The organism is Burkholderia sp. LS-044 (assembly GCF_004803625.1).
In the GTDB taxonomy this organism is placed as follows: domain Bacteria; phylum Pseudomonadota; class Gammaproteobacteria; order Burkholderiales; family Burkholderiaceae; genus Burkholderia; species Burkholderia cepacia.
Map to the genome: position 1 here is coordinate 1 of NZ_SSWO01000023.1, position 107,709 is coordinate 107,709.

A 107,709-nucleotide genomic window follows, 5' to 3' on the forward strand; every position below is an offset into this window, starting at 1 on the left:
TGTCGGTGCAGCTTCAGTTGCCGCGCGATGCGGCGTTCGGGCTGTTCTCGATCGCGCGCAGTGCCGGGCTGCTCGCCCACTGCATCGAGCAGTTGCGCGTCGGCAAGGTGATCCGGCCGCGCAGCCGTTATACGGGGCCGGCGCTCGACGGTCGGCATCTGCGGCCCGCCGCCGAGGTCAATGGCAAAGTGCCGCAAGCCGGCGTGATCGACAAGAACCGCGTGTTCAAGGTGGTGGAGTAACCCGCGTGACGACCGTAGGCCAAATTGAACGTGTCACCGTTTGCGAGGCAAAGTTGTCATTGGCCGCGGTTTGCGAAGACCGGTGTCAACTCCCTCTCGACGTCGTTGAAGTGCCGTCAGTGGCGGTCACGCGTTATCCTCGAAGTAGCGAATTGGCCTTAACTGACAGTACTCCTGTCGACTGACCTACGCCAAAACCTACGCCGGATCACATCGTCAGTTTTTGGCACCTTGTGTCGCGCTTACACAACAGACGACCGACAGTCGGAAGTTTCCCTGCACAAGGAGATAAGCAGTCACGAAGCAAGTGTGCTCGCGTCGCCCAATACCCACTCGATTGCAAATCGAGTGGCTGGATATCTGTGGGGACGGCGTTTCCGCCGAGTCACGCTGCGTCGATACCGCCAGACGTGCTCGAACGTGTAGTCGCAAGCGACCCATTCGAAGTAGGTCTTGAGCGCCTGAATCAGCGACACGTGCGACGGATGTGGCAGATAGCGCTCCAAGTCGGCTTGGCTATCTAAAGACGACTCCAGCACATAGTCCCGGCAGATCGGCCGATCCAGTTCGGCTTGCCGCCGCACGTCGGCGAACTTTCGAAACGTCACAATGTGCTTCATCATGACGCGGCCTTCCCGTCTCGCGCTGCAATCACCTAGGCCGGGGCGACCGGCCGCAAGAAGCATTCAATCGCCGCATAACCAACCGAGGTCGCCCGCGGACAGGCCGATGTCGGCCACGGACCACCGTGACGCTGAGCGTGCGCGACGACCACTCCGATCGGCACACCGGCGAAAAGGATTCACCCACCGATCCGCTCGGCTGCGCGTACAGCGCGCGATTGTCCGGCGTGTCCGCGACCGCGCCCCACAGCGTGACCGTCAGGTGCCCTACACGACCGCCACCTGCGCGATCGACTGAACCCGCACGACGACGGCTGCTGGGCCGAATACCTCTTCATGCAAAGCCGAATCGCCGATGAACGCGTCGGCGCGAACCTCAAAGAGCCGCGGCGCGGGGCACGCTCCTGTCGACGGCTGCGAGATCAACGATAACGTGTCCGGATGACCCGCAAGACGTACGATGCTAGCGTCGTACGCAGGCGAAAGCCTGCCCGTCAGCATCTGCCTGGCCAATGCTGCGGCCAACTACGAGACGAAGCGATTGCCTGCATCGTCGTCGAATACGCAGATGATCCACGGACTCATACAGAACCGACAGCAACCCAGTGCGATCGACGCCGCCAGCGTCTGCGTCGGTTCCAGTTTTGCGTTCGACAACGCATCCGGCAGGACCATCAGCGTGCTCGGCCATTTGAGCACACTCTGCTTCGACTTCCTTCGCGGAACTCGAAACCGCGAAGAGAGATCGTGCTTTTCCTTGTCCTGTAGCGTATCCAGTGTGCCGCTGCGTTCCCGGAGCAGCCCTACCCATGCCTCTACCCACGAATTCGCGCGGAAACCATATGTGACTAGCTGAAGCGCGAAGAGACGTCGGCGTCAAGAAACATGACGAATCAATAACTTGCGGCCGTTGCAGGCCATCCAAGGAACGCCTCGGAAGCTCCGGGCGGAAGGCAGCAGATTCCAACCATCCCTTGCATAGGCCCGGCAGGTAAGACTCCCGCGATCGCAACTGGCTTCCTACCCACGATCCTACCCATATTCGGCGCGGCGGCAATCCAACTCATACTAAAGTGCGCCAAGGCCAAGCTCTTCCGATTCATACTTGGCGGATCGGATCGCCTCATAGAAGCTCGATTCGATCGCGACTTCCTTCCGGTCGACATGAACAACCCACGCGTTGAACATGAAGCGCCAGCGGATGCGCCGTTCTTCGAGCATCGCCGCAAACCATCTCCATACCGAAGCATCGTCCGCGTTCGCGGTAGCAGCGGCAACCATCCGTGCCTCGCAGATTGCCTCCCAGCCCAGTGAAGGATCGCATATCGAAATCATGATGTCAGATGATTTTTCGCTCGTGCAATGCGTCGATCTCGTCGTGGCTCAGTCCCAGCCATGCGCCCAGGATCTCGTCGGTCTGTTCGCCGAGCCGCGGCGGCGGACGAAGATACTGGACTGGCGAATCGGACATTCGGATCGGATTCGCCACGAGCGGCACGCTGCCGGCCGATGCATGCGGCATCTCGATACGAATGTCGCGCGCCTTGACCTGTTCGTCCGCAAATACCCGGTCGAGCCCATTGATCGGCCCGCAGGGCACGCCCGCCTCCTCCATCGCGATGACCCACTCGTCGGTCGACCGGCACGTGGTCACTGCGCCAATCAGCGCGACCAGTTCGTCGCGATGCTGTACACGTAAAGGATTCGTCGCGAAACGTGCATCGCTCGCCCATTGCGGCTGACCGAGCACCGCACACAGGCTGGTGAACTGGCGGTCGTTGCCGACCGCGATGATCATATGACCATCGGCCGTCGGAAAATCCTGGTAGGGCACGATGTTCGGATGCGCGTTCCCCATCCGGTGCGGCACGATGCCACCGACCAGGTAATTGGCCGCCTGGTTCGCGAGCGCGGCGATCTGCACGTCGAGCAGCGCCAGGTCGATATGTTGTCCACGCCCCGTGCGCTCACGATGGGCAACGGCGGCCAGCACGGCAACCGTCGCATACAGCCCCGTCATCACGTCGGTCAGCGCGACGCCGACCTTCACCGGACCGGCACCTTCCGTGCCGTCTGCGCGCCCCGTCACGCTCATCAGGCCGCCCATCCCTTGTATCAGGAAGTCGTAGCCAGCACGTGACGCATACGGACCCGTCTGCCCGAACCCGGTAATCGAGCAGTAGATCAGGCGCGGGTTCTCGGCGCTGAGTGTCGCGTAATCCAGCCCGTACTGCGCAAGGCCACCGGCCTTGAAATTCTCGAGCACGATATCAACCTGCTGCGCGAGTTGCCGAACTAGCGACTGGCCGTCCGGCCGGCTCAGATCGACCGCGATCGAGCGTTTGTTGCGATTGGCGCTCAAGTAGTATGCCGACTCGCCCGTCGACTGCCCGTCCGCGTCGAGCAGCCACGGCGGGCCCCACGCCCGCGTGTCGTCGCCCGTCCCCGGCCGCTCGACCTTGACGACATCGGCGCCGAGATCGGCGAGAAGCTGGCCGGCCCACGGCCCGGCCAGCACCCGCGACAGATCGAGTACGCGGAGGCCGGCCAATGCGCCTTGCTGTGCGATCGTTTCCATGGCGGCTCAGAATGCGGCAATGCCGGTGATCGCCCGGCCGAGAATCAGCGCATGGATGTCGTGCGTACCCTCATACGTGTTCACGACCTCGAGGTTCACGAGGTGCCGTGCGATGCCGAATTCGTCACTGATCCCGTTTCCGCCCAGCATGTCCCGCGCGACCCGCGCAATGTCGAGCGCCTTGCCGCATGAGTTCCGCTTCATGATCGACGTGATCTCGACGGCCGCCGTGCCTTCGTCCTTCATCCGGCCGAGCCTCAGGCAGCCTTGCAGGCCGAGCGTGATCTCGGTCTGCATGTCGGCAAGCTTCTTCTGGATCAGCTGGTTCGCGGCGAGTGGCCGGCCGAACTGCTTGCGATCGAGCACGTACTGCCGAGCGCGATGCCAGCAATCCTCGGCGGCGCCGAGCGCGCCCCACGCGATACCGTAGCGCGCGCTGTTCAGGCAGGTGAACGGCCCCTTGAGGCCGCGGACTTCCGGAAACGCGTTCTCCTCCGGACAGAACACGTCGTCCATCACGATCTCGCCGGTGATCGACGCACGCAGCCCGACCTTGCCGTGAATCGCCGGTGCCGACAAACCCTTCCACCCCTTCTCCAGCACGAAGCCGCGAATCGCGCCCTCGTCGTCCTTCGCCCAGACGACGAACACGTCCGCGATCGGGCTGTTCGTGATCCACATCTTGCTGCCCGTCAGGCGATAGCCGCCGTCGACCTTCCGCGCGCGCGCCGCCATGCCGCCCGGATCGGAACCGTGATTCGGCTCGGTCAGGCCGAAGCAGCCGACCAGTTCCCCCGATGCCAGCTTGGGCAAGTATTTCTGGCGGGTCGCTTCATGACCGAATGCATGGATCGGCACCATCACGAGGGACGATTGCACGCTCATCATCGAGCGATAGCCGGAATCCACGCGTTCGACCTCGCGCGCGACGAGCCCATAGCTGACGTAGTTGCTACCCGCGCCGCCATAGGTGTCCGGAATCGTGATACCGAGCAGGCCAAGCTCGCCCAATTCGCGAAAGATCGCCCGATCGGTCTCCTCGCGACGAAACGCATCGAGAACGCGCGGTGCCAGCCGCTCCTGACAGTATGCGTGCGCGGAATCGCGCACCATGCGTTCGTCCTCGCCAAGCTGCTGGTCCATCAGCAGCGCGTCGTCCCACTGAAACGAAATCGATTTGTGTTCATTAGTCATTTGTTGATCGCCAGCGTGAAGGTGTTACGCCAACTTTATTCGCCACGTACCGTCAAAACAAACGATTTGTTCTCAGCAACATGTGCAAAAATATCACTCGTCGATCTCGCCACTCACCTGGACACGCATCATGCGCCGCACGATCCCCTCCACAACGGCCTTGTCCGCATTCGAGTCCGCCGCTCGCCACCAGAGCTTCACGAAAGCGGCGGACGAACTCGCCGTCACGCAAAGTGCGATCTGTCGTCAGATCGGTATGCTCGAGGCATTTCTTGGCGTGAAGCTGTTTCGGCGCACCCGCCGCGGCGTGACACTGACCGAAGCCGGTGCGGCGTACAGCCGCCGTGTGGCATCGAGACTCGATCAGATCGAATACGACGCGCTGGAGATGATGGCGACGGGCGGCAAAGGCGGTACCCTGGAGCTCGCGGCCGTGCCGACCTTCGCGACCCGTTGGCTGCTGCCGCGCATGCCGGCGTTCATCGATACGCATCCGGACATCACCGTCAATCTGACCGCCATGCCGCGTCCGTTCATGTTCGATGCGACAGGTTTCGACGCATCGCTCCACGCGGGCCCCGCGCCCTGGCCCGGTACGGCCGGCGATGTGCTGATGCAGGAAAGCGTGATCGCGGTCGCCAGCCCGAAGCTGGTCGCGTCGCGCACCCAGCCGACCCGGGCGGATTGGCGGCGCTATCGGTTACTTCAGCAAAGTACGCGACCGTACGCATGGCGCGAGTGGTTCGCGGCGCAAGGACTCGAAATGGAAGGCGACCTGTCCGGACCGCGGTATGAATTGTTCTCGATGCTGGCCGAAGCGGCATCGAGCGGAATCGGAATCGCACTGATTCCTCGACTGCTCGTCGAAGACGAACTATCGCGCGGGACGCTGGTGCAGGTCGGTCGCTACGAACATCCGACCGGGAAGTCGTACTTCCTGATCTACCCGGAAGCCAAGACGGAAAGCTCGATGCTGGCTGCGTTTCGGGAATGGCTGAGCGGCGAAGCGCGACGATACAACGAGCACATTGCGCACATGGATCAATCACGCGGTGCTCGGCATCACCGGCGCGCACAGTGACTGCATCTGATCGAAACAGCGTTTCGCAAGTGTGCGCCTCAGCTGAAGCGTATGGGCGGCGAACTGGCTTCGTCGCCGCGCCTATAACCTACAGAACCTCGCAAGCGTCGTCGAAATCGAGCCGCGGGCTGCGGGGAAACAGGCCGTCCGGATCGCCATACCCGAGGCAGCAAAGAAAGTTCACGCGCAGTGCCGTACCGTCGAAGAACAACTGATCGACCCTGGCCGCGTCGAACCCCGAGAGCGGCCCGCAGTCGAGACCGAGCGTGCGCGCCGCCATGATGAAATAGCCACCCTGCAGCGAGCTGTTGCGAAAGCATGTATCTCGCGCCAGCTCCGGTTGCTCGATGAACATCTTCCCTGCACCCGGCCGATGCGGGAACAGCTTGTCGAGCTGCGTGTAGAACGCCACATCCTGCGCAATGATCGCAACGACCGGCGCGGTACGCACTTTCTCGACGTTCCCCGTAAAAACAGCCGACAACAACTTTTCGCGCGCCGGCAGCGACCGCACGAACACGACGCGCATCGGCGAGCAGTTCATGCTCGTCGGGCCCCATCGGGTCAGTTCGTACAGGTCACGCAGCACCGCATCGGGCACCGCTCGGTCCAACCACGCGTTCTGGCTGCGTGCGTCGGTAAATAGCTGCTGGCGCGCGCGGGTATCGAGCGGCTCGCTCATTCCGTTTTCCTCCAGATCGACCATCGAAAGGCCATGCGCGCGCATCACGTGCGCGTCGCACCGACCATGAAGAACGCCACGGTCGCCGGGCTGTTCCCGTAGTTGCGCCATGCATGACGCGTACCATTCTGTACGACGACATCCATCGGCCCGAGCCGCGTCGCCTGCCCGTCATCGAGTTCCAGCCAGATCTCGCCCGACAGCACGATCGCATAGTCGACCGTTTCGGTCGCATGCATGCCTGGATGGTCGGGCTCGAACGTCGCTGCGAGATCCGGCATGCGCGCGACACATTCGCTTGCCGCTGCTGCGGGATCGAACTGCGGAGCCGCCATGACCTGATCCGGCGGAAAGGTTACGACCAGGAGACTGGTCGCGCCGACCGGCGGAATCAGGGTGTCTTTTCCGATCGTCGGATCGACCGTCGTCGCCAGCGACGGAGATGCCGCAGTTGTCCACACCTGTGCGAATGCATGCCCGGGAATGGAGTCGAACAGGACAGTTCGGGGTGTCGGACCATCGGAAACCACAACGGACCGGCCGTGCGGATCACGGCCGGTCACCACGCGTCGAATGTGCATGAGTTGCCTCGCTGTAAGGAAACGCTTTCGGCCGACGACACCCCGGCGCCGATGTGACGCAGAAGTGTCGTCGATGTGCTTTACGGACAGATCACGTAGTTGCTGAAGCCGCCATTGCGATTCTCGATCCCGCCCAGCGCGACATTGATGTCCTCCAGCTTGAACGTGCAGTGTTCGAAGACCGACAGGTCGACGACCCCGGATTCGACCATGTCCGCCATTTCCTGTCCTTGCCCGGCCGTGAACCAGGCGGAGCCGCTCAGGCGCTGGTCATTGTCCATCATGTAGTGAAGATTGACCGGCACGTCGCCGGCAACCGCGCCGATATTGACGAGATGGCCGCCACGGCGCAGCGTCTTAAGCGATTCTTGCAGCGTCGTATGCGGTGCGCCCGGTCCGAGCGCATCAATCACCGCATCGACACCTTCCCCGCGCGTGATGCGCGCCGCCCATGCGTCGACCGGCTCGTCATCGAGCGCCAGAATCTCGATGCGATCCGGCGCAATCGCCTTCACGCGCTGAAGCAACTCTTTGTTGCGTGCGGTACCGAGAATCTTCCGCGCGCCAAGTGCGAGCCCGAACAGTGCAACCCCGATACCGAGCGTCCCGCTGATGCCGTTGATCAGGATCGTGCTGCTCGGCCCGACTTCCGCCTTCTTCAGCGCACGATAGGCGGTGCCAAGATAGCCGAAGCGCGCTGCGGTCTCATGGCTCAGGTTGTCGGGTATCTTGACCAGACTGTATTGCGGCGCGGTCATGAACTCGCACAGCCCGCCGTACGGATAGTCGTCGAAGATGGCCTGCGATCGCTGGCTGAACCCGAAATAGCCATTGAATGTGTAGTACGGACAGGCCGTGGTATCACCCGAGCGGCACGCGCGGCAACCGCCGCAATAGCGCGCCGGATTCACATAGACGCGGTCCCCCACGTTGAACGCATGGACCTGACTGCCAACCTCCTCGATCACGCCCGTCGCGTCGAGACCGAAAATCGCCGGCAGCCGGGGCAGCGGCAGGTGGGGAAACCATTTCTGCCAGTTGCTCAGCACGTTGCCGAGGTTGGGCACGATGCCACATGCCTTGACTCTCACCAGCACGTCGGTCGGCCGCGGCGACGGCACCGGAATATCCTCCACCACCATCGGTGCGCCGACATCGTGCATCCGTGCTGCTCGCATCATCTTCGTCATGTCTGTCTCCTGTCTGTCACTCTTCGTGTATTCGCAACACACATTCACTGGCCCGGTCATCTGTCTGCGACTCAAGCCAAGCTAAATGCATGATATCAATTTTTATGCATAAAAACTCAGATTCCGCCTGAACTTCATCGCAGGCCGTCGAAACCCTTGACGTCCGACGCCGCGAGGCCGCCCAGTCGCGCATGCACGCGCCCGCCCGTCGCCATCGCGAGTGCGAACGCGATCTCGTTGCGGCGCGGGCCATCCCAGACGGTCACCTCGCACGTGCCATAGTGACTGCGGACATAAGACGCCTGAATATGGCCCAGCGGCACCATCAGGCGCGCACCAACGCCGCCGATCGTCTTGGCCGACGGCACCATTGCTTTCGGCTGGCCCAGCGATTCCCGCATCGCCCAGCCGCCGGCTTCGTGCCATACGGCACCATGCTCGAGTTCGCCATCCTCGCCGACGATCGCGCCCTTTCCGTACGCCTGGACGTTCTCCGCGCCGCCGAGCAGCGCCACGGCGCGCGACGACAGGTCATGTCCGAGTTCGCGCAGCGCTTGCATGAACGGCAACAGGTCGGGCTCGTAGCGCCCCGCATACGGATTCGCGACGATGGCTGTCGCGACCACAACCCGCAGCGGCTCGCTCACGCGCTCGCCACCTTCGTGCCAGACCTCCTCCAGGTCGAGCTTGATCTTTCTGACATTGACCAGCGGCATCTTTCTGCTCCACGGAAATTGTTCGGATCGCCGGGAGCCAGTTTGTGCTCCCGTGCTTGCATTATATCCATTCCAATGTAATATGCATAAACACATGTTTTGTGCCCAAATGGAGGAGCAATGAAACTCGTGTCGTATCGCCGGGCCGGCAAGGCCGCTTTCGGTGCAATCAAGGAAGAAGGGATCGTCGATCTCGCGTCGCGCATGCCGGCGCTGGCAGATCTCGCATCGCTGCTCGCAGATGACGCGGCGCTGGAGGAAGCACGCCGGCTCGTCGCCACGGCCGTGGCCGCGGATTTCCCGTTGGCCGATGTCGAGCTCGAGCCGGTCATTCCACGCCCGAACAAGATCATCTGCGTCGGCATCAACTATGTCGCACACGCAGCGGAAGCCGGGCGCACGGTTGGCAAGTACCCCGTCATCTTCCATCGGTACGCGGAAACCCTGTTGCCGCACGGTGCGCCGCTGATTCGTCCGACCATTTCAGACAATTTCGATTTCGAGGCCGAACTCGCGGTCGTCATCGGCCGCGGCGGTTCGCATATCGCACCGGAAGACGCGATGAGCCACGTAGCCGGCTATACGTGCTTCAACGACGCCAGCATCCGTGATTGGCAGTTCCATACGCACCAGTACGGGATGGGCAAGAATTTCCGCGGCACCGGCGCGCTCGGCCCGTGGCTCGTCACGGCCGACGAAATTCCGAACTATCGCGAACTCTCGGTGCACGGTCTGTTGAATGGTGAGCAGATGCAGATCGGCAAGCTGTCCGAACTCGCCTTCGACATTCCGGCCCTGATCGCGTACGTATCGCAGGCGCTCGACTGGCAGCCGGGCGACATCCTCGCGACCGGCACCCCGAGCGGGATCGGCTTCAAGCGCCAGCCGCCTGTGTTCCTGAAGCCCGGCGACACTTTCAACGTGGTGATTCCGGGGGTCGGCACGCTGTCGAACCCGGTGGCCGACGAAGCGTGAGCGATACTCGAACAATCAGGAGACGATCATGGCAGCACTGCCGAAAATTCAGTTCACCCACTGCGGAATCTTCTGCAGCGACCTCGACCGGATGGTCGACTATTACCGCAAGGCACTCGGGTTCGTGATCAGCGACAAGGGTGTCGCGTCGACCGGACACAATCTGTACTTCATGACGCAGGATCCGGAAATCCATCACCAGCTCGTGTTGTTCGATGGAAAGCCCACCAACCTCCCCTTCAACCCGGTCAACCAGCTTTCCTTCCTGCTCGATTCGCTGGACGATCTGCGCACGTATTACCAACGCGCGAAACGCGCGGGCGTCGCCGGTATCGAGCAAGTCGATCACGGCAACGCGTGGTCGATCTATTTCAAGGATCCGGAAGGTAATCCGATCGAACTCTACGTCGACAGCCCGTTCTTCACCGCGCAGCCTTGTCGCGAGCCGCTCGATCTCGATCTCCCGAGCGCTGAAGTCCTGACACGGACGGAAGCGATGTGCGTGCGCCGCCCGGGCTTCCTGACGCGCGACGCATGGATCGCGGCAATGCGCGAACGCATCGCCGCCCAGCGCACCGCGTTCGACGAATAGACATACCAATCCGCAGCGTCCGCCGCGTTCGACGGCAGGCGGACGCCACCCTGCGAAAATGGGGGAGATCACTGGTCATGAAGTGCAATCTGATTGGCGGGTCGTGGCGCACCGGCGCCACTTCACGCCGCAACATCAATCCGTCCGATCTCGACGACGCGATCGGCGACTATGCGCACGCGGATGTCGAGCAGGCCCACGAGGCAATCGACGCCGCGTGCGACGCTCAGCGCGGCTGGCGGGACAGCGGCATCCAGGCCAGAGCGAATGCGCTCGACGCGATCGGCAACGAATTGCTCTCGCGGCAGACCGAACTCGGTACGCTGCTATCGCGTGAAGAAGGCAAGACGCTTGCCGAGGGCATTGCCGAAGTCGCACGTGCCGGGCAGATATTCAAGTTCCACGCCGCCGAAGCGGTACGCTCGGGCGGCGAATACCTGCCGTCGGTCAGGCCGCTCGTCGACGTCAGTATCACGCGCGAGCCGGTCGGTGTCGTCGGCATCATCACTCCGTGGAACTTCCCGATGGCCATTCCGGCCTGGAAGATCGCGCCGGCACTGGCGCACGGCAACAGCGTCGTCTTCAAGCCGGCGGACCTCGTCCCGGGATCCGCGTGGGCGCTCGCGGACATCATCCACCGCAGCGGCATTCCGCCCGGCACATTCAATCTCGTGATGGGGCGCGGAAGTGTCGTCGGCAACGCGATGGTCGCCTCGCCGAAAATCCACGCGATCTCGTTCACCGGATCCGTCGATACCGGACGGAACCTGCTGCTGCAGGGCGCGCGCCAGTTCAAGCGGATGCAGCTCGAGATGGGCGGCAAGAATCCGCTCGTCGTCCTCGACGACGCGGACCTCGACGTCTCCGTCGACTGTGCGATACAGGGTGCCTATTACTCGACCGGGCAGCGCTGCACCGCGTCATCCCGTTTCATCGTGCAGAAAGGCATCTATCCGCGCTTCATCGCCCGTGTCGCGGAAGCGCTCGAGCAGCTCCGCGTCGGGCATGCGCTCGACGTCGACACGCAAATCGGGCCCGTTGTCGACAGCGAGCAACTGCGACTGGATGAAGCGTACGTGGAAATCGGCAGGAATGAAGGGGCGACGCTGATCTGCGGCGGTACGACCGTCTCCCGCAGCACACGAGGCCATTTTCTGAAGCCGGCGCTGTTCTCCGATGCGGCGCCGAAGATGCGCATCGCGCGCGAGGAGATCTTCGGCCCGATCGCGTGCGCTATCCCGTCGAAGGATTACGACGAGGCGCTGGAGATCGCGAACGACAGCGAGTTCGGATTGTCAGCCGGCATCTGTACGACGTCTCTGAAACATGCGGCGCATTTCAGGCAACACATGCGCAGCGGGATGGTGATGGTCAACGTGCCCACCGCGGGGGTCGACTATCACGTGCCGTTCGGTGGCACGAAGTCGTCGAGCTACGGCCCGCGCGAGCAAGGCCGATACGCCGCCGAATTCTTCACGACCGTCAAGACCGCCTACACGAAGGCATACTGAGATCAGTCGGGCGACGGTCCGGTGGACCCGCCCGCACCGCCGGGCAAACGTGGTCGGCTCTGGTGGAACGAATATGAACATGGAGGAGATGTGGACTTCGATTTGATCATCGTCGGTCTCGGCCCGGTCGGTGCAGTCGCCGCCAACCAGGCCGGTCAGGCCGGCCTGCGCACGCTGGTCGTCGACAAGTCGTTGACTGTCTACGACAAGCCGCGGGCAATGGGATTCGACCAGGAAATCATGCGGATCCTAGCCAACCTCGGGATCGCAGACAGAATCGCGCAATACGTGATGCCGTACCGCCCGTCCGAATACCGGACGACCGACACGCGGGTGATCCGCCGCATCGACGCGGCAGCCCCGCCGTACCAGCTCGGCTGGGCGCCGAATTACGTGTTCATGCAGCCGCAAATCGAAGGGATCCTGCGCGACAATCTTGCCGGCTACCCGTCGGTCAGGGTCGAGCTCGGTGCGGAAGCGACCGCGGTCGAATCACACGACGATGCCGCATCCGTGACGATCTCGCTGGCGTCGGGCGAGCAACGCACGTTCACCGCAGGCCATGTGCTGGCCTGCGATGGAGGAACGAGCCCGATCCGTACGCGGCTCGGCCTGGACATGGAGGATCTCGACTTCGACGAGCCATGGCTCGTCGTCGACGTGATGCTCAAAGACGGTGCCGGCGAGAGCCTGCCGGCAACCAACGTGCAGTATTGCGAGATCGCGCGCCCGTCGACGTTCGTCGTCGGACCCGGCCACTGCCGCCGCTGGGAGTTCATGATCAATCCGGACGAGACACCCGCCGAGGCCTGCCGGCCCGAGTTCGTGAAAAAGCTGATTTCGCGCTGGCTCGCCGACGACGAATACGAGATCTGGCGTGCATCCGCCTACCGGTTTCACGCGCTCGTGCTGCGCAACTGGCGAGCCGGGCGGATATTCTTCCTCGGTGACGCAGCGCACATGACTCCGCCGTTCCTCGCGCAGGGAATGTGTCAAGGCATCCGGGATGCGTCCAATCTCGTCTGGAAGCTTGCGATGGTTTCCCGCGGCAAGGCCGGTACGGCACTGCTCGACAGTTACCAGGCTGAACGGCTGCCGCACGTCAAGCGCACGACACTCGTGACGAAGGAACTGGGCAAGCTGATCTGTGAACGCGATCCGGTTGCTGCCAGCGCGCGCGACGAGCGCTTGCATGCGGAGATGGCCGCCAATCCGCGGGGAATGGTCCGGCAATCGTTGATCCCGGGGTTGAGCGACGGCTTTCTGTCCACTTCGAGCAACGGGCCACGCGGGCTGCTGTTTCCGCAACCACGCGTGCGGACGTCCACCGGCGACGAGCGCCTGCTCGACGACGTGACCGGCGCGACCTTCCGGCTCGCGGTGGACGCACGTACTGATGTCGCGACCGTCGCGCAACTTCGGCAGGCATGCGATCGCCTGCAGTATCCGGCGATCCGGTTCGTCTCGATCGGGCCCGACGCGCTCGCGCCCGATGCCTCGCCGGATACGTATCAGGACGTCAGTGGCGTGCTGACCTGCTGGATGGCTCAACACGATTGCCGTGTGGTTCTCGCCCGCCCCGATCACTATGTGTACGGTGGTTGCCGCGAGCCGCATGAGGCGCTTGCGCTGCTCGACGAGCTCGTGGGCGCGCTGGCCACCAACGGCTCGCAAGCACTTGAGGCGCCGGCAACGAGCCTTTGATCCGGAACGCGCATCATGTAACAGCCTTCAGCGCTCGGTGCTTTGCCCGAGCGCTTTTTTTGTTCGACGAGCCTTTCGAGTCAATCTTGCATAGAAGCGAGCTTTGCGCATAAAATTACCGCATTGACAATCCGGAATGCCACGCCATGGATTCGACACCTGCCTCCAATGGTGCCCCGCTCATCGATGTTGCTTTCGCACGGATGAAAACCTCGATCATCCGGTGTGAACTGGAGCCAGGCACGCGCCTGAAAGTCGAGAGTCTGTCGAAGACCTACGGTCTTAGCAGTTCACCGATTCGCGAAGCACTGAACCGCCTCGCGCAGGACGGAATCGTGCAGGCGACCGAGAATCGCGGCTTCTGGGTCGCACCGATCAGTATCGACGACTTCAAGGACATCACGCGCCTGCGCATCCTGCTTGAACACGAAGCGCTGATGGATTCCATCGAGCATGGCGACGACGACTGGGAAGTTGCCGTGCTGACGGCGTTCCATCGGCTGAGCCTCGCCGAAAAACGGATGGGTACCGGCCCTGTGGCCCTCGACGACGACTGGTCGGAGCGCCATCGCGCCTATCATATGGCGTTGCTGTCCGCGACGCCGAGCCCGCTGCTGCTGAACATGGTCGGATCGCTGTTCGACCGCGCCGAACGCTATCGGCGCTACTCGGCACTCCATCGGACGGAGGAACGCCACAAGGGCGCGGAACACGAAGCGCTGATGAAAGCGGCGATCGGACGGGAAAAAGACAAGGCAGCGAAATTGCTGCGCAAGCATATAGAAGGAACGTTGACTCGTGTTGCCGCCGCACTGGAACGGCAATTGGCATCGGTGCAGTAAGTCGCGCGCAGTGCCCCGATACTGCGTCTGCGAATGCACCCCATTGCGACGACGACTCCCGCCGCCGTCGCACGGATCAATCAGAACATCGTTTGCATGCCGATCCGGCCGATGAACTGCGAGCGACTGCTCGACGGGCCGAACGTCCCGTTGATCGCCGCATTCGCCCCCCCGTTCGTCAGCTGATACACCGATTGCAGATAGACGGCCGTCCGCTTCGACAGATGGTACTTCGCAACGGCCCCCCATTGATGGGCGTGATTACGGTCAACAACCTCGTTCCCCCACATGTAGGTGTAGGCGAGGCTCGTCGAGAACGCCGGCGTGAACTGATACAGTGCGCCGACCTCCGCTGCGTTGACAACCGCGCCGTTGTGGGTATTGCGCGTGTCAGTGAACAGCGCCGTCAGCAGCAGCTTGTCGCCGCGATATTTCGCGCCGAGCCCGTAGTTCCTGATGCTGTCGCCGAGCAATGACGCATAACGCACGTCGGTATAGGCCGCGCCGAATGCAAACGCGCCGGCACCGTAGCTGGCACCGAAGCTTTCCGCGCTGTTTTGGCGGAAATCCCCGGCCACGCCGCCGAATGCGTACATTCCGCCGAACCGGAATCCTCCCAGCAACGGACTCGTGTACTTGACCGCGTTGCCAAGAGGCGTGTCGCCGTTCATGCGGTCGAAGTCGAACGCCTCGTTCGGCGGAGAATCAGGAACGCCGAGCTTCGCAAACGGACCATCCCGGAAGCCGTAAAATCCGCCGTCATACATCGCCATATCGGCCCCGACATCGGCGAACAGCGTGTCGACCATGAAGTCGTACTGGCGTCCGAGCGTGAGCTTGCCGAAGCGCGCGTTGTCGAGGCCGACCCATGCATTGCGCGCGAAAAGCCCGGTTCCGGTACCGCTCCCGTTGCTCTTCTGAGCGACGAGATTGCCCTGCAGCGTGAACTGCGTCACCAGCTGGAACACCGCGCGGGTGCCGCCACCGAGATCCTCGGTCCCGCGAAATCCCAGCAGGTTGGGCAACGCGATGCCGTCGTCGAGCCGCCATGCAGGGTGGCCCGACGTATTGCTGATGTATGACACACCTGCATCGAGCAAGCCCCAGAGCGTCACGCTGCTTTGCCCATAGGCACACGATACCGGGCCCAGACCCGCTGTCGCGCAGGCAATTGACGTAATGACCCACCTTTTCACCGTCGTCTCCTCCATATCGTTTACGAAGTCGCCAATGTGCACAAGAAATGCCTAAGATAATTTTTTGTGCATATTTATATTCTTTGCGCACACTCTACACGGCTTTGCAAGACGCAAAACTCCGTGTTTACGCGTGAGTGCGCTGCAGCATGAAGACGCAAGCCGACGTCGAAGCTGCAGTTACTCCATGCGCTGCGGCGGACGCTACGTGGCACGTCAATGAAGTTGCAAAGGGTCAGCGACCAGCATCCGGGGGAGAAGGCCGAGAAGCGAGGCTTCGCTTCGAACCGTGATGGTCTTTCAACGCTGCACGTGTTCGTGACTCAATGACTTTCATAACGATCACGACGGCGGCGAGTTCGTATTCCCCGATCGCGGCAAGTACGTCCTGCCCGGTTGCGGTGTGGCCGCCGGGTCGCACGATCCCATCAACTCCAGACTGCGATCTGAAGCGGGAAAAGGTTAGGCGAATCGTTGGATTAGATGGCGGTCATTCAGGGACTGGGGGGACTATCTCGATGTGACGAGCCAGGATGTTGGCCGACAAGGGGTCTACCCGTAGCAGGCAAAATCGCCAGATGCCCGCACGATGGGGCTTTCAGTGTGCATAGGGTCACCAACCCGAGCACGGAGGAAATACACCCGATAGAGAAATCTGCTCGTATGCCCATATGATCGACGATCAGCCCACCCACGGCGGAGCCAATCGCGATGGCGACTTGAACAACGCAAATGAAGAGTGCCGAACCGACTTCGGGGCAGTCAGCAGCATCGTGCTGAGTCCAGATGCTGAAGCACAACGGGATTGCACCGAACGCTACGCCCCAGAGCGACAATGCTGCGGCCTCGCCGATTCGCGCGTGATCCAGTACCACCATCAGCAACAATGCGAAGAACAGCAGAGCCGTCGCGATCGCGGTGGCGACTTTCACGTGGCCATCCATCACCGCCGAAAGCGTCACGTTCGACATGAAGCCGACAATACCAAACACCATCAGCAGGCTTGAAATCTCCGATACCGAAAAGTCCTCTCCGAGACGAGGTTCCAGGTACGTATAGGTGGAAAAATGCGCGCCGAATACGAACGCCACCATCATCAGGCTCAGACGCACGTGCGGCCGGCGCAGCTGCGAAATGAAGTCCTGAACGCCCACGGTGGTTTCAGCTGTCAGCTTCGGCACGAAGGCGACCTGCGCAAAAAGCGCTACCGTTGCGAGGACACCGGTCGCAACGAACGATTCCCGCCAGGACGCGAGCGTAGCGATTAGTGTCCCGAGCGGCACACCAATGACAGTAGCCGATGCAACCCCGCCCAGGATGCATGCGATCGCACGCGCCGTATCCCGGGCTTGCACCATGCGCCCCGCCGCTGCGGTCGCGAGCGTCCAGAACCCTCCCAATGCGATCCCCAACAGTGCCCTGCCGGCAAGCATCGTCGTGAAGTTCGTCGAGTACGCACTGACGAAGCTTGAGCACGTCAGCAATCCGGTTAATATCAAAAGTATGTACCTGCGATCCCATTTTCCAGCAACAACCACCGAGGTCGGCGCGGCCAAGGCAGCCATCACACCGGGCAAAGTCATCATCAAGCCTGCCGTCCCGGACGTGACATGCAGATCCAGAGCGATGTGCGCCAGAAGGCCGACCGGTAGAAATTCGCAAGTGACGAACGCAAATGCGCTGACCGCGACGGCAAATACGGCGAACCATTGATGTCGTGAGGTTGGGACATCGCCGGGAAACTTCCCGGACGAGCGGCTTTTGGAAGGCATGCTATCGGAGCGCGGATGTGGAATGATGGAAGCAACGGACGATACGGTCGACAGCGTGCGCATGACGACACCGGGCGGGTCGCCGATAGCGGAATGAAGGGAGCGCCCCGAGCAGTTGTTGCTCGCGAGACGCTCCTTGAGCGCTAATCCGGAATACCCTCGATCAGCGCGCATCCCCCGTTTCCCGTCCTCGGTCGCTTCAGGAAAAGCGCAACGGCAAAGTCAAATAGTTGCGAATGCGATCGTCGTGCTGAACCGCGGGAGAGCCGGCGAGCTCCACGCGTGAATAGCGTTCCGCTATGGCTGACAAGATCACCTCGATCTCGACACGGCTGATCAATTGCCCCGCGCAGCTGTGTGTTCCGATGCCGAACGACAGCATCTGGCTTTCACGCATCGAACGAGTATGGTCGAATGTGTTCGGATCCTCGAACACATCAGGATCCCGATTGACTGCCGCAGTCATGAAGCGAATGACGCTATTTTCCGGGATCACCGTGCCTCTGATCGTAACCGCGGCTTTGTTGTACCGAGTGAAGGACATCTCTGGCGGATACAGACGCAAGAATTCGTTGATCATCGCCTGGCGGTTTTCGCGATCGGCTTTGTAGAGGTCGAAGAGTTCAGGCTCGCGCGTGAAATGCTCCAACGTCGACGCGAGCACGTAAGCCGGATTAGGTGCACCGGAGAAGAAAAAATTGACCATGGCCTGGACGACTTCAGCCTCGGATAGTTCGCCTCGCGCTTGTGCCTCGATTAGTGCGTCCGCAAGACCGTTTCCAGGATTTCGGCGCTTCTCGGCAACAAACGCGTTGCACCGGTCGAACAGATACTTGAACCCCTCTACCGCATCGTCCAGCTGCGCCTTCGTTGAAGCCGGAGACTGAGCCATGACAATACGCAACCCGTTCTCCATCACACCTTCGATGTCGTCTTCCGGTATGTCGAAGATGCGGCACATCGTGACGTGGGTGGGTACGACACAAATAGTGTGATGAGCCTCGACAATGCCATCTTGCGGGATATTGTCCAGTGCGTCGCTCACAAGCGCCTTTGTATGCTTCGCCCACTCCGCGACCATCTTCGGCGTGAACCACTTGTTGAAGTGCCGCCGCAATAGCGTCTGCCGTGGCGGATCATAGAACAGCACACTTTCCTTGAACACGTGCCACGGATGGGGTTTCACCCAGTTCGGCTCCTCCATGCTCATCGCCGGATGCTTGGCAAACTCCACATAGTCAGAATACTTCGAGACGACGAACTCACGTTCGCTAATCCGATACACCGGTGCCTCGCGTTGCAATCGCTCATACCACGGATACGGGTTGTCGCGAAATTCGAGGTCCGCCCACGGAAGGTAAGGATCGCTCATGAAATCGCCCGGTTGATTTTTCATCGAACCCACCTTATTCGCCCAAAATCGAAAGGATGCCTTGTGACCATGTCACCGCCACCTGGTTTGCAGGCATGCCTTTCGATGCATTGTGCCGTCCCGTTTCGCCAATTTGCGTTGCACCGCACGAAGCGAGCATCTCAGTCAATAGATCGATTGCACGGTTGTAATTCTCGTAGCTGGAATCCCCGAGCCCAAACGCGGCATATCTCATCGAAGCCAGATCGGGACGCTTCGCGACGAGCGCGCGATAGAACGGCTCGGTCGTCTCCGGCATATCGCCCTCACCGTACGTAGAAGTAACAAAGATCGCGAATCTGACCGCCTCTAGTTCGTCCACTGCTTGATCCGCCATCGATTTGACGACGCTCGGCATATCCTTCTCGGCGAAGCACATCGCAATATCGTCGGCGACCATCTCTGCGTTACCGCTCTCCGTGCCAAACAGAATCAAAATTGATGCATTCATTTCTTTTTGCTCATATTTAGACGATTACCCGACGCTCACGACCTGCCTTGCCACTTCCAGCAGGCGCCTGCGATCTGCAATTTTTTTGCGGAGCCTGTTCGGCCCCGCCGCATCCCGTTCATACCGGTCCACCTCCAGCCAGCCGGCGTAATTCACGAAATCGGCTGGAAACTGGTCTCCGAGCGCGGCCAGTCCGGGCCGGCCGATCGGCAGCGCTCCGTCTTGCACCATCGTGATGATCTGCGCGGCCACGGCTTGTGCGTCTCTGCGATTCGCGGCAACCCCGCCCTTTCCGCCGTTCTTCGCCCAACCGACCTCGAATACATTCAACGCACGCCACGGCCCGCATCGAGCGCCGATATCGCCGACCTCGTTCGTAAAACCAATGGCCGTAACGATCGTGTCGACGTGGAAGCTCACGATACCTTCGGCTTTCGAGTGTCCGCGCAAAACGCTCTTCGTCAGCAATGCATCGACCTGCACCGGCGTACATTCGAAGTGGAAAACAATTTCCACCAGCGGTTTGGCATATACGATGCGTCTCGCGGCATTCCGCAGCACTTGTGCCTTTTCGCTCTGATCGTCGTCCGAAAGACCCGATGCAGATACCTTTACATGCCCCAGATCACAGAGTTCACGCAGCATGGCAAGGTCAAATTTCGCGTCGCCTGCGCTGGACCTTCCGACGAGATGAATCCGCTCGAGACGATTCGAGCGAAGCATCGATAGCCGCTCGTCGTCGATATCGGAGTTATCGAATTGCTCGATGCGTTTGGCCAGCAACCGGGCAACGTCTATGGCGACGTTCCCGTGCCCGACGATCGCCAACGATTCACCCAAGGAGCAAAATCGCCCTCTGTTATGGGGCAACCGAGGCTCGGGATAGCCGTTCAGCGCCCGCAGTATTTCGCCTGCCCCAACGACGTTTGCTTTCGGGTGTTGTGGAACCGGAAGAACCGAATCCGTTGCCAAACCTGTCGCGAGCGCCACAATGTCGAAACTCTCTGTCAATCGCTCAAACGACAGGTCTTTTCCGATAGTTACATTTCCGAAAAAATTGACCCTATCGCGTCTAAACAACCGATCGAACTGCATCGCCACGGATTTCGAACCTTGATGATCGGCTGCGATGCCGTAACGCAACAGACCGAATGGCACCGGCTCCGATTCAAACACCGACACTGCCGAATCCGGCCAAACCTTTATCAACGACTGAGCCAGGTAGCACCCGGACGGTCCGCTTCCCACGACGGCAATGGATGGATTAATGATGCGCATGAACGTACCTGGACTGGTCTCTTGAAACGGAGATGAATCGGATGCCGAGTTGCTTCGCGACTGAAACCGAAGCTATTGAGATTCACATCCGAAGCATGGATATGTCATTGGATGACGGCGAGAACGGCCTCGTCGTCCGTGCCGCCATCTCGCGGCTCGACGTCAGGATTGCGCCCCAACCTCCGGAACACTTCCGGCTTGGCCTTCCTGAAATAAACGGCCAATGCCATCCCGAAAATCTGCACTGCGCACAGGCTATAGAGCATCCACGTGCTTTGGCCTGGTTCGCCGCCAACGAGAAGCTCGAAGTGCTTGCCAACGAGGACGACGAGCGCAACGAACAGGACTGCGGAGATGCCGGGCGCAACACACGCTTTGAAAACGCCTGCACCGATGAACCGCCCCTCGCGGAAATACCAGACGAGACATGAAACATTCACGACGGTCATAAGGATCAATCCTCCTGCGGTACCGACGCCAGACAGTCGACCGTAAAGCAATTCCGGTTGGGCCCCGGTCACGATGAACGGCAGAAGAACAAGCAGCGTCAGCGTCGAAACCGTAATGGACGAGCGGTGCGGTGATAAATGCTTCGGATGGATCGCACTCAGGTACTGCGGAAATGCACCGTCGATGCCGAGGTTATGAAGATAACGCGTCAGCACGTTATGAATGGACAAGCTGGATGCAAACGCCGAGGTCAAAACCAGGATCGCGACCGGCGTGCGCATCCTCGCACTGACGAATTTGTCGAAGGCATTCTGAAACATGGTGGCGGGCGATTGCGTTGCGACGGAGATTACATCGTGTCCATACACGCGAATCAGTGCATATGCGCAGAACGTATACAACAGACCGATGAAGATCACCGCACCATAAGTTGCTCGCGGAATGGTTCTATCCGGGTCGCGCACCTCATCACGGAACAATGCCGTCGCCTCGAAACCCATAAAGAAAGAGACGGCAAACAGCATGGCAAACGGGCTGTTCGCGTTGAACAATCCGGATGGGGAAAAAATGGCGTTCGGCGGCAAGTCGCTTGAGGGATTGCTGCCAATAACTCCGGCGCAGAACGCGACGCAAACGATGACTTCCGCGACCATTACCCAAGTCAGGAACTTCGCGGATACTTCGATGTGCAGATACCCGAAAATCGCGATGGCAAGCCAACATGCCAGCGTAAAGTAGTACCAGGGAAATGCCCATCCCGTAAGCGTCCGCTGCAGATCAGCGGACGCAACGCCAAAATACGCCGGAACGCCGGCCAGGATGATGAAGTACGTAATCGTGGCGAGCAATCCGGCTCCAAGCCCGGCACTCTTGCCCAAGCCATGCGTGATGAATGCGTAGAAGTCGCCCGGTCGCTTCGCAGCATGGTTGAGTGTCAGATACCCTAGCGAGAACAGCATCAGCAGAACCATCGTCGCGATGAAGATGGTGGGGCTGGCTGCACCGCCATACATCAACGCGACCGGCACATATCCCGATACGGTCGTGAGAGGGGCCGAGAAAGCCAAAACGCTCAGCGCAAGACCAAAGGCGCCCATGTTCCCGGTAAGTTTATTTCCCTTCTCTGCAATCGCCCTGTAACCGCTTGTCTTCATTCGAGCCACCTCTTTGCTGTGCGCGGTTCTCTCGGTATCGCACTTTGATGCGCGTACCGCAGAACCCGTTGACTTGGTAGCCGAACTATATTCAGCGAATTTCTGGCCAGCATCCTCCGAAAGTATCTATACGTCGCTTCAAGATGGAGCACCGATCGCACGTGGTGCGCCATGCACGAACAACGTGCAACGACGCGCTTCCAGATCGTGCGTCTACCTCTACGGCACCCGGGCACTCTGTCAGATTCATCGCCACCGTCGCCGTATACAGGAGCGTGTGACCTGTCAGTCGTCTTGGTTCGGTTCTTGCTTCCTATCGCTGAACGTCGTGCTAGCAGCCTTTTCGCGTAGGCCGCCAGCGTTCCGCCTCCGTCAGTCAGGTTCGGAAAGGGTCTTTTGTCTATTCCACTCGGATAAACCATGCGATATCACCTGAACGACGATTGCAAGGACTTCGCCAAGCGGACCATTGCATTTTCCCAAACCCTTCTGGAATCGTCTGCCGCAATCTTTACCTGGATTGACGCTACCCAGAATATTCCACCGTGCACGGAACACGGCCTCGGCGACGTGATGATTCGCGACTATTACCGCGACTTCAGAGAGTTCGATCCGATCTCCCCCGACTTTCTTTTATCAAACAGATCTTCGGTCGTTACTCTCAGAAAGATCGCAGACAATAGATTTAGAGATTGCCACATCCCATACGCACAGTTTATGGCGCGGTATGGGTTCGTGGACGAGGCCGCCTTTGTCTTTTGGCAGGACAGCCGAGCCATCGCTTTTCTCAATGTTCTAAAAGGCAGACACGACAAAACGCTCGACAATGAATCCGTACTCCAGGAAATGCACAGCTATATCCAGTTCAACCTGCTCGGATTGGATTCGATAAAAACCCATCGACGCAATCGGAAACTCACCGAGCACCATCTATTGACAGCCCGCGAGCTAGCGATCGCCAATTTGATTGCGAGTGGACTTTCCAACAAGGAGATTTGCCACGAATGCCAGATCGAGCTGGTGACGGTCAAAACGCACGTGGGAAGGGTGCTGGCAAAGCTCGGATTGAATACGCGGTCACAAGTCGCGTCATTTCTGCACTCGATAACCGCAGATTGACCGTTGCAGTTCTGCCTCGTGGCAGCGAAGTCTGATGCGTGAGGTCCATTGCGGTTCAGTTGGAGGCGGGGCGAACCGACGCCGACATCAACCAGGCCGTCGAAACGACTTGCGCCCAGCTCCAGGCACGATACGAAGGCACGCGGCACGCTGAACCTGCAAGCTTTCGCAATACCATCAGCTTGACACGCTATGGTTTCGACAGCTTCGTCAAAGGTACAGACGGGAGACCGGGTCCGACTTGGCACGTTCAGTGGCGTTTCCACCGCGTACTTTGACGGTGGCCGCTTCCATGCCGTGATCTGACGTTGGACCGGTTTTTTATTTTCGGCTACGCTCGGCCGGACTCTGCTCTCCATTCCGCGCGTCGAAACGCAGGTGCGCAACCACTTGTCCGAGGCTGTAGTACGTAACCAGGCTGTTTCGGTCTGACTCAATGTTGCGTATACCAGCATCGGAATCCGCCTGACAAGCAGAGACCTCTGCTGAGTCAATCGAATGACGGCTATGCAGCGATCGCAGGAATATCTTTCGCATGACTCGGCTCCCTGTTGAGTCCACTACTGAGGTCTGCGCGCCAACCCGACATTGAAGCGCAGAGGTGGTTACGATCGATAAAGCGTGAAGATCATGATCTGTTCAAGTCGAACGCCGGATCGCTCGACGCCAATCACAACGGCATCGGAACGACGACGACCCAGGCGACGTGGACGATCTACACATCGTCTCTAGCGATACCCGATGCCCCTTGCTTGGCCAAGGCTTCCGCCAATAGTTTCCTTAGTCGATTATTCTCCCCCTCAAGGTACTTCAACCTTTGCGATTCAACGCCGTCGTTGCCACCAAACTTCGCCCGCCAGGAGTAGAAGGAGGTATCGCTGAAACCGTACGTCCTGCACAGATACTGGACCGCCTCGCCAGCTTCGGCCTCTCTCAAGAAGCCGATGATTTGCTCGTCCGTAAAGCGCTTCCGCATTCTCAAACCCGCCTCGAAAGTAACCTTTGCTGGTGTCAGGTAGCCTAGCGCTCCAGAGAATAGGTCCGTTTCTCACGTGGCCCCTCTAACTCGAGGCAGCATGTGACGACAGTTCCCTTCGTCGATTGCAGTACGATTCGATACCAACAAAGAGGATCACCTGAACAAGCACCGACACCGGTGTCGCCCACTGGTACAACGATGGGAAGAGCGATGCGTTACCGATGCACACTCCACATAGGGTTGCGATCAGGCATGAGCTCAATCCCGTCCATCGCCAGTTCTTGATCACTTGAGGCACGACATCGGGCACATCTTGGGATCGTCCAACCCAGAACTGATCGACGAGAAGCAACGTGACGAAGCAAGCCATGGACATACCAATATAGTTCAGGGCACTCGCGAGCAAGTGCGTACCATCTGAAATCAGCACAGTGGCCGCAACCGCGCAGAAAGCAACGATAACGATTCTTCTGCTGACGGAAACGCCAAATAGATGCTCGAGTGCGTTGACGAAGGCAACGGTGCCTGAGTAGATGTTCCCGAGATTGATTCTGAGCTGCGTCGTACACGCGAAAATGATTCCCCCCGCACCCAGCAACGAAACGAAATAGACGCCAGGATTGCTTTCCCGCATCTGGACAGCGAACCAGATCCCCAAGATCCCGGTGATCCCATAACAGAACGCAGGAAACAACGCGCCGACAAACACGGTCCCTGCCCGGAGTTCTCGTTTGCGCACAAATCTTGCATAGTCGGCCGTCACGAGACCAATGATGAAGGCGAGACCGTTAACGATGCCCAATACTTCAACCAGGCTGGTGAAGGGGTCTGCCGCAAGCCGAATCTCCGGGAGAGGAGCGCCAGCCATGGGAACATCAAGCGCGTTTCTTATCGCCCACACAACAAACACAACGAACAGCACCAGACTCATCGTCTGGAATCTTGCAAGCACCTTCATGCCCGACCACACGAGCGGCAACATGACGAAGACAAGGCAGATGTATATCAACGCATGAGGAGATTCCGGAAAGAGAGCCTGAAGCGAAGCCCCCATGATGCTGGCTTCGGCGACGAAGTAAGTGAGGCAGGCCACTCCGTAAGCCAGGCTGAACAATCCCGCTCCACGATACCCGAGCACGGTTCTGGCCCAGATATTGATGCCAAACCCTGTCTGGATGGATCGACGAACGAGCAGCACACCGACGAATGTCGAAACGCAGTATCCGTAGGCCAGTCCGATCAGCGCTGCTGCTACGCCAAACCTCACGGTAATGATCGACGCAATCTGAGCAAAGAAAAGCGCGGTCGCAATACCCAACGTAGCGAAGAATATGCCCTTCCAACCGGTCCTTGCATCTTCAGGAACCGGACTGGACGCGTAATCCTCATCGGAGTGAGTTGATGCCGGCATACAGAAATCCGAATACCTTCATGTCAGGGAATGGAGCAACGCAGCGCCACGGAACTCACGAAGGAATCACCCTCGTATCGGTCCACGGCGCCTCATACAGATTGCTTCAGAACTTGTGCCGCAGGCCGACGGCTACAACTTCCTGAGTACCTTTGCCCGCCGCAATTCCGTACGACCCGATGGAAGCCTCGGCGGCACCTTGCCCGTTCTGCCCGCTTGCATGCTGATACCCTGCGAGCGCATAGACGTCGGTGCGCTTGCTCAAGCTGTAGTCGGCCCCGATATTCACCTGGTGGTACTTGGCAGACGAATCCCCCAATGCTCGCGTGTAGTTGTAGCCGGCGATGAGCAGGAACGCAGGCGTCACCTGATACTGGGCAAAGACCGAACCGTTGTGATACTTCTCCGACCCCGTGAACGTCGATGCCGAATCGGCCGAATACTGGGCATAGCCATACGCCGCGCCCACCGTGAACGGGCCCGCAACGTAATTGGCACCGATCCGGGCGATATTGATCGACCGGGCCGACGCATAAGCCGCATTTACCGGCGAATTGAACAGCGAGTCGGACGAGGAGGTGCCGCGATTGCCCAACGTTGCGTTGCCGTTGTCGATGTGGAGAACGCCACCGCCGACGCTGAACGACGTGCTTTGATAGCCAACTGCCGCGCTCCACGTCTGCCCCGACCCCGTGGATCCAGCGACGCCACCGAGCGCATACATGACCTCGGCCGAAACACCGCCCCACGACGGGCTCACCCACTTCACGGCGTTGTTGAATCGAGCACTCGAATCGTAATTGTCGACATCACCCGGCGTAGCGAACCAGCCGCTGTAGACATCAGCGGTCAACTGCTGTTCGAGATCGGTCAGCGGATCGTACTGACGACCGAGCGTCAGGGTGCCGTACTGGCTCGAAATGCCCACGAACGCTTGTCGGCTGAACAACTTTCCCGGTGTCGCAAGCGCGCCGTTCGTGCCGTCAAAGCCGCTCTCTACTGTAAAGATGGCCGAGAGCCCGCCACCCAGATCCTCCGTTCCCTTCAATCCCCACAGGGAAGCCGAAAGATTGCTGGGCAACATCCTCACTTGCGAACTCTGCCCGCCGCTGTTGTGTACATAGCCCACACCCGTGTCGACGATCCCATAGAGCGTTACGGAACTTTGAGCCCTTGCTTGCGAGTAAGCTACGATGCTCAGTGCGGCGACTGCAATGATTTTCTTGTTCATTTCCCCCCCAAAATCACCAAAGTTAATTTCACTAGGAATACTGATTAAACGAACCATCAAATTTCTTCGATGCCTGCCGTTCCCATCTCAAGATCAACAATCTCTCATCGGGCGGATGGCAGCGCCCGCGACGCGCTGACATCGCTCGGCAGCATGCGGCGCGCGCTCCATACCCGTTCGAACTGGGCGACGGATTTCTCCAGACGCTGGCTGGATCGTCAGAAGTGGCGCCTGCTTATCCGCTCGTACTAGCCGAAGAAATTCTCGAGTTCCTTTGCAAGCGCCTCGGGCGCCTCTTCCGGGATGTAGTGTCCGGAAGCGACCATCGTGCCGCGAACGTCCGCCGCGACCTGCTGCAGCTGCGGGACCAGGTCGGGCATTGATCCCTGATCTGCACGGACCGCGAGAACCGGCATTTTGAGCTTGCCCTTCGCGCTCAATTCGCGATTCTGCTCGGCAGACACCGAGATAGCACGGTAGTAAGCGAGACCGCCTTTCAGGCCATTCGTCAGGAACACGCGATGGTATTCCTCGAAGTCCGCTTGGGAGAACACCTGCGGATTTGCAGCCTTCCGTTGCAAATACCACTCGAGATAGATGTGCTCGCGGCCGGCCAAGAGCGCTTCGGGAAGATCCGGGATGTTGTGAAATGCGACGTGCCACGTCCGCCACGCAACGTCGGAAGCCCACGGCAGCGTATCCGGAAGACTGATGCCCGGGATACCCGTGTCGAGGATCGCGAGGCCGGTGACCTTGTCGCCATTCATCGCCGCATAGGGATAACCGACCCATCCTCCGATGTCGTGTACGACAAGTGCATGTCGATCGACACCGAGTTTCTCGACCAAGCCACGAAGGAGCTTGGCTGCCTTGGCCGTGTCGAGCGTACCTGCGGGACGATCCGAGTCACCTTGCCCGGGAAGATCCGGGGCAATAACACGGTACCGATGCCCAAGCAGAGGCAAAACCTTGCGCCACGCATACCAGCTTTGAGGGAAACCGCAAATCAGAACCAGCACGTCGCCGTCCGCCTTGCCGCCGCTCACATAATGCATCCGCACGCCATCAACCGTCTGAAAGCCTCGCTTGAAACCTTCGACGCCGGTCTCCGGCCATTCACGATTCGAAAACATTCACAAGCTCCTGTTGTTCCACCGACATGTGCAGGCGCGGGCACATGCGCCGCGCCACGCGTGTAGCCAAACGCCCGCTCAGAAGGGATCCCGGGCAGCAGCAAGCCAGCCGCCGTCCATCACGTACTCGCTGCCATGCACGAAGTCGGCATCGTCGCCGCCCAGATACGCGGCGAGCTTGGCAATTTCTTCCGGCTGACACCAGCGGCGGGCCGGGAATTTCTGAAGGGCCGCCTCCATATCAGGCGAATTCGCCGTCGTGTGCTCCGACATCGCCAGCGGGGTTGCGGTTGCGCCCGGGCAAATCGTATTGACGCGAATGCCGCGCGCGCCGTATTCGAACGTGAGTTGTCGCGTCAGACCGATCACACCGTGTTTAGACGCCGTGTAGGCAGTCCCGCCGCCCGCAGCACTGAAGCCCGAGGTGGACGACGTGTTCACGATCGCCCCTTTGCCTTGCTTCAACATCTGCGGAATGACCGCTCGGGCCATCAGGAACGGTCCCGTGAGGTTTACGGCGATGACGCGGTCCCACTCTTCGACGCTCACCTCGTGAGCCGTCGCGTGTCCATCCAGAATGCCGGCGTTATTGCACAGAAGATCGATGTGCCCCCAACGCTCGATCACCGCCTTGACAGCGGCCTCGACGCTGCGCGGGTCGCTGACGTCCACTTGATGTGCGTACGCCATCGATGGATTCGCCAACGCTTCGATAGTGGCAACGGCATTCTTGAGATTGATGTCGAGTGCGGCTACGTTCGCCCCTCTCGAAACGAACTCGCGAACCATTGCTCGCCCCATGCCGGAACCAGCACCGGTTACGACAACCACGCGCCCGGAATAATCATTCACTGAAACGTCTCCTTGACTTCACTTCGACCAGCACGTGCGCTGCTCACTGAGCCGGCGAATCGTGCGCTTTCTGTTTCCAGGATTCGCGTGCATGCATCGTCTTGCGCCAATTAGACGAGGTCCAATTGTGATTCTCGATGCATGCAGATCACGAATTTCTATCAATTCCGCGAGCTGGACCGAATACGGTCCACAATCAACCGGCATTCGGCAAACATCCGTCACGCATCGGACGTTAATTCGTTATGCGAATTGACAGCCGGACACCGCTCAAACCATGTGTAACGCGCACCATCCTCAAGGTTGAAGATCGTGATCGATGAAGTGAGCTGTCAGGCCACGCAACGGGCGTGAACCCAATGCGAGCGTTACGACCGTCTGGATGATGTCTGGCTCCTTGAAACCATTGTATGTATGGCCAAGACGCCGTTCGTCCATCCAAAGGATGAGAAAAATTTCCATTGATGCAACCGGCGGCGAGGACAAACGCACCGCCCCGGTGCACTCAGGCTATTTCGTTGTCGGGGTACCCAGGTCAGCGGAGAATGCCGCAAGCTGGGTTCGGCTCTCGATGCCCAGCTTGCCCAGAATTCGAATGACGTGCGACTTGACGGTGGCAAGCTCGATGCCCAGCGTCTCGGCGATATCCTTGTTGGACAGGCCAGCGGTCATCAGGGACGCGACTGCGAGCTCCCGCTCCGTCAGGAAATACTCGTTTCGCAGCGCGTGGTCTGCCTGGACCTTCTTGACGGATGCAAGCATCGAGAAGCTGTGCTGCATATAGTCGTACATCTGTCCGAAGGGTTCAGGAGTCGAGAACGGACTATCGCCTTGCTTCTTGATGACGGAGAGGCACGCTAGTGGCGTATCTCCCGCCCAGAACAGGAACCCGACTTCGTCCACGAGCCCGTACTTCCTCTGGTAATCCGACCAACTGGAGTGCTGGTCGTCGCGCTTTGCCCCTTTGAGGGTCACTACAGTCGCACGCTGTTTGATCAGACGATAGACGTTCAGCGGATCGGCCGAGGCGAATACCGTGTAATAGTCCTTGATGGTCTCTTCGGGCCATCCCATCTGCGTGTGCGGCAATAGCTGGTCGTGCGAATCGAGCCATGTGAACACGGCGGCCGAACAATTGAGCATCGACCGTGCAAAGTTAACGGTCTGAAGAGCGAACTCCTGGGATTCCCTCAATTTGCTGACTTCGATTAACATCGCCAATTCTCTTTGCCGGTAGGGATGAGCGCGAGCACCGATCGCCCGAAATCAGCGGCCCGACAGGTGCACCAGCACCGAAACCGAAAGCCTCACGAGCGGAGAGCATGAAATTCGCACCAGACTAACATCTGATACCTAATGTGACAGGCTACCGCAACGCGCCGCCGGATCATATTAGGGAAGTCATATACCCGCCGGCGACCATATTCCGAAAGTCAAACGGTACGCCGCCACTGCCCGAACGACCGCAATCGGGATGATCGGTCACGCGGCCCGGATCAGCGTCTCCGGTTTTCCTCGGCAGTATGTGGCGCACACGTCCCGGGCCGCGTCGGCTGCCGCTACGACAGTTGGTGATGCATTGACCGGCATGCACAACGACACATCGATCGACGGCGGCTGCGGCTCCAGGGCGAGCTCGGCGATTCGCCCGTTCTCCAGTTCGTCATGCACGAACAGGCGCGGGACTGCCCCGACACCGTATCCATCACGCACCAATTGCACGATCGCAGCGACCGACGAGGCACAGGTCATGCGTATCGCCTCATCCGGGATGCCGGCTCCCCCGGCCAGTGTTCGGACGATGCGTTCCACCGCCAGGTGCGACGTCGTGCCCCTTCCGAATGTCAGTATCGGCCGCGCCAAGGCGAGGCGAACCGGATCCAGGTCCGAACCTGAAAGCAGCTCCCGGCTGACGATCCATCGAACCGGATAGCTTGCAATCCTGCTCGACGTGACCTTGTCGCTACCAACGACGTCTGCGCAGACAGCCATATCGAGCTCGCCCTGCACGATTTTCTTGTTCAGTGCCGGGCTCGAATCTACGGTCAGCTCGACCACCAAGCCCGGGACGCGCTCCCTCAACTGCGTCACATACAAGGAAAGCCAGCTGTGAACGATCGTGTCTATCACGCCGAAACGTATCGGTCCGCGTAACGCGAGATCGAGACCGGCTGCCTTCTTGAGCGCACGGGTCGCGTCTACCACGTTCATTGCCAGCGTTAACAAGCTCTGCCCAGACAGGGTGAGACGAAAATCCGCCGCCGTTCGATCGACGAGCTCGGTCCTCAACTCGTCTTCCAAAGCCTTGATACGTGTCGATATCGTCGCGGGCGAAGTATGAAGAAGACGCGCCGTAGCCCGGAAGCTGCCTTGTTGCGTGAGCGTCACGAACGTCTCCAGGAAGCGTGTATTCATTGCCTCACCATCGAGGATGCAGGTTTCCGTCCCGTCATACGCCATAGAACACCTGCCTGCGCCCGTCGATCTTCTCGGGTCAACACGGCGAAGACAGCGCATTGGCGTTGAATATCGATACGTTCGTCTCTGCTTGTCAGGAAAATGTTGACGGCCGTGTGCGGAATTTCTCGTTTGCTCAAGATCATTTCCGATCCTATTATTTATTCGCATTCCTTCTTTACGACGTAGAGTGCGAAAGCCATTCGGCAAACCGCGAATCTCGAAACGATGGATATATCTGGACCCTCGCCCCATGACGCCACGGAAAGTTCTCGGCACCGCCCTTCACAACGCTGCCCCTGTAACCCGCACGAATCATCGAAACGTATCCGCCACGAACCAGCGAAACGTCACTCCGTACACCGCCCTAATGCGTGAACCGATGTCTTCCATCGCGGCGAATGTTCCCGATCGGCCCGATCTCCGATCGGTATCGATCCTCGGCTACAACTAAGTCTCGCGCCACGGATCTGGATCCGCGACAGGAATTCGCGGCTCGCCGAGCGAGCCTCGGGCAGTATGTCGCGCAAGTTCTCCCGACTTGAACGCCTACAGCAGCAGCCGCTTCTCCGTTCTCGGTACGGCGCGCACATCATCGAGCGTCAGGTTCCGGCGACTAAAGCGCGTCGGTTCGACGGATACCACCGTTCCCGTGCGAGCGGACGCCTCGATCGCCAACAAGGCCCTCAGGTCAGCCAGGCCCTCTTCGACACTCGACGCAGGCTTGCTGCGTTTCTGAATGCATTCGGAGAACTGCTGAATCAACCCGCCGAAGTGATCGCAGTGCCGGAAGTGCATCGTCTCCGAAGCATCCTTCGTGTTCAGTACCATGCGCGTCGGCGTCTCGAACCTGAAACCAGGCTCCATGGTCAGGTCCCCTTCGGTTCCCAGCACCCTGTACATATCGATCGACGCCGTGCCAAAACTGCAATAGAACTGCGCGATTCGGTCGCGAGGGAAGCGCAATGTGACAGCAATGGCGTCGTCGATGTCCGAGAAGCGCGGATCTCCGGGGCGACGCGTCGTGATCGCCGACGCATCGACGGGCTCGTCGGAGAAGACGTGCCGCGCCGCGTTGACGCAGTAAATCCCGATGTCTTGAAGCGGACCGCCCCAGTTCTTGCTGTCCAGCCGGTGGTTGCGCGTCGCGGACTGAAATCCGAACACCCCGCTGAAGTATTTCGGATCGCCGATGCGGCCTTCCCGGATCGCTTCCAGTGCCGCGATCGTTCCTGCCTCGTGATGCAGGCGGTAACACGTACTCAACAACACGCCGGCCTCGGCTGCCGCCCCAATCATCGCCTCGGCATCCGCGACGCTGGTCGCCATCGGCTTCTCGACCAATATGTGCTTTCCGGCTCGTGCCGCGCGAATCGCATAGTCGGCGTGGAGCGGGTTGGGTACGGCGATATAGACCGCGTCGACGACATCGCCGCGCAACATCCGGTCGTAGTCGTCGTACCCGACGATCGTGTCGACACCGTGGAATTTCGCGAGCTTCCGCGCGCCGTCAGTATTTCCGGAAACCAACGCGCCGATCGCCGAATTTCCTGTCTGGGCGACAGCCGGCATGAACGCCTCTTGCGATATCCATCCAGCACCTACAACAGCGTATCTGATCATGTTTGCCTCTATGCGTTGCTCAGGAACCGTAGACGACCGGCACGACGCTCCGCTCGCGCAGAGACCGACGCGCCGCATCCAGCACGACGGCTGCGTCATATGCGTCGTCGAGCGTCGACAACGGGGTCGTGCCTTTCGCGACGCACTCGTTCACGAAGAAGCTTTCGACCTGAAGAAAGCTGTCCCAGTAGGTCGCGTCATCCCAGAACGGAAGTCTCGCGTCGCCAAATTTCGTGACGTCCCACGGGATCACGCCGCTTCCGTCGGAGCCGATGATCTTGAAATAGACGGACCAGGGATCCCGGCTGCGATCATCGGCCGAAAAACTTCCCCACAGATTCGCAATCGTTCCGTTCGGATACGCCGCGGTGATCATCAGTTGATCGTCGGCATTCGGATCGTCGAAGTGCACATTGGAACCGGTCGCGAACACCGACGACGGGCGACCGACGAAATACAGCATGCAGTACGCGTGATGCACCATCAGCTCGCGCATCGTCAGATCCGGCGCGCCGATCGAAGCGTCATGTCGCTTGTTGTAGATCGCCCAGAAACTGACGATCCTTCCCAGTTTCCCGGAAGCAACATGCGCACGCAGTCGCCGCATGCTCTCTGCATAGACATAATTGTGGGATGGCATGCAGATCCTCGATTGCGAACGTGCAATCTCCGCAAGCTCGCGAATCTGCGTCGCGTGCTCGCACAGCGGCTTCTCGAGCAATACGTGTTTGCCTGCAAGTAGCGCACGCCTGGCCATGTCGAAGTGCGACGCGGTATTCGTGCACACGACAACCGCATCGACCGCTGTGTCGCCCAGCAACTCGTCAACGGTTTCGTATGCGCGCCCACCAAACCTGTCGACGAATTCCCGCGCATTCCTGTAAGTGCGACTCCAGCCGCCGCAAAACAACTGCGGATCGATTTCGGCGAGAGCCGTCACGTGCAGCTCTGCCACGTTGCCGAGGCCGACGATGCCGATCTTCATGGGAGCACCCGATATGTGTGAAATGGCGACCGGCCGGTTTGCCCATGCCGGTCGCGTCGGTCAACCGGCGATGTCTACCGGCTGCCCGCGCTGCCACGAAAGCGTGGCCGCATCGGCGATCAACTGGGCCTTCAAGCCATCGCCTGCATCCGGTCGCGGCATTTTTCCTGCCGACACGGTGTCGACGAAGTAACGCATTTCGGCGAGATAGGCGGCGCCGAAGCGCTCGAGAAAGAATGGTTGCACGACCGGCATGACGAACCCGACTTCCGTGGCACGCTCCACCTGAGACTCGTGAATGTTCTTGACGCGCAGCATGCCGCACGATCCGTGGACCTCGATTCGCTGATCATAGCCGTAGGTCGAGCGGCGCGAATTCGAGATCTGGCAGATGCGCCCCGACTTCGTCGTCAGGATCACTGCGGCCGTATCCAGGTCGCCGATCTCGGCAATAGACGGCTCGACCAGCACCGATCCGGTGGCGAACACCCGCACCGGGTCGTCGCGCAACAGGAATCGCACGAGGTCGAAATCGTGAATCATCATGTCGCGAAAGAGGCCGCCGGATGTCTTCAGATATGACAGCGGCGGCGGTGCAGGATCGCGAGATGTGATCGTGACCGTCTCGACATCGCCGATCTCGCCCTCGTGTACACGGCGCGCCAACTCGCCGAAGTGCGGATCGAACCGCTGGTTGAACGCCGTCATGAACGGCACACCGACATTCTCGACGGCCTCCATGCATGCCCTTACCCGGGCCGACGACAGGTCGATGGGCTTCTCGCAAAAAATGGCCTTTCGTGCAGCCACTGCCGCGTGAATCAGATCGAAATGGGTCGATGACGGTGTCGCGATCACAACCGCATCGATATCCTTCCCTTCGAGAATTTCCGACGCGTTGCGTGCTTCAACCCCGAACCGGTCGGCGCAAACACCGACAGCACGCTCGTCGACGTCTGCAACCGCGACAAGCGTCGCCGACGGAATCTGCTTGATACCGAGTGCATGAACCTGACCAATGCGCCCACATCCGAGAATGCCGATCCTGATCATTTTTTTCCCGAGTCGCACACACCCCTGCATTTCCGTGGATCGGCATGACTACGCGTACATCGTCGGACGGTAGCGTTCGGCCGAAAACGTCACTGACGTTCCGCGCCCCATCGCAGCGACGATCTGCTCTGCGACGGACGTCGTGACATAGCCGTCCCAAGCATTTGCACCGCCGCTTGACGTGCCTGCGCTGATTGATCGGACCCACTCGTTGAGCTGCTTCACATAGGCAGGCCTGAATCGATCGATCCAGTTACCTGCGTAGGCCGTCATGCCGTAGCCGCCGGCATTCCTGCCAACGATTCCGGTTGACGCGGTCTCGACCGTCCCGGTTCGCCCGACAACCTGTACGTGTACGTGATAGCCATACCGGCAATTCATGAACACCTCCGACGACACAATCACGTCGCCGGCCATCTCCATCACGACGACCAGCGGGTCACCGCTTCCGGCGCTGTAGACCCATGCGGCAACAGGTTCGGACTCGAGCAGCCAGCGGCTTGCATCGATTTCGTGAACGAACGCATTGGTGATGGACATCGGACCGTTGAACCAGTCCGGCGCGACCGGATTGCGGTGGACGTTGTGCACGACAACCGGCGCACCGATCTCGCCGTCTCCGATCGCGCGCTTCATCTCGATGTACGGTCGGTCGAAACGACGCATGTAGCCGACCTGCACCAGCCTGCGGCCCTTCGCGAGTTCCGCGTCGACGACCGCGAGCGCTCCGGCTGCCGTACCGGCCAGCGGCTTCTCGCACAGCACCGGCTTGTCGGCCTCGATACACTGCAGTACCAGGTCACCGTGCAGCGGGTCCGGTGCGGCAACGAGCACGGCGTCGACATGCTCGGCGCGAATCAGCGCTCGCGGGTCCGTATAGACTGTCGCGCCTCCGGCTACGGTACGCGCGCGCCCTTCGTCCGCATCGCAGACCGCGACCAGCTCCGCACCCGACGTCTCCTCACGCAGAATGCGCACGTGCTCCGATCCCATTACTCCGACACCGATCACCCCGATTGCCAAGGTCATCTTCTGCCTCCGATCTATTGACACGCTATCGTTCGAATACGACCGGCCGGGCGGCCGCATCCGGATCCATCGCCGCCTGCCGCCGGCGACGGTGATGACGGTGATGCTTGAACGTTGGCGGCAAACGAGGAGGCACTCGTCGAATCCGCTACCGACGAGCCGCACCACCGATTTGCCACTCAGCAAAGAAGCTCACCGTCTCTGCACGGCTTCAGGCAGCAGCCGTGTTATCCGCGAGCCGGCTGCTGGACGTGTTCCCACACGCCGCTTTGCCCCGACGCGAGGATCGCGTCCGCGATGCGCTCGATCTGGACGCCGTCCTCGAAGTTCGGCGCGGCAGGCTGGTTCCCGGCGATGGCCTGCAGGAAGTTGTACCACTCGATCGACTTGATATCGATGTAGCCCTGCCCCATCCCGGCAACCGGCCACAGCTTGTCGCCGAACGGTTGATGCGGGCCCGAGTAGATCGTGCGGAAGCCGAACGCGTCCGACGGATCGTCCGCGAACGCCACACGCAGTTCGTTCAGGCGCTGATAGTCGAACGCAATCGAGCCACGGGTACCGTGGATTTCGAAGCCGAGCTGGTTGTGGTGGCCCCACGCATTGCGCGTCACTTCGATCGTTCCGCACACGCCGTTGCTGAACTTGATCATCGTCATGGCCATGTCGTCGACGTCGACCTTGCCCTTTTCCGACGATGCCTGACCTGCCGGGCCGAAGAAACGGCCAGCCGGCAGCGGCCGCTCGGCGATGAAGGTCTTGACGATCGAGTTCACCGATTCGAACTCGCCGACGAGCAGGCGCGCCGCATCGATGACGTGCGTGCCGATATCGCCGAGCGTGCCCGAGCCTGCCTTCTCCTTGTTGAAGCGCCACGACAGTGGCGTGCTCGGATCCGCGCCCCAGTCCTGCAGGTAGTAACCGCGGAACGTCAGGATCTCGCCGATACGTCCTTCGTCGATCAACCGCTTGGCCATCTGCAGCGCCGGCGTGTGGCGATAGTTGTACGAAATCATTGTGACCACACCCGTTTCCTTCGCGGCCGCATGCATGGCTTCCGCGTCAGCTACCGTCATGGCCATCGGCTTCTCGCACATCACGTGCTTGCCCGCCTTCGCGGCGGCGATCGCGATCGCCGCGTGTGTGTCGTTCGGCGTGCAGATGTCGACGATGTCGATATCCGGGCGAGACACAACTTCGCGCCAGTCCGTCGCATGCTCGGCGAACCCGTATTGCGCAGCTGCATTGCGTGCCAGTTCGTCTTCTATGTCGACCACGACCTTGCGTTCGATTTCCACCGGCGAGCCGAACAGGATCGGCACCACGGCAGTAGCGATGGAGTGGGCCTTGCCCATGAAGCCAGTGCCCACCAGAGCGACATTCAGTTTTTTCACGGTTTTCCTCCAATATGGCTGTCGTACTCGTGACGCACTCAGCCGATTCCTTGACGCTTCCGGCATCAATTGGGTTTCTCTCCAGTCACTCAGGATTCCGAATGACGTGACATTCATCCTCTACATCTCGAAAATTCACGCTCGATTCAATGTCTCGTTCGCTCCTTACTCGATAACCGCGATCTTTTCGCCCGCCGCTACCGGACGTCCGGCTGCCCCCTGGATCCGGATTCGCCCGCCTTTCGGCGCGACGACACGCATCTCCATCTTCATCGCTTCCATGATGGCAACGGCATCGCCCTCCGCTACGGTCGCCCCTTCTTCCACCAGCCATTTCTGCAGCGTGCCTGGAACCGGTGCTGTCACGATGTCGGCCCCCGTTTCCGCCTTCACCGTGTCATCGAATGCGCGCTGGGCACCGACATTCGCAAACAGCGACGCGGGCAAACCGATCGTGTGACGCTTTCCGTCGATTTCGATGAAGCTCTGCAGCAGGCCTCCGTCAGCCGGCGCGACGCGTCCGGAAGGCTCGACCCCACCGAACTCCGTTTCGATCCAGTTGGTATGAACCTTGAAGCCATCGTCGCCAGTGAAGCGCTTGTCCTCGAGCACCGCCCGATGGAAAGGCAACACCGACGCCACGCCTTCGATATCGAATTCGGCGAGCGCGCGACGGGCGCGCGCGAGTGCTTGTTGGCGCGTATCGCCGGTAATGATCAGCTTGGCCATCAGCGAGTCGTACAGCCCAGGAATCTGCGAACCGGATTCGACTCCGGAGTCGAGCCGCACCCCTGGCCCGGCGGGCGGACGAAAGCGGGTGATCGCGCCCGGTGTCGGCAGGAAGCCTCGGCCCGGATCCTCCGCGTTGATACGGAATTCGATCGCATGACCGCGGGGCTCCGGCGTCGCCGCAATCGACACAGGAAGGCCATCCGCGATGCGCAGTTGTTCGATCACGATGTCGACACCCGTGGTTTCCTCCGTCACCGGATGCTCGACCTGCAACCGCGTGTTCACCTCGAGAAACGAGATGACCCCGTCTTGAGAAAGCAGAAACTCGACCGTGCCCGCCCCCGTATAGCCGGCCTCGGCACATATCCTGCGCGCCGCGTCGTGAATGCGCGCGCGCTGCTCGTCGGTGATGAAAGGTGCGGGAGCCTCTTCCACGAGCTTCTGGTTTCGGCGCTGCAGCGAACAGTCGCGCGTGCCGAGCACGACGGTGTTGCCGTGATGGTCGGCCATGATCTGCGCCTCGATATGGCGCGGACGATCGAGAAACTGCTCGGCGTAGCAGTCGCCCCGGCCGAACGCCTCCGTCGCCTCACGGACGGCCGAATCGAACATCTCCGCGACGTCTTCGATGCGTCGGACGATCTTCATGCCGCGCCCGCCGCCCCCGAAAGCGGCCTTGATCGCCAGCGGCAAGCCCACTTCCCGCGCGAAGGCCACCGCGTCCGACGCACTGTGCAACGGCCCGTCGGATCCCCTGACCAGCGGCGCACCGACCTTCGATGCGATACGCCGGGCCTGCACCTTGTCGCCGAGCGCGGTGATGACCTCCGGCGACGGGCCGACCCAGATCAGTCCGGCATCGATGACCGCCTGGGCGAACTCCGCACGTTCGGACAGGAAGCCGTAGCCCGGGTGGACCGCATCGGCACCGGCGCGACGGGCGATCGCCAGAATCTTCAAGATGTCGAGATAGGTCTCCGCCGGGCGGCCCGCACCCAGCCCGTACGCTTCGTCGGCCAGTTCGGCATGCAGCGAACCGGCGTCCGCGTCCGAGTAGATTGCGACCGATGTCACGTTGTAGTCGCGCGCAGCGCGAATGACGCGAATGGCGATTTCGCCGCGATTGGCGATGAGCAGCTTCTTCATCGAACGAGTTCCTTCACTTGCGGATCGAATGCGGATATCGGGTTGAAGCGGATGCGGGCGCCGATCGGAATCTGCCCGAGCATGCCGAGATGATGGGCCGCGACGACGGCAATCACCGGGTACCCGCCGGTGACGGGGTGATCGGTCAGGAACACCACCGGCTGGCCGCTGTGCGGCACCTGAATCGATCCGAACAACGTGCCTTCCGACGGTAGCTCCGCGTCGTCGCGCCGCGCCAGCACCAGGTCGCCCGACAGTCGCATGCCAACGCGGCTCGACTCGGGTGTGACGCGCCATTCCTGCGACAGGAACCGTGCAATGCCTTCGTCGGTGAACCAGTCGGTGCGCGGCCCCGGGACGACGTCGACATCGACTACGTCGCCTTCGCGCGGAAGCGGCCGCGCGGCCGGCAGCTCTGGCTCGACGAACGTAGCGGCTTCGTCGGCCGGGACCAAGACATTGCCGCGAACGATCGGCGCCGGGCCGATCCTCGAAAGCGTATCGGTCGACGCAGACCCCAGCGTGCACTCGACGACGAACCCGCCGCGCAATGCGACGTAGCTCCGCATGCCGCGGCCGGGCATATCGAGCGTGACTTCCTCGCCCGCATCGACGGCAAAAGGACGCGAGTGAGGGATCACCGTCACGCGGCCATTCGCGTCGCGAATCGAAATCGGGCACGGCGCCCCCGTCACTGCGAGGGTCACCGGGCGATCGGGCACCAGCGAAAGGCCGCCGAACATCACTTCGAGCGCGGCGCGACTGCCCGGATTGCCAACACAGGCATTCGCGAGTCGCAGCGCGGCGCTGTCGACGGCGCCGCACACGGAGACACCCTGGTCAGCCTGTCGGGGCCGCCCGAGGTCCTGATACAGCACAGGGCGGTCCGCACGCGTCACCAGAATGCCGGTGCCCGAAACCTGGCGCACCGGCACTGGCGTCGGCCACCCCGATACCGGAACGGCCGAACCTTTGCCCGCATCGCGGAAACGAACCCGAGCGCCGGGTGCGAGCAAAGCCGCACGCGGACGCGTCACGTCCCACATGGGCACCTGCGTCGTGCCGAGAAGCTGCCATCCTCCGGGGCTATCCGACGGATAGATCCCGCTGAATTTCCCCGCGATCGCGACCGAGCCTGCCGGGATGCGTACGCGAGGCGTCTTGCGTCGGGGAACGTCGAATCCCGGATCGTCGGTGGTCATATACGCGAACCCCGGTGCAAATCCGGTAAACGCGACCGAGTGGACCGCATCCAGATGTCGCTGGACCAGCTCGGCCACGGACCATCCCAGCAGTTCGGCAACTTCGCCCAGATCCTCTCCGTCGTAGGAAACCGGGATATCGAACATACTCCCGTCGCGCTCCCGACGAACGGACACGTCCAGCTGCCCGAGCCGCTCGATCAGCGCCGCGCGATCGATGACAGCCGGGTCGAAGCGAACCAGCACGGTGCGCGCGCCCGGAACGACTTCGTCGACGCCGTCCACTTCGCTCGCGAGCAGCCGGTCGAGAAGCGCCAGCGTCGTTTCGAGACTATCGAGCTCGACCAGCATGCCGGCAGAGCCGGCCGAAAGGATGCGCATCTGCTCAGCCACGGTTCTCTCCTCTGCACACCCCGGCAAACGGACGAAGCGTAACGCCGCGCGCGGCGAGTTGCGTTTGCAGCACGCGAGCAGTTGCAACGGCCGACGGGTTGTCTCCGTGGATGCAGATTGACTGTGCGTCGATCGTGATGTCCGTGCCGTCGATCGCGGGCACGACACCCTCCTGCACGAACCGCAGCATGCGACGCGCAACGACGTCCGGATCGTGAATGACAGCCCCGTCCGCGCGGCGATTCACGAGGCTTCCATCCACGTTGTACGCGCGGTCGGCAAATGCCTCGCCGACGACGGCAAGGCCGGCTTCACGCGCCTGATCCACGACAGGTGCGCCGGCGAGCACCATTAGCACGAGCGTCGGATCGATCGCCAGAATCGCGTCGATGACGGCCGCCGCCTGGTAGGTATCGTGCGCGATCGTGTTGTACAGCGCGCCATGAGGCTTCACGTAGCGAATCGACGTGCCCGCGGCCTTTGCAAGCCCCTGCAGCGCACCAATCTGGTAGATCACGTCGCCCATCAGTTCTGCATGGGATGGCTGCATGTTGCGACGCCCGAAGCCCACCAGATCGCGATAACCGACGTGCGCGCCGACGGCGACACCGCGCCGTGCCGCTTCATGCAGCACGGTATAGATCCCCGCCGGATCGCCGGCATGAAAACCGCAGGCAACATTCGCGCTCGTCACGATGTCGAGCATCGCCGCATCGTCGCCCATCCGCCAGGCGCCGAAGCTCTCACCGAGATCGCAGTTCAAATCAATGCTTACCATGACGCTGCCCACAGGATTTCTTCAGTGCACGAACACGCGATGCCGCTCGGGCGTTCGTGCTCGGTTCACGCGATTTTCCGGAACTTGCTGAGCGAGACGGATTCGATCCATTGCCCCGCCCGTGCGCCGAACGCCTTCGCGAACTCGGTATTCGAGTGGGTCTCGAGGGCGGCTTCGTCTTCCCAGATTTCGTAGAAGACGAACTGCCCCGGCGTGTCGGCCGACTCGTGAAGATCGTATTGAATGAACCCCGGCTCCGTCCTTGCGTACGGCACCAGCTCCTTCAACGCTTCGCGCAGCACGTCTTCGCAACCGGATCGGGCAACGACGGTTGCAACCACGACCAGACCTTCCTTCTTCATCTCACTTTCCTCATTACGTTTGTTGATCGGCTGGCAACCGATCCCGGTCCAAACTCAGCCGAGATCGATTTCCACTTTCGACTTGATCGAATTGGCGATGAAGCACCCTTTGTGAGCACGGTGATGCAGCCGCTCGAGTTGCGCCTGGTTCGGCTGCTTTTCGGACGCGAAGGTCACGCGGGGCCTGAGCACGATCTCGGATACCCAGTGAAACCCGTCCGCGCTTTTCTCGACTTTCCCGACTGCATCGTCGGAGTACGATGCGACCGCATACCCGCTTCCTTCGCAGAGCGCGAGGAAGTACAGCATGTGGCAACTCGCGAGCGCGTTGACGAGCAACTGCTCCGGGTCGGCCAGACGTTCGTTCCCGAGATAGTCGGGAGCCGCGGACACAGGGATCGTCACCGTCGGGCTGATGATCGCCCGGTGGTCCCGGCTATAGGTCTCTTCCCGCTCGTGGTGCTGCTCGATAGTCCATTCCAGTCGGACGCCATGCTCGGACATCGGTGTCTCCCGGCGGGCTTCCCCGCCAATCGGTCAATTTCCATTGCGGGCAGGCTGCGACAGCCTCGCCGTATCATTGCGCCGCAATATATTTGTTCGCGCTGTTTATCGATTCGACGCCGCCGGGTTTCACAATCGAAACCCATTCGCTCCAGCCCGTTTGTGCATCGTCGGTACGAATGCGCAACGCGCGAGAGCCGTCGCCAAATGTCAGCCATTCGATTTCGCGAGGAACCTCGGAACCGGCGCTCTCTCCGGCCAGACGCTCGATCTGGTGAGAAAAATCGAGCTGTCCCTCGCGCAACACGTCAAGGTATTGCCTGTCACATTCGTCCGACGCCTGCGAGGTGCCGCGATTGAGCAGCTTCGCGGCGATTTCTGCATCGAACATTGCAACGACTCCTCGCTCACACGGCCGCCGCGTTTGCCGGCAAATCGGTGACGAGCATGTACCCCGGTTCATGCGTGATCGCAAAATCCGGCTTCGCCGCCTGAAGTGCCATCTGCGGCGTGACCCCGCAGGCCCAGAACCCGAGGATGTCACCGGCCTCGATCACCGGCGGATCGCCGAACTCCGGCCGGGTGACGTCGCGAATCCCGATGGTCGCCGGGTCGCCGATATGAACCGGTGCGCCATGCGCGAGCGGAAACCGTTCCGACAGCACGATCGCCTGAATCGCATCGGCGGGCTTGAACGCACGCATCGACACGACCATCGGGCCGCGAAACGGCCCCGCGGCCGTCGTCTGGATGTTCGTCACGTACATCGGCACGTTCCGGTTCGCACTGATGTGGCGAATGTCGATCCCAGCCTGCAGAATCGCGCTCTCGAACGAGAACGAGCAACCGAGCGCGAACGTCACGAGATCGTCACGCCACAGATCGACCAGATCGTCGACCGTATCGGTGTGAACCCCGTTCCGGTACACACGGTAGCGGGGCACGTCAGTTCGAATATCAATCGCGCCCAGTCCGTCCAGCCCCGGGTTGCCGGGCTGCCCGATTCCCACCAGCGGACAGCTCTTCGGGTTGATTCGGCAAAACTCGCGAAAATCATCTGCGTACGTCTTCGGCAGAATTGCCAGATTTGCCTGCATGAAGCCGTCGGCGTATCCCGTCGTCGGCGCACGCAGCTTGCCGTCGCGAATCAGCAGCCGAACCTGGTCGGCCGACATCGTCCGCGTACCTGCAGTCGATTCCATTGAAAGTACCCTTTCAGGAAGATGTTCAGTTCTCGCCGAGCGCAGCAACCATCGCACGCGCAATCGCCACATCCGCTTCCTCCGGACCACCCGACACGCCGACGCCGCCAATGACCTCGTCGCCGTGATTCACCGGCAGGCCGCCGCCGAACACAACCAGCGGGCGGGACGCGGCGCGCTCGAGCCCGTAGAGCGCGGCTCCGGGCTGGACGAGTTTCATCCAGTAATCGGTAGGGAACCGCAGTGCTGCGGCGGTATACGCCTTGTGGTGCGCAATGTCGATCGTGCCGAACGCCGCGTCGTTCACGCGTGTGAACGCAACAAGGTGGCCGCCAGCATCCACGATCGACAACGACGAGCGCTGCGCCAGTTCGTTCGCCTTCGCGACGCCCGCTTCGATCGCCCGCCGGGCGGCTTCATATGTGATCTGCTTGCTCATTGGTTTCTTCCCGATTCTGTCCGGCGGTCAGTTGTACGCGCCGCCATCGACATTGATTGCCTGCGCGGTGACGTAAGACGACTCGTCTGATGCGAGGTAGACAAACAGCGGCGCGACCTCGTCCGGCGTCGCCTGTCGGCCCAGGGGGATAGCCGTCCGAACCACCGACTCCTGCTTGTCGCGGCCACCCATGAAATCGATCACCGGTTGATTGAACGGCGTATCGATCCAGCCGGGACACACGGCATTGACACGCACGCCGTCCGGCGCGAGCTCGATTGCAAGCGTGGTAGTCAGACCGATGATGGCCGCCTTGGACGCCGAGTAGCATGCGAGGCCGGTGCCGCCGCGCTTGCCCGCGAGCGACGACATCATCACGATCGACGACTGCTTCGCGGCTCTCAGGTGACGGAGCGACTCACGCGCGAAAATGAAGTTAGCCCGCACGTTGATCCCGAAGACCTTGTCCCAGCTCGCGGTGCTGAACTGCTCGATCCGCCCGGAGAGCTGGACGCCGGCATTCAGACACAACGTGTCGATGCCGCGCATCCATTCCGACGACTTCTCGATGACGGCCTTGATCTCGCCTTCGCTCGAGATGTCGGTTCGAAAAAAACGCACCTTGTCGCCGAACCGGGATTCGAGCGCGCGGCCCTTGGCCTCATCGATATCGACGACCGATACGGTCGCACCTTCGGCAACGAACGACTCCAGAATGGCGAGACCGATATTGGCAACGCCGCCGGTCAGAAGTACCCGCTTGCCTGTCAAACGTCCTGACATGACTGTTTCCTCAAGATCACCGCGCCGATAACCGCTCCACACCGCCGAATCGGCGTCCCGCCGCCCGGCACGAGCAGTTATCGGGCGCGACGGATGTTCTCCAGCAGCGCATCGTTCACGACCGACGCTGCCTCCATTTGCGGCATGTGGCCGACGTCCGGAATCACGCGCAGCTGCACCGTGGACGGCAGGCCGTCGGCCTGCGGGGCCGGAATGATGGCGTCGCGCTCGCCCCAGAGCAGCATCACGGGGCAGGTGAGTCCCGCCAGCGTCGCACCGATCGTCTGAACCTGGCCGTTCTCGTCGGCGATGGTGTCGGCGATAGCGGACAGCGCCTCCTGGACGCCTTCCAGCCGCTTGAACTGAAGCGTGCCCTCGACCATTTCGCTCGTGATCTTCGACGGATCGGCAAACAGCTTCTCCAGCGCGGCCTGAAGCGGACGGCGGCGCTCCGCGGCGACGAATTCGGTCACGAACGAACGGTTGATCTCCTTGCCCAGGCCGATCGGCGCGATGAGCGTCACCGATGCGACACGCGACGGGTTGGCGGCCGCGAAGGCCGCGGCGATCGCGCCGCCGAACGAGTGACCGACCAGGTGCAGTTTCCCGGACGTGATCGCGCTCGCCGCTTCCTCGACCGCCACAGTGATCTTTTTGATCACACCACCACCGGTAATCGGCGTCGACGCGCCGTGCCCGGGAAGGTCCACCGCGATCGTCCGGAAGTGCTCGGCGAGCGTGCCCTGGTTGAACAGCCAGGTTGACAAGTCGCCGCCGAAGCCGTGAATGAACAACACGGTTTCGTTGCTTTCGGCGCCGAGCTCCAGCACGTTCACGCTGCCGCCGGACACGGCCACCGCCTTCGGTGCGACCACACCGCCCGCCTCGCCGTCGTCCGCATTCAGTCGATGCGCGTAGCTTGCGACGAGCGCGTCGATTTCCTCCTCGGTCGCCGCTTCATCGGCGATGACGCCGATCAGCGCGCCGACCGGCGCGATTTCGCCCTCGTTGATGACGATGCGCCGCAGGATCCCGGACACAGTCGCCTCCACCACGTTGTTGACCTTCGTGGATTCGACCTCGAGGAGTTCCTGGCCGCGTTCGACCTTGTCTCCCTCCTTCGCGTGCCATTCGAGCACGGTGCCTTCGGTCATCGTCATCCCCCACTTGGGGATGGTGACGGCTTCAATGAACGACATGATTGATTACCCCTTCAGAATCGACTTGACGGCATTCACGACGGCTTCCGGCGACGGCACGTACGCGTCTTCCAGGTTCGGTGCATACGGCACCGGCGTGTGCGGCGCCGTCACGAGCCGGATCGGCGCCTTCAGCGAGTCGAAGCACTTGTCGGCCAGCAACGCGGAGATGTCCGCCGCGACGCTACAGCGCGGATTTGCCTCGTCGACGATCACGACCCGTCCGATGTCCTCGGCGTATTCGAGCAACGTGTCCTCGTCGAGCGGCGACGTCGTGCGCGGATCGATGATGCATGCCGACACGCCGTCCGCGGCGAGGAGGCGAGCGGCCGTCTCCGCGACGCCGACCATGCGGCCGAGCGCAACGATCAGCACGTCTTTCCCGTCCCGCACCACCCGCGCCTCGCCGAACGGGATTGTGTATGCACCGTCGGGCACTTCGCCCACGGTGTCGTACAGCATCTTGTTTTCGAGGAAGATCACCGGATCGTCGTCGCGGATCGCCTGGAGCAGCAGGCCTTTCGCGTCGTACGGATTCGACGGGATCACGACCTTGAGGCCGGGAATGTGCGTGAAGATCGGATAGAACGCCTGCGTGTGCTGCGCGGCCGAGCGCGTACCGGCCCCGTACGTCGCGCGAATCACGAGCGGCGTCTTGGCGCGACCGCCGAACATGTACCGGAACTTCGCGATCTGATTCATGATCTGGTCGAGACACACGCCGGCGAAGTCGACGAACATCAGTTCGGCGATCGGACGCAAACCCGTGAGGGCCGCGCCGGCGGCCGCGCCGACGAATGCAGCCTCGCTGATCGGCGTATCGCGAATGCGCTCGGGGCCGTAGGCGTCGAGCAGCCCGCGCGTCACGCCGAAGGCACCGCCCCACGCATCCTTGACGCCGTTGGCGCCCGCGCCACCGGTCAAATCCTCACCCATCATGATCACGCGCGGATCACGCGCCATCTCCGAGTGCAGCGCGTCATTCAGCGCTTGACGGAACGATTTCTTTGCCATTGCTGTGGGTCCTTACAGATACTTCACGTAAACGTCGGCGGTCAATGCCGAAAGCGGCGGGAACGGGGCTGCGCGCGCAGCACTCACGGCGGCGTCGATCTCGGTCTCGATCTGCGCATCGACCGCGTCCAGCTCGCCGCCGGACACTTGCGACCCTTCCTGCACCTGCTCGCGGAAATTGGCCACGCAATCGCGCTCCTGGCGCATGGCCTTCTTTTCTTCCGGCGTGCGATAGTTGTCGGGGTCTCCGCTGTAGTGACCGTAGTAGCGCGGCACGTGAATCTGCAGCAGGCTCGGGCCGCCGCCATTGCGGGCACGGTCGATCGCCTGGCCAGCGGCCTCGTAGACCGCGAACAAGTCGGTACCGTCGACCTCCGCAGCGGGAATGTCGTAGCTCTGCGCGCGCCGCGTGAAGCTGCCGGCCGAAACGAACGAGTTTGCTGTCGCTTCGCCGAAGCCGTTGTCCTCGATCACGAAGACGATCGGAAGCATCCAGATCTTCGCGAGGTTGAAGCTCTCCGACATCACGCCTTCGTTCATCGCACCGTCACCCGCGAACGCAACCGCCACACCACCGGTGCCGAGCAACTTCGCCGTGAGCGCGGCGCCGCACGTGATCGGCGCACCGCCGGCCACGATGCCGTTCGCGCCCAGCATCCCCTTGCGCAGATCGGCGATGTGCTGCGAGCCGCCTTTGCCGCCGCACGTTCCCGTCGCACGCCCGAACAGCTCGGCCATCATTGCGCCGATATCGCATCCCTTGGCAATGCTGTGACCATGCCCGCGATGGGTCGACGAAATGTAGTCCTTGTCCGTCAGGTGCAGGCACACGCCGACGGCGCTCGCCTCCTGCCCGGCACAAAGATGGGTATTGCCCGGAATGTCGCCGGTCGCCATCTCGTCCATCACGCGCTCCTCGAAGCGGCGAATCGTTCGCATGGCGCGATAAGCGTCCACGAGCCGCTCACTGGGAAACTTCAAGGCGGACATTCCAATCTCCTTAATTTAAATGGTGTGCGTGGCTGTGCGCTTCGACGCGACACACTCAACCGTGTTGCGAATCCGGCTCGCCCCACGAATATCGCGACAGCAGTGCCGACATGCCATTTCAATCGTCACCGTTCAATTTCGTCCGGTCCAATTGTGATTGGCGATTTCGCGCGATCACCGATTCTTATCAGTGCGTGAGTGCCAGTTCGCATCTCGATCATGAATTCACGTCGACACCAGAACCGTGCGATCGCGATCAGTCGTCGACTGCTCGCTTCAACCGCCACGAACGCATTGTTCGTTTCAGCGTTGTTGAAATTCTAGTGATGCGTCTGATGAGGTTCGTCCACCTAAAGGTGGAGAAAGAAATCGCAGCGCGCCCGCTTTCCCCGGAATCAGGCGTTCTGTGTTGAGCACCCCAACCTTCGTCGCTATGATCGATCGAACCTTCCCCGCACCGGGGATATGCATCGCCTCGTCCGCTCGTCGATCGACATTCGGATACGCGCGATCGAATCGCTTTTCCCCATGCGGGTGGAGTTCGTCACATGATCGATCTTCGAAACCTGGAGACCTTTTACGCCGTCGCCCAGCTGGGGGGATTTCACCGTGCCGCGGAAAGGTTGCACACGACACAGCCCGCTGTATCCGCGCGCATCGCACAACTCGAACAGCAACTGAAGGGACGCCTGTTCGAGCGAGACAAGCGGGGTTGCTTCCTGACCATCAAGGGCAGGCAGCTGCTCGTTTACGCGGAACAAATGATTTCGCTGAGCGCCGAAATGGTCGAGGCCGTCGCTGGCCGGACGGCCCTCAGCGGGACGGTTCAGCTCGGCGCGTCGGACACGATCGTGCACACATGGCTGTCCGCGCTGCTCAAGCGGCTCAGCATCGAATACCCGGAGATCACGCTCGAGGTCAATGTCGACGCTACGCCGAATCTGACCGCGGGGCTCACCGACGGCACGATCGACGTCGCGCTCCTGATGGGCCCCGTGAACGCGAGCAACGCGGAGAATCTGCCGTTGTGCAGCTATCCGATCAGCTGGATCGTCTCGTCAGATTTTGAATGCGACACGGCGCACCTCACGCTGAGCGATCTTGCGCGGCATCCGATCATCACGTTCTCCAGATCGACACGTCCGTACATGCAGCTGAAGGAGATGTTCGATCGGTCGCATCTGCATCACGTGAGAATCTTCGGCAACTCGTCGCTGTCGTCGATCGTCCGGATGACGCTCGACGGCATCGGCATCGCGGCGATTCCGCACCACGTCGTGGCCGAATATCTGGCGAGCGGCCGGCTGCGCCGGATCGACACCGGCCACGAGATGCCGGTGATGCCGTTCACCGCCAGTTTCGTTCGCCGCGTCGACATGCCGCTGAGTGCGGTCGTTGCCGGACTCGCGCAAAACGTCGCCGCGCATTACGAAGGACGCTAGGCGCCACGCCGCGCTTGCTTGGCGCAAGCGCAAAAAAACCAGGACTCGGCGAGTCCTGGCTTGTCGTCATCGTCAACCGTTCTGGCTGCGCCCCAGGCATTCGAAGACTTTGGGTCGCCGGTGCTTGAAGTATTGGGCAAGTGCCATGCCCGCGACCTGCACGCCGATCAGGCAGTAGAACATCCACACGTACTGCCCGGGGTCCCCGCCCGCGAGCACGTCGAAGTGTGCGGCCACGAGATAAACCAGTGCGATGAAGAATACTGACGAAATCGCCGGTGCCAGAAACGACTTGGCGAAGCTCACGCCCTGTTGCCTGCCTCGACGAACGTACCAGACCAGCGACGAGACGTTGACGATGGTCATCAGAATGATGATGCCCGACGTTCCGACGCCGGATAGCTGCCCGTAAAGCAGATCGGGCTTGGCGCCCATCAGAATGAACGGCAACAGCACGCACAGCACCATGACCGAGACGGTCATCGAAGCAAGATACGGAGACTCGTGCTTCGCGTGCACCTTTCCGAGGAAGCGGGGCAGCGCGCCGTCCGTGCCCAGGTTGTGCATATAGCGCGAAAGCACGTTCTGCGTGGACAGGCTCGCCGCGAACGCCGACGTCATCACCAGCACCGAAACGATCAGGTGCAGGCCAGGGCTCACGAATTTCGCGAAGGCGTCAGGGAACATCGCCGCCGGCGTCTTGGCCGCGATCGACTGAACCTGCGGCCCATAAGCCATGATCATCGCATACGCACACAGCGTGTAGATCACGCCGATGAAGATGACGGCACCATACGTCGCACGCGGAATCGTCCGGTCCGGCATCTTCACCTCGTCGCGAAATAAGGCGGTCGCCTCGAACCCCATGAAGAACGACACGGTGAACAGCATGCAGAACGGAACGTTGGTACTGTTCGCCAGTTGGCTCGGCATGAACGGAGCGGATGCGGAAACACCCGGCACACCGCCTTTTGCCAGCACACCGAATGAAAATACCAGACAAACCACGATCTCGAGAATCATCACCCACGTCAGCACCTTCGCGGACAACTCGACATGAAGATATCCCAGCATCGAGACTACCAGCCAGCACGCGAGCGTCGGCCAGTACCACGGAATCGCCATGCCGGTCATGTCGTGCACGAGATCCGAGCACGAGACGCCGAAGAACGAGGTGACACCGGCGAGGAGCAGGAAGTACGAGACCGCAGCAAGAATGCCGGAACCGAGGCCCGTAGACTTTCCGATGCCATAGCTGATGAACGCATAGAAGTCGCCAGGACGCTTCACGATGTTGTTGAGCGTCACATAGCCGACGGAAAACAGCAGCAATACGAGCGTCGTCAGTACGAAGATCACGGGACTGCCGACTCCGCCGAACATCAGCGCAAACGGGATGTAACCCGATACGGTCGTCAACGGGGCCGAGAACGCCAGCACGGTAAGCGCCAGACCGACGGCCCCCATGCTGCCCGACAGCTTCTTCTGCGGAGACGTTTCTATTTGAACGTCGTCCATATTCAGTTTCATCTCCATCTCCACCTCCATCTCCTTGCGTCTCCAACAGATCGTCAGCATGGTCGAATTTTCGCTGCATCGCGCCGCGATCATTCGTGTGTCCGGGCACCCGTCTTCGGTCACGGTCCAGTACGGTACTCAGTTCGATTCGTATCGCGAGCCATCGTCCGTCGCCAAATTGATCGGGTCCAATTGCCGTTCGCGATGTTTTTCGATAACCGTTCTTTATCACGTGAGCCGGCTTCGCCTCCTCACGCAACGCCAGCCTCATGCGCCTGCAGATCGGCGTGATAGCTCGAACGCACCATCGCGCCGACGGCCGCGTGCGTGAAGCCCATCTTGTACGCCTCTTCCTCGTACATCCTGAACGTGTCCGGATGCACGTAGGCACGCACCGGCAGGTGGTGCTCGGACGGCTGCAGGTACTGGCCGATCGTCAGCATATCGACGTCGTGCGCGCGCAGGTCGCGCATCACCTGCAGGATTTCCTCTTCCGTCTCGCCGAGGCCGACCATCAGGCCCGACTTCGTCGCGACGTCCGGATGCAGCGCCTTGAAGCCCCTCAGCAGCTTCAGCGAGTGCGCGTAGTCCGAACCCGGGCGCGCTTCCTTGTACAGGCGCGGCACCGTTTCGAGGTTGTGGTTCATCACGTCGGGCGGTGCCGCGTTCAGGATCGAGATCGCGCGGTCGAGACGGCCGCGGAAGTCCGGCGTCAGGATCTCGATGCGCGTTTCCGGCGACTGCTCGCGCACTTCGCGGATGCACTCGACGAAATGAGCGGCGCCGCCGTCGCGCAGGTCGTCGCGGTCGACGCTCGTGATCACCACGTACTTGAGCTTCAGCGCGGCGATCGTGCGGGCCAGGTTCTTCGGTTCATCCGCGTCGAGCGGATCGGGACGGCCGTGGCCGACGTCGCAGAACGGGCAGCGGCGCGTGCACTTGTCGCCCATGATCATGAACGTCGCGGTGCCCTTGCCGAAGCATTCGCCGATGTTCGGGCAGCTCGCTTCCTCGCACACGGTATGCAGGTTGTGCTCGCGCAGGATCGACTTGATCTCGAAAAAACGCGTGTTCGGCGTCGCGACTTTGGCACGGATCCAACGTGGTTTGGGAAGCGGTTCGACCGGAACGATCTTGATTGGAATGCGCGCCGTTTTAGCCTGTGCCTTCTGCTTTTCGGAAGCGTCGTAGCACACCGATGCGCTCGTCGAGGCCGCACTCTTCTCACTCACTTCGGTCATTTTCGCCTCCTGTCCGGCTGTCTTGCGAAAACCAGTGATGCACAACCTGTTTGTCAGCCGAAATGATCGCTGTGCTGCTCTTCACTGAAACCCATCGAAGCGCGCGCAACGTGCGAATCGCGTCAAGCCGGACGACGACATTGCGCGTCCGGCAATTGATTTCATTCTAGAAATGACGCACGTGCTCCTCGTCCACCCAAAGGATGATAAAAATCTCCATACTTCGTCAGGGGGCGCGGGTCACCATGATGCGAACCCATTAATCGCGACCGCCGCCGCGCTTCGGGATACGCGTTTACCCGAGCGTCGGCCTGGCTGCATCGAGCGCCAATCCGGTCAGGATTTCGTGGATGCGTACGTCGAGCCCGCGCGCGTATGCCGCACTGAATACGAAATCGTCCAGCGTCAGCGTCGATTCCTTGACGACGAGTGCGCCTGCGTCGATTTCGTGCCGCGCGACAGCGCCTGGCATCACTGCAATGCCGATCCGGTCGACCGCCATCTTCACGATCGTCGACAGGGACCAGTTCGCGAAAATGCGCGGGGAAGGCTTGTCCCGCGTCGCAATGGCGTCCCTCAGCGTGATGTACGGATGCGTCCGCTTCGGCAGCGTGATGATCGGGAAGCGGGCCAGGGTTTCGGGCGTCAACGGGCTGTCGCCGACATCAAGATCAGGGGACACGAGGAAGTCGACCGGATATCTGCACAGCGGCACTTCGATGAAATCGGGATCCACAACGGGCCCGGCCAGCAGAAACGCCATGTCGATCTCGCCAGACTTGAGCGCATCGCGAAGCGCCGGCGTGATGTCGACCACGATGTCGATGACGATACCCGGATGTTCGCGATGCACGCGCTCGATGAACTCGGTGAGCCACATATGCACGATGGTTTCGGCGACACCCAGACGAACTACACCGGACAGCGTCTGAGGGCTTGCGATCGCCGAGATCAGTTCGGACTCGAGCGCAAGGAAACGCTCCGCATACTCCAGCAGCGTTCGGCCACGGGGTGTCAACCGGATGGTACGGGCCGCGCGCTCGAACAGCAGCACACCCAGATCGTCCTCCAGGCCGGAAATACGGTGCGACACCGCGGATTGCGTCGTGTGCAGCTTGGTCGCCGCCTTATGAAAGCTGTTGAGCGTTGCGACCCAGTAGAAGGTTTCCAGGCTTTTCAGATTGATCATCTGCTCTGTTTACGTCGAACATGAAGAAAATGCCGGCCCGCAATCGTTCAGACGCAACAGGTGTCGACGGCAATCCATCTCAGTGATTGACGAGCTTCTTCGGAAGGTACAGCGTCAGCACCACGCCGATTGCAGCCATCAACGCAATGAAGAAAACGCCGTAATCGGTGCTCCCGGTCATGTCCTTGACGACGCCCACGACATAAGGGCTGACGAATCCGCCCAGCCCGCCGACGCAGTTGATGAAGGCGACACCGGCTGCCATACCGATCCCGGTCAGGAACAACCCGGGAATCGAGAACAGCATCGACGTCGTACTGTACGCACCCACGGCCGCGATACACAGCGCCGCCAATGCAACAACCGGCGCGCCACGCGTGAATACGCTCGCGACGAGCCCCGCGATCACGCACAGAAACGGCACCACGAGATGCCAGCGGCGTTCGCGCAGTTTATCGGAGCTACGCCCGATCAGATACATTCCGACAAATGCCGTGCTGAACGGCAACGACGTGTAGAACCCTATTCGCAGGACGTCACCCGGTGCCAGCTGCGCGACCAGCGTAGGCAACCAGAACGAAACGCCGTACGAGCAGATTGCCGAACAGAAGCAGATGAGCGTCATGTGCCAGACCTTGCGGTTCGTCACCGTCTGCCGCAGGCTCATCCCGGCGCCCTGTCCGTCTATCGCTCGACGATCCGCCTCCAGCTCGCGCTCGATGAAATGTCTGTCTCGATCCCGCAACCAGCGAGCGGACGCCGGGCTGTCGTCGAGGAATACGAGCGTCAATAGCCCGAGCACAATCGACGGTATCGCCTCGATGACGAAGAGCCATTGCCACCCTGCCAGTCCATGCGCGCCCTCGAGCGCCGACATGATCGCCCCCGATACCGGCGCTCCGATCATGCCGGACAAGGGCACCGCACCGACGAAGAGCGCCACCATCTTCGCGCGACGCGCAGACGGAAACCAGTATGTAAGGTACAGGATGATGCCGGGGTAAAAACCCGCCTCGGCCACTCCGAGCAGGAAGCGAAGCACATAGAACTGGGCTGGCGTCGAAACGAACGCAAAGGCCGCCGAAATCAGCGCCCAGAGAATCATGATTCGTGAGATGGTTCTTTTCGCGCCGATCTTCGCCATCAGCACGTTGCTCGGAACCTCGAACAGGAAATAGCCGATGAAGAACAGGCCGGCCCCCAGCCCGTATGCCGCGTCCGTCAGCCCGAGATCCGACAGCATCCGAAGCTTCGCGAAGCCGATGTTGATGCGATCGAGATATGCCGTGACGTAACACAGCATCAGAAACGGCATGATCCGAAAGGCGACCGTCCGGTACGTACCTTCGGATTCCACGTCGTCACGGACCGGACCGGCTGCTGAATCGAATTGCATGCTCACCTCTCTCCCTTCAGGTTTCGTACCGTCATGATCAGCTTGCGTCCGGAATTCCACATAGGCGAGCGTCAGGCGATCTCTACGGTCGCTTCCACTTCCACGGCCATGCCGGACGGCAAGGAATTGGCGCCCGTCGCAATACGCGCGTGCCGCCCCGCTTCGCCGAGAACGGCAAAGAACAGGTCGGAAGCACCATTCAGCACCTTCGCATGCTCGGTAAAATCGGCGCCGCACTGCACGACGCCGGCAACCCGAACGATCCGAACGACGCGGGAAAAATCGCCGTCCAGCATTCGTCCGATGTGGCTCAGGATATTGAGTGCACAAAGCCGTGCCGCACGCTGCCCATCCTCCACGCCGAGGTCGATGCCGACCTTTCCCGCATAAAGGAGCTCATCGCCGCGGCGCGGGCCCTGCCCCGCTATCTGGAGGATGTTTCCCGACCGCACTACCGGAAGATAACTGCCGCGCGGCACGCTCGCAGGCGGCAGTCCGAGGCCCAGTTCGGCAAGGCGAGCGTCGATCGTTGTCTGCCCCGTCATTTCAATTGCCTCCAGTCGCCACGCTCCCCCTGCCAGTTGATCGAGTCGCCCAGCGTGCGGCGCACAGTCGCGCGCAGTGTACGAAGCAACCCCTCCCATTCGACCGCGCTGATGCCATCAACGGCGGGCTCGGGCGCCATGAACATGCCGTCGACGCCGCCCGAATTGACACAACATTCGATGCAGCGGATCTCGAGTTCGGGATCGTGAAACACGAAAGGGTTCTCCAGCAGCGCCGAAAGCGCAGCAATGATGCCCGTCGCGCCCCAGTTGGATACGTTCGCGACGACGAGGTGATCGGCCGCATTGACCGCCGCAACGCCGCCCCGCCCTTCAACACCGGTCGACGCCGCCTTCGGCGAGAAGGTAGGCAGATCTGCCGCAATCACGCCCATGCCGAGCTCGTTGCCGCCATCGCCCACGCCGATATGTAGAATCCCTCGCTCCTTTCCCTGGTAGAACAAGTAATCGAGGTCGGCGACGAGCCCGTCGAGCGGGCGGCCGCCCAGGCCGTGGTAAAGCCCCAGCGCATTACAACCCGGGCGCTCGATAGAAATCATCACGCTGGGCCGGGTGCGCTCGAGCAGGTCATCGGAAACGCGATGACTGCCTTCCGTGTCCTTGGGGACGGTGCGGATGTAGACGGACCGCAGATATTCGATGCCCTTCACCACACCGTCGTCCGGGAAGGGCATCGGCGCCAGCCCTGCACCGCGGCAGGTCTGCACCATCATCTCCTCCCAGTCCTCGTCGATCACGATGACGGTCGGCACCCCAAGGCCCAGAAAGAATGCGCGCGCCATCAGCGCGGCGCCCACCGGGCCATCGGTTTCTGGCGCACCGCCCCCCTCCGGGAATCCCGTGGCGATAAGCACCGGACCGCCCTGTCGCCTTACCGTCTCGACGATTCGTTCGGCCGCGCCCATGCATGCGTAGCCCGGCTGCCGCTCCTGCAGCGCCTCGTAGATGTTGCCGATGAGCCCGACGCCCGTGTAGTCGAGCGCCATGAATTCGTCGATCGTGCGTGCGACACGTTGATACTGTTTGCTGTCTGGTTGCAGCATGGCAATTGCCTCCTGGCGGGAATGCGCTCTGGGTAAATGAATGCCGGACGGTCAGGCCAGTGCACTGACGAAGACGTCATGGTCCACGTTACCGCCGCTCAGCACCAGCACGATGGTCTTTCCAGCTACCTCGAGCTTTCCGGCAAGGACCGCGGCGAGCGGCGCCGCGCCACCGGGTTCCACGACGAGCTTCAGTGTCTCGAACGCCGCGCGCATCGCCCGACGCACCTCGTCATCGTCGACGACGAGACTCCCGGCCAGCAGCCGCTTGTTGATCGGGAACGTCCGTTTGCCGGGCGAGGCGACCTGCAGCGAATCACAGATCGATGTGGCGCCCGGGGCGTTGCCAACCTGCTCACCCTTCGCCAGCGATCGTGCGTGATCGTCGAACCCGTGCGGCTCGACAGCGTAGATACGGGCTTGCCGACAGTACGCGTTGATCGCCGTCGCGATCCCGGCGACCAGACCGCCGCCGCTGGCAGCGGCAAGAACCATATCCGGGACCACCGAAATCGCCTGCGTTTGCTGCACGATCTCGAGACCAACGGTGCCCTGCCCGGCCATCACCTGGAGATCGTCGTAAGGGGGAACGGTCACGGCGCCGGTGCGCTCCGCAATGTCCCGGCCAATTGCTTCCCGGTCGTCGGTTTGTCGGTCATAAAGACGCACGGTTGCGCCATAGGCCCGCGCCCCCTCGACTTTTGCCTTGGGTGCATCCGCCGGCATGATGATGGTGGCCGGCATGCCGAATCGCGCGCAAACCGCTGAGATCGCCAGCGCGTGGTTTCCCGACGAGAAGGCGACGACGCCTCGCGGCCGCATGGCAGCCGGAATCTGCAGCACGCGATTGCACGCGCCGCGGAACTTGAAGGAGCCCGTCTTCTGAAGACTTTCCGCCTTGACGAGCACACGGGCCCCTGCCGCACGGTTGAGCGCCTCGCTCTCGAGCAGCGGCGTTCGCACGACGAACGGCAGGATGCGCACATAGGCAGCTTCGATGTCGGCGACCGAGAAATCGCCGGATGAGAGATCGGTCATGGCATTCGCTCACGGTGAAAGACGTCTGCGCATTACATCAACCTCGACCGATTCAATCCAATGAAGAACAAAAATGCTCACTGATCGAAATTCGTAATCGGTCGGCGGCGCACGCCGAACGTTCGACCATGCGCCCCGACTCATCAGCGGGGCACACCGAACCCGTCACGACTCGATATTCCGGCCGCCGAACGCGGCGAGCACAAGCAGCACGGCGAGCAACGCAAATGCAAGATGCAGGCCAATCGCATGCGCAAAGAAGCCGACAATTGCCGGTCCGACCAGATTGCCGCCATAGCCTAATGTCGTGATCGACGAAATTGCGGCAGAAGGATCCATGGCCGTTTGTCGCCCGGCGGCCGCGAACAGGATGGGTACGATGTTCGCGCACCCAGCCCCGCACACGGCAAACCCGAAGATCGCGCCCGTGCCCGACGGCGAAGCGATCGCGATGGACATCCCGACCGCACCGAGGATCCCGCCCGATACGATCACCACGCGCGGACCGAACCGGGTAATCAACGCGTCACCGAAGAGTCGACCGATCGCCATCGTCATCGCGAATGCGGTATAGCCGAAGCCTGCGCGATCCTGCGCATACGACTTCACGGAGGTCAGGAATAGCGCACTCCAATCGAGCATCGCACCTTCAACGAGAAAGCACCCGATCGCAATGGCCCCCATCAAGACGACGATGCCCTGCGGCAGGATCAATACCGAGGCTTTGCGCTCGCGGGGCCCTGCCGGCTCCAGGAATCGCGCGTAGCGAAACATGAGCACTGCGATGACGACAACCATGGCTGCCGCTACACCGAGCGCATTCGCACCGGCCGACAACAGCGAGCCACCGACCAGCGAGCCCGCAATTCCGCCGACGCTGAACAGGCCGTGGAAACCAGACATCAGTTGCTCGCCGCTTTGTCGTTCAATGAGCGTCGCCTGGATGTTCATCGCCACATCTACGAATCCCAGGCCGGCACCGAAGATCAACAGCGTCACCGCCATCGCCGGCATACCGGACAGCGTCGCGAGGAGCGGAAGCGATGCGCAGATCATCGCGGCGCCCGCGCCGATGACCTTGCGGCAACCGAATCGCTCGACCGCGCGCTGACAGAGCGGCATGCACCCGACCGCCCCGATACCCAGGAAGAGCAGCAGGAAGCCGAATTTCGCTTCGTCGACATCAAGCCGTGCCTTCGCGTAAGGCACCAGCGGCGCCCACGTCGCGACGCTGATTCCCGCGAGAAAAAATGATGCTCGTGTTGCAGTCCGTTTTTTGTTTTCGCTTGCAGTCTCGAAGACCATGGTCTGGGATGCGTCCGACAAGTCGGACGTCTTCTGGATGAACGGATGAAGTGAAGCCGGTCGTGACGTTTCTGCACCGCCCGTCGTTACTGGCAGCCGGACGCGCCGGGGACGACGAGCCGAAAATAAAAAAAGATCCCGAAAAATTGCTCGGGATCAAAGGAGAAACGACCCAGGATGAGGCAGAACAGTCCCGCCCCGGTCGCTCAACGATTCAGTCCTTGTGGCTGCGGCCAAGCCGCTCGAAGATTTCCGGGCGCAGGTACTTGAAGTATTGAGCCAGTGCGATGCCAACGAGCAGCACGCCGATCAAGCAGTAGAACATCCACACGTACTGACCCGGATCACCACCGGCCAGAACATCGAAGTGCTGGGCAATCAGCACGACGAGCGCGATGAAGAACACCGACGAAATGGCGGGTGCGACCGCCGACTTGAAGAAGCTGACGCCCTGGTGCCTGCCGCTCCGGCCGTACCATACCAGCGACGAGATGCTGACGATGGCCATCAGAACGACGATCCCCGACGTACCGACTCCGGAGAGTTGCCCGTACAGCAGATCGGGCTTGGCGCCCATCGCGATGAAGGGGATCAGCACGCAGAGCACCATCACCGACACCGTGATCGACGCGAGATAGGGCGACTCGTGCTTCGGATGAACCTTGCCGAGGAATCGCGGCAGCGCGCCGTCGGTGCCGAGGTTGTGCATGTAGCGGGCCAGCACGTTCTGCGTGGACAGCGCCGATGCGAACGCCGACGTCAGCACCAGCAGCGAGATCACGACATGGAGACGGCCGCTGACGAACTTCGAGAATGCGTCGGGAAACATTGCGGCAGGGGTCTTGGTAGCGATGTCCTGGACATGCGACCCATAGGCCATGATCAGCGCATACGCACAAATGGTATAGACGACGCCGATGAAGATGACCGCACCATACGTGGCTACCGGAATCGTGCGGTCGGGCATCCGGACTTCGTCCCGGAACAGCGCGGTCGCCTCGAATCCCATGAAGAAGCCGACGATGAACAGCACCGAGAACGGCACGCTCGCGCTCTTCGACAGCTGGCTTGGCGCAAACGGCGCGGCTGCCGAGATGTCTGCCGCGCCGCCCTTCGCCAGCACGAAGAACGAGAAGATGAGACATACCGCGATCTCAAGCAGCATGATCCATGTCAGCACCTTCGCCGACAACTCGACATGCAGGTAGCTGAGGATCCCGCAAGCCATCCAGCATGCGATCGTCGGGATGTACCACGGGAGCACGGCGCCGGTCGTTTCATGAAGGAGATCGGAACAGGACACGCCGAAGAACGACGTCACCCCGGCGAGCAGCAGAAAATACGACACCGCCGCGAGAATGCCCGAACCGAGGCCTGTCGACTTCCCGATGCCGAAACTGACGAACGCATAGAAGTCGCCCGGGCGCTTGACGATGTTGTTGAGCGTCACGTAGCCGACGGAAAAGAACAGCAGAACGATCGTGACGACGACGAACAGGATCGGACTGCTGACGCCTCCGAACATCAGCGCGAACGGGATATAACCGGACACCGTTGTCAAAGGTGCCGAGAACGCAAGCACCATCAGCGCCAGGCCGATCGGCCCCATGTTTCCGGACAACTTTTTGGGTGCAGATTCGCTCATGCGAATCTCTTGCATGTTCATCTCCATCTCCGTCCCACCTCCGTCATTATGTGAATCTTCGCCGTACGAAAACACCGGGAAATGCAGCAACGACTGGTATTTGTCGGTTTATTTCGCTACATTTGTCTCACGATTTCGCTTCAAGAAGCTTTTTGTTCACGACAAGTGAAACGATCGTCCACCTCCAAATTGAAGCGGTCCAATTGCGATTCGCGATTTGCGCTGATCGCCAAAATTTATCAATGCGACAGTAAGCCTGCCCGGCGTCCGAAACTTGGCCAAGTCGTTCGTCGCAATCGCCGCGAATCTGTTGCGCATGCCGTCACCCGTTGTCAGACAGGGCTGTAGCGATGGCAACCGTCCGGCAGGTAATACAAGGCAAAATGAGGATCAGGGATCACGCGGACATCGCCCGGTATGCCTGGGTGAAACGCAGCTGGGGTGAGACCGCACGCGCCGGACGCAGGAGAACCGATTCAGCACGGCGAGCAGCCTCGCTGCAGGTGGGTGCGGCCTGACGTTTCACCTCGCGGCTCGTCACGCGTCCTTGATACAGACGCCCGACTGGACGAGCCGTGGAAGGAAACCAGGCAATTTTGGAGAAAGCTCGAACGGCTTTCGGGTGTGAAAGCTGCGCGTGTTCGAGAAGACCGGACGGTAGTTCCATCCGGCAAAATCGCCTCCTCGAATCGCGCCGTGTCGGCCGGTAAGCAGCTCGGGAGGCATAGTGAAATAGCCCGACAAGGCGGGATACCTGCGCGGCGAGACAGGTCGCCCGCCCGTCCGTGTATCAAGCCGGGCCCGCGAAGCAGTGGCAAATACGAATCTTGTGGATCGTCGATGCCACACCTCTGTCGTTTCCCGATCGAAAGTCAGATTTCCGTCACGAGTTTCTTTGCGCGCAGTACCGAGTTGGGACTCATACTGAGTTCGTCGACCCCGAGGTTCACGAACACCGGAATCATGTGTGGCCGAGACGCAGCTTCCCCGCACACGCCGACACTGATGTGCGCCCGCTTCGCCGCGTCGCATACCATCTTGATCGCCTGAATGACAGCCGGGTGCTCGGTCCTGTAGAGCGAGGCAAGGCTGGGATTCATGCGATCGACGGCCATGATGTATTGCGTAAGGTCGTTGGTGCCGATCGAGAAGAACGCGACTTCCTGCGCCAGCAGATCGGCAGTGAGAACCGCAGCCGGCGTCTCGATCATGATGCCGAGCTTCGGAACCGCAAACGGCACCCTCGCTTCGGTCAGTTCCGCAGCGATGCGCTCGATGATCGCCTTCGTGCGGCGAACCTCGTCGACATCGTCGACCATTGGCAGCATCACGCAGATGTTTCCGTGAGCAGCCGCACGCAGTAGCGCCCGCAGTTGCGGCTCGAACACTTCGGGGCAGTCGAGACACATCCGGATGCCTCGCCACCCTAGAAATGGATTCTCCTCCTTCGGGAAGCGAATGCCCGGCAGCGGCTTGTCGCCGCCAGCGTCGAGCGTCCGAATGATGACAGGCCACGGGTGAAAGCGCTGTGCGAGCGTGGCATAAACTTCGTATTGCTCGTCCTCCGTAGGCACGCGCTGATGGTCCATGAACAAAAGCTCGGTACGGAATAGCCCCACGCCCATCGCGCCGGCTTGCAGGGCCGAGTCAAGTTCCGACAGAGAACCCATGTTCGCGGCGATCAGTATCTTGCGTCCGTCGCGCGTGGAGGGCTCGACGTCCCGGTAAGCAAGGAGCGCCGATTGCTGTTCGCGCTGCGCGTCGATACGGCGCGACAGTTCCTTTTCATGCGCGTCGGAATAGTCGAGCCAGACCTCCCCGGTCGTACCGTCAATCGATACACGTGCGACCGATCGCAGCCTGTCCTTATCGATCGGCAGACCCAGAACTGCCGGAATGCCGTGCGAGCGCGCGATGATCGCAACATGAGACGTCGCACTGCCGGATGTGCAGACGATCCCGAGGATATTGGCGAGGTTCGCGCGTGCCAGATCCGGCGCGGACAATTCTTCGGCAAGGATGATGCTCGGCACGTCCAGTTCCCGCAGAGACTTTTGCTGCTTGCCGAGAAGCACGGCCACGATCTCGCGCGTCAGGCCGCGAATGTCGTCGGCGCGGCTGCGAAGATACTCGTCCGTCATCGATTCGAACGCGAACGCCAGATCCTGCCCGCATTTCAGCGTAGCCGCCGCCGCGCTCCACCGCGTTGCGATTAGCTCGCGGATCGTGCCCGCATAGTCGTCGCTCCTTGCGACATCGGCGATCGCCTCGATGATCTCGTTTCCCATCGTCCCGTCGCCCGGCTCAAGCATCGCAGCCAAAGTGAACTCGAGCGTCGCGGTGAATCGCATGGCCTCGTCTGCTACCTCGTGTTCCGACACGAACTGGCGATCGACCACGAGCTCGTCACGCACATACGCGAGCGCACTGCCGAACGCCAGGCCTTCACTCGCCGGAACACCTCTCAATGCGCCCGGAGAATTGGCATCGTCAGCGGATCGCGCCGCGGCCGTGTGCTCGAACGCTCGCGGAGCCGTCGCTGAGCCGTCGGACCCGCGATGGCCGTCCGGCACGGTGGCGCCCTGCACGATTGCGCTGACATTCGACAGAAATTGCGTCAGCCTGTCGAGCGCCTCGCATTCGTCTTCGCCGTCCGCTCGGAGAAGTATCTTCTCGTCCTGCTTCACACCTAGCAACATGAGCTTGACAGCGCTCTTCGCGTCCGCCCATGCATCGCCTCTCCCGATTTTCAGCGCGCTATTGAACTCCTTCGCAAGCTTGGCGAATTGCGTCGCGGGGCGTGCGTGCAGACCCTCGTGTACCTTGACAACAACCTGAGTTTCCAACATGACGATGCCTTTTCGTATTCCGTGGGTGACGACGATTGACGTCGGCGCGATTCAGGCGTCAACGATCTCGATGACGGTCCCTTTCTGCATGCTCTTGAAGAGCCGTTCATAATCGACCGTCGATGCGCAGATCTCGCCGGGGCGCTCTGCCGAATGGGCTCCATTGAACGTGATGACGACATGGCCCAGTTCGCTCACCTTGTTCCAGGCCGTCGGCCCCACGGCGGTCACGACCGCGGAAATTTCGCCGATGCGCAGCACGGAACCGATACGCGGCGCGTGGCTGTGCGCCTGCTCTACGCGGTGAAGAACCGACACCTCTGCCAGTTCGGGAGGCGCGCCATCCGAATACAAAATCAGCACGCCACCTTCGAGAAGGGATTCCACCTCTTCGCCGATACTGGAAATGATTGTCTTGTAGTAATGCATGCGTGACCTCAAGATGTTTTTAGAGAGCAAAGCTGACCACCCAGGCGATCAACACCGAGATCGGCCCCATGATCTGGCGACTGATCAGTACGGCCGGCACGCCGACGCGAATCGTCTCCGGTTTCGCTTCGCCGAGTGCCATCCCGACCGGCACGAAATCACAACCGACCTGGGTGTCATACGCGAACAGCGCCGGCAGCGCCATATGCGGCGGAATCGTGCCATTGCCGATGGCCGGCCCGATGATTGCCGCGCCGATGACCTGCGCGATCACGGCACCCGGTCCGAGTACGGGCGACAGGAACGGAAGACCGCAGATCGCCGACAGGATCACCAGCCCCACGATATTGCCCGCCAGCGGCGAAAGCAGATGAGCGAGCCCGGTTCCCACCCCGGTCGAATTGATCACGCCGATCAACATCGTCACGAACGCCATGAACGGCAGCACGTTGCGAATGACGGTATCGATCGACTTGCGGCCACTCGTGAACAGCACATTCACGACGCCGCCCATGCCGCGGCCGACCGACGTGATCATCCCGACGAAGCCGCCGTGGCTTGCCCCGGTGTGCGGTTGCGCCGGTGACGGCGTTGCGGCGGCCGGTGTGTCACCGCTCGTGAAAGCGGCGCGATGTGCGTCGACGTTCGACGCGTCGTCGTCGACGGACTGCAAGCTGTTCAATTCGACGCCGGACACATAGATGTCTTCGGTAATGAACTGCGCAAGCGGACCCGACTGCCCGACCGGACTCAGATTGACAGTCGGGATGCGCTTTCGCGGATATACGCCGCACCGCGCGGTTCCCCCGCAATCGATGACGACAGCCGCGATTTCCGATTCGAGCGGTGGATTGCGGAAGCCGTCGACAACTGTTGCTCCGGTCAAATCCGCCAGCCGCTGTGCTACCTTCGGAATATCTCCTCCGGTTACGGCCACGATCTTGTTGCGCTCCACCGTCGGTGCGATGACGAGTGGACCGCCCCAGCCGTTTGGCCCTTTTCGAACCTCAACCGCCTTGTACGTACGCGCATCCATTTCCTTCTCCTCCAGATGATTTCTCGTGTTTTATAGTGTCGAGTTCAAAGCGTCAGGCCTTCGCGCTTCGCGATCATGCGTGTGATCGCTTCGGTCAGCACTCCTTTCAGGAGATTGACGAAAAGGCCGACGCCCAGGTAGAAGAGCGCGAGTTTCGGCAATGAAAACGGTGCGGCATGTGTTTCAGCGAGCTTCGTGATACCTGCTGCCACACCGAGCCAGACGAAAAGCTCACCGGGATTGCAGTGCGGAAACAAGCCAGTGATCGGATGACACAAGGACACTGCGGAATCGTAGAACGCGGGTTTGTGACGCTCTTCAAGGAAGACGCCGAACGTGTAGGCCATCGGATTGGTTAGAAAGAACATCGCGAGTAAAGGCAACAGCGAATATCGCGTCACGATGTTCTTCGAAAGGAAACGAGCTAATCCCTGAATCCGCTGCTCTCCCACCAGCGCGATGATCGTATAGACCGCGGTGAGCAGCACGATCAGTGTCGGCAAAATACCTGTAACAAAACCGACGAACGTCTTTCCGCCTGCGTTGAATACACCGATGAACGCCTCGGCGGCATGAGTAAGAAAATCCAGCGGATTCATGGTTGTCTCCTGATGAAGTTGTGATGTGCGACAGATGCGTGAATCAAAACAGCGCGGCGACCTGCATTCTTTACAGCGTTCGTCTACTCAATCACGGCACCGATAGGATGGCTGACGTTCGCGGTTCTGCAAGCCATGTCGAGCGCGCTGTGAAGCGCGTGCCTGAGACGCGGCGCAAGCGCTGAGGACGCCACATGTTGCTGAAACTCGCCGATCGACCCGCCGTTGAATCCGGAAAGCGCTTCAAAGCGAGCAAACACAGTCAGTCCGGACATGGCCAATACTTGCCTGACAATGAGATCGTCACTAATGACGACGATCGCAACCGCGCCGCGCCCGATCCGCGGCTTGAACGTTCCCACGCCGAGGAACCCGTCGCCCCACGTGCTCGCCGTCTTTCTGAGCGTGTCCCTGTAGTAGCGCATATGGACCCACCCGGCGATGAGCTGCAGCGCCCACGTAACCGCCAATGCCAGTAAACCAAACCGTACGAGTTCCATTGCGTGTCTCCTGCCTCGCGCGAGCTGCTTTAACAAACGGTACGAATCTGGCGGGCAATTTCGCGCCGCCATTTGAACAAATGTTTATTTGAATAATACAATTGTTCATTTTCGGGTAAATACGGGAAAACGCGACACGAAGCTCGTAGAAACGATTCTTCTAACAAAAACCCGAATTGACCTCGATCGGGAACACGAGACCCGAGATGTAGTGTGACGCATCCGAAGCCAGGAAGAGAGCGGCACGCACCGCGGCGGACATGCCATCCTCTCGCCTCGGGATCGATGGCAGCGGGGCCGGATGCAGCGTCGCTCCCCGTGAGACGCGGCGAAACTCATCGTAAGAAGGTACCGTTGGACAGACGGCATTGACGCGGATCCCGTCACCTTTCAATCGTTGCCCCAGTGCTTGGGATAGCTGACAGAGCGCCGCGGTACAGGCGCTCTGCCACGGCACGCACCAAGAATCGGCTTCGGCGGTCGGCGCGATATTGACGATCACGCCTCGCTTGACTCGCCGATACTGCGACGCCGCGGCATGGGCTATGTAAAGCGCAGCCTTGACGCACTCGGCGTACGCCTGATCGATTTCTCGTTCGGGAATCTCGAGATCGCCTCCCCCGCCCACCCGCGCGCAGCCGTTATGGACGACGATATCGAGCCTCCCGAATTCGAGAACGGTACGTTCGACCAGTTCGACCGCACGCCGCGCCGTGAAGATTTCCGGCGGCGTACCGTTGACATTCGCTTGACCGTCTCCCGTTTCACCCACCAGTTCGAGAGCGCGTGCCCGCTGCGTAAGCACCGTTGCGCCGGCGGTACGCAAGGCACGGACCACCTCGTCGCCGATCGGGGACGAGAGCCCCGTCACCAGCGCGATCTTGCCGTCAAGCTCCAGGTTCATGAATGGCTCCGCCTACCGTGACAGTTGCTCGCCGACGATACCGACCACATCAGCCAGCGCTTCGACGTGCGGCAAATGACCGATGTCCGCGAAGCGGTGCTGCGCAATCCGGCCAGGCAGGCCGTTCGTGTGCGTAATCGGAATGATTTTGTCCGACGCCCCCCAGACGACGCGAACAGGCATCGTCAGCGACGCGATGACCTCTCGCAGGTCGATCTTCTGCTGGCCGCCCGGGAAGAACGTATCTGCGATTGACGCAAGCGTCACACGTTTTGCCTCACTCGACAATTGCTGCTCTGCCGTCGCGATGAACGCGTCGTCGATCACACCGGGACGCGCGACCAATTCCCGCAGCCATCTCATAAGACTGGTTCGATCAGCGGCTTGCGTCAGCCCGCGCAAGAACGCACCGTTGCATTCGGTACCCAGCCCGGCCGGTGAAGCCAGCGTCAACGACGACACACGCACATGGCGCGAAGCGCTCAACGCAATCGCGATAGCCCCGCCGAACGAATGCCCGACGAGATGGCAGTGCGCGACATCTTCTGCCGCCAGCGTAGCGCCAATCGCGTCGACGATGTTCTCCAGCGATGCGGCAGCATCGGCCGGCGATTTTCCATGTCCGGGCAGATCGATCGACAGTACATCGAGATTCTTCGCAAGGCCGGCGTCGCGCAACGCATTGAAGAACGGGCGCCAACTATTCGCCTCGGCCCCGAATCCATGCAGAAACACCAGCGTCGCCGGGCCGCCGCGCTGCAGCCAGACCCGATTGAGCGCGCCTTGCTGGCTCGCGCCGGCCACCACTTCACGTGAACCACCGCGCCCAGCGGCGACAGCGCGCACGTCATTTTCGATAATCCGCCCATGCGGACCGGATCCCTGCAGGCTGCCCAAGTCGATTTCGCTTTCGCGAGCAGCCCGTCGAGCGGCGGGCGTCGCGCGAATCCGCCTGTCGCTGATATCACCCGGCAATGCTGCATCTGCGACGTCCGCGCGACGATGGATCGGGAGTTCAGCCGCAGCGTCAGGCTCGGCAACGCCTGATGCGGTTGTGCCGACGTCCTGCTCGATGACGGTCTCACCATTGGCATAGATCCATGCGATCACGGTTCCGACGGGGACCGTATCACCGACGCTGGCGGTAATCTGCCGGACCGTGCCGCTCGCCGGGGCCTCCACTTCCATCGTGGCCTTGCTGGTCTCGATGTCGAAGATCGGCTCGCCCTGCCTGATCGTGTCGCCGTCCTTGACATACCAAGCGGTAATCGTGCCCTCTGTCATGTCCATGTCGACGCGAGGAAGGATCACTTCGGTCGCCATCTCAGCCCCTCCGACCGACGATATGCCGAACCGCCTCGACGATGTCGGGCACCTGCGGCACGGCAGCCTTCTCGAGCTGCGGGTTGTAAGGCAACGGACAATCCACGCCGCCCAGCCGGACGATCGGTGCGTCCAGATAATCGAAGGCGTCGCTTTCGCAAACGATCGACGCGATCTCGGCGCCTATGCCCAGTTGCTGAACACCTTCGTACACACATACCAGACGCGAAGTCTTGCTTACGCTGTCGATGATCGCCTCGCGGTCGATCGGCCGGATGCTGCGCAGATCGATCACTTCCACGTCGATGCCTTCCTGCTGCAGCGCGTCTGCCGCTTCCAGCGAACGCACGGTCATGATCGAAGTCGCGACGATCGTGACATCCCGCCCCTCGCGGCGAACGACGGCCTTGCCGATCGGCTCCACATAGTAGCCCTCCGGCACGATGCCCTTGCTCTTGTACAGGAGCTTGTGTTCGAAGATCATCACCGGATCGGGATCCTCGAGCGCAGCAAGCAGTAATCCCTTCGCGTCATGGGGCGTACTGGGTTGCACCACCTTCAATCCGGGAACGTGCGCGAACCAGGCCTCGAGGCTCTGGCTGTGCTGGGCTGCGGCACCCGTCCCGGAACCGGCCGGAAAGCGCATCACAACCGGCACCGAGACTTCTCCGCCCAGCATGTAACGCATCTTCGCGGCTTGGTTTACGATTTGTTCCATCGCAAGCGTTGCGAAGTCCGAAAACTGGAATTCGTAGATCGGCCGGCAACCGGTCATGGCCGCACCGACCGCAATGCCGGCGCCTGCCAGCTCCGCGATGGGCGTGTCCATGACACGTTCCGCACCAAAGCGCTGAAACAGGTCACCGGTCACCTGGAACGCACCGCCGTAGACTCCGATATCCTCGCCCATCAGGAACACGCGCTCGTCTCGCTCCATTGCGATGCCCATTGCCTCATGAATCGCCTGAGCGTAAGTCAGTTCGCGCTGGTCACTCATGGTCGTTCCCCCCGTTCTCCGTATATACATAGCGCGTCAACTCGGCGATGTCCGGTGCCGGGCTGTTCTGCGCGTAGTCCAGACCCGCCTTGATTTCTTCCTCGACTTCCGCGTGGATTGCTTGCACCGCTGCGGCATCGATCAGCCCAAGCTCCACCAACTGCCGCTCGAATTTCGCAATGGGATCCCTTGCGCCCCAGGACTCGATCTCTTCGCGGGTGCGATAGCGGTTCCGGTCGCTCTTGGAGTGGCCGCGAATGCGGTATGTCTCGCACTCGATGAGTGTCGGCCCCTCGCCTTTTCGTGCACGCTCGATCGCGCCTTCAGCCGCCGTCAACACGTCGCCGAAGCTGTTGCCGTCGACAGTTACGCCGGGCATGTCATACGCAGCCGCGCGCTGCGAGATCCGACTGACGGCCGTCGAACGTTCGACCGACATCGACATGCCGTACCGGTTATTTTCACAGACGAAAATCACCGGCAGCTTCCAGATCGCGGCGAAATTCAGCGATTCATGGAACGCACCTTCATTGTTCGCGCCATCGCCGAAAAAACACACCACAACCGAGTTCTTGCGCTGCTTCTTGATCGACAGCGCCGCGCCGACCGCAATAGGCAAGCCTCCCCCCACGATACCGTTGGCGCCGAGATTTCCGCGGCTCACATCCGCGATGTGCATCGAACCGCCCCGCCCCCGGCAATACCCCGTCTCCTTACCGAAGAATTCGGCGAACATGCGTTTCGGATCTGCACCTTTGCCGATGCAGTGGCCGTGCCCCCGATGCGTCGACGTGATGTAGTCATCATCGGTCAGGAGCATCGTCATCGCGATCGCGGAAGCTTCCTGCCCGATAGACAGGTGCATCGTCCCGTGAATCAGCCCACGCATATACGCCTGCTCCGCGCTCTCCTCGAATCGACGCACGAGTTGCATCTTCTTCAGCGCGTCACGCAGCGCTTGCACCGAGACATGCCGATAGACTTCGGGCATTCCTTCGATCTTCTCTGCAACGAATCCCATCATCTTCTCCTCAAGCGGCGGCACGCGCACCGCGGACCATTTCGTCCTGGCGCTGGCGCAGTTTGACGATCGGTGCGTTCGCGTCGACCGCGGCGTTCTGGTACGTCAGCAATTCGCCCTTGCGGATCGCTTGGGTGACGGTGCCGCCTTCCAGCAAGCCACATGGAACCGCGCGCTGCGCAAGCGCGTCGTCCGCCGCGATGGCCCACGCGCGGTACGTAAATTCGCCGATCGCGTCGAGTCGGTCACCGACTTTCAGGTCTCGCTTCGCCACCGCGCAAACCTCGACCACCGGAACGGGGAGCGGCCGCATGTCGGCTTTGCCGTACAGGACGGCGCGCGCGCAACTGAGCGGAACCTCGAGACTCGTCAGGTGATACGGGCGATAAAACGTGTAATACGGCCCCTTGCCGAGCTTGAGGTCTGCCATGCGCTCGCGCAGGCGAGGATGTGCAAGTTCGGCAACGACGAATACCCCGGGCGCGACGCCCTTTCCGATGGTGTAATCGACTACACCCTTTTGGGTGAGGATCCCGCCGTCCGCCACCGGACAAAGCACCTCATGCAGTTGGTCGAGCGTGGCCGCGGGACCGTGCATGCCGGCGACATCCGGAATCAGCCCGGTCGCATTTCCGATCGCCGCCATTTCGACCGCGGTCTTCGAACCGTCGACAAACTCCACCAGCATGCGCGGATTCATGTTGCGCGCCTTGGCTTCGGCCATGTAGTCGTCCGGTGTCGCGTCGATATTCAGCGGGTTGTTCTTGCCCTTGCCCGCGGCAACGATCGGATAACCGAGCGCGCTGACGAAATCGATCAACTCGATCGTCGAGCTCGGCTCATCGCCAGCACCCAGCGTGTACACGACGCCCAGCCGCTCCGCTTCACGACGCAGGTATGCGCCGATGGTCACATCGGCTTCGACGTTCATCATCACGAGATGCTTGCCGTGCTCCATGGCCAGCAGCCCAATCTGCGCGCCCACCGCCGGTTTGCCGGTCGCATCGATCACCACGTCGATTTGATCGTTGGTACAGATCGCATTCGAGTCTTGCGTGATGGCGATCGATCCGGCCTCGATCGCCTGCGAAATCCCCGAGCCGGTCCCGACGACGCGATAGCCTTCGTCCGCCTGATTGGCGACTCGAACCGCTTCGCATGCGGCGTCGACACGGAGGTCCGCGATCGCGCCGATCTCAAGACCTTCCATTTGCCGGACCTGGGTCACGATGTCCGTGCCCATTTCGCCGGAGCCGATCAAGCCGATTCGGATAGGTCTGCCCAATTGGGCACGAGCTTTGAGGTCGGCCGCCAGGCCGCTGGGAATGATGTTGAGCATCGACGATGTCTCCTGGGTAGTGACGCGCGCTTGCGCAGGCATGTGCCATTAACCCGCGTCTGCAACCTGGATCGCCGCGACATTAAGTGCACATTTGTTTTTTACAATAGCACTTTGTTCATAAAAGGTACAAGCAACCGAGCGGCAAAAAGCGCGCAGCTAGGGTTATTCCTAGCGCGCAAAAATCTGGGGTCTGATAGAGAAGGAGTCGCGCCGCAGGCTCGCTGACGCGAGTGCCAACCCAGCGGCGAGCACTGATACAGACGTTGATGCGGCGCAGCATCGCTGCCGTCGCCGCGAACGAGGGAGGGTGAGAGAGCGCGCTTCTCTCGGCAGAAGTGATGAGCGCGGAGTGCGGAAAGGTAGCGGCGACCTTTCCGCTCGAAGGTTAGTCCGCGAGTTTCAGCAAGTCCGCCGCGGCGTATTGATCGGTGATCAATACGGACGGACGCAATAACCTCAGAGCGCCGCCCAGCGCCGGCACCTTGCTGACGCCGCCCGCTGCAAGAACGCGCACCGGCACTTGCTTGACGATGTCGAGCGGCACGGACATCACACGCTCGTTGATAGGATGGTCAACTAGTTGTCCGTTGGCGTCGAAAAAGTTGAAAAGCAGATCGCCCACGGCACCGGCTTTGATCACTGATTCGCGATCAGCATCGCTGATGAACCGCGATCGATGCGCAGTTGCCTCCGGGCCGGTGCCCGCAGCGCCGAGCACGACCGCGTCAAGGGATCTCGCCAGATCGAAAATGTCCCGGAGGCCGCAGCGTTCGATGAGCGTGCGCCGGGTCTCCGGGCTGTCGACCACCAACGGCGCAGTCATCAGGTAGCAGTCCGCCTGATACAGCGTCGCGAAACGCCAAGCGAACTCGGCCGGGTTGAAATGTCGGGCTTTCATGATGCCGCCCAGCAGTGAAACTACCGAGACGTTTTCGACTGGGCGCTCACCCATGTACGACAGCGAACTGACAAGGGTGCGTCCCCAACCGACGCCGATTTTCATGTTCGACCGCACCATCGACGATACATATTCGCCAGCGGCAGCGCTCACCGGGGCGGTGGCATCCGCGTCTCGCGCTGACAACGGTACGACGATCGCTTCCGCGATTCCGAATCGCTCCTCGAGTTGCCGTTCGAGATCCACGCATTCGACCAGGCGATCACCAATCGAAATTTTTACCTCGTTTCGCTCGCGCGCAGCGGCCAGCAGGCGCACGACCGTCACCCGACCAATGCCGAGTTTCTGTGCGATCTCGTGTTGCGTCATCTCCTCCACGAAGTACATCCACGCCGCGCGCAGTCGCAGTCTGCGCGCAGGACTTTGTTCGTCGATGGCCTCTTCTCGGTGCTTGGTTCGGGCTCTCGGCACGCTTCCTCCCCTAAATTAACGTGATCAATGACACTGAACAAATGTGCTATCTTAACTTCAAATGTTTCATCCTCGAGGCAGCCATGGAACCCAAGTCATTGACGCCATCGCACATCGTTCAGGATCTCAGTCAGGTTCGCCTTGCATTGATGGATTGTGCGCGGCAACTTCGATACGCGGCGCGAAACGTCCCCGGCTCTGGGTCCGATTCTCAGCGAACCGCTAGCCACCGCGCGAACTTGCCGCCGTTGCCGCAATTTCTTGGCTCCGTCGGCCATATCGCGGACACACTGCTCGAAACGGCCGAAACGTATGCAGGTCATGCGATTCCCCCACTGCAGGATCACTGGAAAGCGCCGGTCAGCTTCGACGGCGGCCTGGAACGCATCATTCGCGATTCCGCGGATACAAAGCTGATCCGCCACTGCTCGGCACTTTATTACGCAGCTGCGAAGCGATTCATCCTGCACGCGGGTGCGACGGACGTCCTTATATTTGAACACCGCATCAATGACGCATTCAGCAGCCTGCGCGGCGCGCACAACGTGTTGAAAGGCATATCGGAAATCCAGGTCGAGGCGTCGCCGGATGAATTTTCCGACGATATCTGTCGTGCGTATTCCCGGCTCACGTTATCGCTAATCGACCGCCATCCGATTCGAAGCGCACGATTCGATGAATTGCCTGATGTCGTCGCGCCGTGGTGGCTGGTATCCGAGCCGAACGTATATGTTTTTCTATTACTCGGTATCACCGGGTGCGCAAGAATTGTTCAGCCTGAAGCGCTTCCGTCCGATCCCGACGCGCTGCTTCGCTTCGCGGCCGATCTCGTAGGTGCTTCCGAGTCGCGAATTCGAGCGGCATTGCGATCGAAAAATCCGGACGACGCGATGCAGCGCGAGTTTTCCAGAATTGTCAGCTACCTGTGAAGTCAATGCGCCGGAGAAGCATCTTGGTAGACGAACACGAACCGATCGCAAGGTCCATACATCGCGTATGGCCGGCTCTCACCAAACTGTCATCTTGCAGACTGCTTCTTCAGCAGTATTGCGACGACTACTCAAAAAATTCCGGTGTGTTGCTCGAACTCGATGATCGACACTTCACACAAGCGTTCGTCGCGTGGACTCAAATCCTCGAAGACAGCGAGTTTTACCTACACAAGAACGCGGCTGACTATTTTCAGTTCTGCATCGGCGCGCTGCTCGCCGAACTATTGAAATTCAAAGCCGTCCGAGACACATCGGTGACCGTCATTCCACATAAGAAATCGAGCAGCGAAATTGCAGACTGGTGGCCGACAGGATTCGCACTGACTCATTTTTGCGTTGAGCTCGTCAAAAAAGTATCACGGCAGGAATGTGGAAAAGTCGTCGAACCGTCCGAAAAAATCGGACAGGTCAAGATCTGGCAATCATATCGCGAGAATTTGCTCGAAGAGCCGATGCTGGCCATTGCATATTTCGACGACTTCATGGGCATAACGCCAAACTGGCGCACCCCGTACTATGCTGGTCACCGCACGGCGGGGGTCGATTGATTCGTATGAGAATCGTGCAGTGCGCGCACGTCCACGGCGCACTGCACGGCTACGTTCTTTAGTGCCGACAACGAACATTTGCGGCACTCCGCCGCAAAAGCCGATCGAGACAATCGTCCATCGCCGTATTCCGTTCGCGACGGTCGGGGGGCTGTCGAATTCCGGCAATATCACTCGGCTCAGCCACAGATCGGCATATCGATCCTGCGTATCGTTGCCAAACTCGATGCCGCGAGTTTGCAGTAGCGGTTCGTCGCTTCGACCTTCTCTCGCAGCTCCGCATCGGTCAGTACGCGGACGATCCGTGCCGGCACGCCCATGACCAGCGCTCGTGCCGGCACCTCCATTCCCGACTTGACGAACGCGCACGCCGCCACGATGGCAGAATCTCCGACTATCGCGTCGTCCATCACGATGGCATTCATCCCGATCAGCGCGTTGCGCTCCAGACGTGCGCCATGTACCACGGCGCCGTGGCCGACATGAGACCGTTCACCCAGCAAACATGTCATTCCGTGCCCGACATGCAACGTACAGTTGTCCTGTACGTTGCTGTCCTCGCCGACACGAATGGCGCCAAAATCCCCACGTAGCGACGCTCCGGGCCCGATATAGCAACCGGCGCCGACGATCACGTCACCGATGATGCTCGCACTCGGGTGTACGTAAGCGGACGCATGAACGCGCGGGGCCACGCCTCGATATTCGTATAACGCCATGATCCGCTTGACTCCGTATCGATATGTTGTCTGGTCAGTTGGCGCAGATATCGGTGCCGCGCGTCTCGCGCAAGCACAAGACCCCAACGATTAGCGAAGCGGCCGCAATGACGATCGGATACCAGAGGCCGGAATAGATGTTCCCGTTTGCCGCGACGATCGCGAATGCGGAAGCCGGCAGGAATCCACCGAACCATCCGTTGCCGATGTGATATGGCAACGACATCGACGTGTAGCGGATCCGTGTCGGAAAATACTCGACGAGCATGGCCGCGATCGGCCCGTAGACCATCGTGCCGTAGATCATCAGGATCGCCAGCAGAAGGATCGCCATCGGCCAATTGATCTTGCCCGGATCGGCCTTCGCCGGATAGCCGTTATCGTGCAGCGCACGCTGCAGCGCCCGATCGAAATCACGCGCTTGCATAGCTGCGTCGGCGGCTTTTCCATCGTATGACGCAATGACGCTGCCGCCGACGACGATCGCGGCCCGCTCTCCCGGCGGCGCCGGTTCGTTACGGTAGCTCAGCCCGGCTTTCGATAGCGCACTCTTGGCGATATCGCATGAACTGGTAAAGGTCGCCGTACCAACCGGATTAAACTGGAACGAACACTCGAGAGGAGATGCCTTCACCACGATCGGCGCATTCCGTTGTGCCGTCTCCAGCGCGGGATTGATGAAGTGCGTCAGCCCCTTGAACAGGGGAAAGTACGTGGCGGCCGCCAGCGCGAAACCAATCAGGATGATCGGCTTGCGTCCGATCCGGTCGGACAATGAACCGAACACGACATAGAACGGAGCCGAGATCATGAGTGCGATGGCAAGGATCACATTCGACGTCGAACCCTCGAGCTTGAGCGTCTGCGTCAGAAAGAACAGCGTGTAGAACTGCCCCGTATACCAGACGACTGCCTGCCCCGCCGTCAGCCCGAACAACACGACCAACACCAGCTTGAGGTTCTTCCATTGCCCGAATGCCTCGGCTACGGGTGCCTTCGAGCGACTGCCCTCGGCCTTCATGCGCTCGAATGCCGGCGACTCGTGCAACTGAAGGCGGATCCACACCGATATCCCGAGCAGGACGATGGACATCAGGAATGGCACTCGCCATCCCCACGATGCGAACGGACCTTCGCCTGTCGTGGTTCGCACACCCAGAATGACCACCAGCGACAGGAACAGCCCGAGCGTCGCGGTCATCTGGATCCAGGCGGTCCATGCACCGCGCCGGTCATTCGGCGCATGCTCCGCGACATAGGTCGCCGCGCCGCCATATTCGCCGCCAAGCGCGAGCCCTTGAATCATCCGCATCGCGACAAACAGGATCGGCGAAGCGATCCCGATAGTGGCAAAGCCCGGCAGCAACCCGATGAGAAACGTCGAGCCGCCCATCAAGACGATCGTCACGAGGAACGTGTACTTGCGGCCGACAAGGTCGCCCAGACGTCCAAATACGATCGCCCCGAGAGGCCGCACCGCGAACCCCGCAGCAAAGCTCAGCAGCGTAAAGATGAATCCCGCGGTCGGGTTGACACCGGAGAAAACGTGCCTGCCAATGAACGTCGCCAGCGAGCCAGCGAGAAAGAAGTCGTACCACTCGAACACCGTACCTAACGAAGATGCGAAAACCACCCGTTTTTCGTCACGGGACATCCGCGACGCAGGCACTGCCACATTGACCGTTGACATATCTAGCTCCTCCAAACCAATGGATTCATCGTTGTTGTCTAACTTTCATTGCTGGACTTTATTGCGCGAGATTCCTCCATTGAAGCATTCACGATGAACCGGCACCGAAGCGTCGATGCACTCAGGTGCCGCACCGAGCGTCAGGCGATTCCGCCCATGCACAGATACTTGAGCTCGAGGTAGTCCTCGATGCCGTACTTCGATCCCTCGCGTCCGAGCCCGCTCTCCTTGACGCCGCCGAACGGTGCGACTTCGGTCGAGATCAGGCCTTCGTTGATGCCTACGATGCCGTACTCGAGCGCCTCGGCCACTTTGAGCACGCGGCCGATATCCCGGCTGTAGAAATAGGAAGCAAGACCGAATTCGGTGTCGTTGGCGAGCGCGATCGCCTCGTCGTCGGTACTGAACCGGAAAATGGGGGCGACGGGACCGAATGTCTCCTCGCGAAAGATCCGCATCGACGGCGTCACATCGGCAAGAATCGTCGGCTCGTAGTAGTTGCCGCGCTTCTGATGCCGCTTTCCGCCGACTACGACACGCGCGCCCTTCGATATCGCGTCGTCGACGTGCTCCACAACCTTCGCGACGGCATGCTCATCGATCAGAGGACCGATCGCGACACCGTCCTCGAATCCGTCGCCGACACGCATGGATTGCACGGCCGCCGACAGTTTTTCGACAAACGTGTCATACACGCCGTCCTGAACCAGCAGCCTGTTGGCGCATACGCAGGTCTGCCCCGCATTGCGATACTTCGACGCGATGGCACCTTTCACCGCCGCATCGAGATCCGCATCGTCGAATACGATGAACGGCGCGTTGCCGCCCAGTTCCATCGATGCCTTCTTGACGGTCGACGCGCATTGCGCCAGCAGAATCTTGCCGATTTCCGTCGATCCGGTGAACGAGACCTTGCGGACGATCGGGCTGGCCGTCAACGTTTCGCCGATCTCCGCCGCCGCGCCAGTCACGCACGAGATCACCCCCTTTGGTACGCCGGCACGCTCCGCCAGCACGCAGAGCGCAAGCGCGGAGAATGGCGTCTGGCTTGCCGGTTTCAATACCATCGTGCAACCAGCGGCCAGCGCCGGCCCGATCTTGCGCGTCAGCATCGCCGCCGGGAAATTCCACGGCGTGATCGCAGCGCACACGCCGACGGGTTGCTTCAGCACGACGATGCGCTTGTCGCGCGTATGCCCTGGTATCGTGTCGCCATAGGCACGCTTGGCCTCCTCGCCGAACCATTCCAGAAACGACGCGGCATAGGTGATTTCCCCACGACTTTCCGAAAGCGGCTTGCCCTGCTCAGCCGTCATGATCGCGGCCAAATCATCCTGATTCTCGACCATCAGTTCATACCAGCGACGCAAAACTGCCGCACGCTCCTTGCCCGTACGCGAGCGCCATTCGGCCAGCGCGGCATTGGCACCGTCGATCGCGCGCAATGTTTCATTTCGCCCCATGCGCGGCACCGTCCCGAGCGACTGCCCAGTCGACGGATTGCGCACGTCGATCGTGTCTCCCTGGTCGGCGTGAATCCATTCGCCTGCGATCAGGCACGCATTCCTCACCAGATCAGGATTCCGAAGTGTTACCTGTCCGCTCAATGAAATTGTCCACATCAATACTTCTCCAGTCAGAGGATAGCTGAAATGCGTCAGGCGTCACCGTGCTCGGCAGGTTGTACGGCTTCGCGCAATTTGAACCGCATGACCTTCCCAGATCCGGTCCGCGGAATTTCCGCCGTCACATGAATCGCGGACGGCACCTTGTAAGCCGACAGATGGAGACTGCAGTGCGCGAGCAGCGCCGCGACATCCACAGCGCCCTCGGCTCGCTCGACGACGAACACCACCGGCACCTCGCCGAGATGCGCATGCGGCATACCGACGACCGCGCAATCGTGAACGCCGTCGTACTCGCAGACCACCTCTTCGATCTCGGCCGGTGAGATGTTCTGGCCGCCCCGAATGATTACTTCCTTGAGGCGCCCCGTGATGGTGATATAGCCGTTCGCATCAAAGCGTGCCAAGTCGCCCGTGCGATACCAGCCGTTGCTCAATGCCGCATCGGTTTCCGTTGGCTTGTTCAGGTATCCCTTCATCACATTGGGGCCGCGAACGAGTAACTCGCCTTCTTCCCCGACACGGACATCGCGCAACGCAACAGGATCGACGACGCGCGCCGCTACGCCCGGCAGCGGCAGACCGCACGAGCCGAATACGCGCGCACCGGTCGGCCAGTTCATCGTGACCATAGTCGAGGTTTCGGTAATGCCGTAGCCGTCGAGCAGCTTTAGGCCGAACATGTTTTCGAATTCGCGATTCGTCGTGCCCGGCAGTATCGCACCGGCCGATACGCATAACCGCAGCCCGGGCAGCGAGCCGCCGCCGCTCGCCCGCGCGGATTCAAGCAGGTAGTGGAACATCGTCGGCACGCCGGGCATGACGGTAAAGCGCCCGTCAGACAGCAGCCGCGGGATTTCGCTCGACGAATACTTCTCCATCAGGTACGCGGTCGCGCCGACTGCGAGCACGCTCAGCACCGAAAAGTTCAGCGCATACGAGTGATAAAGCGGAAGCGCGCTCAATATGCGATCGTTGCCCGTCAGGCCGGCAATCGGAGCCCAACATGCGGCGGCGACCCACAGCATGCCGCGCGTCGACAGCAGGACGCCTTTGGGCTTGCCGGTCGTTCCCGACGTGTAGATCACGAATGCCGGATCGTCGACCGCGTCCGGATCCAGCGGCTCACTCGGGGCGCCGCGTGCCGTCGCGACTGCAAATGGCGTACCGACGACGGGCTGCGACGACCACGACACGGTCACGTATTCGTTGACCGAGCCAACCGACGCACCGACCGCGCGCAATTCCCGTTCGCGCGCATCGCTCGTCACCAGTGCCGTGCAACGTGCATCGTCCAGCCGATACTCGATCTCCGGCGAGGTCGCCTCGTGGTTGATCGGCACGGCGATCGCGCCGGCGCGGACGCAGGCGAGGCAGCTCACCGCCCATTCGACCGAATTCGGCAGCACGATGGCGACGCGATCGCCGGCCTGCACGCCCGCCCGCTGGAAGTGCGTCGCAAGGCGCGCCGTCATTGCGTCCAGTTCCGCATAGGTGACGGACGTACGTGCGTCCTCGAATGCGGTCTTGTCCGGAGTGCGCTCTTTATGGCGTTTGAGCAATTCGTGGACAGGCACAATAAGCTCGGTATGAATCACGTTTGTCTCCTCGAGCGTCGCCTTCGGATTCGTTTGGCGGCGCTGATGTGTCAGATGGCGGAAAAAACACCCGGGATTGCGCCGTCAGACCATGCTGAAGCCGCCGCTGATGCTGATCACCTGACCGGTAATCCAGCTCCCCTTTTCCGATGCAAGCAGGACCGCCATGGGTGCAACGTCGTGCGGCTGACCGAGACGTCGAAGCGGATAGAGCTTGACCAGCCGTTCCAGGTTCGCCTCAAGAAATTCCGGATCGTGTGCAGTCTCGATCAGCCCAAGCGCCAGCGCATTGGCTGTCGTGCCCGAGCGTGTTTCGCGTGCGATCGATTTCATCAGCGCGATATTCGCCGCGCGCGCGGCCGCGCCAATCGCCAGCCCGGATTCGCCAACCCGCGACGAATCGCCCGTGATCGTGATGATTCGGCCGCTGCCTTTCTGCCGTTCGAGATGAGGTAACGCCGCATGCGTGCAGTTCAGCGTGCCGTAAAGGCACACGTCGATCTGCTTGCGCCATTCGTCCGGATGGGAATCGAGAAAACGCTTGCGGATGACAAGCCCGGCGTTATTGACGAGGATGTTGAGACCGCCGAATACCTCGACGGTCTCGTCGATCATCCGGTCCACGGCACGACGGTCAGAGATGTCGCAGCCGATTGCCATCCCGCGCCCGCCTTGCGCGCGGATCTCCTCGACGACCGCATCGGCCGCGGCCTTCGAGCCGTGATAGTTGATCACTACGCTCGCGCCCTCGGCTGCCAATCCCTGCGCGATTTCCCGACCCACGTCCCGGGCGCCGCCGGTGACGAGCGCGACCTTTCCGTCAAGTCTGAATTCCATCTTGTTGCTCCTTGGTTGATTCAATGAGGGATGAATGAATGAGGCGATACAGACGTTCGGGCGTCACCGGCAACTCCGATATGTCGACGTTCAGCGGCGACAGCGCATCGGCAATTGCATTCGCGATAGCGGCAGGCGAGCCGATCGTCCCGCCCTCGCCCATGCCGCGAAAGCCACCCAGCGTATTGGGTGCCAGCTTTTCGAGGTGCACGAGATCGAACGTCGGGACTTCCGGTGCCGACGGCAGCAGGTAGTCGACGAGGCTCGCGGTCAGCAATTGCCCGTCGGCGTCGTACACGACTTCTTCCAGAAGTGCCGCACCGATGCCCTGCGTCACGGCGCCACGCGTCTGCCCCGCGACGATCAACGGATTGATCACCCGTCCGCAATCCTCCGCGATCACGTATCGCTGAACGTGAACGCCATACGTTTCGGGATCGATTTCCACCTGAACGAGATGCGTGGACGAACTTGTCGTGCCTACCACCGGGTCGTACACCCGACTGACGCAAAGATCCTCCCGGAACTCCAGCGGCACGCGTCCCATCTGCGAATAGAGCGCCTTCGCCAGGTCGGCGAACGAGAGGCGAGCGTCGCTCCAGCGCACGTGAATGACGCTCTCGACCACGTCGAGATCTTCCGGCGACACGTCGAGCAGATGGCCGGCGACGCGCAGCATCCGCGCGCGCAGCTCGCGCGCTGCCAGCATTCCAGCCCCGCTGCTGATGACGGCGGTGCGGCTGGCGTAACTGCCGGTACCGTGCGGGACGGCGGCACTATTGCCGGTGATCACGCGTAGATCTTCAATGCGTGCACCAAGTTCGTCAGCCAGGACCTGAGCGAGCGTCGTTTCGTGTCCCTGACCATGCGACGCGCACCCGAACGATGCCGTGACCGCTCCGGTCGAATCGAGCTGGATCACGCACGTATCAGTGCCGGTGTTGATCGGCATGCCTGGCGACGCGGAAATGCGCGAACCGATGCCGGACAGTTCCGCATAACAGGCAACGCCGATGCCTACCCAGCGCCCTTCGGTACGCGCCTGCTCCTGTGCCTGCCTCGCGGCGGTGTAGCCGAACCGTTCTTTGGCCGCCTCGAGTCCTTCGATGAACGCCGATTGATCCCACACGATGCCGACCGGCGTGCGATACGGGAACTCCTCCGGACGCACGAGGTTGCGCAACCGCAACTCCGTCGGATCCATTCTGATGCGCTTTGCCGCCAGATCCATCAAGCGCTCCATCGCGAACGTCGACGTCGGTCGTCCCACGCCGCGATAGGGTCCGGTCGGCGCCTTGGGTGTCGTCACCCCCCGGACGTGTCCGTGGTACGCAGGCACCCGGTACGGCCCCGGCAGAAAACTGATGACCTGAACCGGCTCGATGCCGGCGGTCCACGGATAAATTGAATACGCGCCCACATCTCCGATCACTTCTGCACGCAGACCCAGAATCCGGCCATCGCGATCCAGTGCGAGCTGCGCGTCGACCCGTTCGTCGAAGGCCTGGCTCGTCGACAGCATGTCCTCGAGCCGGTCGCCGCTCCAGCGCACCGCGCGCCCGATCTTGCGCGCGAGCACGCATACGAGCATTTCCTCCTGATAGACCGAGGTCTTGCCGCCAAATCCCCCGCCGACATCGGGCGCGATCACCGTCAGCCGGTTGCCTGGCATGTCGAGCAGATCCGCCATCGCATCACGCACGATTCCCGGTATCTGGCTCGACGTGTAGAGCGTCAGCGCATCCCGGCCGGGGTCCACTTCCGCGATATAGGTGCGAGGCTCCATGGCGGTCGGCATCTTCCGGTGAAACCGGAAGCGTCCGCCAACGGTGACGGACGCGTTCGCGAATGCTTCGTCGATCTCGCCGCGCACGAATCGGCGTTCGACCAGCACGTTGCTCGTCAGCCCTTCGTGCAGCAAGGGCGCCCCGGGCTGTGCGGCCGCCTCGGCATCGGTCTCGACCGGCAGCGGTTCGTATTCGATCTCGATGGCATCCCGCGCATCCTCGGCCAGATAGCGGCTATCGGCGAGCACCGCGATGACGGGTTCGCCGACGAAGTGCACCACGCCGTCCGCGAGCGCGTGAATCGGCGTGGGTTGATAATCCGCCATGCGCGATACTGCGATGGCCGGCTTCACGAGGCCAGCCAGATCCGCCCACGAATAGATGCCGAATACGCCGTCCATCGCCCGTGCGGCGTCGGTGCGAATCGCGCGGATGCGCGCATGCGCCTGGTCGCTGCGCAAGATCGCGAGATGAAGCGCATTTCCCGCCGGGCGATCATCGACATAACGGCCGAGCCCGGTGAGCAGTCTCGCGTCCTCGAATCGACGCACCGACTGCCCGACGAAACCGCCGCGCGGCAGTTTGTCCGTGCCGACATCGGCGTCCAGCGGCGCACCTGGATCATGACGCGGCTTACTCATACGCGTGTGCCCCCTTGCGAAGCGTCTCCCACTGTTGCGGATCGTGGCCGAAGATCACGCTGGCGCCACCTCGTTCCATCCGCCGGATTTCGTTGACGGACGACAATGCGGCATCGGGGTCCCACGTGTTGCGCGGCATGACTTCATTCGTCAAGTTCATGCGCAGGGCAACGGCATCGGCTGCCAGCAGGAAGGCGCCGTCGCACTCCAGCGTCGCGAGCATGCCCAGGCTCCCTGGCGTATGCCCCGGCAACGGCACCAGCAGCATCTTTCCATCGCCGAAGACGTCGCGCTCCCCGTCGACGAGTTCGGTCGGCATCGGATGCTGCCAGTCGGCGGGAATGTAGCCGCGCTGCAGCGCCTCTTCGCCCTGCGCGGCCGCCAGCTCCTTCGCATGACAGAAGAACGTCGCTCGCTTGAAGAACGCATTGCAGCCGCAGTGATCAGAATGCAGATGGGAGTTAATGACCACGTCGATATCGTCCGCGCCGAGCCCGAGCGTCTTCAACTCCGAGATGACGTTGTCTTCCGGTCCGGCGATCGGCGTCATGGCCTTCGCCATCGCCCCCCAGCGAGCGGCGGCATCGTCGACGACCTGCGGGTGGCATCCGGTGTCGAATAATACGTTTCCCTGACCATGCCGAAACAGCATGCACGCCACCGGCAGATCGATCGTTTCGCTTCGCTCGGCTTCAGGAAGATAGACACTCTTGCGCATCCGGAGCCGGCCGCCATTCAGAACATGCATTTTCATTGTTGGTTATCCTCGATTGGCTCTGAACCGGCGGCTTGCCGCAATGCGTCGCGCGCCGTTACGCAAACACGGACGGCTTCGACGATGCCCTGGTAGCCGGTACAGCGGCAAAGATTTCCGGACAGCGCGTCGCGAATCTCGTCATCGCTGTCGAGCGGGTATTTCTGCAACGCATCGGTGCAGGTCGCCAGCATGCCGGGCGTACAGAACCCGCACTGAAGGCCATGATGTTCACGGAACGCCTCCTGCAGCGGGCACAGCGAATCGGGTGTACCCATGCTCTCCACGGTACGCACGTCGCAACCGTCGGCCGAGATCGCCAGCATCAGGCAGGACCGCACGCTATCGCCGTCGACGATCACGGTGCATGCCCCGCATACACCGTGCTCGCAACCAACGTGCGTGCCGGTCAGCGACAGGTCGTGTCGCAAGAAATCGGACAGAAGCAGGCGCGGTTCGACGCTGCGCTCGACGACCGTGCCATTGACGATCATCCAGACGGGTTTGCGGGCAATGTCATGTTCGTTCATTGCGGGACTCCTGAAGCACGGCGCCATGCGCTGCGTATCGCACGCCGCGCCAGCACGCCCGCGAGATGGCGGCGGTATGCCGGCGAAGCGTGCAGATCCATGGCGGGCGACAGTCCGTCGCACGCGGCTTCCGCCGCCTCCTCCACGAGCACGTCGGACAATGGCTTGCCGCGCAGGATCGCTTCCGAGTCGGTGCGCCGCAACGGCGTGTCGCCTACTCCCATCATCGCGACGCGCGCATCGTGAATCACGCCGTCGCGGACATCCAGCAGCACGCCCACGGCGGCCAGCGCAAAGTCACCTGCGCGACGCGAGAATTCCTCGAAACACCAGCCGGTCCCGGGCTTCACGCCCGGAAAATCGACGCGAACGACCATCTCGTCATCGTCGAGCATCGTCGTGAGTGGCGCGACGAAGAAATCGGCCGCCGCGATCCTGCGCTCGCCGTGGGGCGAACGCGCGACGATCGTCGCATCCAGCAATCGCGCCAGCATCGGCAACTCCGCAGCCGGATCGGCATGCGACAGGCTTCCGCCAATCGTGCCGCGATTGCGGATCGCGAGGTGGGCGACATGGCGCATCGTGTCCGGAATGACCGGAAAATGTCGGGCGACCTGGCGCGACGTCTCGAGCACGCGGTGACGCGTCAGCGCACCCACCGCGAGTCCGCCGTCCTCACGCTCGCGCACGTAGTCGAGCTCGACCAGTTTGCGGATGTCGACGATCATCGCGGGACGCACCACACGAAAATTCAGCATCGGCATCAGGCTTTGGCCGCCGGCCATCAATTTCGCATCGCCGCGGCAGGCTGCCAGCGCGGCGATCGCCTCGTCGACGGAGTCCGGGCAACAATAATCAAACGGTGCCGGTTTCATCGGTTCCTCCGATCAACGTCCCTGGAATTTCGCTGCGCGCTTTTCGGCGAACGCGGCCCGGCCTTCTCGATAGTCGTCGCTACCGGCTGCCGCCGCGATCATCGCTTCGGCTCGATCGAGATCCAGCGCGCCGGTGCCCATCGCCATCCCGTTCAGCTGGTATTTCGCACCCGCCACGCTCAGCGGCGCGTTGGCCGCCATCGTTCTCGCGAACGCGCGCGCATCGGCCATCGGATCGGTCGTCCTTGCACGCGGCTTGCCGCCGGTCACCCGCTGCCACCACGAGAGCGGCGCGACCTGCGCGTCGTCTCCGGCGATCCGGTCCAAGAATCCGATGTCGCGTGCCGCACGCGCATCGAATCGCTCTGCGCCGTAGAGTATCTTCTTCGCTTGCGACACCCCCACCAGCGACAACAGCTTGCGCGTCCCACGCACGCCGTAGATGATGGACAGGCGCGCCGCCGGAATGCCGAACGTGGCGTCGGGTGCCGCGAAGCGGAAGTCGCACGACATCGCCAGATGCGCGCCGCCGCCCAGGCAGTAGCCGCGCAATACGGCGATGGTCGGCTTCGAGATGTTCGCGATCGCATCGCAGCACGCATCCACCGCAATCTCGTACGCGTTCGCCTGGCCGGCGTCGGCGCGCACTTTCTCGAACTCGGAGATGTCGGCCCCGGCGCAGAAGTCGTCGCCCGCGCCGGTCAGCAACACGGCCCGCACCTCGGGATTTCGTTCGAGAGCGGTCATGACCGACGGCATCGCGAGCCACATCCCGTATGTCATCGCGTTGCGACTGCGCGGCCGGTTCAAGGTGACGACCGCGATCTGATCGGAGATCCACACCTTGATCTTCTCGGTCATCAACGCATCCGTCACCTCCGCCTGAAGATCGGCCAACGGGGCCGCAGGTGCGCCGTTCGCCGCGGACGAGCGAGCCTGCGGCGCAGCGGCGCCGACGGGTTCGGCACGTTGCCGCGGCGCCAGGGGTCCAGCGGCGACGGCCAGTTCCGCGTAAGCTGGCGCAACGACCGGACGCTCGATCGACACGGCCGCCAACAGTGCATCGACGCCCATCGTCGATGACGACGTCTCCTGTTCACCATTGGCCACTTTCGTGCCGACCTGCCTCGCGAACAGATCGAAGAAATCGTCTGCCGACTTGCGCGCCGCCGCATCGATCATTCGCGAACCCAACTGCGCCAGCTTGCCGCCGACATTTGCCTTGACGCCGTATCGAAGCAGCGTGACATCCTGCTCGAGCGCTTCGAGCGCCACGTCAATGTCGGCACGCGCGAAGCCTGCCGCGCCGCCAGACCCTTCACCCGTCAGCGTGTAACTGACGGGGGCGGCGATATTCGACAACGTCACCTTGCCGGCGAACCGCGCCTTGATCGGCCCGACCTTCGACACCACCGTCGCGGTAAATTCGTTGTCGGCGCTCTTCTCGAGCACTTCGCACCCCGGGATGCTGGCCTGCAGCACCGCCGGATCGTTGAGCGCGTTCCACACGGTCTCGCGGGATGCTTGCAACCGCGCCTCTCCTACCATTTCCATTTGTTCTCTCCTCCAGGACACTTGTCGCAACCGGCGCGTCAGGCCATCAACGACTGCAAGACTTGCCGGACTTCGGGCGGAACCGGCACCGGGCCGTTCGTTGCCCGATCGACATAGACGTGTACGAACTCGCCGATCGCCGAAGCCGTGTCGGCGTCGTTGCGAAACAGCGCGATCTCGTAGCGCACGCTACTGTTGCCGAGATGCACGACCTTCATGCCGACATGGACGACGTCGGGAAAGCCGATCGACGAGAAGTACGTGCAACGCGTGTCGACCACCAGGCCGATAACGGGGCTATTTGCAATATCGAGCACGCCGCGTTCGATCAAATGCCGATTGACTGCCGTATCGAAGTACGCGTAATAGACGACGTTGTTCACGTGCCCGTAGGAATCGTTGTCGGACCAGCGCGTCTGGATGGCACTGAAGTGAGGATATTGGGCTCGGCGCGACGGCATTTTTTTCTGGCTCACAGAACCTCCTCGTAAAGCGCAGCCGCATCCTGAAGGGAAATCTCGCGCGGGTTGTTCACGAGCAAACGGGTTTGACGCATCGCGTCTTCGGCCAGTGTCGCGATATCGCCGTGGCCGATACCGACGGCCGACAGCCGTGTCGGCAAACCGAGCGCCTTCGGTAACGCAGTTAGCCGCGCGACCAGCGCGTTCGCACGCGCACCGGTATTTCCCGTGACGTCCGGCATCAGAACGGCGGCAAGCTCCGCATACCGGTCAGCCGCGGCATCGAGGTTGAAACGCATGACCGCCGGCAGAACGAGCGAGTTCGACAGCCCGTGCGGAACATGAAAGCGCGCGCCTATCGGATACGCCAGCGCATGCACGCCTGCTACGGGCGCATTGGCGAACGCGAGACCGGCCAGCATCGCGCCGAGCAGCATTGCCTGGCGTGCGTCGCGATTGGCGGCGTTGGCACAGGCCTCGCCAATGTTGGCGCCGAGCAAGCGAAGCGCTTCCTTCGCGAGGCAATCGGAGACCGGATTCTTCAGGCGCTTGCTGGTGTACGCCTCGATCGCATGAACCATGGCGTCGATGCCCGTCGCCGCCGTGACCGCGGGCGGCAGGCTCAGCGTCAGATCCGCATCGAGCACCGCAATGTCCGGCAGCAGAACCGGCGAGACAACGCCCTTCTTCTCTCCGTCGCCGGTTGTCACGATCGAAATCGGCGTGACCTCGGATCCCGTTCCCGCAGTCGTGGGGAGCAACACCAGCGGCAGTCGCGGTCCCTTCGCGACGCCAACGCCGTAGACGTCGTCCAGCTTTTCCGTCCGGCGCGCGAGAAGCGCCACCAGTTTCGCAACGTCTAATGAGCTGCCGCCGCCGATACCGACCACGCAGTCGGCCCGCGCGGACACCGCCGCATCGGCCGCACCGTTCACAACATGAGCCGGCGGATCGGCCTGCACGTCTGCATACACCGTTACGGCCATGCCGACTGCCTCGAGGCTTTCAAGAGCCGGCTTCAGCAGACCGTTATCGACGATGCCGCGATCGGTCACGAGAAAGACCGAGCGACAACCCAGCCGGCCGACGATTTCTCCAAGGCGCGCCGAGGCACCGGCCTCGACGATCGTCGACCTGTTCGACTGAAACTCAAATGCGTTCAATTTTGCTCCTCCACCCGATCACGGAATCACGGAATCGACGACGATGTCGTGACGTCAAACTAACTTGCATAAGTGGACTATAGTGAGCGAAATTCTGATTTGCAAGTCCCTTGTTCGACAACTTGTCATGTATGACGCCGCGCGGCTATCCAGCCGTTATTGGCTGATGTATTGAAGCATTCCGCGCGTATGCGGTCGTCTCTTTCGCGTGTGGGCGCAGCCGTTCCAATATGGAATCGTGAACGTATAGATCGCTTGCATTTCCGATACCTTCCTGGTTGTTGTGTACCGGGCATGCCCACAAGGTTAACGTCTGCTGCAAGGTCGAATCGGGACGCGGCAAGAGTCCGCGCGCGACTAGATGCGCGTGGCGATACGTGCAGTCGATCAGGCGCACCAAACCATGAGGAAGGGGAAAAGGGGATGACTAGGCAAATCGCCACGCGCGCAGTCCGCCGGCGCGCTTTGAACGAAACGCCCAGCCGGCTGCCAGGCCCACCGGGCGAGAAGACAGGCGCCGCCATCCTGATGAATCGATCTGCCGCCGTACGCGCGCTCGGGCGCCACGCGGCATCGAGAAGCGCGAGTCAGGCGACGTCGAGCTCTACCGGCAACGCATACCGCAGTACGTATGACATTTCACGCGGATCGAGTTCGGCGTCGCATTTGTCGCATACGACGATTGCATGAAAATCGTGGTCACACTCTCGGTGCCGCAGTTTCAACGGCGCTTTTCCGCCAGACAGCCACTTGTCACCCCAAGCCATCATCACCAGCAGCGGCCCATACAAGTCGCGGCCCATTTCGGTCAGCCGGTACTCGTAACGTTTCGGCTTCTCCTGATACAGCCGCTTCTCCGCGATACCCTGCTCCACGAGTCGCTGCAGCCGGTCCGACAGGATGTTGGTGGCGATACCCAGGCGCGACTGAAACTCGTCGAAGCGTCGAACACCGTAAAAGAATTCCCGGATCACGAGGAAGCTCCAGCGGTCACCGATGATCTGCAACGTTCGCGCGACCGAGCATGGCCGAATGCGCTCGAGGACGCTCACGTCCGAATTCCGGCGCGAGCGCTTGCGTTCGATGCTACGCTCCTCGCCGCCCGCCCCCGGCCCGTCGCGATAGTGGACGGACCTCGGGTCAATGCCAGCGTGGCAGTGCGAGCACACGACGCGCGGTGCGCAATCGCATTTGCAGGTCTTGTGAATGAGCTTCAACGGAGGCTGCGCGCCGCCCGCAAGCCAACGGTCGCCGAACGCGAGCAACGCGATCATCGTCGCGTACAGGTCGCGGCCTTGCTCCGTGAAACGGTACTCATAGCGGGCACCGCCCGTCGACGGAAGCCGTTTCTTCAGTATGCCCAGGGTCGTGAATTTCTTGAGCCGCTCCACCAGCGTTGTACGCGGCACCTGCAGGATACTCTGGAACTGCTCGAATCGCCTGACGCCGAAAAAGCACTCCCGCAGCACCAGAAATCCCCACGCGTCCGACAGTATCTCGACGGTTCTCGCAACCGACGAATAGCGCTCGATCGATGCAAAACGTGCATCCGACGCACGGTGGCTCGACGATTCGAGCATGGCGGGTTTAACCATAAGTTCATCGAAAAAATTTCATCTGCCATTCGCGCAACGCAACACAGGTGCGCGCGCGCCTATTCGATCCATTGCGGAACCGATGGCGCATCGCGAAGCGCGTGCGACTGCACGACCGGCACGCCGTAGCGGTGCGAAGTCATCTCCGCCATGATCGCCACCGCAATCTCCGGCGGTGTCCTAGCTCCGATGTGAAGCCCGATCGGACCATGAAGCGCTGCAACCTGCGTATCGGTCAAGTCAAACAGCTTGAGCCGTTCCCGACGCTTCGCGTTATTCGCACGCGCGCCGACCGCTCCCACGTAGAACGCCGGAGATTTGAGCGCCTCGATCAACGCAAGCTCGTCGATCTTCGGATCGTGCGTCAACGCCACCACGGCCGTGTTCGGATCCAGGCCGACTCGCGCGATCAGGTCGTCTGGCATTTTGCGAAATACTTCGGTATGAGGCACGGACCATTCCCCGAGATACTCTTCACGCGGGTCGCAAACGATGACGTGATAGCCCAGCGCCACTGCCATGCGCGCAACATATTCGGACAGTTGCCCCGCACCGATGATCAGCAGGCGATGGCTCGGCCCGTAACATGCGCGCAGCGACACGCCGTCGAACGAGGTCGGGGCTGCCGAATCGGTCGGCGTCACGTCGGCTTCGCCGGTATTGGCGTTCACGTTGCGGATCACCGCCCGGCCACGCCCGACCCATTCCAGCGCCTCGTCCAGCCGCGATGATATCCGGACCGGTTCCACGAGAATAATCAGCGTGCCGCCGCACGGAAGACCGAAGCGATGCGCGTCGTCTGCCGAGAGGCCATAGGTTACAACGGTCGGCGTCGAACCCGAAAATCCGACGCGCCACACGCGCTCGACCAGATCGTCCTCGAGACACCCGCCCGATACGGAACCCTTCACGGCACCATCGTCACGCAGCGCGACCATCGCGCCGATCGGGCGAGGCGCCGAGCCCCACGTCTTCAGAACCGTGCCGAGCATCACCGCGCGCCCAGAGCGATGCCACATGACGGCAGTTTCCAGTACGTCTCGATCCATGCTGTCCAACGCGGTTTCCCTCCACGGTCCTTCCACAGTACGCCAATCAGTTCATTTATGCAAGTTATAACGTTAGAAAATTTGCCACTGGATTCGACCTTGATAGCCCTTGGAACGGAGGGACAGGCTTCGAGTTGCTGCGACAGTTCGGGCAACCGTAAGCCAAAATAAATCTATGGTCCGCCCCAGTTTTACAACCCCTGACGGTTGATGTCACGTTGGCTTGCCCAGATCCATCCAGCGTCGTTTTGAGGACCGCGCCCCGCGCCTCAATAAACTTCGCGCCTGCGGCTCCTTTAAAGTCGTGCGGCTCTGGTAGGTGTCTTTATTTTCCAAGATGTTCCACACAGACTGAACCGCCCCGGGAAATCGGGGAGGCTGGTTGGTTTAACTTGATGTCGATTCAGCGGTGGCTGTTCCAAGTTGGCGATGGTAGTTTGTCTCGGCTTTGGCAGCCTCACGGTATAGCCGAGCGGTTTCATCAATCAATAATGATTAAATCAGGTCACCCACTCCCGCGTTGCTAGTTCAACGGAGTACTTCGTCAGGCAGCCCCGCGCATCTGCACAACGGCCCGCGCGCGCACCGTGAACGTCAGGATGACAGCACCGGCCAGCGCCGATGCACCCGCGAGCACGAACGCACTTGCATACCCACCGCCATACTGGATGAGCCAGCCGGTCAAGCTTGGCGACAGGATGCCTGCGAGATTCGCGAGCAGATGAACGAACCCGCCGGCCGAGCCGACACGTTCCCGCGGCACGATTTCCTGCAGAAGCGACCAGCAAGCCTGCGGTGCCATGAACGCGAACAGGCTTGCGATCGCGATCAGCGTGACGGCCGCGCCGAGCGAGCTCACCCGTGACGCCAGCAGCACGCAAGCCGCCGCTACAGCCAATCCGACGACGATCACGATCTTGCGCGCGAACAGCACGTCGCCGGTGCGGCGGTAGATGCGGTCCGACACAGTGCCGCCGGCCACGAAACCGACGGTCGCACCGAGCCAGGGCAGAATCCCGACGACACTCATCTGCTTGATGTTTAGATGCTGGTAGTCGGTGAGATAGCTGGGCAACCATGAAAGGAAGAAATAGAGCACATAGTTGAAGCTGAAGAACGCGAGCGCCACGCCGAGCACCGGCTGCGACAGCAGATCGCGCAGCAGCGGACGCGCAGCACGCTCGTCCGCATGCGCATCCAGTGAGACGCCGACCGTCCGGTCGGATGCGATCTCACGCACTTCTTCCGGAGACACGCGCGGGTGGCTCGCCGGATCGTCGCGGAACAACGCCCACCACGCGGCCAGCCACACGAAGCCGAGCGTGGCGATCACAACGAACGAAACGCGCCAGCCAAACTGCAGCGCAACCAGGCCGACGATCGGCGCCGCGATGGCCGCACCGAGCGGCTGCCCCGCGTTGGTCCAGCCGACCGCACGTCCCGCTTCGCGGCGCGGGAACCAGTTCGAGATCGCCTTGTTGGTGGTCGTCCCCATCGGCCCTTCGCCGATCCCGAACGCGACGCGTACGATCAGTAGGTGCGCGAACGACCCGGCGAGCGCGGTCGCGCCGCAGAAGAGAGACCACACGCCGGCCGCGCACGCGAACACTCGACGCGGCCCGAATCGGTCCGCGGCCCAGCCGCCGACGAAGCAGAATACGCAGTAGCCGATGAAGAAGCTGCTGAACAGGATACCCATCTGCGCGTCGTCGATGCCGAGTTCGCGCTTGATGATCGGCGCGACGACGGACAGCGCCGCGCGATCGAGATAGTTCAGCATGCCGGCGCCGAAGAGCAGCGCGCCGATCCACCAGCGGTAACGTGTTTTCATGTTGTCTCCTGTCGAGCCGGGCACGTGCCTGCGCATCCGCCCGGCTTCCTGATTTCCGATTGCGCCGCCACACCGGCAACGGTTTCACGTGCGTGCGCCGAGCGCACCGTTCCTGCGTTCAACCGATCGTCGCGTGCGCGATCGTGTTGCGTGCCAGCACCGCTTGGTCCGGCAAGAAGCCAAGCCCGGGCACATCGGGCAAGCGCAACCGCGCCCCGGGCCGCTGCGCGTCATGCAGCCGCTCGGGCCAGTCGAGATAGGGAATTTCGAGCGCTACATCGTCCGGTAGCGTCGCGACCACGTGCGCGGTCGCCAGCAGCCCCGCTCCGTAATAGAAACAGTGCGGCACGACCCGCACGCCGTGCTCCGCCGCGAGCGCGACCACTTCCGCGATGCCGGTCGGTCCACCGATCTTCGCGATGCTTGGCTGCGCGACGTCGAGCGCGCCGTGTTCGAACAGGTCGCGAAAGCCCGCGACGCCCGACGAGTTCTCACCCGCCGCGATCGGCACGCCGACGCCGCGCACACGCGCGATGCCGTCCGCGTCGTCGCAAGGCCAAACCGGTTCCTCGATCCAGCCGAGCCGCAGGTCGGCCAGCTCGCTCACATGCCGCAGCGCGTCGCTCGCCGTCCACGGGCAGTTCACGTCGACCATCAGTTCGCTGCCGGCCGGCAATGCCGCACGCGCGGCCGCGATGGCCGCACGTTGCGTCTCGTGCAGCTTGATGCGCCCGAACCCTTCGTCCGACGCCCGCCGCACGTGGCGCGCGACTTCGTCGGGGTCGTTGTCGTAGCTGACCAGGCTCGCATACACGTCTATCTCGTCGCGGTGGCCGCCGAGCCACCGATACAACGGCACGCCGGCCGCCTGCGCGGCGAGGTCGTGCAGCGCCGTGTCGATCGCGGACAATGCGTACAGCACCGGTCCGGTGCGGCCGAACGCATGCAGCGCGCGATCGGCCGCGTCACGCAATGTGGCGATCCCGTGCCGCGTCGGCTCGAATTCGGCGCCCTTGAACCAACGGCCAACCGGGCCTTCGAGCGCGGCGAACGTGACGGGATTGATCAGATGACCGAATGCTTCGCCCCAGCCAACGCGCCCTGCGTCATCGGTGAGCCTGACCAGCAGCGACTCCATGCGACGCAGCGAGCGGTCTGCTGCGTTATACGTATCGGCGACGGTCGGTTCAACAGCGGCGACGGGACGGCGGCCCGCATCGAATGCGAGCGAGAGGCGAATGACTTCGATGGTGACGATTTTCACGAACAGATTCCCGGTGCGGCGGGTCGGTGGCATGGAAGCGGCCGACGGCAGAAAGTGCAATGCAATGGCAGCTTTGCGAGGTCGTTCGATTGCGTCACGTCGGCTCCCATAGCAGTCTGTCATCGTACAACTAACGCCATCCGACGGCAATATCTCCAGATCTCTTCCCCTTATAGGTGGGATGATTTATACATGGGTTTGTTATGTGACATCTTATGACCGTTACAGGCGGAAAAAATGGAACCGCGGGCGCCGGGCCGATGGTGAACGGGACCCGGGTCGGCATCGCCTGCCTCGATGGCCAGCCAGCCTGGATCGGTCAGCGATTCGATCCGTCGAAGTTCACCAGTTCGACCCAGTTCGCGCCCTTGCCGACCGGATATTGGCCGAGCGTGGCAAGCCCGCCCGTTTTCGCGTCGATGCGATAGAGGCTCAACGTCGGCGACAGCTGCCCCACCGCGAGCAGATACCGTCCCGACGGATCGATGTTGAAGCCGCGAGGCTGCTTTTCGGTCGCGTACGTGCCGATCCGCACCAGCTTGCCCGTGGCCGTATTCACGCGATAGGCGCCCAGCGTGCTTGAGGTTCGTTCGGAGATGAACAGGAAGCGGCTGTCCGGTGTGAGATGCAGATCGGCTCCCCACGGCTTGTCACCCTTGAAGTCGGGCGGCAAGATCGAAATCGTCTGGACCGGCCTGATGGTGTCGTTGGCCCGATTGAAGGCAAGCACGTGCAGCTTGCCGTCGAGCTCGTCGATCAGGTAGACGAAGCGATTATCAGCGGAAAACACGAAATGGCGCGGCCCCGAATCCTTCGGCAGGGAATACGCGGGCTGCGCGTCCTCGGTGAGCGCGCCGGTGCTGGCGTCGAACTTGAGACGCAACCACGCGTCGGCGCCCAGCACCGATGCGAACGCATAGCGGTTGTCCGCCGACACGCGGACGGCATGCGCCATCGGCCCGGTCTTGACGGTCTGCTGCACATTGGCCGCCACCCCGTTCGCGCCGATGCGGTTCACCGCCAGCAGATTGCCGCCGTACGACGCCGAAATCAGGTAGCGGCCGGTCATGTCGGTCGACAGGTATGCCATGCTTTCGGCGAGCGGCGCACGGCCCAGTTCGACGAGGTCGCCGTCGAGCGGATTGATGGCGAAACTCACGACGCTGTAGGGCTTGGAGCGCAGCCCCGCATACAGACGACGATGGTCGGGCGAGAGCGCCATCGGCATAACGGTACCGTTCACGGGCACGGTTTCGACCGCGGCGAGCGTGCCGGCCCGTGCGTCGAGGCGGAACACCGAGATGTCCTGGCTGTCGGCGTTCGAAACGTAGGCGTACGTCGCCGCGTGCACGGCGAAAGATGCGGCCAAGCCCGAGAGCGCCAGCGCCACGCGGCGCAACTTCATCGTCGTTTTCATTTCGTCCTTTTTTCTATTGTTGGTGAAAGCCGTCAAGCTTCGCCGAGACGGAATACCGCCACGGCGTCCTTCATCGATTGCGCCTGATGCTCCAGCGCATCCGCGGCGGCGGCGGCCTGCTCGACGAGCGCCGCATTCTGCTGCGTGGCTTGATCCATCTGGCTCACGGCGACGCCCACCTGCTGTATGCCGGCGCTCTGCTCGCTCGTCGCCGACGACATTTCCACCAAGATGGTCGCCACGTTGCGCACGGCGCCCACGATCTCCTCCATCGCCGCGCCCGCTTCGGCCGCGAACGCGTTGCCGTTTCGCACCTCGTTCATCGAGGCGCCGATCAGTTCCTTGATCTCGCGCGCCGCGCTGGCGCTGCGCTGCGCGAGCGTTCGCACCTCGCCCGCGACGACCGCGAAGCCACGCCCCTGTTCGCCCGCGCGCGCCGATTCGACGGCCGCATTCAGCGCGAGAATGTTGGTCTGGAACGCGATGCTGTCGATCATGTTCGTTATCTCGGCGATCTTAAGCGCGCTTGCACTGATATCCTGCATTGTCCGGACCACGCGGCCGACCACGTCACCGCCCCGGCGCGCGAGGTCCGCCGTGCCGCTCGCGAGCGTGCTCGCCTCGGTGGCGTTCGCGGCGTTCTGCCTGACCGTCGAGGTCAGTTCCTCCATGCTCGCGGCGGTTTCCTCGAGCGACGCCGATTGCTGCTCCGTGCGGCTCGACAGGTCGAGATTGCCGGCGGCGATCTCGCGTGCAGCCGTGTGGATCGCGTCGCAGCTGTCTCGCACGCCGCTCACGGTGCGCGAGAGTCCGTCGCGCATCCCCCGCATGGCCGCAAAAAGCAGGCCGAATTCGTTGCGGCCCGCCTCGGGCACGCGCACGGTCAGATCGTTCGACGCGACGCGGTCGAGCACCGCCACCGCTTCGCCGAGCGGGCGCGTCACGATGCGCGTGAGCGCGACGTGCGTGACGACCATCAGCGCAAGCGCCAGCCCGACGCCCACCACCACGAAGCCCAGGATCCACCGGTAGCGCGCGTTGCCGTCGTTGAGCGCCTGTTCGGTCAGGGTGTTCGCGAGTGTCTGCAGCTTCTCGACGTTTTCCGAGTACACCATGCCCGCGCGGGTGACATCGCGGTCGTTGATGGTCACGTAGCCGGCAGTGTCGTTATTGCGCAGCGCGTCGGCCGCGCGCGCGAGCAGGGCCGCAAGCCGGTCCGACGACGCCACGAGTTGTCGTTTGAGCTCCGAATCCATGCCGTCGAATGCACTTGCGTCGCGATATGCGCTGGTTTCGCTCGCGGAGCGTTCGAAGGTGCGATTCGCGCTCTGCAAGGCCGAATCGCGCGCCGCCGTGTCGTTGCGCTCTTTCAGCGCGCTATAGGCGCGCACCAGCGCCGAACGCGTGCGGGTGCTGTCCTTGTATGCGTCGTTGACGAGGATGGTTTGGCGCGAAATCTCATGCAGGCGCTGCGCGTTCGCATCGGCCATTCGCAGCGACACGATGCCGGCGATGCCGCCAATCACGATCACCACCCCAAACATCGTCAGTGCCGCGAGCAGGCTGGCTCGCACCGTCATGTTGCGCATCTTGGTTCCTGTCTCTGCTTGGTCATCAGCCGCGGTGACGGCACGTGGGACGTCCCGGGCATCAGCCACGCACGTTCTGGCATTGTTGGGTGGATTGCGGGGTGCGTTACGTGGTGACCCGCGTATGGGTCGCGAATTTTGATATGTGACATCGTACCTCTTATACACGATTTTCGCGCTGTTCCACAGGAAACCTCTCCCCCTTTTGAGGTTGACCGAAATCCGCCTAAACCCCGGTGAACCTCATATGCCGCATGGGGGGCAATAATAACGCGCAATCTGACGGCTTGTTCTTAGGGTAGACACGGACGGGAGCGTTGGTGCATTCAGCGATAATATCATCGTGTCATCGTATGACAACGGCCCTAGCGACGGTATCGCCTCATCGACAAGATCACAAGAAAAAGACGGAGACAGCAGTGACCGACAACGACTTCGATCCACAACCCGACGGCACCGTTCGGCATCCCTCCATACCCAGGATCACTCGACGCCATTTCCTCGGCTACAGCAGTGCCCTGATGGGCGGCGCCCTGCTCGGCGCTTGCGGTGGTACCGACAACACTCCGCCCCCCGCCAGCGTGCCTGCGGCGGATCCAATCTGGGGGCCGAGTGGCCTGGCGACCAACATCATCGCCTCGCTGAATGGCATCGCGCAGTCGTCGTTCCCTGCCCTCGATTTCCAGGTTGAGGCCTACGGCGCCCAGCCGTGTTCGGTCGTTGCGCAAAGCAGCCCGTATACAGATGCTACCAAATCGCCGCTGAGCCCCGGCGCCGGCGCCACCCCAGGTGCTGGAGCGGTGGATTCGCGTCCAGCCTTCCTGGCTGCGATCGCAGCCTGCTCGGCAGCGGGCGGCGGACGCGTGGTGGTGCCGGCCGGCGCTTGGTACTGCGCAGGGCCGATCGTGCTGCAGAGCAACGTCAACTTTCACCTGAGTGCGAACTGCACGATCTTCTTCAGCCCAAACCCGGCCGACTACGCCAAGGACGGCCCCGTCGACTGCGGCGCCAACGGCAAGCTGTTCTATAGCCGCTGGCAGGCCAACGACTGCTTGAACTTCGGCGCGCTAGTGTACGCACGCAACGCCAGCCATATCGCGCTTACCGGCGAAGGCACCACCTCGATCCTAAACGGGCAGGCGATGACGCCGTTCGCCGGCTCGGGCAACACGGCCACCTGCTGGTGGACCTACAAAGGCAACACGGGTGTCTACGGTTGCGCTGGCTCCTCCACGCCGTCGCAGGCCTATACGAACCCGAACAACGTCGACCTGAAAACGGCCGCGCCCGGTATTCCGGACGCTTTGTATTCGCTGCTGACCAATCCGGCCACGCCGTGGCAGCAGGATCAGAACTACCTGCCCGCGCTGTCCGAGGCCGGTGTGCCGGTAGCGCAGCGCATCTTCGGGCTGGGCCATTACCTGCGGCCCTGCATGGTTGAATTCATCGGGTGCACCGACGTCCTAATGGAGAACTATCACACCCAAAACACGCCATTCTGGCAGCACCATCCGACCGACTGCACAAACGCGGTGATTCGCGGCGTGATGGCCGACAGCATCGGCCCGAACAACGACGGCTTCGATCCCGATGCCTGCACTAACGTGCTGTGCGACGGTATGATCTTCAACACAGGTGACGATTGCATCGCGATCAAGTCGGGCAAGGATCTCGATACGCAATACGGCGCGGCACGGAACCACGTGGTGCAGAACTGCACCATGAACAGCGGTCACGGCGGCATCACACTCGGCAGCGAGATGGGCGGCGGCATCGAGAACGTTTACGCGCGCAACCTGACGATGCTGAACCAGCACTGGGCGACCAATTCGCTGAACATTGCTATCCGCATCAAGACCAACATGAATCGCGGCGGTTTCGTGCGCAACTTCTATGTGAACGGCGTGACACTGCCGAACGGCGTGAGCCTGACGGGCGGCGGCTACGGCAGCAAGATGCTGGCCGGCAGCCCGATCAACAGCACCGTGCCGCTCGGCGTGGCAACGTTGGCGTCGGGCAATCCGTCGGCATCGCAGGGCGGCCTGATCACATTCGATTGCGATTACCAACCCGCCGGCGATGCGATCCGGACGCGCCCGGCGCTCGTGCAGAACGTCAACATCACTAACGTGAATGCCACCAACGTCACGCTCGGCAGCGCGACCGGCTCGTGTTTCCAGGCGATCGTCGCGCAAGGCCCGGTGGCGTTCGACTACAACGGTCCGGCGCCGACCCCGACGATTCCCGCCATCACCGGTGTAACCATCTCGAACTGCGACTTCGGCTCGCCCACCGCAACGGGGCCGGCCAGCACCACCACGCCGGGTCCGATCTATGCGTGGAACGTGAACGGCATTAGCCTGCAGAACGTGTTGATCGCGGGGCAACTCTACAACACCACGATCACCGACCTTCGCTGATCCTCACGGAACCGCGCACGTGGATCTCACGCGGAAGTACCCGGGGGCCGGGCCGGCCCCCGGACGACGTTCAGCAGGCAGCCTTCCAACGATTCTCCGGTCGCCTGTTGCCGCGCGCCACCAGTCAATCGGCCATGCCTGCAATGACTGAACGCGACCAAAAGTTGGACGACGAGCCCTGAGGCCAGACGCTGACGCAACCCTACGCGCTGCTGCATGACATGCTGTACGTGGCAACGAGGCAGCGGCAGGGTGACTTGCTCGACTGCTTCGATCTTGAACTCATCCGTGTACCACTTGCCGCTCATATCGACCTCCTCGGTTGCCATAAATTATGGCTCGAAGATGTCTACGAAAGGCTAGCCGGTCCAGGCGCGAGTCGCCTGTCCATATCTCATTGGTTTTTATCGGCCGGTGCGTTGCCGGCGATGTCCAACAACAGCGCAGCGAGCGGCGATCAGGTCACCGGCGCAGGATTGAAGAGAACCAGAGCGTTATGGAGCTTCAGTTTTTCAGCGCACGTCTGTTTGCGTCCGCTCGCGACGTCGAGCAGCAGCTTGAACAACTCCCAGCCCACATCTTCGATCGTTGCAGTACCGGTCGCGATCGTGCCTGCGTTCACGTCCATCAGGTCGTGCCAGCGACGTGCCAGGTCCGAACGGGTTGCGACCTTGACGACGGGAACCTCGGCGAGGCTATACGGCGTACCCCGGCCTGTTGTGAAAACGTGCAGATTGATCCCGGCTGCCACCTGCAACGTGCCGCAAATAAAATCGCTCGCGGGTGTCGCAGCGTAGATCAGCCCTTTTTGCCTGACCTTTTCGCCCGGCGCGAGTACGCCAGATATCTGCGAATTGCCGGACTTGATGATCGAGCCCATCGCCTTTTCGACAATGTTCGACAGCCCGCCCTTCTTGTTCCCCGGCGTCGTGTTGGCGCTACGATCCGCTCCGCCGCGCTTCAGATAGTTGTCGTACCAGTCCATCTCCCGAATGATCGCAGCGGCAACTTCGGGATTAGCGGCGCGCCCTGTCAGCTGACCGACACCATCGCGCACCTCGGTCACCTCCGAGAACATGACCGTGGCACCCGCGCGCACGAGAAGATCGGTGGCGAAACCAACTGCCGGGTTTGCGGTCAGGCCAGAAAAGGCATCGCTGCCACCGCACTGAACGCCCAATACCAGGTCTGAAGCCGGACAGGTTTCCCGGCGCCGGCTATTCAGCCGGATCAGGTGACCTTCAGCCATCCGAATGATCGATTCGATCATTGATTCAAAACCGACATGGGCGTCGTCCTGCAGCACCACGACGTCACCATTCACGTCCGAAGGCAGGTCACCGACGTCCGCGACGTCATCCGCTTCCGTAACAGTCGCAATAGGAATCGTCCCGGGAGGCATCAGACGCTCGGGCTGCAGTTTCTCGCAACCAAGGCTCACCATCATGACTTCTCCGCCGAAGTTCGGATTGAGCGCGATGTTGCGTACTGTACGGATCGGCACCATTGCATCGGGAGCGTCAATCGCAACCCCGCATCCATATGTGTGCCCGAGGCTGACCACGTCATCGACGTTCGGATATTTCGGCAACAGCTCGCTCTTGATCCGGGTCACGGCATGCTGAACGACGTCTGCAACACACTGAACAGTCGTAGTAATCGCAAGAATGTTGCGTGTACCGACCGAACCGTCGCTATTGCGGTAGCCCTCGAACGTGTAACCCTCCAGAGGCGGCATAACCGGCGCCTTGATGGTCGCGATCGGAAGATCGTCGAGGCCGGGAGGGGTTGGAATCCGAATGACGTGCTCGTTCACCCAGCTTCCCTTGGGCAGCGCCTGGCTCGCATACCCGATTACAACGTTGTACCGGACGACCTCATCGCCCTCAGCGAAATCCTTCAGCGCGACCTTGTGGCCTTGCGGCACCCGTTCGCGAAGTGCCAGACCATCTGGGAAAGTCGCTCCCTCCCCCAGTCCCCCGTCATTGACAACGATCGCGACGTTGTCATTGGGGTGCACGCGAATATAAAGCGGTGTCTGTTCCATTTGCATCTTCCTCTGAGCGGCGTGGTTCGCCCAATGACCCTGCTTAGTTTTACGTTATCATACAACGTACAACCTCTTTTTGGATACCTATTTACCCTGGGAAATCTCTGAAAACCGCCATTTCCCGTTGCTCAGCCGAAAGCCTAGTTGTACGATAACATATAAGCAATAACCGAAACCGAACCGAATTTCTTGGAACGCCCCATCATGACCACTCCGCAAGAACTCAAGCAAATCGTCTCCGACGGCCTCCTCTCCTTCCCGGTCACGGACTTTGACCAACAGGGCAATTTCCGCGCCGATACGTACGCAAGCCGCCTCGACTGGCTCGCGCCTTACGGCGCAACGGCACTGTTCGTAGCGGGCGGCACGGGCGAATTCTTCTCACTTACGCGCGATGACTACACAGCCGTCGTCCGTACGGCGACCGAAGTCTGCAAGGGCAAGGTGCCAATCCTCGCAGGGGCGGGTGGTCCGACGCGCGTTGCCATCGAGTACGCGAAAGAAGCGGAGCGCAATGGCGCGCAGGGCATCCTCCTGATGCCGCATTACCTGACGGAGGCCTCGCTCGACGGGATCGCAGCGCATGCTGAGGAAGTGTGCAAGGCAGTGCCCAATCTGGGCGTGATCATCTATAACCGGGCCAATTCGAAGCTGAACGCTGACATGCTCGAGCGCCTCGCCGATCGCTGTCCGAATCTGATCGGGTTTAAGGACGGTGTCGGCGACATCGAAAACATGGTGACGATCCGTCGCCGCCTGGGTGAGCGGTTTTCCTATCTCGGCGGCCTGCCGACGGCTGAAGTTTATGCAGCCGCGTATAAGGCCCTCGGCGTTCCGGTCTACTCGTCCGCCGTCTTCAACTTTATTCCGAAGACCGCCATGGACTTCTATCGTGCAATCGCATCGGACGATCACGCAACGATTGGAAAGCTGATTGACGACTTCTTCCTTCCTTACCTCGCAATCCGTAATCGCCGTGCGGGTTACGCAGTCAGCATCGTCAAGGCGGGCGCAAAGCTCGTTGGCCACGATGCCGGCCCGGTTCGCGCTCCGCTCACGGACCTCAACGACGAAGAACTGAGCCAGCTCGACGCTTTGATCAAAAAGCTCGGCGCGCAGTAAGCACGCCACGAGGAGACAGGCGGGGCTAGCCGCGCAGTTATGCCCAACAGCGACACAGGCACCCCGCTCGCTTTAAACAGAGGAAGATCGTCATGGAAATGAGCCGCACGGCAAATCCCGCGGACGCACTCAAGCGTACGAAGGTCCGCTACGTCATTCTGGCCCTTATTTTTGTCATCACGACATTGAACTACGCAGATCGCGCGACCTTGTCGGTCACCGGATCTGCAATGCGGGGAGAGTTCGGCTTCGATGCGGTCAAGATGGGATACATCTTTTCCGCATTTAGCTGGGCCTATGTTCTCTGTCAGATTCCAGCCGGCTGGCTGCTCGATCGCTTCGGAGCACGCCGAGTGTATGCCGCGAGCATCTTCCTCTGGTCTCTCTTTACATTGCTTCAAAGCTCGATCGGCCTGGCAGGGAGCGCCGCAGCAGCGGTAACCACGCTATTCATGTTGCGCTTTGTCATGGGGGCCGCTGAGGCGCCGGCGTTCCCTGCAAATGCCAAGGTCGTAGCGAGCTGGTTTCCTACAAAGGAACGCGGTACTGCCTCCGCTATCTTCAATTCGGCGCAATATTTCGCAGCTGTCGTGTTTACTCCGCTGATGGCGTGGATTACCCACGCCTTCGGCTGGCATTACGTCTACGTCGTCATGGGCTTTGCCGGACTGCTGCTGGCAATAACGTGGCTCAAGGTCATGAAAAACCCGGTGAACCATCCGGGCGTCAATAAACCGGAGCTCGAGTATATTGACCAGGGCGGTGGCCTCATTCACGGCCGAAAACTAGCCGACGCCGGTTCGCGCAGTCATCGCGGTGGCTGGGGCGTTGTGCGGCAACTGCTGGGCAATCGCATGCTGCTCGGCGTGTATCTCGCACAATTCTGCATTAACGTGCTTACCTATTTCTTCCTGACGTGGTTTCCGATCTACCTCGTTCAGGCCCGGCACATGACTATCCTCCAGGCAGGGCTCATCGCTTCCCTGCCGGCCATCTGCGGGTTCGGTGGCGGCGTTCTCGGTGGCGTGTTGTCGGACACACTTATACGACATGGTCGCTCGCTCACCGTCGCACGAAAGACGCCGATCGTTGGCGGCATGCTGCTGTCGTGCTGCATCGTCGGATGCAACTACGTCAATACCGATTGGGTCGTCGTTGCCCTTATGTCGCTTGCCTTCTTCGGGAAGGGTCTGGGTGCACTTGGATGGGCTGTGGTCGCAGACACCTCACCCAAGGAAGCGATTGGCCTGTCTGGATCGATCTTCAACATGTTTGGCAACGTTGCCGGTATCGTCACCCCCATTGTGATCGGGTATCTCGTCGCACAGTCTGGTGGCTCGTTTAACGGCGCCCTGGCTTTTGTAGGTGCCAATGCGCTGATTACAGTGTTCTGTTATCTCGTCATCGTTAAAGAGATCAAGCGCGTAGAGCTTAGTCACGAGTAGTCCAAAGTTACTGGAGCAGGAGAAGTCCATCGGCAAACAAGGCGAGATCGCCCATAAGCTAATGTACGTCGACCTGGTGATCCTCGACGAACTGGGCTACCTGCCGTTCAGCCAAACCGGTGGCGCATTGCTGTTCCACTTGCTCTCGAAGCTGTATGAACACACGAGTGTCGCGATCACCACCAACCTCAGCTTCGGTGAGTGGGCGACCGTGTTCGGGGACGCAAAGATGACGACGGCGCTGCGGGACCGCGTCACCCATCACTGCCACATCGTCGAAACAGGCAATGAATCCTGGCGCTTCAAGTCCAGTTCTGCCAAGGCGAAGGCAACCAGAAAGAGAGCAGCAAAAGCAGCAGGCAGTGAGGAGTTATCCACACCGGAATAGATGTACTACGCTGTCTCGGGGTGGGTCAAGATTCAGTGGAAATCAACACGCCAGCGTCGCGGCGTTGATGGCTTCGGCCGTCATCGGACCGTTGCCGAACTGCTCGAGCAACTCGGCCGGAATCGCCGGCAGAGCCGCGGCTGGGCTTTCGGATTGCGAGGCATAAACTCTCCTTGGGAGCATGTTATGCCTTAAACACTGACAGGCCCGAGCGGCGGCATGGTTTGGCGCATCACGCGAGACCTAGGCGGAAACCCTATCGCAACTCGACGTTAGGGCGTCCGTCGTCACCCCCCTGGACGTAACAAAAACGACCCTGCTGCATGCGACCGCCTATTCGGGTATTCCGCATCGTCTCAGCGCGTTCAAGGCCGCGCATGAGGTGCTGGTGGCGGAGGGGGTGTTGAAGTAACGACGCGGTTGAAGCCGGGGGTTCCGTCATCGGACACCCCGGCATGGGCGAGCGCTCGCGCCCGCCGGCATCACAGCGCGTTCGGCGCCCCCTTCCCGTCAAGCACCGCCGCGACGTTGTCGAGCGCGGTAAACCCCATCTGGTCGCGCGTCTCGACGGTCGCGCTCGCCATGTGCGGCGACAGAAACACGTTGTCGAGCGCGGCAAAGCGCGGATCGATATTGGGTTCGCTCCGGTAAACGTCGAGCCCCGCGGCGAACAGCCGATGCGACGTCAACGCATCGTAAAGCGCATCCTCGTCGACGAGACTGCCGCGTGCCGCATTCACGAACACGGCACCTTCGCGCAGCAAGCCGAATTCGCGGCGTGTCATCAACGGCGTGCCGCCGCCGGGCACGTGCAGCGTGAGGATGTCGCACTGCGGGAGCAGCGTGTCGAGATCCGCGCAATAGCGCGCGCCGGCCTCGATCTCGGGCGGTGCGGGACGTCGGTCGGTATAGACGATCTTCATCCCGAAGCCGCGCGCGCGCTGCGCGACCGCACGGCCGATCCGCCCGAAACCGACGATTCCGAGCGTCTTGCCGTTCACGCGCGTGCCGAGCATGTCGGTCATGCCGAACGACTTTCCCCACCCCGCGCGCACGATACGCTCGTACTCCGATGCACGCCGGCACGCGGCCAGCACCAGCAGCATCGTGAAATCGGCCGTGCAGTCGGTCAGCGCATCGGGGGCGTTGCTGACCGCAATTCCGCGTGCGCGTGCGGCAGCGACATCCATGTGGTCGTACCCGGCGCTCGCGTTCGCGATGATCTTCACGCTCGGCGGCAATGCTGCGATGTGCTCGGCCTGCAGCCCCGATTTCTTGCCGATCAGCACCGCCGGCGTCTCGTAGCGGTTGCAGAACTCGACGACGGACGGCGCGTCCATGTCGGCGTCGGTTACATAGGCGTTGAATTCGGCCGCCGCACGCGCGGCCACCGCGGCGGGAACGCGTCGCGCAACCAGCAGCTGGGTGCGATTGTTGTCAGGCATGGTCTCGTCCTTGGTTCGGATAACGGAACACAGCCTACGAAGCGCAGTCGGCGCAGGTCAATATTGATTGGTTCGATCAACATGTCCGCGCGGCATTGAGCGACCGGATGATCGACCGATTCCGATCATGTCCTCTGCCATGCGCGATGCCGTGCCGGCGCGCGAACAGCGCAGCCGCGAACTCAGGAAAACCCTGACGCCAGCCTGTCTGGACGGGGCGGTTGATATTGATTGAAAGAATCAAGATTGCTGCGAAATCGTCGCCGCGCAATGCTTTTTGCATGTTCAACGGACTGAAGACGAGGGCGTGAAAATGCAGGCAGAGAAAAAAATCGCGGCGGTGACGGGTGCCGGCACCGGCATCGGACAGGCCGCTGCGGTAGCGCTCGCGCAAGCCGGCTTCAGCGTCGCGCTGCTCGGCCGGCGCATCGATCCGCTACTCGCGACGCAAGAGATCATCGAGCTGGCCGGGGGCGTCGCAGCGGCGATTCCAACCGACGTGTCCGACGAAACGTCGGTCGATGCGAGCTTCACGCGGATTGCGCATGACTTCGGCCGCCTCGACGTGCTGTTCAACAACGCGGGCCGCAACGCAGGCGCCGTGCCGCTCGACGATTATTCGCTTGAGTTCTGGAACGACGTGGTCGCCACCAACCTGACCGGCGTGTTCCTGTGCGCCCGCGCCGCGTGGCGCCAGATGAAGCGCCAGACGCCGCAAGGCGGCCGCATCATCAACAACGGTTCGATCTCCGCGCACACGCCGCGCCCGCACACGATCGCGTACACGGCCACGAAGCACGCGGTCCTCGGCATCACGCGTTCGCTTGCCCTCGACGGTCGACCGTTTAACATCGCCTGCGGCCAGATCGATATCGGCAACGCCGCGACCTCGCTCACGGAGCGCATGGACAGCGGCGTGCTGCAGGCCGACGGCCGCATCGCGCCCGAGCCGCGCGTCGACGTCGTGCATGTCGCGAGCGCGATCGTGCAGATGGCGAGCCTGCCGCTCGAAGCGAACATTCTGAACATGACGATCATGGCAAGCGCGATGCCCTTCGTCGGACGCGGCTGACCGGACGCGCGCCGGCACACGCGGCAGGTGCACCAGCACAACCATCACAAAACAGGAGACGACATTGAAAACCGCTGAAGAACAGGTTTCGGTCATGCGCGGGTTCGACGCGCACGCAGGCGCCGCCAGGCGATCGCGGGTGCGCTACGGCGTACTGTCGATGCTGCTCGTGGCCACGGTCCTCAACTACGTCGACCGCTCGGCGCTCGGTATCGTCGCGCCCGCGCTATCGAAGGATCTCGCGCTCACGCGTGTGCAGATGG

General features: G+C 61.4%; 94 protein-coding genes and 4 pseudogenes. 18 read left to right on the top strand and 80 right to left on the bottom strand.

The annotated features are described in order from the left end of the window. Positions 1-242 (top strand): citrate/2-methylcitrate synthase (locus tag E9536_RS36605; protein ID WP_282186959.1); only part of this gene is annotated, 242 nt, incomplete at its 5' end. A gap of 296 nt (positions 243-538) precedes the next feature. Here the strand turns inward: E9536_RS36605 and E9536_RS36610 are convergent. From E9536_RS36610 to E9536_RS36625, 4 genes are all read right to left on the bottom strand, one after another. Further along, on the bottom strand, positions 539-865 hold the full coding sequence (locus E9536_RS36610) for a Dabb family protein (RefSeq protein WP_136472505.1): 327 nt from the start codon (positions 863-865) through the stop codon (positions 539-541). A 1,068-nt stretch (positions 866-1,933) separates the two neighbouring features. Continuing rightward, on the bottom strand, positions 1,934-2,146 hold the full coding sequence (locus tag E9536_RS36615) for a hypothetical protein (RefSeq protein ID WP_234745145.1): 213 nt from the start codon (positions 2,144-2,146) through the stop codon (positions 1,934-1,936). 58 nt (positions 2,147-2,204) lie between these two features. Next, complete coding sequence (locus E9536_RS36620) at positions 2,205-3,443, bottom strand: CaiB/BaiF CoA-transferase family protein (protein ID WP_136472507.1); 1,239 nt, start codon at positions 3,441-3,443, stop codon at positions 2,205-2,207. Between the two features lie 6 nt (positions 3,444-3,449). Beyond that, positions 3,450-4,637, bottom strand: coding sequence for an acyl-CoA dehydrogenase (locus tag E9536_RS36625; protein WP_136472509.1), 1,188 nt, complete (start codon positions 4,635-4,637; stop codon positions 3,450-3,452). Between the two features lie 130 nt (positions 4,638-4,767). Between E9536_RS36625 and E9536_RS36630 the strand changes: the two genes are divergently transcribed. Beyond that, on the top strand, positions 4,768-5,718 hold the full coding sequence (locus tag E9536_RS36630; RefSeq protein ID WP_136472511.1) for a LysR substrate-binding domain-containing protein: 951 nt from the start codon (positions 4,768-4,770) through the stop codon (positions 5,716-5,718). An 88-nt stretch (positions 5,719-5,806) separates the two neighbouring features. Here E9536_RS36630 and E9536_RS36635 read toward each other — a convergent pair whose 3' ends face one another. From E9536_RS36635 to E9536_RS36650, 4 genes are all read right to left on the bottom strand, one after another. Next, complete coding sequence (locus tag E9536_RS36635; RefSeq protein ID WP_048987945.1) at positions 5,807-6,400, bottom strand: malonic semialdehyde reductase; 594 nt, start codon at positions 6,398-6,400, stop codon at positions 5,807-5,809. 44 nt (positions 6,401-6,444) lie between these two features. Next, positions 6,445-6,981 carry a cupin domain-containing protein gene (locus E9536_RS36640; protein WP_136472513.1) on the bottom strand — a complete coding sequence of 179 codons (537 nt, stop codon included), beginning with the start codon at positions 6,979-6,981 and terminating at the stop codon, positions 6,445-6,447. 80 nt (positions 6,982-7,061) lie between these two features. Then, positions 7,062-8,171, bottom strand: a complete 1,110-nt coding sequence (locus E9536_RS36645; RefSeq protein WP_048987930.1) for an alcohol dehydrogenase catalytic domain-containing protein — start codon at positions 8,169-8,171, stop codon at positions 7,062-7,064. A 134-nt stretch (positions 8,172-8,305) separates the two neighbouring features. Next, positions 8,306-8,887, bottom strand: coding sequence for an amino acid synthesis family protein (locus tag E9536_RS36650; RefSeq protein ID WP_136472514.1), 582 nt, complete (start codon positions 8,885-8,887; stop codon positions 8,306-8,308). Positions 8,888-9,007: 120 nt separating this feature from the next. Between E9536_RS36650 and E9536_RS36655 the strand changes: the two genes are divergently transcribed. The 5 genes from E9536_RS36655 (at position 9,008) to E9536_RS36675 (ending at position 14,511) form a co-directional block, all read left to right on the top strand. After that, positions 9,008-9,862, top strand: coding sequence for a fumarylacetoacetate hydrolase family protein (locus tag E9536_RS36655; protein ID WP_136472516.1), 855 nt, complete (start codon positions 9,008-9,010; stop codon positions 9,860-9,862). 28 nt (positions 9,863-9,890) lie between these two features. Then, on the top strand, positions 9,891-10,454 hold the full coding sequence (locus E9536_RS36660; protein ID WP_136472518.1) for a VOC family protein: 564 nt from the start codon (positions 9,891-9,893) through the stop codon (positions 10,452-10,454). A gap of 77 nt (positions 10,455-10,531) precedes the next feature. Then, positions 10,532-11,965, top strand: coding sequence for an aldehyde dehydrogenase family protein (locus tag E9536_RS36665; RefSeq protein WP_136472606.1), 1,434 nt, complete (start codon positions 10,532-10,534; stop codon positions 11,963-11,965). 90 nt (positions 11,966-12,055) lie between these two features. After that, complete coding sequence (locus E9536_RS36670) at positions 12,056-13,669, top strand: bifunctional 3-(3-hydroxy-phenyl)propionate/3-hydroxycinnamic acid hydroxylase (RefSeq protein WP_060067725.1); 1,614 nt, start codon at positions 12,056-12,058, stop codon at positions 13,667-13,669. 146 nt (positions 13,670-13,815) lie between these two features. Beyond that, positions 13,816-14,511: a GntR family transcriptional regulator gene (locus E9536_RS36675; protein ID WP_060067727.1), complete on the top strand. Its 696-nt coding sequence runs from the start codon at positions 13,816-13,818 to the stop codon at positions 14,509-14,511. Positions 14,512-14,591: 80 nt separating this feature from the next. On the opposite strand, the gene E9536_RS36680 is transcribed toward E9536_RS36675, so the two are convergent. The 6 genes from E9536_RS36680 to E9536_RS36705 all read right to left on the bottom strand — a co-directional run bounded on the left by E9536_RS36680 (position 14,592) and on the right by E9536_RS36705 (position 22,223). After that, positions 14,592-15,749, bottom strand: coding sequence for a porin (locus tag E9536_RS36680; protein ID WP_247873550.1), 1,158 nt, complete (start codon positions 15,747-15,749; stop codon positions 14,592-14,594). A 452-nt stretch (positions 15,750-16,201) separates the two neighbouring features. Further along, complete coding sequence (locus tag E9536_RS36685; RefSeq protein WP_136472522.1) at positions 16,202-17,653, bottom strand: MFS transporter; 1,452 nt, start codon at positions 17,651-17,653, stop codon at positions 16,202-16,204. A gap of 25 nt (positions 17,654-17,678) precedes the next feature. Beyond that, positions 17,679-18,875, bottom strand: coding sequence for a cytochrome P450 (locus E9536_RS36690; RefSeq protein WP_136472524.1), 1,197 nt, complete (start codon positions 18,873-18,875; stop codon positions 17,679-17,681). A 10-nt stretch (positions 18,876-18,885) separates the two neighbouring features. After that, the gene (locus E9536_RS36695) at positions 18,886-19,341 is read right to left on the bottom strand and encodes a flavodoxin family protein (protein ID WP_136472526.1); all 456 of its coding nucleotides are present in this window, start codon (positions 19,339-19,341) and stop codon (positions 18,886-18,888) included. 24 nt (positions 19,342-19,365) lie between these two features. Next, positions 19,366-20,619 carry an oxidoreductase gene (locus E9536_RS36700; protein ID WP_136472532.1) on the bottom strand — a complete coding sequence of 418 codons (1,254 nt, stop codon included), beginning with the start codon at positions 20,617-20,619 and terminating at the stop codon, positions 19,366-19,368. 104 nt (positions 20,620-20,723) lie between these two features. Beyond that, entirely contained in the window at positions 20,724-22,223 is a 1,500-nt protein-coding gene (locus E9536_RS36705; protein WP_077216023.1) for an APC family permease, read from the bottom strand. Positions 22,224-22,643: 420 nt separating this feature from the next. On the opposite strand from E9536_RS36705, the gene E9536_RS36710 reads away from it, so the two are divergent. Continuing rightward, positions 22,644-23,342, top strand: a complete 699-nt coding sequence (locus E9536_RS36710) for a LuxR C-terminal-related transcriptional regulator (RefSeq protein ID WP_077178914.1) — start codon at positions 22,644-22,646, stop codon at positions 23,340-23,342. A 757-nt stretch (positions 23,343-24,099) separates the two neighbouring features. Here E9536_RS36710 and E9536_RS36715 read toward each other — a convergent pair. From E9536_RS36715 to E9536_RS36830, 25 genes and pseudogenes are all read right to left on the bottom strand, one after another. Further along, positions 24,100-24,318: pseudogene (locus E9536_RS36715) on the bottom strand (transposase); the annotation flags it as partial. An 85-nt stretch (positions 24,319-24,403) separates the two neighbouring features. Beyond that, entirely contained in the window at positions 24,404-25,732 is a 1,329-nt protein-coding gene (locus E9536_RS36720) for a hypothetical protein (protein WP_136472534.1), read from the bottom strand. Between the two features lie 106 nt (positions 25,733-25,838). Further along, entirely contained in the window at positions 25,839-26,963 is a 1,125-nt protein-coding gene (locus tag E9536_RS36725) for a porin (protein ID WP_060067784.1), read from the bottom strand. 248 nt (positions 26,964-27,211) lie between these two features. Further along, on the bottom strand, positions 27,212-28,096 hold the full coding sequence (locus E9536_RS36730) for an alpha/beta fold hydrolase (protein ID WP_060067740.1): 885 nt from the start codon (positions 28,094-28,096) through the stop codon (positions 27,212-27,214). A 78-nt stretch (positions 28,097-28,174) separates the two neighbouring features. Further along, positions 28,175-28,948 carry an SDR family oxidoreductase gene (locus E9536_RS36735; protein ID WP_136472536.1) on the bottom strand — a complete coding sequence of 258 codons (774 nt, stop codon included), beginning with the start codon at positions 28,946-28,948 and terminating at the stop codon, positions 28,175-28,177. A 297-nt stretch (positions 28,949-29,245) separates the two neighbouring features. Then, entirely contained in the window at positions 29,246-29,410 is a 165-nt protein-coding gene (locus E9536_RS41710; RefSeq protein ID WP_168799611.1) for a hypothetical protein, read from the bottom strand. Between the two features lie 48 nt (positions 29,411-29,458). Continuing rightward, positions 29,459-30,163: a LuxR C-terminal-related transcriptional regulator gene (locus E9536_RS36740; protein WP_062885825.1), complete on the bottom strand. Its 705-nt coding sequence runs from the start codon at positions 30,161-30,163 to the stop codon at positions 29,459-29,461. A 267-nt stretch (positions 30,164-30,430) separates the two neighbouring features. Next, positions 30,431-31,363, bottom strand: coding sequence for a LysR family transcriptional regulator (locus E9536_RS36745; protein WP_062886099.1), 933 nt, complete (start codon positions 31,361-31,363; stop codon positions 30,431-30,433). Positions 31,364-31,954: 591 nt separating this feature from the next. Continuing rightward, complete coding sequence (locus E9536_RS36750) at positions 31,955-33,127, bottom strand: Gfo/Idh/MocA family oxidoreductase (protein WP_348772211.1); 1,173 nt, start codon at positions 33,125-33,127, stop codon at positions 31,955-31,957. Further along, positions 33,048-34,013, bottom strand: a complete 966-nt coding sequence (locus tag E9536_RS36755; RefSeq protein WP_136472540.1) for a Gfo/Idh/MocA family oxidoreductase — start codon at positions 34,011-34,013, stop codon at positions 33,048-33,050. The genes E9536_RS36750 and E9536_RS36755 overlap by 80 nt, the downstream gene beginning before the upstream one ends. Positions 34,014-34,073: 60 nt before the next feature. Further along, positions 34,074-35,066, bottom strand: coding sequence for an inositol 2-dehydrogenase (gene iolG, locus E9536_RS36760; RefSeq protein ID WP_077178922.1), 993 nt, complete (start codon positions 35,064-35,066; stop codon positions 34,074-34,076). A gap of 48 nt (positions 35,067-35,114) precedes the next feature. Then, complete coding sequence (locus tag E9536_RS36765; RefSeq protein ID WP_136472542.1) at positions 35,115-36,095, bottom strand: Gfo/Idh/MocA family oxidoreductase; 981 nt, start codon at positions 36,093-36,095, stop codon at positions 35,115-35,117. 227 nt (positions 36,096-36,322) lie between these two features. Then, complete coding sequence (locus E9536_RS36770; RefSeq protein WP_168799612.1) at positions 36,323-37,489, bottom strand: Gfo/Idh/MocA family oxidoreductase; 1,167 nt, start codon at positions 37,487-37,489, stop codon at positions 36,323-36,325. Positions 37,490-37,654: 165 nt separating this feature from the next. Then, positions 37,655-39,367: a biotin carboxylase N-terminal domain-containing protein gene (locus tag E9536_RS36775; protein ID WP_077178925.1), complete on the bottom strand. Its 1,713-nt coding sequence runs from the start codon at positions 39,365-39,367 to the stop codon at positions 37,655-37,657. After that, the gene (locus tag E9536_RS36780; protein WP_136472546.1) at positions 39,364-40,962 is read right to left on the bottom strand and encodes an urea amidolyase family protein; all 1,599 of its coding nucleotides are present in this window, start codon (positions 40,960-40,962) and stop codon (positions 39,364-39,366) included. The genes E9536_RS36775 and E9536_RS36780 overlap by 4 nt, the downstream gene beginning before the upstream one ends. Beyond that, positions 40,955-41,740: a 5-oxoprolinase subunit PxpA gene (locus E9536_RS36785; protein ID WP_125333563.1), complete on the bottom strand. Its 786-nt coding sequence runs from the start codon at positions 41,738-41,740 to the stop codon at positions 40,955-40,957. Before E9536_RS36785 ends, E9536_RS36780 begins: the two co-directional genes overlap by 8 nt. Before the next feature lie 65 nt (positions 41,741-41,805). Next, positions 41,806-42,102 carry a putative quinol monooxygenase gene (locus tag E9536_RS36790; RefSeq protein WP_136472548.1) on the bottom strand — a complete coding sequence of 99 codons (297 nt, stop codon included), beginning with the start codon at positions 42,100-42,102 and terminating at the stop codon, positions 41,806-41,808. 54 nt (positions 42,103-42,156) lie between these two features. Beyond that, entirely contained in the window at positions 42,157-42,606 is a 450-nt protein-coding gene (locus E9536_RS36795) for an OsmC family protein (RefSeq protein ID WP_136472550.1), read from the bottom strand. Between the two features lie 73 nt (positions 42,607-42,679). Next, the gene (locus tag E9536_RS36800; protein ID WP_077178930.1) at positions 42,680-42,997 is read right to left on the bottom strand and encodes a hypothetical protein; all 318 of its coding nucleotides are present in this window, start codon (positions 42,995-42,997) and stop codon (positions 42,680-42,682) included. 16 nt (positions 42,998-43,013) lie between these two features. Continuing rightward, positions 43,014-43,856, bottom strand: a complete 843-nt coding sequence (locus E9536_RS36805; protein WP_247873552.1) for a putative hydro-lyase — start codon at positions 43,854-43,856, stop codon at positions 43,014-43,016. Beyond that, on the bottom strand, positions 43,834-44,247 hold the full coding sequence (locus E9536_RS36810; protein ID WP_136472552.1) for a heme-binding protein: 414 nt from the start codon (positions 44,245-44,247) through the stop codon (positions 43,834-43,836). The genes E9536_RS36805 and E9536_RS36810 overlap by 23 nt, the downstream gene beginning before the upstream one ends. Before the next feature lie 27 nt (positions 44,248-44,274). After that, positions 44,275-45,030, bottom strand: coding sequence for an SDR family NAD(P)-dependent oxidoreductase (locus E9536_RS36815; protein WP_136472554.1), 756 nt, complete (start codon positions 45,028-45,030; stop codon positions 44,275-44,277). Positions 45,031-45,107: 77 nt separating this feature from the next. Further along, positions 45,108-46,229, bottom strand: coding sequence for an acetoin dehydrogenase dihydrolipoyllysine-residue acetyltransferase subunit (locus E9536_RS36820; RefSeq protein WP_060067767.1), 1,122 nt, complete (start codon positions 46,227-46,229; stop codon positions 45,108-45,110). A gap of 6 nt (positions 46,230-46,235) precedes the next feature. After that, positions 46,236-47,243: an alpha-ketoacid dehydrogenase subunit beta gene (locus tag E9536_RS36825; RefSeq protein ID WP_060067769.1), complete on the bottom strand. Its 1,008-nt coding sequence runs from the start codon at positions 47,241-47,243 to the stop codon at positions 46,236-46,238. 12 nt (positions 47,244-47,255) lie between these two features. Then, positions 47,256-48,233 (bottom strand): thiamine pyrophosphate-dependent dehydrogenase E1 component subunit alpha, encoded by a 978-nt coding sequence (locus tag E9536_RS36830; RefSeq protein WP_136472556.1) that lies wholly within the window; start codon positions 48,231-48,233, stop codon positions 47,256-47,258. A 548-nt stretch (positions 48,234-48,781) separates the two neighbouring features. Between E9536_RS36830 and E9536_RS36835 the strand changes: the two genes are divergently transcribed. After that, positions 48,782-49,675, top strand: coding sequence for a LysR family transcriptional regulator (locus E9536_RS36835; protein ID WP_062885841.1), 894 nt, complete (start codon positions 48,782-48,784; stop codon positions 49,673-49,675). 72 nt (positions 49,676-49,747) lie between these two features. Here the strand turns inward: E9536_RS36835 and E9536_RS36840 are convergent, their stop codons facing one another. The 20 genes from E9536_RS36840 to E9536_RS36935 all read right to left on the bottom strand — a co-directional run bounded on the left by E9536_RS36840 (position 49,748) and on the right by E9536_RS36935 (position 72,901). Further along, the gene (locus E9536_RS36840; protein WP_168799613.1) at positions 49,748-51,211 is read right to left on the bottom strand and encodes an APC family permease; all 1,464 of its coding nucleotides are present in this window, start codon (positions 51,209-51,211) and stop codon (positions 49,748-49,750) included. Positions 51,212-51,444: 233 nt separating this feature from the next. Continuing rightward, positions 51,445-52,434, bottom strand: coding sequence for a lipoyl synthase (lipA, locus tag E9536_RS36845; protein WP_136472560.1), 990 nt, complete (start codon positions 52,432-52,434; stop codon positions 51,445-51,447). A gap of 295 nt (positions 52,435-52,729) precedes the next feature. Further along, a complete protein-coding gene (locus E9536_RS36850; RefSeq protein ID WP_136472562.1) occupies positions 52,730-53,623 on the bottom strand; it encodes a LysR family transcriptional regulator in 894 nt (297 codons plus the stop codon). Between the two features lie 79 nt (positions 53,624-53,702). Continuing rightward, positions 53,703-55,019 (bottom strand): MFS transporter, encoded by a 1,317-nt coding sequence (locus tag E9536_RS36855; RefSeq protein ID WP_211097521.1) that lies wholly within the window; start codon positions 55,017-55,019, stop codon positions 53,703-53,705. Positions 55,020-55,090: 71 nt separating this feature from the next. After that, complete coding sequence (locus E9536_RS36860; protein ID WP_125333413.1) at positions 55,091-55,564, bottom strand: RidA family protein; 474 nt, start codon at positions 55,562-55,564, stop codon at positions 55,091-55,093. Beyond that, positions 55,561-56,628: a DUF4392 domain-containing protein gene (locus E9536_RS36865; RefSeq protein WP_136472564.1), complete on the bottom strand. Its 1,068-nt coding sequence runs from the start codon at positions 56,626-56,628 to the stop codon at positions 55,561-55,563. Before E9536_RS36865 ends, E9536_RS36860 begins: the two co-directional genes overlap by 4 nt. Before the next feature lie 51 nt (positions 56,629-56,679). Further along, positions 56,680-57,666 (bottom strand): threonine/serine dehydratase, encoded by a 987-nt coding sequence (locus tag E9536_RS36870; RefSeq protein WP_136472566.1) that lies wholly within the window; start codon positions 57,664-57,666, stop codon positions 56,680-56,682. Between the two features lie 165 nt (positions 57,667-57,831). Next, positions 57,832-58,971 carry an MFS transporter gene (locus E9536_RS36875; RefSeq protein ID WP_062885846.1) on the bottom strand — a complete coding sequence of 380 codons (1,140 nt, stop codon included), beginning with the start codon at positions 58,969-58,971 and terminating at the stop codon, positions 57,832-57,834. Between the two features lie 214 nt (positions 58,972-59,185). Then, positions 59,186-60,616 carry an APC family permease gene (locus tag E9536_RS36880; RefSeq protein ID WP_168799614.1) on the bottom strand — a complete coding sequence of 477 codons (1,431 nt, stop codon included), beginning with the start codon at positions 60,614-60,616 and terminating at the stop codon, positions 59,186-59,188. Positions 60,617-61,488: 872 nt separating this feature from the next. After that, positions 61,489-63,465 (bottom strand): phosphoenolpyruvate--protein phosphotransferase, encoded by a 1,977-nt coding sequence (gene ptsP, locus E9536_RS36885; protein WP_211097522.1) that lies wholly within the window; start codon positions 63,463-63,465, stop codon positions 61,489-61,491. A 51-nt stretch (positions 63,466-63,516) separates the two neighbouring features. Then, positions 63,517-63,894, bottom strand: a complete 378-nt coding sequence (locus E9536_RS36890) for a PTS glucitol/sorbitol transporter subunit IIA (RefSeq protein ID WP_062885849.1) — start codon at positions 63,892-63,894, stop codon at positions 63,517-63,519. 19 nt (positions 63,895-63,913) lie between these two features. Next, positions 63,914-64,930 carry a PTS glucitol/sorbitol transporter subunit IIB gene (locus E9536_RS36895; protein WP_125333409.1) on the bottom strand — a complete coding sequence of 339 codons (1,017 nt, stop codon included), beginning with the start codon at positions 64,928-64,930 and terminating at the stop codon, positions 63,914-63,916. A 44-nt stretch (positions 64,931-64,974) separates the two neighbouring features. Continuing rightward, on the bottom strand, positions 64,975-65,529 hold the full coding sequence (locus E9536_RS36900) for a PTS glucitol/sorbitol transporter subunit IIC (protein WP_062885851.1): 555 nt from the start codon (positions 65,527-65,529) through the stop codon (positions 64,975-64,977). A gap of 83 nt (positions 65,530-65,612) precedes the next feature. Next, a complete protein-coding gene (locus E9536_RS36905; RefSeq protein ID WP_168799615.1) occupies positions 65,613-66,029 on the bottom strand; it encodes a transcriptional regulator GutM in 417 nt (138 codons plus the stop codon). 160 nt (positions 66,030-66,189) lie between these two features. Continuing rightward, positions 66,190-66,933, bottom strand: coding sequence for an SDR family oxidoreductase (locus E9536_RS36910; RefSeq protein ID WP_136472570.1), 744 nt, complete (start codon positions 66,931-66,933; stop codon positions 66,190-66,192). Between the two features lie 12 nt (positions 66,934-66,945). Then, positions 66,946-68,256, bottom strand: coding sequence for an acetoin dehydrogenase dihydrolipoyllysine-residue acetyltransferase subunit (locus E9536_RS36915; protein WP_125333406.1), 1,311 nt, complete (start codon positions 68,254-68,256; stop codon positions 66,946-66,948). A 1-nt stretch (position 68,257) separates the two neighbouring features. Beyond that, positions 68,258-69,253 (bottom strand): alpha-ketoacid dehydrogenase subunit beta, encoded by a 996-nt coding sequence (locus E9536_RS36920; protein ID WP_125333405.1) that lies wholly within the window; start codon positions 69,251-69,253, stop codon positions 68,258-68,260. Then, complete coding sequence (locus E9536_RS36925) at positions 69,246-70,277, bottom strand: thiamine pyrophosphate-dependent dehydrogenase E1 component subunit alpha (protein ID WP_136472572.1); 1,032 nt, start codon at positions 70,275-70,277, stop codon at positions 69,246-69,248. Before E9536_RS36925 ends, E9536_RS36920 begins: the two co-directional genes overlap by 8 nt. A gap of 7 nt (positions 70,278-70,284) precedes the next feature. Beyond that, a complete protein-coding gene (locus tag E9536_RS36930; RefSeq protein WP_125333403.1) occupies positions 70,285-71,613 on the bottom strand; it encodes a homoserine dehydrogenase in 1,329 nt (442 codons plus the stop codon). Positions 71,614-72,001: 388 nt separating this feature from the next. Continuing rightward, entirely contained in the window at positions 72,002-72,901 is a 900-nt protein-coding gene (locus E9536_RS36935; RefSeq protein ID WP_077178949.1) for a sugar-binding transcriptional regulator, read from the bottom strand. A gap of 167 nt (positions 72,902-73,068) precedes the next feature. On the opposite strand from E9536_RS36935, the gene E9536_RS36940 reads away from it, so the two are divergent. Together E9536_RS36940 and E9536_RS36945 are read left to right on the top strand one after the other, a co-directional pair. Next, complete coding sequence (locus tag E9536_RS36940; protein WP_136472574.1) at positions 73,069-73,914, top strand: hypothetical protein; 846 nt, start codon at positions 73,069-73,071, stop codon at positions 73,912-73,914. Between the two features lie 23 nt (positions 73,915-73,937). Next, positions 73,938-74,525, top strand: coding sequence for a hypothetical protein (locus tag E9536_RS36945; protein WP_136472576.1), 588 nt, complete (start codon positions 73,938-73,940; stop codon positions 74,523-74,525). Positions 74,526-74,704: 179 nt separating this feature from the next. Here E9536_RS36945 and E9536_RS36950 read toward each other — a convergent pair whose 3' ends face one another. The 18 genes from E9536_RS36950 to E9536_RS37040 form a co-directional block, all read right to left on the bottom strand. Continuing rightward, positions 74,705-75,244: a phenylacetic acid degradation protein PaaY gene (locus E9536_RS36950; RefSeq protein ID WP_136472578.1), complete on the bottom strand. Its 540-nt coding sequence runs from the start codon at positions 75,242-75,244 to the stop codon at positions 74,705-74,707. Between the two features lie 34 nt (positions 75,245-75,278). Then, positions 75,279-76,934 (bottom strand): MFS transporter, encoded by a 1,656-nt coding sequence (locus E9536_RS36955; RefSeq protein WP_136472580.1) that lies wholly within the window; start codon positions 76,932-76,934, stop codon positions 75,279-75,281. Between the two features lie 140 nt (positions 76,935-77,074). Further along, positions 77,075-78,556: an NADP-dependent succinate-semialdehyde dehydrogenase gene (gabD, locus tag E9536_RS36960; protein ID WP_136472582.1), complete on the bottom strand. Its 1,482-nt coding sequence runs from the start codon at positions 78,554-78,556 to the stop codon at positions 77,075-77,077. Between the two features lie 35 nt (positions 78,557-78,591). Next, entirely contained in the window at positions 78,592-80,157 is a 1,566-nt protein-coding gene (locus tag E9536_RS36965) for a class I adenylate-forming enzyme family protein (protein WP_136472584.1), read from the bottom strand. Between the two features lie 84 nt (positions 80,158-80,241). Next, positions 80,242-80,994 carry an SDR family oxidoreductase gene (locus E9536_RS36970; protein ID WP_124522364.1) on the bottom strand — a complete coding sequence of 251 codons (753 nt, stop codon included), beginning with the start codon at positions 80,992-80,994 and terminating at the stop codon, positions 80,242-80,244. Next, positions 80,978-83,422 carry a xanthine dehydrogenase family protein molybdopterin-binding subunit gene (locus E9536_RS36975; RefSeq protein ID WP_124522366.1) on the bottom strand — a complete coding sequence of 815 codons (2,445 nt, stop codon included), beginning with the start codon at positions 83,420-83,422 and terminating at the stop codon, positions 80,978-80,980. Before E9536_RS36975 ends, E9536_RS36970 begins: the two co-directional genes overlap by 17 nt. Continuing rightward, positions 83,415-84,176 carry an N-acyl homoserine lactonase family protein gene (locus tag E9536_RS36980; protein ID WP_136472586.1) on the bottom strand — a complete coding sequence of 254 codons (762 nt, stop codon included), beginning with the start codon at positions 84,174-84,176 and terminating at the stop codon, positions 83,415-83,417. The genes E9536_RS36975 and E9536_RS36980 overlap by 8 nt, the downstream gene beginning before the upstream one ends. Continuing rightward, a complete protein-coding gene (locus E9536_RS36985) occupies positions 84,173-84,706 on the bottom strand; it encodes a (2Fe-2S)-binding protein (RefSeq protein ID WP_136472588.1) in 534 nt (177 codons plus the stop codon). Before E9536_RS36985 ends, E9536_RS36980 begins: the two co-directional genes overlap by 4 nt. Then, a complete protein-coding gene (locus tag E9536_RS36990; RefSeq protein WP_136472590.1) occupies positions 84,703-85,581 on the bottom strand; it encodes a xanthine dehydrogenase family protein subunit M in 879 nt (292 codons plus the stop codon). The genes E9536_RS36985 and E9536_RS36990 overlap by 4 nt, the downstream gene beginning before the upstream one ends. Positions 85,582-85,593: 12 nt before the next feature. Continuing rightward, positions 85,594-87,135 carry an enoyl-CoA hydratase-related protein gene (locus E9536_RS41945; RefSeq protein WP_323632000.1) on the bottom strand — a complete coding sequence of 514 codons (1,542 nt, stop codon included), beginning with the start codon at positions 87,133-87,135 and terminating at the stop codon, positions 85,594-85,596. Positions 87,136-87,173: 38 nt separating this feature from the next. Then, positions 87,174-87,596 (bottom strand): thioesterase family protein, encoded by a 423-nt coding sequence (locus tag E9536_RS37005; RefSeq protein ID WP_136472615.1) that lies wholly within the window; start codon positions 87,594-87,596, stop codon positions 87,174-87,176. 11 nt (positions 87,597-87,607) lie between these two features. Next, positions 87,608-88,759 carry an iron-containing alcohol dehydrogenase gene (locus E9536_RS37010; protein WP_136472592.1) on the bottom strand — a complete coding sequence of 384 codons (1,152 nt, stop codon included), beginning with the start codon at positions 88,757-88,759 and terminating at the stop codon, positions 87,608-87,610. Between the two features lie 587 nt (positions 88,760-89,346). After that, complete coding sequence (locus tag E9536_RS37015; RefSeq protein ID WP_136472594.1) at positions 89,347-90,354, bottom strand: helix-turn-helix domain-containing protein; 1,008 nt, start codon at positions 90,352-90,354, stop codon at positions 89,347-89,349. A 59-nt stretch (positions 90,355-90,413) separates the two neighbouring features. Continuing rightward, entirely contained in the window at positions 90,414-91,403 is a 990-nt protein-coding gene (locus E9536_RS37020; RefSeq protein ID WP_247873553.1) for an XdhC family protein, read from the bottom strand. A 544-nt stretch (positions 91,404-91,947) separates the two neighbouring features. Further along, entirely contained in the window at positions 91,948-93,234 is a 1,287-nt protein-coding gene (locus tag E9536_RS37025) for an MFS transporter (RefSeq protein WP_124646519.1), read from the bottom strand. A gap of 118 nt (positions 93,235-93,352) precedes the next feature. Further along, entirely contained in the window at positions 93,353-94,498 is a 1,146-nt protein-coding gene (locus E9536_RS37030) for a mandelate racemase/muconate lactonizing enzyme family protein (protein WP_124646518.1), read from the bottom strand. Between the two features lie 319 nt (positions 94,499-94,817). Continuing rightward, positions 94,818-95,915: a beta-propeller fold lactonase family protein gene (locus E9536_RS37035; protein ID WP_136472598.1), complete on the bottom strand. Its 1,098-nt coding sequence runs from the start codon at positions 95,913-95,915 to the stop codon at positions 94,818-94,820. A gap of 32 nt (positions 95,916-95,947) precedes the next feature. After that, the gene (locus E9536_RS37040; RefSeq protein WP_136472617.1) at positions 95,948-97,504 is read right to left on the bottom strand and encodes a methyl-accepting chemotaxis protein; all 1,557 of its coding nucleotides are present in this window, start codon (positions 97,502-97,504) and stop codon (positions 95,948-95,950) included. A gap of 521 nt (positions 97,505-98,025) precedes the next feature. On the opposite strand from E9536_RS37040, the gene E9536_RS37045 reads away from it, so the two are divergent. Further along, positions 98,026-99,924, top strand: coding sequence for a glycoside hydrolase family 28 protein (locus tag E9536_RS37045; protein WP_136472619.1), 1,899 nt, complete (start codon positions 98,026-98,028; stop codon positions 99,922-99,924). Positions 99,925-99,950: 26 nt separating this feature from the next. Here the strand turns inward: E9536_RS37045 and E9536_RS37050 are convergent, their stop codons facing one another. After that, on the bottom strand, positions 99,951-100,253 hold the full coding sequence (locus E9536_RS37050; RefSeq protein WP_136472600.1) for a hypothetical protein: 303 nt from the start codon (positions 100,251-100,253) through the stop codon (positions 99,951-99,953). A 128-nt stretch (positions 100,254-100,381) separates the two neighbouring features. Further along, positions 100,382-101,971: a galactarate dehydratase gene (gene garD, locus E9536_RS37055; RefSeq protein ID WP_059542986.1), complete on the bottom strand. Its 1,590-nt coding sequence runs from the start codon at positions 101,969-101,971 to the stop codon at positions 100,382-100,384. 207 nt (positions 101,972-102,178) lie between these two features. Between garD and kdgD the strand changes: the two genes are divergently transcribed. From kdgD to E9536_RS42705, 4 genes and pseudogenes are all read left to right on the top strand, one after another. Further along, positions 102,179-103,096 (top strand): 5-dehydro-4-deoxyglucarate dehydratase, encoded by a 918-nt coding sequence (gene kdgD, locus E9536_RS37060; RefSeq protein WP_027791957.1) that lies wholly within the window; start codon positions 102,179-102,181, stop codon positions 103,094-103,096. A 92-nt stretch (positions 103,097-103,188) separates the two neighbouring features. Beyond that, positions 103,189-104,541: an MFS transporter gene (locus tag E9536_RS37065; RefSeq protein WP_136472602.1), complete on the top strand. Its 1,353-nt coding sequence runs from the start codon at positions 103,189-103,191 to the stop codon at positions 104,539-104,541. 10 nt (positions 104,542-104,551) lie between these two features. Next, positions 104,552-104,929 (top strand): annotated as a pseudogene (locus E9536_RS37070) (ATP-binding protein); the annotation flags it as partial. A gap of 307 nt (positions 104,930-105,236) precedes the next feature. Further along, positions 105,237-105,341, top strand: a pseudogene (locus tag E9536_RS42705) (gamma carboxymuconolactone decarboxylase); the annotation flags it as partial. Positions 105,342-105,411: 70 nt separating this feature from the next. Here the strand turns inward: E9536_RS42705 and E9536_RS37080 are convergent. Next, positions 105,412-106,374 (bottom strand): D-glycerate dehydrogenase, encoded by a 963-nt coding sequence (locus E9536_RS37080; RefSeq protein WP_136472604.1) that lies wholly within the window; start codon positions 106,372-106,374, stop codon positions 105,412-105,414. 313 nt (positions 106,375-106,687) lie between these two features. On the opposite strand from E9536_RS37080, the gene E9536_RS37085 reads away from it, so the two are divergent. Together E9536_RS37085 and E9536_RS37090 are read left to right on the top strand one after the other, a co-directional pair. Beyond that, positions 106,688-107,446 (top strand): SDR family oxidoreductase, encoded by a 759-nt coding sequence (locus E9536_RS37085; RefSeq protein ID WP_011548568.1) that lies wholly within the window; start codon positions 106,688-106,690, stop codon positions 107,444-107,446. Between the two features lie 94 nt (positions 107,447-107,540). After that, a pseudogene (locus E9536_RS37090) lies at positions 107,541-107,709 on the top strand (MFS transporter); the annotation flags it as partial.

Excerpts from the sequence above, each read along its gene's own strand:
- E9536_RS36610 (WP_136472505.1), bottom strand. The coding sequence starts at position 865 with ATGATGAAGCACATTGTGACGTTTCGAAAGTTCGCCGACGTGCGGCGG.
- E9536_RS36615 (WP_234745145.1), bottom strand. The coding sequence starts at position 2,146 with ATGGTTGCCGCTGCTACCGCGAACGCGGACGATGCTTCGGTATGGAGA.
- E9536_RS36620 (WP_136472507.1), bottom strand. The coding sequence starts at position 3,443 with ATGGAAACGATCGCACAGCAAGGCGCATTGGCCGGCCTCCGCGTACTC.
- E9536_RS36625 (WP_136472509.1), bottom strand. The coding sequence starts at position 4,637 with ATGACTAATGAACACAAATCGATTTCGTTTCAGTGGGACGACGCGCTG.
- E9536_RS36630 (WP_136472511.1), top strand. The coding sequence starts at position 4,768 with ATGCGCCGCACGATCCCCTCCACAACGGCCTTGTCCGCATTCGAGTCC.
- E9536_RS36635 (WP_048987945.1), bottom strand. The coding sequence starts at position 6,400 with ATGAGCGAGCCGCTCGATACCCGCGCGCGCCAGCAGCTATTTACCGAC.
- E9536_RS36640 (WP_136472513.1), bottom strand. The coding sequence starts at position 6,981 with ATGCACATTCGACGCGTGGTGACCGGCCGTGATCCGCACGGCCGGTCC.
- E9536_RS36645 (WP_048987930.1), bottom strand. The coding sequence starts at position 8,171 with ATGACGAAGATGATGCGAGCAGCACGGATGCACGATGTCGGCGCACCG.
- E9536_RS36650 (WP_136472514.1), bottom strand. The coding sequence starts at position 8,887 with ATGCCGCTGGTCAATGTCAGAAAGATCAAGCTCGACCTGGAGGAGGTC.
- E9536_RS36655 (WP_136472516.1), top strand. The coding sequence starts at position 9,008 with ATGAAACTCGTGTCGTATCGCCGGGCCGGCAAGGCCGCTTTCGGTGCA.
- E9536_RS36660 (WP_136472518.1), top strand. The coding sequence starts at position 9,891 with ATGGCAGCACTGCCGAAAATTCAGTTCACCCACTGCGGAATCTTCTGC.
- E9536_RS36665 (WP_136472606.1), top strand. The coding sequence starts at position 10,532 with ATGAAGTGCAATCTGATTGGCGGGTCGTGGCGCACCGGCGCCACTTCA.
- E9536_RS36675 (WP_060067727.1), top strand. The coding sequence starts at position 13,816 with ATGGATTCGACACCTGCCTCCAATGGTGCCCCGCTCATCGATGTTGCT.
- E9536_RS36685 (WP_136472522.1), bottom strand. The coding sequence starts at position 17,653 with ATGCGCGCTGATCGAGGGTATTCCGGATTAGCGCTCAAGGAGCGTCTC.
- E9536_RS36690 (WP_136472524.1), bottom strand. The coding sequence starts at position 18,875 with ATGAAAAATCAACCGGGCGATTTCATGAGCGATCCTTACCTTCCGTGG.
- E9536_RS36695 (WP_136472526.1), bottom strand. The coding sequence starts at position 19,341 with ATGAATGCATCAATTTTGATTCTGTTTGGCACGGAGAGCGGTAACGCA.
- E9536_RS36700 (WP_136472532.1), bottom strand. The coding sequence starts at position 20,619 with ATGCGCATCATTAATCCATCCATTGCCGTCGTGGGAAGCGGACCGTCC.
- E9536_RS36705 (WP_077216023.1), bottom strand. The coding sequence starts at position 22,223 with ATGAAGACAAGCGGTTACAGGGCGATTGCAGAGAAGGGAAATAAACTT.
- E9536_RS36710 (WP_077178914.1), top strand. The coding sequence starts at position 22,644 with ATGCGATATCACCTGAACGACGATTGCAAGGACTTCGCCAAGCGGACC.
- E9536_RS36720 (WP_136472534.1), bottom strand. The coding sequence starts at position 25,732 with ATGCCGGCATCAACTCACTCCGATGAGGATTACGCGTCCAGTCCGGTT.
- E9536_RS36725 (WP_060067784.1), bottom strand. The coding sequence starts at position 26,963 with ATGAACAAGAAAATCATTGCAGTCGCCGCACTGAGCATCGTAGCTTAC.
- E9536_RS36730 (WP_060067740.1), bottom strand. The coding sequence starts at position 28,096 with ATGTTTTCGAATCGTGAATGGCCGGAGACCGGCGTCGAAGGTTTCAAG.
- E9536_RS41710 (WP_168799611.1), bottom strand. The coding sequence starts at position 29,410 with ATGGAAATTTTTCTCATCCTTTGGATGGACGAACGGCGTCTTGGCCAT.
- E9536_RS36740 (WP_062885825.1), bottom strand. The coding sequence starts at position 30,163 with ATGTTAATCGAAGTCAGCAAATTGAGGGAATCCCAGGAGTTCGCTCTT.
- E9536_RS36745 (WP_062886099.1), bottom strand. The coding sequence starts at position 31,363 with ATGAATACACGCTTCCTGGAGACGTTCGTGACGCTCACGCAACAAGGC.
- E9536_RS36750 (WP_348772211.1), bottom strand. The coding sequence starts at position 33,127 with ATGACGCAGCCGTCGTGCTGGATGCGGCGCGTCGGTCTCTGCGCGAGC.
- E9536_RS36755 (WP_136472540.1), bottom strand. The coding sequence starts at position 34,013 with ATGAAGATCGGCATCGTCGGCCTCGGCAACGTGGCAGAGCTGCACGTG.
- iolG (WP_077178922.1), bottom strand. The coding sequence starts at position 35,066 with ATGATCAGGATCGGCATTCTCGGATGTGGGCGCATTGGTCAGGTTCAT.
- E9536_RS36765 (WP_136472542.1), bottom strand. The coding sequence starts at position 36,095 with ATGACCTTGGCAATCGGGGTGATCGGTGTCGGAGTAATGGGATCGGAG.
- E9536_RS36775 (WP_077178925.1), bottom strand. The coding sequence starts at position 39,367 with ATGAAGAAGCTGCTCATCGCCAATCGCGGCGAAATCGCCATTCGCGTC.
- E9536_RS36785 (WP_125333563.1), bottom strand. The coding sequence starts at position 41,740 with ATGGTAAGCATTGATTTGAACTGCGATCTCGGTGAGAGCTTCGGCGCC.
- E9536_RS36790 (WP_136472548.1), bottom strand. The coding sequence starts at position 42,102 with ATGAAGAAGGAAGGTCTGGTCGTGGTTGCAACCGTCGTTGCCCGATCC.
- E9536_RS36795 (WP_136472550.1), bottom strand. The coding sequence starts at position 42,606 with ATGTCCGAGCATGGCGTCCGACTGGAATGGACTATCGAGCAGCACCAC.
- E9536_RS36800 (WP_077178930.1), bottom strand. The coding sequence starts at position 42,997 with ATGTTCGATGCAGAAATCGCCGCGAAGCTGCTCAATCGCGGCACCTCG.
- E9536_RS36810 (WP_136472552.1), bottom strand. The coding sequence starts at position 44,247 with ATGAGCAAGCAGATCACATATGAAGCCGCCCGGCGGGCGATCGAAGCG.
- E9536_RS36815 (WP_136472554.1), bottom strand. The coding sequence starts at position 45,030 with ATGTCAGGACGTTTGACAGGCAAGCGGGTACTTCTGACCGGCGGCGTT.
- E9536_RS36820 (WP_060067767.1), bottom strand. The coding sequence starts at position 46,229 with ATGTCGTTCATTGAAGCCGTCACCATCCCCAAGTGGGGGATGACGATG.
- E9536_RS36825 (WP_060067769.1), bottom strand. The coding sequence starts at position 47,243 with ATGGCAAAGAAATCGTTCCGTCAAGCGCTGAATGACGCGCTGCACTCG.
- E9536_RS36830 (WP_136472556.1), bottom strand. The coding sequence starts at position 48,233 with ATGTCCGCCTTGAAGTTTCCCAGTGAGCGGCTCGTGGACGCTTATCGC.
- E9536_RS36835 (WP_062885841.1), top strand. The coding sequence starts at position 48,782 with ATGATCGATCTTCGAAACCTGGAGACCTTTTACGCCGTCGCCCAGCTG.
- E9536_RS36840 (WP_168799613.1), bottom strand. The coding sequence starts at position 51,211 with ATGGAGATGAAACTGAATATGGACGACGTTCAAATAGAAACGTCTCCG.
- lipA (WP_136472560.1), bottom strand. The coding sequence starts at position 52,434 with ATGACCGAAGTGAGTGAGAAGAGTGCGGCCTCGACGAGCGCATCGGTG.
- E9536_RS36850 (WP_136472562.1), bottom strand. The coding sequence starts at position 53,623 with ATGATCAATCTGAAAAGCCTGGAAACCTTCTACTGGGTCGCAACGCTC.
- E9536_RS36855 (WP_211097521.1), bottom strand. The coding sequence starts at position 55,019 with ATGCAATTCGATTCAGCAGCCGGTCCGGTCCGTGACGACGTGGAATCC.
- E9536_RS36860 (WP_125333413.1), bottom strand. The coding sequence starts at position 55,564 with ATGACGGGGCAGACAACGATCGACGCTCGCCTTGCCGAACTGGGCCTC.
- E9536_RS36865 (WP_136472564.1), bottom strand. The coding sequence starts at position 56,628 with ATGCTGCAACCAGACAGCAAACAGTATCAACGTGTCGCACGCACGATC.
- E9536_RS36870 (WP_136472566.1), bottom strand. The coding sequence starts at position 57,666 with ATGACCGATCTCTCATCCGGCGATTTCTCGGTCGCCGACATCGAAGCT.
- E9536_RS36875 (WP_062885846.1), bottom strand. The coding sequence starts at position 58,971 with ATGGTCTTCGAGACTGCAAGCGAAAACAAAAAACGGACTGCAACACGA.
- E9536_RS36880 (WP_168799614.1), bottom strand. The coding sequence starts at position 60,616 with ATGAGCGAATCTGCACCCAAAAAGTTGTCCGGAAACATGGGGCCGATC.
- ptsP (WP_211097522.1), bottom strand. The coding sequence starts at position 63,465 with ATGTTGGAAACTCAGGTTGTTGTCAAGGTACACGAGGGTCTGCACGCA.
- E9536_RS36890 (WP_062885849.1), bottom strand. The coding sequence starts at position 63,894 with ATGCATTACTACAAGACAATCATTTCCAGTATCGGCGAAGAGGTGGAA.
- E9536_RS36895 (WP_125333409.1), bottom strand. The coding sequence starts at position 64,930 with ATGGATGCGCGTACGTACAAGGCGGTTGAGGTTCGAAAAGGGCCAAAC.
- E9536_RS36900 (WP_062885851.1), bottom strand. The coding sequence starts at position 65,529 with ATGAATCCGCTGGATTTTCTTACTCATGCCGCCGAGGCGTTCATCGGT.
- E9536_RS36905 (WP_168799615.1), bottom strand. The coding sequence starts at position 66,029 with ATGGAACTCGTACGGTTTGGTTTACTGGCATTGGCGGTTACGTGGGCG.
- E9536_RS36910 (WP_136472570.1), bottom strand. The coding sequence starts at position 66,933 with ATGAACCTGGAGCTTGACGGCAAGATCGCGCTGGTGACGGGGCTCTCG.
- E9536_RS36915 (WP_125333406.1), bottom strand. The coding sequence starts at position 68,256 with ATGGCGACCGAAGTGATCCTTCCTCGCGTCGACATGGACATGACAGAG.
- E9536_RS36920 (WP_125333405.1), bottom strand. The coding sequence starts at position 69,253 with ATGAGTGACCAGCGCGAACTGACTTACGCTCAGGCGATTCATGAGGCA.
- E9536_RS36925 (WP_136472572.1), bottom strand. The coding sequence starts at position 70,277 with ATGATGGGATTCGTTGCAGAGAAGATCGAAGGAATGCCCGAAGTCTAT.
- E9536_RS36930 (WP_125333403.1), bottom strand. The coding sequence starts at position 71,613 with ATGCTCAACATCATTCCCAGCGGCCTGGCGGCCGACCTCAAAGCTCGT.
- E9536_RS36935 (WP_077178949.1), bottom strand. The coding sequence starts at position 72,901 with ATGTACTTCGTGGAGGAGATGACGCAACACGAGATCGCACAGAAACTC.
- E9536_RS36940 (WP_136472574.1), top strand. The coding sequence starts at position 73,069 with ATGGAACCCAAGTCATTGACGCCATCGCACATCGTTCAGGATCTCAGT.
- E9536_RS36950 (WP_136472578.1), bottom strand. The coding sequence starts at position 75,244 with ATGGCGTTATACGAATATCGAGGCGTGGCCCCGCGCGTTCATGCGTCC.
- E9536_RS36955 (WP_136472580.1), bottom strand. The coding sequence starts at position 76,934 with ATGTCAACGGTCAATGTGGCAGTGCCTGCGTCGCGGATGTCCCGTGAC.
- gabD (WP_136472582.1), bottom strand. The coding sequence starts at position 78,556 with ATGTGGACAATTTCATTGAGCGGACAGGTAACACTTCGGAATCCTGAT.
- E9536_RS36970 (WP_124522364.1), bottom strand. The coding sequence starts at position 80,994 with ATGGAATTCAGACTTGACGGAAAGGTCGCGCTCGTCACCGGCGGCGCC.
- E9536_RS36975 (WP_124522366.1), bottom strand. The coding sequence starts at position 83,422 with ATGAGTAAGCCGCGTCATGATCCAGGTGCGCCGCTGGACGCCGATGTC.
- E9536_RS36980 (WP_136472586.1), bottom strand. The coding sequence starts at position 84,176 with ATGAAAATGCATGTTCTGAATGGCGGCCGGCTCCGGATGCGCAAGAGT.
- E9536_RS36985 (WP_136472588.1), bottom strand. The coding sequence starts at position 84,706 with ATGAACGAACATGACATTGCCCGCAAACCCGTCTGGATGATCGTCAAT.
- E9536_RS36990 (WP_136472590.1), bottom strand. The coding sequence starts at position 85,581 with ATGAAACCGGCACCGTTTGATTATTGTTGCCCGGACTCCGTCGACGAG.
- E9536_RS41945 (WP_323632000.1), bottom strand. The coding sequence starts at position 87,135 with ATGGAAATGGTAGGAGAGGCGCGGTTGCAAGCATCCCGCGAGACCGTG.
- E9536_RS37005 (WP_136472615.1), bottom strand. The coding sequence starts at position 87,596 with ATGCCGTCGCGCCGAGCCCAATATCCTCACTTCAGTGCCATCCAGACG.
- E9536_RS37015 (WP_136472594.1), bottom strand. The coding sequence starts at position 90,354 with ATGGTTAAACCCGCCATGCTCGAATCGTCGAGCCACCGTGCGTCGGAT.
- E9536_RS37020 (WP_247873553.1), bottom strand. The coding sequence starts at position 91,403 with ATGGATCGAGACGTACTGGAAACTGCCGTCATGTGGCATCGCTCTGGG.
- E9536_RS37025 (WP_124646519.1), bottom strand. The coding sequence starts at position 93,234 with ATGAAAACACGTTACCGCTGGTGGATCGGCGCGCTGCTCTTCGGCGCC.
- E9536_RS37035 (WP_136472598.1), bottom strand. The coding sequence starts at position 95,915 with ATGAAAACGACGATGAAGTTGCGCCGCGTGGCGCTGGCGCTCTCGGGC.
- E9536_RS37040 (WP_136472617.1), bottom strand. The coding sequence starts at position 97,504 with ATGCGCAACATGACGGTGCGAGCCAGCCTGCTCGCGGCACTGACGATG.
- E9536_RS37045 (WP_136472619.1), top strand. The coding sequence starts at position 98,026 with ATGGGCGGCGCCCTGCTCGGCGCTTGCGGTGGTACCGACAACACTCCG.
- E9536_RS37050 (WP_136472600.1), bottom strand. The coding sequence starts at position 100,253 with ATGGCAACCGAGGAGGTCGATATGAGCGGCAAGTGGTACACGGATGAG.
- garD (WP_059542986.1), bottom strand. The coding sequence starts at position 101,971 with ATGGAACAGACACCGCTTTATATTCGCGTGCACCCCAATGACAACGTC.
- kdgD (WP_027791957.1), top strand. The coding sequence starts at position 102,179 with ATGACCACTCCGCAAGAACTCAAGCAAATCGTCTCCGACGGCCTCCTC.
- E9536_RS37065 (WP_136472602.1), top strand. The coding sequence starts at position 103,189 with ATGGAAATGAGCCGCACGGCAAATCCCGCGGACGCACTCAAGCGTACG.
- E9536_RS37080 (WP_136472604.1), bottom strand. The coding sequence starts at position 106,374 with ATGCCTGACAACAATCGCACCCAGCTGCTGGTTGCGCGACGCGTTCCC.
- E9536_RS37085 (WP_011548568.1), top strand. The coding sequence starts at position 106,688 with ATGCAGGCAGAGAAAAAAATCGCGGCGGTGACGGGTGCCGGCACCGGC.